We start from the raw sequence: 115,343 nt of genomic DNA, 5'->3' as shown, positions 1-115,343 counted from the left end.
CCCTAGTCTTGGGGATTTCTTTACTTTTAGCAGGGAAACCAAGGTTTGAACCATTTTGTCTGTCTATTGGTAGAGATAGCAAATGCTTCACCTGAGAGATGAAAGGATTTGGTCGATCGCGGAATAGTTGAGAGGCTAAGCGATAAAGGAGAATTATTATGCCGATCGCCATCCGGGATGACGTGGTTTATATCATGCTGAAAAAAATCGACGAGAGCGATCAAGGGCCAGGGCCTGATCCGGTGAAATTTGATGAAACTGATTTTGCAGGGATCAAGCTGACTCCCGTTGATCTGCTAGGACATTTAGATTTTCTCAATCAACGCCAGTACATCAATGCTGAATTTTCTGGAAATGCTTATGGAAACCAGGATGATGTACCGAATGTTGTCGATCGCGAAGAGTTTGGTTTGAGAATTGCCAATACATATGGCGCAGAAGATGGTCCGTTGCCCCATCTGATTGAGTTCAAAAAAGCTGAACTGACTGAGAAAGGTCGGAAAATGCTCGAAGAAATGGAAGCTAAGCCGCCTGAATCTCTGCAATCTGGGACAACTGTTCCGATCGCGACAAAAGATACGCCATTCCTTGAAAAAGTAGCGCTCAAAGGCGGATTTTCTGACCTCTATGATGCACGCGATGTGACAGAAGTCGTCTTCCGAACCATGCGCGACATGATGACGAATGAGGCAGTTGAGCATGTTTCAGAAGAGTTACATGTTCCTCTCGACGAAGGTAATCCTGACAGAACGCTTTATACGGCGACTCCACTAGCAACGGAAGTTTCCGATTTGTGGGAGGATACCAATCCGATCGTGCATTTCCTCAGTCATATCCGTCCACCGTTGAAGATTAAGTCAGAGACTTTCTTGTTCCGAGTCAGACAAGAAGGAGGATTGCAGCCGAATACGTCACCAGAGCAAGTTGTTTCAGCAGTCTTTTCAGCAACGAAAGATGAGCTATCACAGGAGCGAATTCAAGAGGTTGCAAGTTTCTTGCCAGATGAAATTCGTCGCTTGTGGGAGACGGCTTAATTACGTAGGGAGTGGGGAGTAGGTCTCTACTCCCCCACTCCCCTACCGCTTAACTCTCACCTTACGATCGGGATTTTGCTTCCTCACCCACGCCAAAAACTTTGCCATCGCTGGATCATACTTCAAGCGCTCAACTGTATTGAGTTCTTGAGCCAGTTGGCGATTGTCGAATAGAGTATGAATTTGGTGATGGCAGGCAGGGCAAATCTCGATCGTTTCACCCGGATCAAGTTTTTTGCGTTTGGTATGCTGTCTGGGAACTAGATGGTGTTCAGTAAGTGCGGGGACATCGCGATCGCAAAGCTGACAATGCATGAAGCTAGAAACAGTAACTTTCTTCTAGCCTAGCGCTCACGAACTTGAATGGATGCCACGATCGCGCAATTGCTTGACAAAAAATTCTTCGAGCGATGGACGAGCCAACGACATCGAAATTAGCTGAGCATTCATCAAAGCTAGACTGTCGATAAAATCGGCTGCTGCACCGTTGAGATGTCCTGACCAAAGCCCATCCTGAAACTCCATGTCTGGCAGCCACGGCTGCAACATTTCTGGTCTACCGCCTTTCACCATCACATAATATTTTTCAGCCGTTCCAAGGAGTTCTTGCATCGAACCTAGAGCAATGAGTTCGCCTTGAGCAAGTAAAGCAACGCGATCGCAGATCTTCTCCACATCGGATAGCACATGACTATTAAAGAAGATAGTTTTGCCCTGAGCTTTGAGTGACACAATAATCTCTCTCATCTGATAGCGACCGAGCGGATCGAGTCCAGACATCGGTTCATCGAGAAAGACCAAATCTGGATCGTTGATTAATGCTTGTGCCATACCGATGCGTTGTAGCATTCCTTTCGAGTATTGCCGCAACTGTTTCTTCTTCGCCGCAGATTGAGCGAGACCGACGAGATCTAACAGCTCAGGAATGCGTTTCTTTTGGCGCGATCGCTCAATTCCGAACAAGTCTCCGGTGTAGTTGAGAATTTCCCAACCCGTTAAATAATCGTAGAAATAAGGATTTTCAGGCAAATATCCAATCCGCTGTTTGACAGCACGATCGCCCAAAGATGCACCTAAAATCGTGGCGCGTCCTGAAGTGGGGCGGACAATGCCAAGTAGAGTCTTGAGTAACGTGGTTTTTCCGGCTCCATTTTGTCCGAGCAGCCCAAACGTCTCTCCCTCGTATACTGTGAGACTTACAGAATTGAGAGATTTCACTTTTTTATTCATCCAGAACCCAGTGCGGTAAGTCTTACTGAGTTCGTAGGTCTGAAGCGCGATTGAGCGTTCGATCGTGGGAAGTTGAAGGCGAGTTGCAACAGCAGAATCCATAAGTGCCTCGATCACTACTGAGTAGCCATTTAATCACTCTTTACAATTCCCGCTTCAGCATTTTTTGCGATCATGCGACTCGATACTTCTATATTTTGTAAACTTTGTTTAGAAGCTTGGGGAAATGATGATGAATCGATCGAAATTTGTCGCTGTGATGACTGGGATTATTTCTTTGATTTTGGGCGTGGGCTACTTGCTGCTGGTGCAGTTGTTGGACTTTCGAGGCGAGATGCTTCCGGCTCCGATCGAGATGATTCCGCTGGGCTGGTTTTAGTCGCAGCAATTCGTCTCGGAACTTCATACGTCCAAAAATCCGAGGCGAGTTCTGTATTCGGAAAAATTGCTCGTGCTTCATCGAGAAGATCGTTGATACCGATCGCATTTCCCGGCGCATATCTCGGGCTGAAATGCGTCATGATCAAAGTCTGCACTTGAGCGAGTAATGCCGTCTGCGCTGCCATTGTCGAAGTTGAATGCAGCCGTTGAAATGCCATCTCGGCATCTTGATGGGCAAAGGTGGCTTCATGAATCAGCACATCTGCACCTTGAGCCAGTTCGATCGCGCTTTCACAAAAAACAGTATCCGTACAATAAACAACCTTTCGCCCAATTTCTGGCTCACCGCAAAGAATTTTGCCATCGATCGTTCGACCATCTTCTAGCGTGACGGTTTCTCCGCGCTTCAACTTTCCATAAATTGGGCCGGAAGGAATTCCTAATTCTTTGGCAAGCTCAGCCTTGAAATGTCCTGGACGATCTTTTTCAGTAATGCGATAGCCAAAAGCCGGAACCCGATGTTTCAGCAACTGACAGGTCACTGTAAATTCTTCATCCTCAAACACCAGCCCCGGACTAACCGGATGAAACTTTACAGGATAAGAAAAATGCGTCTGCGAGTAGCGTTTACAGGCTTTGAGATAGGGATCGAGATCCGGTGGCCCATAAATATCGATCTGTTGAGGATTTCCGGCAAGTCCACAACTTGCAAGCAATCCCATTAAGCCGAAAATATGATCGCCATGTACATGCGTGACAAAAATTCGGCGAATCTGGCTGACTCGCAAATCACTGCGCAGAAACTGGTGCTGCGTGCCTTCTCCACAATCAAATAGCCAAACTTCAGCCCGCTGCGGCAAGCGTAGCGCGATCGCACTGACATTCCGCGATCGTGTGGGTACACCAGAACTCGTTCCCAAAAATGTGATCTGCAAAGCCGACTCACCTGAACTCAATACACTATCTTCATACTGCCACAGGAACTTGCCTGTAACCGAGGCGGTCAGAGCCAAAGAACCGATGAAAATTTCATGTGGTTTCCGTGATCCGGATTACAGCCGAGACGAAGTGACATATATTAACAAATGTTAGAAATTCGAGAAATCGTGGCAGATTGATCCAGATAGCCTCGTGTGACCGCTGTTTGTTGTTAGTGAAAACCCGTAGCAATATGGTTAATCAAATGAATTTTCGATCGCCCCTTTCGTCTCTAGCCGCAAAACTAAATCGTCCGAAAATTTGGGGTTTTGCGCTCTTACTTTGGGCAGTGCCCTTCATGCCTGCTGAGGCAAGAGAGACTGTGAATTTAAGAGTCGCGATCGAGAATGGAGTTTCGCAAATTACTGTTGGCAGTTCGACCAATGCTCAAGTGTTAGATGCGGCTGAGACAACGTTGCTAGGCGAAATCCAAGGCATGAACGGTTTTGCTGCACAGGCACAAAATGGTCAAGTGGCATTAGACAAATGGCGATCCGGTGCCCTTACGATTCGACCGAAAGATAACGGTGTAGTCTGGATTGGCAATCGTTGGTATCGTGGCACTGTGCGGCTGATTGCTTCAGGTGGCAGTTTGACCGTTGTAAATAATGTTGAATTAGAGCAGTATTTGCTCAGCGTCTTGGGCGCAGAAATGAATGGCAACTGGCCGAAAGAAGCGCTCAAGGCTCAAGCTGTAACGGCTCGGAGTTATGCCTTAGAAAGACGTGAGTCATCGATTCGGGCGGGAAAACCTTACGATCTCTACGATACTCAGACCTCTCAGGTTTATAAAGGGCTGCAAACTGAGTCACAAGGCACACTGCAAGCAGTTGCCGAAACGGCAGGACAAGTTTTAGTTCACAATGGTCGATTGGTGGAAGCGTATTTCCATTCGTCTGCCGGGGGCTGTACAGAACCCTCTGAAAATGTTTGGTCATCGTCGCGCCCTTATCTGCAAATGGTCAAGAACGACTTTGATAAAGGCACACCAGTCAGTGAGTGGTCAAGAACGCTTTCTGCGGCTGAGCTTGGCAATATTTTTGGGGTGGGAACGGTTCAACAAGTGATTCCAGTGCGGGCGACAGCTTGTGGACGAGTTCGAGAAATGAGAATTGTGGGCGATCGTAAAACGGTCACGGTTTCCGGTGAAAGAATTCAAAGTGCTTTGAATCTGAGAAGTACCTTATTCGCATTTAACCCTCAACAATTGGCAGCGAGCAAAGCTGGTGGCAAACCTTCAATGCAATTTGTGGTGAATGGTCGAGGATTTGGTCATGGTGTCGGTATGAGCCAATGGGGAGCTTACAACATGGCACGTCAGGGTAAGACTTATCTGCAAATCTTGGCGGAATATTACCGAGGTGGCGCTGGAGTGACAACCATTAAAACTGACCAATAATCGTGGGCGATGTGTAACTTTCAACTGCTAGGACATGAAAAAGTCGCACATCGCCTGAATAGTAAAATTTGTTGCCTTTCGAGGAGTTAGAGTTTTTCAAGAACTCTAACTCCTCAATTGTTTAGGGTTGAGATCGACCTTCTAAACGGCGCTGCCATTCTGCATCGATTTGCGCTGATCGATCAATGTCTTGTTCAATCAAATCGCGATCGCTCGAATAGATTACATCGGATTCTTGAATCACATGCTTCGCTGCAAATCCACGCGCATACGCTAGCTTTTGCTGAATCATTGAACTGGCTTGAGTGAGGAAGTTCGCACGAGATTCGCGATCGTGATTTCGGGTCAAAATTTTCTGATTTCGCCCTTTGATCCAGAAATATCGAATCGCTGGAATAGTGAGAAATGCGGCACTATAGCCGAGCGAGAGAAAGGCAAGAATTTTAAGCGCACCTCCACTGACGATCGCCGTCAGCACGAGTGCGAGAACCAGCAACGTTACACCCAGCCCGATCGCTAAAGTAATTTGTCCAGAACTCGCCTGACTAAACTGATAAAGCGACTCGCGCAAAAATGCTGGCAACCATTGCCGCTCTTCACGTGCCACCGTTGTTTGAAGCGATGGAAATTGATAGATAAATTGTCCCTCTGGACTGACTTCAGGACGACCATCAAAGCGCGCCAACACGGGCAGCATGTACTGTTCGTATTCTTGCTCGGATTGCGTCCCCAAATCGTCTAAGTACGGGGCAATTTGCTCTGAAATTACTGCGCCTTGATGAGTCTGGATTGTTGCTGCGATCGCTTGCCAACGTCGATTTTCTAAATCCGCATTCGGGTTGCCATCTCCGAATAAAAAGGAATAAATCGATTCGAGGAAATTTAATTCACTCTTTTCGCGGGTTGGACGACGCTGGTTGTAATCTGGTGTGAAAATCCAGAAGAAATCTGGACTAAACCAGATATTCGGCATGTCGAAACCGCCGCCATTGTTATCATCGCGCGAAGAATTTGCTGCGATCGTAATCGCAAGAATTGCTAGAAATGAAGCGAGGATTAACAGAACTAAAACAATCCCGAAGGAAATCCGAATCAGGTAAAACAGAATTCGCCAAATCTTTTCCCAGCGTTCTTGCCATCGCAAGCGCGCATCTTTCTCACGCAGAATACTACGAAAATTTTTCGGAAACTGGTAGACTACATCTCCGGATTCTGCAACTTGCAAATGTCCGCCCGCTTGAGATGCGAGGACAAGCAATCCTTGTTCTGCCAGATTGATGTTTAAGCCTGCTTGCGACGCGACATCCCCAACGGTGGCGCGATAGTTGAGAGATTCGATCGCTTTTAAAATCGCGGCATTTGGTGTGGCTGACATTCGCTGATTTCCCTATGTCGGACTTCTCTTCTCTCAGTATAGATCTTTGAAAAATTGACGGTTTTGAGAACATGAAAGATCTTTCATAAACCGTTCATTTGTCATTCATCCCCGAGTCCGATAGTAGAACCTGTGAGGCAACTGAAACCTTCAACTCACGGGAAACAACGATTTATGAAAAAGTATCTCATTCCTTTGATTGCTCTAGGAATTGGTGGCAGCGCGATCGCATTCAATCTGCTGACTCGTTCTTCTGATTCGATCAGTCAACCGCCGAGTATCATCCAACCTGTTCAGGCTCAATCTCCCACGGCTCAAGATAAACCGATACTCGTTCAAATTCATGCGGATTGGTGTCCCGCGTGCAAAACACTCGCCCCCATTGTGACTTCATTACAACAGCGGTATCAAGGTCGGGCAAATTTTGTGATCTTAGATGTGACCGATCGCGGGAAGACTCAAGCCTCAGAAGCCAAAGCACGAGAATTGGGACTATCGAGCTTCTTTGCTGCGAACAAGTCGCAAACAGCAACGATCGCGCTGATTAATCCAAAAAATGGTCAAGTCATCCAGACATTTCGCAAGAACTTCGACACTCAAGCTTATGTGAAGGCGATCGACAATGCCATCACTCAAGTCCGCCAGCGATGAAATTTCAGAGGTCGGAGTCTTACGGAAACTCCGACCAACATCCTTGAAATGTGGAGAAGAATTTGCCATGACCTTATCGAAAAAACCGTCTCGCCTTGATCGTCTCAAACAATGTGTAACGTCAAGCGCTTTCTTTTACACTGCATTGTTTTTGAGTGCTGTTGGACTCGCACTGATTGCGCCTCACTTTGGCAGCCTCTATGAGTTACTAGGACAGTGGGTTTCTCAAATTGAAAATCCCTATTACCAATGGTTTCAGCAGCAAAATCTGAGTAATGCTTTCGTGTTGATTCCACTTGCATTTTTGGGTGGTTTACTTGCGAGTATTTCGCCTTGTGTACTCTCATTGCTCCCTGTCAATCTCAGCTATATCGGAACACTCAATATTCATTCACGTCGAGATGCCGCAACGAAAGCAGGACTCTTTACGCTTGGAGTGATCACAGTTTTTAGCTTACTGGGATTGTTCTCGTCATTTGCAACGGCTGTGCTGGTTGATTTTCGAGGATATATCAATATTGCAGTAGGGGCGTTGATTTTTCTCATGGGGTGCAGCTTTGCAGGTCTATTTCACTTACCTCTCCCTAAGTTGAATCCATCAGTATCGAGTGCAGGTTCCTATGGCGTAGGAGTGACATTTGCCTTAATTAGCTCGCCTTGCTCTAGTCCTGTCTTGTTTGCAGTCTTAGCAGCAGGAGCCGCAACCGGATCGCAATTCATCAGTACGGTTACGATGGTGAGCTATGCGATCGGGTATACAGCCGTGATTTTCTTTGCAAGTCTCTATACAGGTCTGGTCAAACAGAGCCGCGCTTTACTTCAGCATTCTGAATGGGTTGTTCGTCTCGGGAGTGCAGCCTTGATTCTTGCAGGCGGGTTTTATCTGGTGAGCGGAATTCATTGGTTTCTGTAAAATTTGAGGTAAAATCCAAATGTCGCATCATCGGCAGGTTGCAATGAAACAGTATCGGAAGCAGCAGAGCTTTGTTGGTGTGCGATCGCGGATTTTAGCTTGGTACTTTCTACTGACGGCTAGCATTACTTTCGTTTCAGTCTATGCAACCTATAAAATCTTTTGTGACTCGACTCAGAAAGAGCTAGGCGGACAGCTTCAGCGAGACATTCAAGCATTTGAGCAGTCTAGCGTTCAACCTTCCAATCCAGAAGCGCTAACGCAAGCGATTCAAGCCTTCTCAAGCCGTCAAGTTTCGACTCCAAACCGTTATCTACTGGTCTTCTCCAAAGGTCAGATTCTCCATACTCCACAATCTGCACAATTTGTCCAAAACAACCAAGCTGTACTCGATCGCTGGAAGCAACTCCCTGAAAATGCTCCTCAGCAGCTTGATGGTTATCTCGTCTCAGTTATGCGTCCGCTGAATGGGCAACCAGGAAGAATTATTGCGGTGCATGATGCAACGATGCAGTATCACATGGCAGAGCTAACGCTGAGACTTGTCGTGCAAGTGACTTTAGTTGGGCTGATTTTGTTTAGCGCGATCGCGTGGCTCACGGCTGGAAAAATTCTCTCTCCTTTGCGCCAAGTGACAGAAACGGCTCGAAACATCAGCGAAACGGATCTCACTCAACGGCTTTCAGTTCAAGGAAAAGACGAGATTGCTGAACTCACGCTGACGTTTAATCAGATGCTCGATCGACTTCAAGCCGCATTCACAAGCCAGCAAGATTTCATCAAAGACGTAAGCCATGAACTGCGAACGCCGATCACCATCATTCAAGGACATCTAGAATTACTCGGAGACGATCCAGAGGAGCGCCGAGAAACGATCGCGCTTGTCCGAGACGAACTCAAACGGATGAATCGATTTGTCAGTGATTTACTCTTGTTGATGCGAATTGAGCGTCCGAACTTCTTACGAGCAGATCACTATGATGTCGCAACCTTAACAGAAGAAATTTTTGCGAAAGCTGAGGCATTGGCAGATCGAAGCTGGAAACTTGAATCGGTTGGAACGGGAGAAGTTTTCTGCGATCGACAACGCATCACCCAAGCTGTTCTCAATCTCGCTCAGAATGCAAGCCAGTACACGCAAAAAGGCGATGTGATTGCAATTGGTTCTGCAATTGTTGAAGAAACCGTCCGATTTTGGGTCAGAGACACGGGTGAAGGAATTGATCTCGATGATCAAGCTCGAATTTTCGATCGCTTTGCACGTGGGTCAAATAGCGAGCGACGATCTGAAGGGTCAGGTTTGGGATTATCGATCGTACAAGCTATTATCAAAGCTCATCAAGGTCATATCGATCTCTGTAGCCGACTTGGAGAAGGTTCGACATTTACAATCACACTGCCGCTGCGAGGAACGCATTGATGAATCGGATCTTAATTGCAGAAGATGAATCGCGAATTGCAGCCTTTTTAGAGAAGGGATTTCGAGCAAATGGATTTACTTGCACGATCGCAACGAATGGACACGAAGCGATTGGCATGGCACACAGCCATGATTTTGATTTACTGATTTTAGATTTAGGGCTTCCAGGGAAAAACGGCTGGCAAGTCTTGGAAGAAGTACGAGGTAGAGGTGAACGACTGCGAATCATTGTGCTCACAGCACAGGATGAAGTGGAAGATACAGTTGCAGCCTTAGAGGGCGGGGCAAATGACTATGTGACTAAACCATTTGAATTTACAGAACTTCTTGCTCGCGTGAAAGTGCAATTGAGAGATAGCGTGATTCTCAAAAGTAAAGCAGGCAAAGAAACAACGTTTCAAGCGGGCGAAATTGTGCTGGATTTGCTCACGCGGCAGGTTTGGCGAGGCAGCACCTTAATCGAAATGTCTTCTAAAGAATTTGCCTTAGCCGAGGTATTTCTCCGTCACCCGATGCAGGTGATGAGTCGGGAACAATTACTCGATCGAGTCTGGGGATACACCTATGATCCCGGATCAAACATTATTGATGCTTACATCAAGCAATTGCGAAAAAAATTGGGAAGTGAAACGATCGAAACCGTTCGAGGAGTCGGCTACCGACTTCGGGTATGAGGATACTTCAGCGGTCGAATCTTTTGGAATCTATCAAGATTGGAGCGCTTGAAAGATGAGCATGTTCATATAAAGCACGATCGCTGCTACCAACACATTTCTGCCTGAGTAACAGCGATCGCAATCATGGCTAATTTTTCTAACCTAACCAACCTTTTAACCGTTCTGCAATCTGAGGGCGGCGCAACTTGCGCATTGCCTTACTCTGAATTTGGCGCACCCGCTCTCGTGACAAGTTGAACATACCGCCAACTTCTTCAAGCGTGCAAGGCTTACTCGTCGTCAATCCGTAGCGCAAAGAAATAATATCTTTTTCGCGCTCGGTTAAGACATTGCCCAATACCTCCCAAATCTCTTGGCGTAACATCGTTTCACTCATCTGAGATTCGGGTGATTGAGTATCGCCATCTTCGAGTAAGTCCATCAATTCTGTATCTTCGCCTTTCCCCACTCGGTGATTCAGCGATAACGACTGACGACGGACTTGATGTAAATGCTGCAATTGCTCAACGGTCAATTCTAAAGATTGAGCCAGTTCTGCTTCGGTCGGATTGCGATTTAACTCTCGTTTCAAGTCGCGATGCGCTTTCTTCAGCTTATTCAGCTTTTCGACAATGTGAATCGGTAAGCGAATCGTACGAGCATCATTTGCGATCGTTCTGGTGATCCCCTGACGAATCCACCAATATGCATAGGTCGAAAACTTATATCCCTTATCGGGATCAAACTTTTCTGTTGCGCGGTTGAGTCCCAATGCACCTTCTTGAATCAAATCAAGAAACGGCACGCCGCGATTTAGATACCGTTTCGCGATCGACACGACTAAGCGCAGATTCGATCGAATCATCTTCCGTTTCGCTACTCGACTCCGGTGTAAGCGATGATCCAATTGCCGTTCAGTGAGTCCAAAGTGTTCAGCTAATTGAGCCTTGGTAGGAGCATGACCTAATTCTTGATACAGCTTGCGTCGAGCGCTATCGACTTCAACTAAGTACTGTACCCGTCTTGCAAGCTCCACTTCCTCATCCGCTTTCAGGAGTGGATACCGTGCCATTTCTTTAAAGAAAGCTCCCACTGCATCATCGGCAACGGTCTTGTTATAGCCAGAGGAGCGAGCTGATGCGATTTGATCGACCTCATCCTCTGATGAATTTCCAACAGACGTAAGCTCAAGAATATCCGGCTCAATCTCGATCGGGGTGCTGTCTTCTAAGTCAGCTTCTAATTGCAATGAGTCTACTGAATCTAACTCAGCAACGTCCATTGCAAAGTCCATATCCTGAGAGAGGGCTACGGTTGGGGAACTGTTGCTTTGTTCGCTCATAGTGTTATATCAATGAAGTTTTACAGGGGGGCTATTTGAGCTAATTTAAGTGTCAAACTAGACAGAACCTTAAGTCAGCGATCGACAGTTTTGAATGCTATGTTTTCGTTTCAATTTATAAATGACAAAATAATCAACTCCTCCTGAACTTATGACGAATTTCGGCGTTTTATAGAAACTTTTTGGAAACTTTTAGAAATGAGTTGAGATTTGGAGATCAAATCACTCACTTCGTCCACATAGGCTGGCATGATCCCCAGCAATATAGTTCAGCGTGGATGAAGATTCCAGAGATTTAGGATTTCAAATGAATCCCTAGCTGCTATAACAGACTCTCATACCTGTTTCGGTTTACATCTCTACCAATGGTCGGAAAAGCCAGAGCGTTTTTTGTGAATCTATCGTAGGTAGAGTCGTGCGATAGGGCGAGTGATCCTGTAAACTCATCACACGTTAAAATTAGAATTAATGGTTAGTGTATTTGAACTAATAAACTTCTCAACTCCTCTGATTATTTAATACCGCGAGTTTGCAAAGCTGCGGATTTTCTTAAGTTTTTCTCTTCATTTGCGATATGTCTGAGTTGCAGTCTGTGGCGGAATTAAAGGCAGAGTATGGGGTGTCACCTGCTTGGGTCGATGTGTTAGTCGATTGTCCAGGGTCGCAAGGAGTCTATACTTATCAGTCGCGTCCGGATTTATTGGTGCAGCCGGGTGACATTTTGAGTGTGCCTTTTGGCGCACAACAGGTCGGTGGGATTGCGGTGCGCGTTGGGAATCAACCGCCGGATTTATTGCCCGAGCAAATTCGATCGATTGATTCGATCGTCAGTGCTGGCTTCTTTCCTGCCTCTTATTGGGCATTGCTCGATCAAGTCGCACGCTACTATCAAACTTCATTAATGCAGGTGGTACGCGTGGCGTTGCCGCCGGGATTATTGGCGCGATCGCAAAGACGCATTCGCTTGATCAAGCCCGATGCCAGTGAAGCCAGTCTGAATAGTGCAGCCCAACAGATTCTCAAACTGCTCAAGTCGAGCAAAACAAAAGATTATTCCTGGCAATTTGTGCAACGGCAAGTCAAAGGCGCGAATCGGGGCTTACAAGACCTGCTCAAGCTGAATTGGGTCGAGAGCTATCTGGAGCCACCTGCCACGATTCGTCCCCAATTGCGGCAAGCGGTGATTTTAGTCTCAACTCAGGGTGAGTTGAGCGATGGCTCCGCCACACAAAGCAGTGTCCGACAACGCGAGATTTTAGAAGTGCTGAAGCGCAATGGCGGTGAAATGTGGCTGACAGATCTGTTGCAGCACTGCCGAACGACTTCACCCACTGTAAAGCGCTTACAAGAGCAGGGCTGTGTGCTGCTTCAGGGGCGAGAAGTGCTGCGAAGTGAACATGCACCGGATGTTGAGCAGGATGCGGCAAAAGTGCTGACGCATCATCAAGCAGAAGTGCTGAAAAAGATTCATACAGTCACAGCATTTGAAAAAATTTTGCTGCATGGGGTCACGGGATCAGGCAAGACTGAGGTTTACTTGCAAGCGATCGCACCACTTCTGCAACGCGGTCAATCTGCTTTAGTCTTAGTGCCTGAGATTGGGTTAACACCACAATTGACGGATCGCTTTCGGGCAAGATTTGGCGATCGCGTTTGTGTGTATCACAGTGCTTTATCCGATGGTGAACGGTTCGACACTTGGCGACAAATGCTCACAGGGTCGCCGCAAGTGGTGATTGGAACGCGATCGGCAGTGTTCGCGCCGTTGCCCAATCTCGGATTAATCGTCTTAGACGAAGAACATGATTCGAGTTTTAAGCAAGATCAACCTGCACCTTGTTACCATGCTCGATCGGTTGCACAATGGCGGGCTGAATTAGAAAACTGTCCCTTAATTCTCGGCTCAGCAACACCTTCGCTAGAGACTTGGTTAGACTCACAATCGTCTACTTATCTATCTTTACCGAAGCGAATCTTAGATCGCCCTTTGCCGAAAATCGACATTGTTGATATGCGGAAAGAATTGCACGATCGCAATCCTTCGATTTTTAGTCGATCGCTACAAGCTCAGTTGAAAAAGCTCAAAGAAAACAATCAAAAAGGCTTGCTATTCATTCATCGTCGTGGGCATAGCACGTTTGTGTCTTGTCGGAGTTGTGGCTATGTGATGGAATGTCCCAATTGTGATGTTTCACTGTCCTATCATCACGTTCACGAAACTGCTCAACCGATTTTAAGATGTCATTATTGTAACTATACTCAGCTTCAACCGCAGCGTTGCCCTAGCTGTAGTTCTTCGTATTTCAAAAACTTTGGCAGTGGGACTCAACGAGTCGTTCAAGAAATCGCCAAACTTTTCCCCGAATTGAAAACAATTCGATTTGATAGTGATACAACTCGCGCAAAAGGAGCGCATCGAGCTTTACTAAGTCAATTTGCTCACGGGGACGCTGATTTACTCGTCGGAACACAGATGCTCACGAAGGGGATTGACTTACCCCAAGTAACTTTGGTTGGGATTATCTCAGCCGATGGGTTACTGAACTTAGCAGATTTTCGAGCCAGTGAGAGAGCTTTTCAAACGTTAGTTCAAGTTGCCGGACGCGCCGGACGCGGAACTGAGCCTGGACGAGTGATTCTTCAAACTTATGCGCCTGAACATCCGGTGATTCAAGCCGTTCAACGTCAGCAATATGAGCCTTTTGTTGCCACTGAACTAGAGCAGCGGGCAGCGTTGAACTATCCCCCTTACGGGCGGTTAGTGTTACTCCGCCTGAGTGGATTGAATGAGCAGACTGTCCGAAGTACGGCGGAGCTACTCGCTGATCAGCTTTTACACTCTGAAGATGAAGTATTGGGGCCTGCTCCTGCCACGATCGCAAAAATTAACCAACGATATCGCTGGCAGATTCTTCTCAAACTCACCAGCGATCGCATTCCGAATGTGATGGAACTGAGATCGCAGTGTCCTTCGACGGTGAGTTTAACGATCGATGTCGATCCAATGAATCTCATGTAGCTCAAAGCTGCAACTTGCGATCAACCTCTTGTATACATCGCAAATGCCCAATCCAGAGCGACTAGAAACTAATTCCTGAGTTTTGCTTCTGGCAAAATCAGCATCGCATCGCCAAATGAATAAAACCGATACTGATTGTCGATCGCATCTTGATACACCGATAACAAGCGTTCTCGCCCGATCAAGGCACTAACAAGCATCAGCAAACTCGATTTCGGCAAGTGGAAGTTTGTGATCATGCCATCGACCACACGCCACTGATAGCCCGGATAAATAAATAAATTCGTTTTGCCACAATAGGGTTCAAGTTGACCCGACTGCGAAGCGCCTTCCAGCGATCGTACAACCGTCGTCCCCACGGCAATCACTCGTCCGCCTTTCGCTTTTGTCTCCCGAATCTTCTCTACCGTCTCCGGCGAAACTTCGATCCATTCTCCATGCATCTGATGTTCAGTAATATTTTCAACTTCCACAGGTCGGAAGGTTCCTACCCCAACATGCAGTGTCACAAAAGCCCGATCGATACCCTTTTGTTCTAAGCGCTCTAACAGTTCGGGCGTGAAATGCAGTCCCGCAGTCGGCGCAGCTACAGCGCCTAAGCGATCGGCATACACCGTCTGATAGCGATCGGCTTCTGCTTCAGTGTCGTGAATATAAGGCGGCAACGGCACTTCACCAAAATGATCAATCACTTCGAGCAGCGATCGTCCATCCGACACTTCAAACTGTAAAATCCTGCCGCGTGTTTCTGGATCGCTGGCTAAAATTTGGGCATTCAGCTTGATGTCCGTCTGCGATCGAGGGGTAAAAGTAATTTGATTGCCAGGCTTCAGCCTTCGTCCCGGCTTCACCAATGACAACCACTGATTCTGCTGCTGTTCTTCCAACAACAAAATCTCTACCTCAGTTCCAGTCGATTTGTGTCCATGCAGACGAGCCGGAATCACTTGGGTATTATTCAGCACCAGCAAATCGCCGGGTTGCAGAATCTCGACTAGATCATGAAACACTTGATGACAATGTTCCGTCAATGTTTTGAGAACGAGCAATCGCGCGCTATCCCTTGGCTCAGCGGGATTCTGGGCGATGCGGTCTTCGGGTAAATGGTAATCATAAGCCGAGAGGAGTTGATCAGCTTCCACGGTCTCAGTCCTAATTGGTCGTCACAGGTGAGTGGTTAGTATTTTCTGATAATTTTGAGCCTTTAAATATAGAATCCTAAAAATGGGTGAGATTCCCTAGCCAATATCGGGGGCTTTGCCCCTATGTGAAAAGGCGATCCTCAATCAGAATAGGAGAGTAGCATTTGCTGGGTTTGTGTTCTATGGAATATGTCTACTCCCTCGCGAATGCCAGTCTAACTCTGAGAATTGTGGAACATCTGCACAACTCAAAGTCTCTGCCGCTCAGTTTCATAACTGTCATTCATCAGATTGATGGTTGGGTCGTGAGGGTGAAACTGGCTAAATCGCTCGATGAACAAACAGAAGGTGACTTTCAAGCATTCCTGAACGAGTTGGGTATCGTCTGTCACCCCAGCATTCGGATTCAGATGGTGCTCTGGGGCTTAGAGACGGGTCAATCCCCGATCGAGGTCATGCAGCGGTATCAAGTCGCGGTTGTGTCTCATGGCAACCCAGATCGCGAAGAAATTGAAGAATTTCGCAAACAGTTTGTACAAGGCTTAGGCTATTGTCCTGAAACACTAGCTTAGAAAAACGCATCACAGATATAGTCTTGTAGCACGAATTGATTTTTGGTGAGGTGGGGGGAAGTTCTTGGATTTCCCCTTTTTCGTACCAAGGCGACATCAAAGCGACAGGCAAGATGCGCGAGATGCGGATGCTTTAAGAGAAAAAGTTTGGCAGCGGTGATGATTTTACGCTGTTTGGCAGCGGTGATTGCTGATGCACCACAATTGTCCCAGTTGCCGCGACTGCGAGTTTTGACTTCGACAAACGCCACGACTTGGTCTTGCATTTGCGCAACGAGGTCTAATTCGCCCGATCGACAAGTCCAGTTGCGCGCCAGAATGGTTACTCCTTGTGTTTGTAGCCAGTCTGCGACAAAGTTTTCGCCGGATGTTCCAATTTCTGATGTCGAATTCTGCTGATCCACAGGTACGATTTTAAAGCAGTTCTCTTTCAACATTCCCTGATTTTTCCGATGAGTTCTAAACGCTTAAAAGGTTTGGTTTGTGCCGTCGTCGTTCTAATTGCGACTTGGGTTGTTTTTGCTGCGCCCGTGTTCGCGTTAGATTACAACCGAGAATCATTGGTCGGGGCGGATTTTTCCGGTCAAGATTTAACAGATTCGGAATTTACCAAGGCGAATATGCGCGAAAGTAACTTGAGCCACACGAATCTCAAGGGTGTGCGATTTTTTGCGACCAACTTGGAACGGGCAAATCTGGAAGGGGCAGATCTGAGAAATAGTACGTTAGATTCAGCCCGCTTGACGCGCGCGAATTTGACGAATGCAAATTTGGCGGGTGCCTTTGCCTCGAATGCGAAGTTTGAAGGGGCAATTATTGATGGCGCAGATTTTACCGATGTAGAGTTGCGCCCCGACGTGCAGAAGCTGCTGTGCAAGGTTGCACAAGGTACGAATCCGGTGACGGGACGCGAAACGCGCGAGACGCTGTATTGCGATTAGTGAATTGAGAAGTTTGATTGATTCGCTGATCAAACTTCTCTGGGTCAAGCGCAAATTAGACTTTCTGTATGAATCTAAATTGCCTGCCGAATAGGAATTCGGGGCTACACAGACAAAACCTGCTTTTGCAGGTTAACAGCCAGAGTTGGAGCAGTCCGCGACGGCGGACTTCGTTTGTCTAGCCGCGAATTCTATTCGCAAAGGCATTTGCAGGAAAGCGATTGAGTCAACCGACCTGAGCCGAAACGGGTTCATTCGATCATTTCCGAAGGCTGACCTTTTGAGCCGCACGAGAAACGGACGCGACTTTAGAGGGCGATGGCTCTGCCTCTACTGGCGAGAGAACATTGAGATCAGAATATAACCATTCCTGCTGAAGTTTCTGAATCGCTAATTCTTTTTGCTTTGCTTCAATCTCGATCCAAGGCGCTTGTCGATAAGAGCTTGGCATCACAGTAATGTAATCGCTGTGACGCTGATCGAGAAAGCTTTCTGCTCCATTCGAGATATGGACAAGCTGCCATTCTGGAACCTCCCAGGTCGATCGAGCTGCTTCCAGCATTGCGCCTACGCTTTCGTGCTCATAGCTATCGACTTGCGCATAGATCACATGATGATGGGCATCGAACACGTGCGGAATTTTAGCAGCAGAGCAAATCGAAACCATTTGCTCTGCGCTGTAAGTATACTCGTCGTTTTCGAGCGTGAGTCGGAGTCGAATATTGTCGGGTAAGTTTGCGATCGTATCTAGCAATCGCTCTATACGATCGCCTTTTCCACCATGGATGTTGATCAATGCCCAAGGCGATTTCGGCAGTCCTAACAAATCAAAAACATGCGCATGCATCGTCAAAATTTTGATGCTATTTTCGATGACTTCAGGGCGATCGGAGTTGAGCACAACGAACTGATCGGGATGAAACACTAAGCGGATGCCCAATTGTCGTGACTGATCTCCCACTAAGCTCAGCCCTTCTGCAAACTCATCTAAGATGGCAGATCCGATAGGCTCATCGGCAAAGGGAAATAAGCCAGAGCTTAAACGATAGAGCCGAATATGATGCTCAGCACAGAACTTGATCGCGATCGCTAATCGGTGCAAGTTTTCGGTATAGAGTTCACGTAGAACTTGCTCTTGCTCTGCGAGTTCAAATTGTAAGAATCGCTTCCGCGTCATCGTTTTGAATCGCACCGTTTTCGATGCAGACACACACACTAAACCAAGTTCGGGAGTCATGATGATTGAGGATTGAGATAAACGTAGAAGTTGAGATCTTTAGAATCCAGAGTTCTTTAGGTAACTTTAACGTCTTCTCCTTAATTAAAGATCTCCGATCAACTCGATTTGAGGTCATTCTTTCTTTTTTAATTGCTGGGGTTTATGAATCGCTTCCTTATGGCTCTTAGAAGTTTCAACTAAGTATTCAGGATTTTCTTCTGAAGCCTCAAAGTGGTGATTTTTAAAGTCAGTAGGTTCTGTAATCTTTTCCTTAACTTCGCCCTCGGTTTTACCGCCCGAAGTATTCCACTCAACGTGATCGCCTTTCTTCAATTCCTGACTCATAGCTTTTCTCTTGATGTGCGGTCTAAATTTTATGGGTTTATCGCTTGGCTAACCTCTACCCAGAGTTGCGCCTCATTCCTCTCTTGCGACAGTTGGGATCGCTCTGCGAACTCAATTACGCTACTCAAAAAGGAATTCTCGCCATGACCTATCGCTATGATTTATTTGTAATTGGTGCAGGCCCTGGTGGACTATCCGCAGCCAAAAAAGCGGCGAGCTATGGCGCGAAAGTTGCGATCGCAGAATCTGCCCACGTCGGTGGAACCTGCGTCAATCTCGGCTGTATTCCTAAAAAACTTATGGTCTATGCTGCCGATTTTGCAGAGTTCGCACATCTCGCTCAAGAGTATGGTTGGGAACAAGAAACCCCAAAATTTAGCTGGCAACAGTTTAAGCAAATCCGAGATCGTGAACTCGATCGCTTACGCCATGTTTATCAATCTAAGCTCAAAGACAAAGGAGTCGAACTCTTGCAAGGCACGGCTGTATTTGTCGATGAACATACGATCAGCGTGAATGATCAAAAAATCACAGCCGATAAAATCCTAATTGCAGTCGGTGGAAAAGCAACAAAGCCTAACATTCCAGGCATCGAACATGCAGTGACTTCAGATGAAATGTTTCATCTTGAGAAACTCCCCAAACGGTTAGCCATTCTAGGTGGCGGCTACATTGGCGTAGAATTCTCTAGTCTGATGCGCGGATTGGGAGTTGAAGTCTTTTTGATGAATCGAGAGTGTTGCATTTTAGAAGGGTTTGACGACACTGTTCGTAATACTGTGAGAAATGAATTAGTCGATCGCGGAATCCATAGCTATTGCAATACAACTGCGGAAAAAATTGAACGAGTTGGAGATAACATTCAAATTCAACTCACCGGAGATCGCTCAGACCTGCTTACGGTAGATACGTTGCTCTGTGCGACCGGACGTATCCCCAATTTAGAACATCTCAATTTGGACACCATAGGAATTGAGCAAGACAATAAAGCGATCGCCGTTGATGAATTTAGCCGCACAAATCTGCCGCATATTTACGCGGTTGGAGACTGCACGAATCGCAAGCAACTCACTCCGGTCGCCCGCGCTGAAGGACGAGCCTTTGCCGAAACTGTGTTTGGCGAGTCACAGATGGCAATCGATTACCATTTGATTCCTTCTGGCGTGTGTTCTCGTCCTGAAGCTGCAACGGTTGGCATGACCGAATCTGAAGCGCAAGAAAAATTTGGCGATCGCATCAAATGTTATCAAACTGAATTCACGCCCTTACTGCGAACCTTAAGTCAAGAAAAGCGTCAGAGCTTAATCAAATTTGTAACTCATGACGATCGCATTCTTGGAATTCACATCGTGGGCGACGATGCGATCGAGATCATTCAAGGATTTGCACTCGCGATGCAGAAAGGACTGACGAAAGCTGAACTCGATCACGCGATCGCGATCCATCCATCTTCTGCTGAAGAATTATTCTCCTGAATTTTCCAATTCAAAATTCAACCTTCAATGCCGTAAGGACGGTTTTCCGATCTGTCTTCTTTTAGCACTCTGTCCCAGTGAGTGCTAAATTTCTAGGTGGAGAACTGAGACATACCTATGGCAAAGATTGTTGTCTTTGATGACGAATCCAGACAGGCGTTAGAACGGGGCGTGAATGCGTTAGCAGATGCAGTGCGCGTCACCCTCGGTCCTCGCGGACGGAACGTGTTACTTGAGAAAAAATTCGGTGCGCCTCAAATCGTCAATGACGGTGTGACGATCGCAAAAGAAATCGAACTTGAAGATCCGCTAGAAAACACAGGCGCATCCTTGATTCGTGAAGTCGCTTCTAAAACGAAGGACTTGGCAGGGGATGGAACAACGACCGCAACGGTTCTCGCTCAAGCGATGATTCGCGAAGGCATGAAAAACGTTGCAGCCGGAACAAATCCAATCAGCCTGCGCCGTGGCATGGAAAAAGCGATCGCGAAACTGGTCACTGAAATCCAAGCGGTCGCAAAACCCGTTGAAGGCAACGAAATTGCACAAGTCGCAACTGTTTCCGCCGGAAATGATGATGAAGTCGGACAAATGATCGCAGCAGCGATGGATAAAGTCGGACGCGACGGTGTGATTACGGTTGAAGAATCGAAATCCTTAGCGACTGAAATGGATATCGTCGAAGGGATGCAAATTGATCGCGGTTATCTCTCTCCTTACTTTGTCACCGACACTGAGCGCTTGATTGCTGAGTATGAGAATGCTGCAATTCTGCTCTGTGATAAGAAAATTGGTTCGATTCAAGAATTAGTTCCAGTTCTCGAAAAAGTTGCCCGTGCTGGTCAACCTCTGTTGATCATCGCAGAAGACGTTGAAGGTGAAGCATTAGCAACGTTGGTGGTCAACCGTCTGCGCGGTGTATTGAATACAGTTGCAATCAAAGCACCTGGATTCGGCGATCGTCGGAAGCAAATGCTGCAAGACATCGCAGTTCTGACCGATGGGCAAGTGATCTCCGAAGAAATCGGTCTGAGCTTAGATGCAGTTTCGGCTGACATGCTCGGAACCGCTAGAAAAATCACGGTCACGAAAGATTCCACGACGATCGTTTCAGATGTCGCCAACAGCGAGAATATTGAGAAGCGCGTCGCTCAATTGCGTCAAGAAGTTGAGCGCAGTGATTCTGACTACGACAGAGAAAAGATCTCTGAGCGGATTGCGAAATTATCCGGTGGTGTTGCAGTGATCAAAGTCGGTGCTGCTACTGAAACTGAGTTAAAAAATCGCAAACTCCGAATTGAAGATGCTTTGAATGCGACAAAAGCCGCAGTCGAAGAAGGAATCGTTCCGGGAGGCGGTGTTTCTCTCGTTCACCTCGCTGGAAAGCTAGTTGAATTGAAATCGACGCTGAATGCTGAAGAGCAAATCGGTGTGGATATTGTGATTCGCTCGCTCGATGCTCCGCTCCGTCAGATTGCTGATAACGCGGGTGCTGAAGGCTCTGTGATTGTTGAGAAAGTCCGCGAAATGAGCTTTAGCCACGGCTACAATGCGCTGACCGACAAGTATGAAGACTTGCTGGCAGCGGGCATTGTTGACCCTGCGAAAGTTGTGCGAACTGCACTTCAAGATGCAGCTTCGATCGCAGGCATGGTGTTGACTACTGAAGCATTGGTCGTTGAGAAACCCGAACCCAAATCTGCTGCTGCGCCTGATATGGGCGGCATGGGCGGCATGGGTGGTATGGGTGGTATGGGCGGCATGGGTGGTATGGGGATGATGTAATTCCCATCGCGCTAAGTGTCGAAAAAGGGGGAGTGGGGATGCGATGATTGTCCCTACTCCCCCTTTTGCTATCTGTGCAATCTCCTCTTAACTATCTGAGAGTAACAATGGGAAAAAATGCCCGACTGGACCTTGACCTTTCCCAATTGCTAATGAATATTTCAATGCAGTCGTCACATAGCTCTTAGCAAGGTGAACTGCCGATCGTAGATCTTTCCCCAATGCCAAATTTGCCGCGATCGCTGCCGACAATGTACATCCTGTCCCATGCGTGTGCGGTGTATTCACGACTTGAGTGGTTAAGGTTTCGCACGCATTGCCATCAAACCAAACATCAACTCCTCGCAGTTCTCCACTCATTCCGCCACCTTTGACGAGAACTGACTTTGCTCCCAATTCAAAAATTTTCTCAGAGGCAGCCTGCATGTCCTCTAAGGTGAGAATTTCCAGCCCACTGAGTAATTGAGCCTCGTAGCGATTTGGGGTCAGAATTGCCGCTTGTGGAATCAGGTGCGATCGTAAAACCGCGATCGCAGAATCATCAATCAATTGCGCTCCAGTTCGAGACACCATCACTGGATCAACAACTAAATTAACAATTTTACAAGCGGCAACCTGTTCAGAAACCGTAGCGATGATTTCTTGATTCAGTAACATTCCGGTTTTAGCAGCTTGCACTCCGATATCTTGCACGACAGCCTGAATCTGAGCGGCTACGGCTGCTGAAGGTAAAGCATCAACTCGTGACACACCTAAGGTATTCTGTGCCGTAACGCAAGTAATCGCACTCGCTCCATGCACGCGATGAAAAGCAAACGTGCGGAGATCAGCTTGAATTCCAGCCCCCCCTCCACTATCTGAACCCGCAATAGTTAAGGCGATCGGAATCGAAGTAAGAGTCATGGGACAACTGAAACGAGAGTTTTCTCTATTTTAGTGCGACATGCATTGTTGACGGTGTAATCGGGTCTTCGTCCGATAAACTTCCTCTGCCGCATAGCAGATCGACAGATACTTTGTACCCAGTACCAGCGACACAGCATTTACCATGCGATCGAGTTCTTCCATCAATTGATCGACGCACCAAGGCTCTGAACAATGAATGAGCAACGCATCGAATTTTAGCTCTAATCTACAGCCTACAAGTGTCTGGGCATAAAGTTCATGAAAGCGCTCAAGGCGGAAATCGTCCAATCGTGACAAGTCTTCAGCGGTGAATTTAATACTCATGATGTAATCGTCTTATATGTGTTGCACAGATTGAATCGGATTCGTCCAAGGATCTATACGGTAAGATCTTGGAACTTTATTTTCTTCTGATGACACAATTACGTAAATGTACGGGTTTCCCGATTAATATATTTCGGTGCTTCCAATTCACTTACATTAACCCTGATCTTCTTCTAGAGATTTTCGATGGGGCATCACGTTGCGTAAAAGATCATGTGTCAAAGCTATCCTCCTTTCAGTATTGCATCTGTCATTCTTACGCGAGATGAAATTCTGTAAAGGAGTTGAATATACTGAGTCTGCAAAATGGTAAAGCATCGGCTCGGTAACATTGGTCAGGAATGAAGAGTGATTAAAAGTAGTTAAGTCATTCCTTGCGTCATATTAGAAATCATGATTTTCAAAATCCGCCAATAGGCAGATTTGTCCGTCGATTTATAGAAACGATGCCACACTACTACCTGGAAATACATCAAGAGCCTAGAAAGGGGATTTGAGGAGAAACTGGATGGCAAGTTCTAAGAAATTACAGCGGTTAGCATGGCTCGAAGGCATTCGGATTTTTGCAGCAGTATTGCTGTTGCTTTATCATGCTCAGTTGTTATTTACGAAATATGCTTTTACACCTCAACCAACCGGACTTGCTGCGAATTTGCAACAGATATTTTTAGCGACGCGTCAGATGGGTGATAGTTGGTTGACTCAAGTTTTGAGTTTACCTGTGTGGTTTGGCTATCAATTTGTCGATGTGTTTGTTTTGGTAAGTGGATTCAGCTTGGTGCTATCACTGAAAGGGCAACCGATCGAAGTAGGTAGCTTTCTCAAGCGACGAATTTTAAGAATTTTACTACCGTTCTGGACAGTCGCGTGGTTGGCTTACCCAGTACTTTGGACGGTTGGGGAGTTGACGAATAGCTATATTCCTGATGCTTGGCATACATTTGCAGGCATGTCGTTCCCAATTTTGTTTGATTATGGTGGAGAACTGCTTCTTCCCACAAATGGTCCTTGGTGGTTCGTCCCATTGATTATGAGTTTTGCGTTGATTTTCCCAGTGCTTTGGTATCTGATGAATCGATGGGGATCGCGCAATTTGTTGCTGACGACAACTGTGATTACATTGGTGTATCGAGCCTTAGCGGTTTATGTCTTCAAGGGTCATCCCACTTATGCGATCGTCAGTGCATCGGCAGGTTGGCAACCATTTGTGCATTTCATTGCAAAGCTCAGTACTTTCGTTTTAGGAATGGTAGTCGCTCGGCAGTATTCGCAGGGTAAAGGCGCGATTTTTTGGAAGTCTTCTAGAGCATTTTCGATTGGTATAGCAGTTTATGCGATCGGATTTGTCGCTCAGTTTTATCGCTTTGGCTGGATTTTTGATGATTTCTTGCTGGCTATCGGTTTAACGCTCTGTTGCATGGTCGTGTTTCGATTTTTCAGCGATCGCTTAAAGTTAGGTGCAATAATGATTTGGCTTGGCATTCATAGCTATAGCTATTTTCTGATTCACAATTTTGTTGTCGATCGCACGTTGAATTTGTATGTGCATCAGCAGTTGCCGCTGTATTATCAAGTTTTACCTTGGATGGTGCTTGGAACATTAGCATTGTCTGTGATTGCGGATCACGTCACGCCTTGGGTTGTAAAGGGTGCGGTTTGGCTTTGGCATTATACAGATGCGAGATTAACGCCGATCGCGAAGATTGGTTGGACTCCGAGAGTCGGAGAGTCCGTGCAATATAAAGGAAAGTCAGGTTGGACAATTCAGAAGGTCGAACGAGTGGTGCATGATAAAGCATTTTATTTGTGTCGGATTTCAGATGGAAGAAAAACGGTGTGGGTCAATCAGAATGATTTGAAACAAGCTGTTGCAGCGCAACAGGCGAATGTCTAAGTATCGATTACATTCCATCCTATCCTTATGTGCATGAGCATAGTTACGCTCTAGAGAAAATCTGTGATGGCTATGTCATCGCAGTTTTTTGCATGTTGAGTGATGCTATTCACCTCGCATCCAGTAAATAGCGTTGAACGAGATCTCAGACAGATATAGTGCAATTTCTAAAGAGAAATACGTAAATTTCCGGTCTAATCCTCATGTTTGGGAGTAATATACGAAACATGGATTAACCTAATGTTTTCAATCTAGGCATTAGACGGAAAAAGTCAGTCTAATTTTCTAATTTAGGATATTATGCCAAATCCAAGTAGCCTAAATCCTCCTGACAGGATAGTATGTCGATCATTCTCGGCGACGTTTAGATTCAGATAATTAGGCTAAGAGAGGCAGTTTTAGAAATTGTTAGACTGCTCATTGCTCGATTGAGGTACAGTTTGAGGCGTATCTTTAGATACTAATGCTCAAGTAATCGGACTTTTTCGGTTGATACGGATAACTTCATTAAGTTTCAGGTAGTCCGGGGGAGAATTGCTAAATGGCTCTTTCTGAAAAGATCATTGAATTAGTTATTGATAAAGTTTTACTTGGTGGCATTGTGCTAGTAGCAGGTTACTGGCTCAACAAACGTTTTGAGGTATTCAAGAACGAAACCAATGAAAAGTATTATCAAAGACAGCTCATTGCTGAGTTGGAGAATCAGCAGAAACAACAGATATCTGAGTTAGAGAATCAGCTTGTTGTATCTCGATATAATGCAGAACTAGAATTTATAGAAAGGCAAATCTCCGAATTCTACTGGCCTATCTATTTAAGATTGGAAAAAGATACTGTAATGTGGAAAAGAATCAAGTCTCTCAGTTCTGAGCAAGATGTTTTACCTGATGCTGCAAGTGAGGCTATAGAGAAAGAATTTATTCTTAAAAATCACCAAGAGATAGTTGAAATTATAGAGACAAAGATCCATTTAGCTGAAAATTCAGAAAATAGCAAAGAGTTAATCGATGAGTTACTAAAGTACATCAAGCATGTTGCAGTTTATAAAACAATTCGTTCTATCAAAGAACTTCAAAACGTTAATCCAATGGATTTAAATGAACCATTCCCGCCAAAGCTTTTTCCATTAATTGAACACAATTTTCGAGAGCTTCAAAGTAGATATGAAAGCCTTAAGAAAGCAAAGGCTAGGGAGCTTCAAAAATGAGTTAGTCACGCAGTCTAACTCGTCAAATGCAGCCGACACTAAGTCACGGTTGCTGGATTTGAGGTTGCTTGCTGTCGCTGATTTGAGAGGTTAGCAGTTTTGGTATCTGCTAACAAACCTTCCTTAAAGCTCGACTTTTAACCGGGTACGTGGGACAAACGTTGTAAATAGCATTTAACTTTTGAGCGATTTCAGCGTTAAGTAGGGCTATATCACTTTAGTAACGGGGAGACGCGATAACTGAGTGTCTCCGTAAGGTTTGCTTGAGAGAACCTCGAAAAATTAAGTAAACCATGATTTCTACACCTGTCATACTAGCTTGAGCAAGTAGATCTTAAATCATGTGGTCCTAGTAACACAGTCTGTATAGCCAGCACCAGTAGGCTTTTGAATGTTCTCCTTGATTGTGTCAAGATCGATGTAGGAGTCAGCAACATTGATCAAGCTATCACTTGTCATTGAGCGCAAGCTGACGACAGCGACACGAACGCCTTGATAAGCAATGGAATTGACAGCATAGGCTAAATCTCCATCACCGCTGACTAAGATAACAGTATCGATGTGGTCTGCCAAAGTTAGCATATCTACCGCAATTTCGACATCCAAGTTCGCTTTTTTGGAACCATCTGGCAATTGAATCAGATCCTTTGTGATCACTCGGTAACCATTACGACGCATCCAAAGCAAAAAACCTTGTTGCTTTTCATTGGTACGATCGACACCTGTATAGAAAAAAGCTCGCAGTAGCCGACAGTTCGCAGTGAGTTGACCCAGTAGCTTTGAGTAGTCAATCTCAATTCCAAGCTGTAAAGCAGCATAAAATAAATTTGAACCGTCAACAAAGATCGCAACTCGACCCTGATTTAGACGAGCTTGATCTGATGCATCATTTTGTGGCATTTTAATCGATTTATTTTTATCACCATTTGTCAAATGCTCTGAGGAGCAAGGCTGTTTGAGGAGCGTTGCTGGAATTTCTTCGGGTGTGTGTGTTGTTGGCATCAGAACCTCAGTTTTAGAGAGAACCCCTTCCCCACAAAATGGAGCTAAGAATAAAGCGTTACATCTTCGCCACACTGGTCTGCTAGATAAACTAAAGATTTAAAGCGAAGACTGACGATTTGATCGTAGAAGGGATTTAATTTACAAAGCGGTGGAATCCGAACAAGCGTGTAATCAAACAGTTTGATTTGCCGTTCAAACGGACAACGAGCCGGGATGATTTTGCAGAGCGATCGTGCTGTTTGAGGATTAGAAATTTCGATTGACTCTAGTCGTTGTCGAATTGGGTAGAGGAGAGCGCTCAAGTGACGAAGAGTTAGGGAGTTCACGGTAGATCAGGCAGTCAAGCCTTGAAGAAACGATCTTCGGATGCAAAAGAATGACGCTTCCACCTCCGATAGTTTCTACGTTAGATCTAAAAAGTGCAGAACTTGTGTAGATGAACAATTAAACTGGCAGCCATCACGCTTAGCTCCAACCGAGTATCTTGGAAATCTGTTCTGGAAGTCTCATTGCCTTAAAAGGTTTCGTGATCATTCCTGCCACCTCTAGTTCTGCAAATCGCCGTTGTTCCGCCGCTTGCACCTTTGCAGTCATCAAAATGACCGGAATCGCCTGAGTTGTTGGGTTCGCTTGAAGAGCACGAAAGGTTTCGATTCCATCCATTTCAGGCATCATGACATCGAGCAAGATCACGTCTGGCCGCTCGCTGGCTGCTTTGGCAATTCCCTCGTGACCAGAAGAAGCGCTCGATACCTCCCAACCCCCTACCGTCTTCAAAGTGAGTTGAGCCACTGCCCGAATATCGTATTCATCATCAATAATCAAAATGTGTCTAGTCGTCATCGAGACTGTCTCCTGCCTTCGATCGAATCATTCGGTTGAGCAGATTAATCACCTGCTGCTCAAATTCTTGTGAAGTAATGCGTCCTTTGGTCAAAAAGAGAGTTTGCCCGAGTCTTAACCGTTCCCGTTCATCGTCATTTAGATCGCGAGCCGTATAAATGACTAATGGCATTTGGCAGAGGCGATTATGCTGACGCAGCCAGTCTACAACAGCAAAACCATCATCAGTCGGTAGTCCTAAGTCAAGGACTAGCAGATCAGGAAGCACCTGCTGGCTGAGTTGAATCGCATCTCGTCCGGTTTGAGCGTGAAATGTTTCGATGTGATAGCGAGACAATAAAGTTGTGAGAACTTGCGCTAAATCCAAATCATCTTCAATAATCAAAACTTTCAAAGATTGGGTCTGATTGACTAAAGCTCGATCGAGTGCTTGCCGGAGCACTCTAGGATCTGGCGGTTTTACGACCCAATCACTCACGCCATCATAAGGTGTTTCTCTAGCATCGGGTAGCAGTCCACTCAGAATAATGACAGGAATAGCCTGCGTTTCAGATTGCTGTTTCAAAACTGTCAACGTTTCCCATCCATTCATACCGGGCATCAGCAGATTCAGTAAAATCACATTCGGCTGATGGGCACGTGCCTGTTCTACAGCTTCCTGTCCTGAAGCAACTGTTAACACCTGATAGCCCTGCCGTTCCAACATCACTCGCACCACTTTGCGAATCGAAGCATCATCATCACAAACTAACACCAGCGGAGTTTGTGATTTGGCGTCTAGTGCGGAATCGACTAAGTCGGACATCAAACTTAAATTCTGCGAACTTTCAGAAGCATTAAGAATCGGTAAGGTAAAACAGAAAGTGCTGCCCATTCCTAATGTACTTTCTGCCCAGATTTTTCCTTCATGTTGCTGAAGGATGCTGCGACAGATCGCTAATCCTAATCCAGTACCTCCTCGACGACGTGAATCCGAAGCATCCACTTGTTGAAAGCGCTCAAAGATGGATTCTAGTTTATCGGATGGGATACCACGTCCTTGATCGATGACTTTGATGAGAAGCCAGTTGGCAGAACTTTGCTGATCTTCTCCAGCCTGATTATAGTTGGCTTCTAAAGCCTCATTGGTGATTAATTCTGCGCTCAACCAAATTGTGCTACCAGGAGAGGAGAATTTGATCGCATTGCTGAGTAAGTTTGTTAGGACTTGAATTATTCGGTCGGAGTCAGCCCAAAGACGAACTGTGAGCGGCGCGATCGAGAGCGTGATTTCGGCTTGTTCTGCAATCTCTTGAATGGCTTCTACCGATTGATTGATCAAATCAGCAGCGTCGCAGACTTGTCTAGTCATGACAATTTTGCCAGACTCAATCCGCTCAATATCCAAAATATCGTTAATCAGGCGCACCAATCGATCGGTGTTGTTTGCAGCAATTTGCAGCATTTGTTGCGCGTCTTCGGGCTGATTTTGCAAAACGCCTTCAGCTAAGAGATCCAAAGCAGCGGAAATTGAGGTGAGCGGAGTCCTGAGTTCATGACTCACGATTGAAATAAATTCATCCTTCATGCGCTCAATTTCACGTCGCTCACTGATGTCTTTTACAAAGCAATAGTTACCGTTAAACTGCTGCTGCTGGTCATAGGCTTTTACCATCACAATTTGCTTATCGAGAACGCCGCCATCTTTGCGAATCGCTCTTGCTTCTGTTTCCGCCTTACCATGCTCCAGCATTTGCTGATAGGCAGCCTCTACAACAGCAATGTCCTCTGAGTGAACTGTTTGCTGCCATTTCACGCCTAATAGTTCTTCAGGCTGATAGCCTAACATCGCAGCATAGGCGAGATTGATTTGAACATATTGTCCTTGTGTATTTAATCGAGCAATTGCTTCGATCGCACTTTCTAACGCCTTGCTTAAATTCCGAAGTTGCTCTTCAGCCGCTTTTCGCTCGGTGATGTCGCTAGCAATTCCCAAAAATCCTGTAATCTGATCGTCTGCATTCTTGAGCGCGGTGATTGACAATAACACAGGAAAGCGCGAACCATTTTTGCGAATGTAAGTCCACTCATACTCATCGATTACGCCACGACGTGCCTTGGTAATAAATACATCAAATCCTGGCTCGATTCGTTCTCCTAATTCCTGTGACAGCATTTGTGATCGCAGCACAATTTCCTGCCAGTCATGAATCAATAGAGGCGTTGTTTGTCCAATAATTTCTGCGGTTGTATAACCGAGCCATTGCTCTGCTGTGGTGTTAAAGGTAAGAATCGTGCCCTCAACGTTAGTCGAGATGATGCTGTAGTTCGCGCTGTTTAAAATCGCTCGCTGGAATGTCAGTGTCTCGTGTAGCGTTCGCTCTGCTTCTTTCCGTTGATTGATGTTACGAAAGTAGACCGATAACCCATCTTTGGCAGGATAGGCATAAACCTCAGTCCACTGGTTCAAAGGTGGATAAAATGCTTCAAATCGAACACTAATCTGCTCTGCAATAGCACGCTGATACTCCTGATAGAAAGTTGAATCGATCGTTTCTGGAAACTCATCCCATAAAACTTTCCCCAGCAAGGCTTCTCGCTTTCGTTGCAACAACAACTCTGCCTGCCGATTGAGATAAGTAAATCGCCAATCGTGATCTAAAGCAAAAAAAGCATCAGTAATACTCTCTAAGATATCTGTAATCTGATTGCGGGCAGCCTGCTCTTGGGCAAGAAGCTGGATGCGAGTTTGCTCTGCTTGCTGCAATTCGGTTGTTGTTTGTTCCACCCTAACCAAATTACGTCGTAACTCTAGTTGAGAAATGACCTGACGACTCAAGGCTTGTAAGGCTTGAATCTGATCAGAATTGAGCTGCCGAGGAATGCGATCGATAACACAAAGCGTTCCCAGGGAATAGCCATCTGAAGTAATGAGCGGTGCGCCTGCATAAAATCGGATATGAGGCTCACTTGTTACAAGAGGATTCGTCGCAAATCGATCGTCTTGGAGCGTATCTGAAACAATCAACACATCGCTAGGCTGCAAGATAGCATGGGCACAGAATGCAACATCACGAGGCGTTTCTGTAGCCTCCAACCCAAATTTAGATTTGAACCACTGACGACAATCATCAATTAGACTAATTAAAGCAATTGGCGTACCACAGATAAATGCTGCTAGCTGAGTCAAATCATCAAATGCAGCTTCAGAAATAGTATCTAGAACGTTGTATTGTTGGAGGGCATTCAGCCTATCAGATTCGTTATCTGGTAATGGCGCTTTCATTGTGGATGCTCCTCAGAGCGCGTCACATTCTCAGCCTCATTTAAGCTAGAGCGGGCGGCTTGGTATAACAACTGAAGATCCGCACCCTCTTGAGGATACTGAACAACTTTTAGTTTTAGGCTGACGTGCAACGAAGTTCCACCCACCTCCACCTTAAACTGCTGCCAGGATTGCTGAAAATCAAAAACACGTTGACTTCCATCCGTTTTAGTCATACCAGGCATACCGATAACAAATTCTGTCCCACCCCAACGACCGACAACATCTTCATTGCAGAACGATCGCCGCAATAATTCCCCAAAGCGTGCTAACACTTCGTCTCCGACTGCATGACCATACTGCTGATTGATGTCCTTTAGATTAGCTAACTCTATCAGTGCTAAACAAAAGGGTTGCTGGCACTGATCACACCACTCAAGTAACTGAGTTAATGCTGTGGTAGATTTGCGGCGATTTGCGATGCCCGTTAGCGCATCAATCTCTGCTAAGCTTTTGAGGAAATGAGTGCGCTCTAATCGATTAAAGATCCGTGTTACTAACTCTGGTCCAATGATCGGCTTGCTCACATAATCATCTGCGCCCACAGCAAAGACTTGATGCATGGTTTCAGCATCCGTATGAGCTGTGAGAAATAGAATCGGCAGATTACTCCAGCGCGAATCATTGCGAACAACCTGACAGAGTTCGATTCCGCTAATGTGTGGCATTTCAATGTCCAGAATCAGCAGATCAGGCGGATTCGATTCCAGAACATCTAGAAATGAAAGTGGATTGTCGAGGACCGAAACATGAAGCCCCCAGGGAATGAGTAACCGCTGAAGTGCCACTAATACTTGCGCATCATCATCTACAACTAGTATCCTGGCTTGCCTTGGACGGGCATGTTGCAGCGCTTGATTGACTGCTTCTAAGACTTGAGGTGCAGTGACAGGCTGTTGAAGCCAACGTCCACCTAACCGGGCGATCCTGACTCGATCGATTAATTTATCTTGCTGGGTCAAGACTAATGTAGGCACTGGTGGCGTACAAGCACTGAGTTCGGACAACAACATGAAATTATTTGCGCTAGCAGTAACAGCAAAATCAAGGAGTACAACATCGGGATGCGTTTCAGAAATTTGCTCTCTAGCAGTAACGGGATTGGCGATGACCTGAACTCGTAAACCCCAACTAGGCGATGCTTCCTGTAATTGTGCGGTGAGGGTTGAATTTGAGCTGACAATCAGTAGCCAAGGACGTTGATCAATTGGTTCACTACCTGAAGTGCCTGTTTGCTGCTCATTCCTTAAATGCTCAGCATCCAAGTGTTCTAGCTCCTGACGCAAAGCAGTGACAAGTTTAGAGAGTTGCTGCATCTCGTGATGAGTCAGCGATCGCCCTTTTTGGAAAAGCGGTTCAATTTCTTGGGCTAATCGAGAGCCTTGATCTGCGCCAAACATACCTAGCGACCCTGCCAACTTATGGATCTCCTGTTCAGCTTGCTGCCGCAATTCTGGATTCAGTTTGTTTTGTAGCAACAGCGCCGCTGCCTGCTCAACAGTTGCAATTCGATGGGCAACAGTCTCTTTAACCTCATTCCAGATGCTGTTCATCCCAGCAGTGGTAGTTTGTATTGCGATCGTCGGTGCGCTTTCGTCTTCGCTTTTTGTCTCTTTGTTCCTTTGTTTCTTGCCTTCTCTCTGATTTTCCTCTGGAGATCTGAGCCGATAGCCAATAGCATAAACAGTTTCGATCGGATCACCTAGAAGTCCTGCTGTTTTCAGTTTTTGCCGTAGTCCTTTGATATGGGAGCGGATAGTATCCTCGCTTGGGGTTTCCTCAAATGACCAAACGTGATCAATCAGTGCACCCGTATTAAAGATGCGATGTGGGTTGCGGAGAAATAACTCTAGCAGACTGTATTCTTTTGGCGTTAAGCGCGCGATTTTACCATTACAGCTCACTTCGCAGGTACTGGGATCAAGCTCTAAATTTCGCCATTTCAGCAAGGGAGGTAATGCAGCGCCGCCTCGTCTAAGTAAAGCCCGAATACGTGCCAACAACTCCTGCAAATTAAATGGTTTAGGCACGTAGTCATCTGCCCCAGCATCTAACCCCGTCACTTTGTTCGTGCTAGCATTTTGAGCCGTTAATAAAAGAATGGGAGTCTGATTTCCTTGTGACCGTAGTTTTCGACATAGATTAATGCCGTCCAATTTCGGTAATACTACATCTAGCAAAACTAAGTCATAGGTAAAGGATTCCAACAGTGACCATCCAACCTGCCCATCAGTTGCAACATCTACGACATAGTGTTGATCAGTCAAAGCCTTGACAAGCGGTTCAGAAATTAGCGAATCGTCCTCTATGAGTAGAATTTTCATAACTCGCTAGCCGCAACAATAGAACAGGAATTCTGACAGATACAGCCTTCCTACGCTAAGGCTAACCCGAATCAAACCTTGTTATCTTATAGATTTGTTGAGCATTGTCGGACGCATAGATTCAGTCGAGCAATGAGGGTGTGTCGCAAAAAAAGAGTCGTTGTCCTATTGCCGTGAATTATGCCAAGATCAAGCACCTCCTGCTGATGAAGATGCAAAACTGACCCTGCGAAAATAACATCGAAACCTCCCTATGCCTCATAACGCCGAAAAGCAGAATATATTCGGGTGTAATGAATTTCCGGTCGTCTTTCTTGGGGTTTCTCAAAAAAAACTTGAGCCATTTTAGATAGAAACGGTAGAAGCTCAGACCATCAGGAGCTTTTAGACAAATTCATCAACACGGAAAAACCGCAACCCGTTGATTGCGCAGGACATAGGGGCTTGCTCAGAACTAGATTGCTTTGATTGTAGTGCCAAGCCGAGTCAATGAATGAGAGCAAAGCATTAAGATAGATGAAACCTGCTATTATTTTTGCCAAGCCTGATGTCTAATTCACTCGACCCTACCGAAGATGCAGAACTCGTCCAAGCTGTTCAGGAAAGTCTACAGCAGATGTCGATCGAGCTTGAACATCCACAGGATGCAGAAGCGATTCAACAGCTCTATCAAAAAGCGCAAGCACTGCTTAGTCATCTTACTCCTGACCCATTGACAGTCGCGCGCGTGACGGGTGTATTGTTGGTCTATCAACTGCCAGGGACAGATCCGGAAGAGGTGAAATGGTTTGAGGGTGAGCTACAGAATTCTTTAGATCTAGAATCGATCGAAGAGCTAGTCGATTCAATCTTCCGTCCTGATGCGTTGTAGTCCTGAAGGACTGGCAACGCAGAGAGCGCTTCTGCCAGCAAGATGGGATCACCAAAGTTAGATAGCTGTGCATTCGTTCAATCTGCTGAGACGTTGGCATCGTTGCTGATTCAGCATGTTGAACTGTGGCTTGGAGCGCATCTTGCCAAGCTTCAATCTCGATCGATTTAGGTGGAAGACTAGGAGCGGCTGCATCGCTTCCGTCAGTTCATTCAAAGGGCGGTAATTACGGCAATAGAAAAATTAGAAAGCGTTTTACACTTCGTTACATTAGAGAAGACAGAACCCAGGGCGATCAAAATCGTCTGCTATATCGGAGGTACCCGATATGAATAATATTCGTGTCGGCAGTTTGTTTGGAATTCCTTTCTATGTCAACCCATCCTGGTTTTTGGTGTTGGGCTTAGTCACTTTTAGTTATGGCTCAGGACTGGCAGCCCAATTTCCCAATTTGCCTTCGGGGCTGTCTTGGGGATTAGGATTGCTCACAGCACTGCTATTGTTTGGTTCTGTGCTGGCTCATGAACTCGGTCACAGCTTTGTGGCGCTGAAGCAGGGTGTGGGTGTCAAATCGATCACGTTGTTTCTATTCGGGGGATTAGCGAGCTTAGACAAAGAGTCGCAAACTCCTGCTGAAGCATTTCAAGTTGCGATCGCAGGTCCTTTAGTCAGTCTGCTCCTTGCTGGTTTGGCAACCCTTTTGGGAGTTGGTACCGGCATCTCTGGGGCACCTGCTGCAATCTTGGGCGTGTTGGTTTCGGTGAACTTAGCGTTAGCGCTCTTTAATCTGATTCCAGGTTTACCGCTCGATGGCGGCAACATTTTGAAAGCTTTGGTCTGGAAAGTAACAGGCAACCCTTACAAGGGGATGAAGGTCGCGGGTCGGGTCGGTCAATTGATCGGTTGGTTAGCGATCGCATCGGGACTGCTACCCTTGGTTGTTTTTGGCGGTGGGCTGAACTTCTGGAATATCTTAATTGGCTGGTTCTTGCTTCAGAATGCTGGTCAAGCTGCCCAGTATGGCGTGGTTTTAGATCAGTTATCAGGGCTGACGGCATCGGATGCTGTTAGCACAAATAGCCCAGTTGTCACTGCTTCGTCAACGTTGCGAGAGTTTGCCGATCAGCGGATTCTGGATCAGCGGGCATGGCAGAAGTTTTTAGTCACGAATGTAGAGGAACAACTCATCGGTACGCTTGCGATCGAGGATCTGAGAGCAATTCCAAGTGAACGATGGTCTGAAACTTTAGTGCAATCCCTTGTAAGACCATTAGATCCATCGCTCACGGTACAGAGCGATCGTCCTCTGTCGGAAGTAGTCACTTTGCTAGAAGAACGCAAGTTAACCGCGCTCTCTGTTGTCCAAGAGAACAACGTCCTAGTGGGCTTGCTCGAAAAAACTGCCATTGTGAATCTGCTCCAGAATCGCGCACAAGCTACTCCGGCTTAGACCTAGCTTGAAACGGATGGGTTACGTGATTGTTGACCCGCATGGATAGCAGGACTGAAATCAATCACAGTGACTCGAGTAGAAACTTCAGGGAAGTGGGCAACTGCTTCCCTGAAGTTTTTTATTCTGCTTTGGTTTGACTGTGGCTGATTTAATCAGGCATCTCCTCAATACTGCGCGGCTCTCTCTTTGGCTGTTGGTTCATCTCATGGCGGTAACGACTCGAAGCCTCATAGACCTCTCTGCGAAGGCGCTGAATTGCACCGAGCGGCTGATGCGCTGCAATGGTATGCCAGGCATTGAAGGACAATACATCGTCCACATACACCTGACGGGCTGGACTATAGGCTTCCTGCATCCCAATTGTGATTTTAGCGATCGCTTGATAAGGGCTGTCCTGCTCCGACCAACGAACCGAAGCATCTTCGATCGGCATCGTTTCTAGATTGGTACAAAGTTGGACACGCAATTCATATTCAGCCGACTGCCTCTGGAAAAACTCTACAATCAAATCGCGTAGAGTAGAAGCATTCTGCATCTCAATTCGTTTACCTTGGAGCGGCTGAAGACTTGTCGATATGGGAACTGCACTGAACTTAGCAATGTAGTCTCCATAGCGCAAAGCAGCAGAAGTATAGTACGTTTCTCCTAAGATATGAGTCTCTGGTTGCGTAATCCCCAGCGCAGTCGGATAGAGATTGATGCCTACTTTTTGAGTGACTGCATTCACTGTGCGGGCAGTTATCCCCAATAGTTGTTGAGCCTCTTCTGGGGCACTGACCACTACTTTTTCCTGAAGCAACTGTTCAGGAAGAAAGCGAGCAAGATTCCCGGATGGAAAAATCGAACTGTTAATCATTAGAAAATCTTGAGTGACTGCATCAGGTTCAGTAGAGAGAAGCTTCGGTTCTTCTACACCAATGACCTTAATTGCCATGCCACGAAAGGTCGAAAGACTATCCGGCAGAATATCACCCGGAACACTTGAGAAACGAATCATCACTGGATAAGTGCGAGGTTCGCGAAACAGCCCTTGGGCAAGATGAGTGGGTAAGTTGTCGTAAATTCGCAGTTCTCCCTTCAGTCCGCCATGACTTTTCGCATGAGCACCGCGCATCGCATGACGATGTTTGTCGAACACCTTTTGCCCTTGCCGAGCAACGGAGTCTAGAATTTGGCGGATCAGTCTATCTTCATCCGGTTGCTTGACTTCTACATTTGGGGAGTAGCGAACGTATTGATTTGAGTTGAGCATTCAGCAAGGAGCCTGAGGGCGAATTCAAATGGTTATCGTTTAATCATTCGTACCTAGGTTCATTTTCTTCATCCTCCTTGTGTTAGAAGTTGACGATTCGCGATCGCGAGTTGTTTAGTGAACCACAAGCCACCCATAAGTTAAAACACCCAATCCCAAAACGCCAACGATCGTCTCTCGCTGCTCCTCCCACAAACGACGCACTCTACTGAAGAAATCGCTAAACGCTGCTCGTCGCGATTGCCCTAACTCGGTCATCAAGCCTTTAACGTTGGCATCAACTTCTTCTAGCGTGACTTCCCCTCGTTGGTAAGCGGCTTCGAGTTCATTCAGTTTGTGCCAGTACTCATGGGTGGCTTCTAACAAATTCGGAGTCATAGGATAAAAGGTGCTGATATAAACTTTTGTGAAGCTTAACGCACTTAATTCAGCAACTTGATCTGTAGTTGGACAGAACTGTTGTGGTCGATCGGTAGAACTGAGATTACTGACACAGTGAAGAGTTACGAAGCAGCGAAGAAACGGAATACTTTCATCCAAAGCAACATGAACTGAGTGCAAAATGCTACCGAGAACAGCTTCAGCCTGGTCTTATTCGCCGTTCAATTGAGCAGTCCCCATGCTGATCGGTGAAGACAATTGAAACTCAACTGCTGCTTACGACCAAGGACTGCCCAATCACTTCTACTCCCCACCCTCCACTTGAATCCCCTCTCTCATTCAACCTTTGACACAAACCACCTGCTTCAGCGTCGCAACGATCTCGACAAGATCGCTCTGATTTGCCATCACCTGCTCGATCGGCTTGTATGCCCCTGGAATTTCATCCAGCACGCCAGCATCCTTGCGACATTCGACTCCCGCCGTTTGAGCGATTAAGTCATCTAGAGTAAACGCCGTCTTTGCTTTGTTTCTTGACATTAACCGCCCTGCACCGTGAGAGCAGGAGCAATAGCTGTGAGCATTGCCCTTTCCTTTCACGATAAACGACTTCGCTCCCATGCTGCCTGGAATAATGCCGTAATCGGTTTCGCGAGCACGGACCGCGCCTTTGCGAGTCACATATACTTCTTCACCGAAGTGTAGTTCTCGTTCGGCATAGTTGTGGTGACAATTTACCTCCAGCAAGGGCTTCATGGGCTTACCACCCGCTAAATGTCGATCGACAATCCGCTGGAATCGCAGCAGCATCACTTTCCGGTTGTAAAGCGCATACCCCTGTGCCCACTGTAAATCATGCCAATAAGCAGCGAACTCAGCGGTGCCACGAACAAAGTAAGCTAAATCTGGATCAGGAAGCTTCTCCCCTGCTAGCTTTGCTAGTCCTTTTGCAGTATCAATATGCCGCTGTGCTAGCGCATTCCCAATATGCCGCGAACCAGAATGCAGCATCAGCCACACTTGTTCCTCAGCATCCAGGCAAACCTCGATAAAGTGGTTTCCTCCACCTAGCGAACCCATTTGCTTGAGGGCTTTGCTTTCAAGGTTCTCGACGCCAGGGTGAAGCTGCTTGAACTGTTGCCAGCCTTGCCAGTTGAGCACAGTCTTTTCAATTTCTTTGTTCTCGTTGAATCCAGTTGGGATTGCTGCTTCGATGTCAAGACGAATCTGTTTGAGCTTTCCTTCTAGCTGGGTGGCATTGTATGGAGTTTTAATTGCTGCCATACCGCAACCAATGTCTACCCCGATCGCGGCTGGGATAATTGCATCTTGGGTTGCCACAACCGATCCAACCAAGGCACCCTTGCCCAAATGCACATCAGGCATCAGCGCAACATGTTTGAACACAAATGGGAGAGCAGCAACATTTCGAGCCATTTGTGCTTCGGTGTGTCCTAACTCATGACCTGCCCAGGAGAGCACCGGAGCGCGAGTTGATAAAGTGAGAGCTTCGTAAGGCATCGTGTTGTCTCCTAAGCGTTGTCGTCTTGAACACAATCTGATCACTGCGATCGATGAGCAAAACTGAAGGAAAGATGTGGGAAATTTTCCCAATATTGTCTCCAGCCATTCATCGGCTTGAAAGCCTCGAAGCGTCACATGCTAATCACAGCAAAGCGTCCCACGCCTTTACATATCGATTTCAATTGAGATTGTTGATTTTAGCTGAGATTGTGTTATTTACATACTACAATATACTACAAGTTAAATCAAGGGGTTCCCCTGTAGCAAAGTTGATTGAGTTCAGCTACCGTCCTGTCTGTCGCTAGGTTTGAAATATCAATCAAATTCGATGCGCAATCGAATGGTCTGGGTGCAAGTTGGATCGCACTCAAAAACCGCTCTGGAGTAAGCTGACGGTCACTTTACTTCAGAGCGGTTTGCTCAGAGATCGCGGTTTGAGGAATTGAGATAGATTTGGGGTAGAGGGGTGATCAGATCGCCAGAATCCTTGCAGGATACTCTGCATTCTAATCCCGGACAAAATGACCTCAGAACCAATCCACTGACCCAAGGGACTTACTGGTCTGCTGGTTGACGCATATCATTTTATGTGGGGTGGTGGGAGTTGTCCTGTTTGCCATTGTGTTTAGCTAAGCTTCGGAGCGCTCCACCAACGCTGCGAGAGCGAGGAGATTGCTTTTGTCCAGCCGGCCATCCTTCGCGCTGCTGAGTGCGATCGCCATCTGTTTCCTCGGTCTGATCATGAAACAGAATTTGCTGGGTGGGAAAAGGTAAATCAATGCCGTTTGCAGTTAATTTGTGCTTGATTGCGGTGAGAACCTGATCGCGCGATCTCAGATCATCAATCCGGCGGGGTGGCTTAATCCACCAGCGCACTCGAATATCGACAGTGCTGTCTGCAAGTTCCATAACTAATACATCGGGAGCCGGATCCTGTAAGACTTCCGCAATCTCATCGAGTGCTTCGTAGATTAGACGTTTCGCGTGTTCAATGTCGTCTCCATAGCCGATGCCGACATCATATTCCATGCGGCGAGTGTCAAAGGCAGTATTGACCGTGACTGAATTGGTAAAGAGTTCTGAATTCGGAATCACAATGCGGCGATTATCATAAGTTCTAATCGTCGTTGCACGAGTTTCGATGTTTTCAACAGTTCCTTCAAAGTTTTTGAAAACGATCTGATCTCCAATCCGAAAGGGTTCCGTTAATAGAATAAGAATTCCTGCCAAAAAGTTTTGTAAGATATCGCGAAACGCAAAGCCGATTGCAACCCCACTGATTCCAAGTAATTGAACTAAGTCACCAGCTTGAAACGATGGAATGACGATCGACAACGCGACAAATAATCCAATCAGAATAATCGTTCCTTGTGCTAAGCGCCCTAACACTAATCCGAGGTTGCGGGCATGTCGTCGATTTCCGGTCGCACGTCGGACGATCCGCTTAACTGATCTTGCAATAAAAAAGAAAATAAAAAAGACAATAACTGCGAATATTAAGCTGGGAAACAAGGCAATAGAGCCACGCACCATTGCCTCAAGCTGTTTCCACAGTGCTGATAGCTCAAAATTCATAACCGTTTTTTATGCACGACAACTTGAATATGAATTTTAGAAAAGTAGCGAAAAAATAACCTCTGTCTCTAGGAGTGCGATTATTGGGTTTTGGGTGCTTCTAAAACAGTCACACTGACGAGGGGAGTCACATTGAATTCTTGAGTGAGCAGACGAGTTTGAATAGTTTGAGTTAAGCGATCGCGAATCTGCTGGCTAGAAAGTGTGCTTTCAGGTTGACGTTGAACATAGACCTCAGCTAATAGGGAGTTTTGTCCTGGGATCTCTGAGCGGGTAAAGCGCACGTTCGCTTCGACTAATTGTGCAAATTCGGTCTGCTCAACGGCTTGTTGCACTTCTGCATTGGCGCGCTGAGCGCGACTAGACCGTTCAAACTCGGGTGAATTCCAGAACTGCAAGGTTGCAATTGCAGCGAGTGAAACCAGAGAAATACCGAGTGCGATCGGAAAAACTTGTTGATTGCCACGCGAATAGCGGCTTCCTTGCGAGGTCAGTCCATACGCTCGAAAAATCAACGTCGCTGATACATGAATGCCAAATAGCTGCAAGACAAGTAAAAACAATCCACTCATGGTCATATCCCATCGTCCAATCGCGCTTGCCATTCCGACAATTCCCGCTGGTGGTGCAAGCGATGCCGCCACTAACATTCCGGCGGCGGCTCCAGAGACTAAGCTACTTCGCTCCGACTGCACTAAGTTTAATGCTCCTGCTGCTCCTGCTGCTAAAGGGATCAAGACCGCTACGGTTGAAATCTGACTGTTCTCTACCATGAGAGGCGTTGAGATCTGCTGTTGAAGAAGCAAGCTTAATAGAAATGCGATCGCGATTGTCACCATTAGCGCTGTAACATACCGAAGAATACTGCGTTCCAAAAGTTGTAAATCTCCGCGTGCAGTTGCGATCGCACTATTCATAGCGGGACCTGCAAAGGGTGCAATCAGCATTGCAGCAACCAGAAGATAGCTTGTATTCGTATACAGTCCAATCCACACGACGACTCCTGCCACCGCAGCATAGGCGAGAAAGCTGCGCCAAGATCCGACACTCTGCAATCCTGATAAGAAGATTTCGATCGGGCTACGCGCTCTGACATTTTTGACTTGTTGCGCAGCTTCAGACGCAGGGGGACGTAGAGCAATGATCCCGGATGGCAGCAAGGTAATATGAACCTCTGGTAGATCTTCGAGCTTAGCAAGCAAATCTTCAACTTGTCGATTAGAAACATGAACGATGACAAGATCAATGTTTCGGTCTGCGCTTTGAGCTTCAATTTTTGCAAGATTCACTGCATCACAAGACTCTGCAATCTGTAGAACTGCTTTTCCTTGTCCTTGCGGTACTTGGATGATCAGTTGACGCATGGTTGCTCTCCTCGAACTGTTTGTTGAGTCTACTCAGACTTGAGCTAGATGACGACTTCCAAAGGAGAGAGGATCATCGAGCAATTTCTAGAGTTGCCAGCGTAGCAAAAGCGCAAGTTGACCGATCATTTTTTGCCACCAGGGTCGTTTTCTCCAACTTGATAGTTCAATGCGATCGCTCGTGCTAAACGCATCTGTAAAAAATTGTTCGACAGTCGGAGCAAAGTCTGGAGCAAACCAGGCAAGATTCAGTTCATCATTGTGAAAGAAGCTCCGAGGATCAAAGTTTGCACTGCCAAAGTTAATCCAATCTTGATCAACAAGCATCAACTTAGCGTGCATCATGCTCGGTTTATACTCATAAACTGCAATGTCAGCTCTTAAGAGCGCGTGATAGCGCTCACGAACTGCATAGTAAACAGGTGGCTTATCATTGTGGACACCAGTCGTCACGATCTGCACATCTACACCCCGCTTTTTAGCCGCAATGATTGCATTACGAGTATTGCGCTCCAAAATAAAGTAGGGACTCGCAATCCAAATTCGGTGCTGTGCCGCTTGTAGACCAAACCAAATGAGCGCGTTGATCAGTGACAACTTACTATCGGCATCACTGGCAATCACTAACATTGGCTTTGCCGCCCGTGAGGCTTGCTGTACAGGTAAATGCTCTATCATGGCTTGACCTCCTGCATAGAGCCAGTGACGCAGGAAAATGCTCATGAGGACAGAGACGATCGTACTTTCTAGCTGAATTTCGCCGTCGAGCCAGGGTGCTCGATCGCCAATTTTAGGATTGCCGTCCCAATCATCGGATACGCCCATTCCTCCAATCAAGGCGATCGTTCCATCAATAATCAGCAGTTTACGATGAGTCCGGCTCAAGTATTGCAGCGGAACTTTGAGCCTAGGAGGATGAAAAAAACGAACCTCAACCCCCGCTCCTCGAAGCTGTTTCCAATACGAAGCAGGGATCTGAGCGGTGCCAACGTGATCGACTAAAACTTGGACTTTCACCCCACATCTCGATCGCTCAATCAATGCCTGAGCAAACTGATCGGCACGATACCCTGGAGTCATGAAAAAAGTCTCAAACTGAATCAAGTGCTGTGCTTTTTGGATTGCTTCTAGTCGCGCTGCATAAATCTGGTCTGGCTGTGACCAAAACTGAGTGAGCCGCGCTTGTGTCGCGATCGACTTGGAGAAGCCGACTAACATCGGCAGAAAATTTGGACTATCGAGTGCGATGCGACGATCAAAGCGATAACAGATTTGCGGCTCGAAAACGCCGCGAAGATAGAGAATCATCCAGACGACGATCGCAGCGGCAAAGAGAAGAAAGAAAGTTGTCCAGGTCATGGCTTCTAGGAGAACGTGCCGGGTGTTGTTCAATCTATCAGTCGGGTACGATCGCTAGAGTCCTTCATCGGATAGAACTTTCCTTGAACGGAGTGAAACGACTTACCTAAGCTTTTAGAGCACTGCAACTCTGGTTTTCCGTCTTTCGAGTTCTTTTCCAGTTTGTTAGGCTGAAATCAGTCTGAATTTGGTGAAGAGCGTGTCCCAGATCCCGTTTTTGTCAGAACCTCTAAGTGTGGAAACCGTTGAAATCGAAGTTTCTGGACTACCCGATCGCTTAAATGGCATTAAAGTAGTTCAGCTTTCTGATTTTCATTACGATGGCTTGCTGTTGTCTGATGAATTGTTGAACCAAGCGATCGAGACCGCGAATTGTCTTGAACCGGATCTCATCGTTCTTACGGGCGATTATGTTACGCATACCCCGAAACCTATTGATCAACTTGCTCGACATCTCCGCCGATTACAGAGTCGATCGGGTATTTATGCCGTGTTAGGCAATCATGATCTGGAACTCCCTGAATCAAAAATTAAGATTAGTCGCGCCTTAACCGATGCCGGAATTCAAGTTCTTTGGAATCAGATTGCTTATCCGTTTGGGGAAGACTTCGCGATCGTTGGCTTACCCGATTTCTGGTCGTCTGACTTTGCTCCTGCTTCTGTGTTTGAGACTCTAAATCCAACGGTTCCTCGTCTAGTGCTCTCTCACAATCCTGACAGTGCAGTGCCTCTGAGCCAGTGGCGCGTCGATTTGCAGCTTTCTGGACATACGCATGGTGGACAAATTGCAATTCCAGGAGTGGGAGCCGTTCCCACTTGGATTCAGGCTTCACGCGATCGCATTCCCGAGCCATTATGGAAGTGGGTGCCGTTCCTGGATTTAAAATGGCCCAAAGTTGTACAGCATTGGCAATGGGCACAAGGTCTGCATTCGGTGGGTGAGAATCGGCTCTATGTCAATCGAGGATTAGGAACCTTTCCACCGGGACGGTGGTACTGTCCTCCAGAAGTCACTGTGTTTTCCTTGAGTCGCATTGACTAGAGGTTGTTAATGTCCCAGAAAACTAACAGACATCTCAAGAGCGAATGAGACTGCGATATCGAGCTTCGATCAGCGAGTACAAACTATAAGCAATCAAGCCTAGCGCTACAATTCCCAGAATCCACGTTCCATAAGGCTGTTGTGCCAAAACGGCTAAAGCTTCCCCCAATCCTTTGACTTCAGTTGCATCGGAGCGCAGCGCCGCAATGATCACAAACAGACCAATGATGCAAAAAACAACCCCACGCGCAACAATCCCAAACTGTCCTAGCCGCTTTGCCCACTTGCGTTCGGTTGCATTCATTTGATTGAGCTTGAAATATCTTTGAAACTTTGCAGTGTAAGCCTGATAAAAATACGACAATCCAACACCCAATACGATCGCGCCTGCTAACCCCACAAGCCATTGCCCCAAAGGTTGAGCCAAGACCAGTTTTGTCCAGTCTTCCGTCGCTCCTCCATTTGTCCCACCACTGCCTAAGATGAGTTTAACCGCAGTGAAAGCTAACCCTGAATAGCTGAGCGCACTGATCAAATATCCGATACGCTGCACAACGCGCTGTGTAGAATTTGACTGCCCTGTATGCTCTGGATCAAGCAATGCCTGAGCAAATCGCCACAGGACATAGCCAATGATGCCGATCGTCACCAACCCAAGCAGAAATTTTCCAAACGGCTGCACCACAATTTCTTGTAAGGCTCCACTCGTATCTGTAGTGCGTCCTCCGCTCCCGATCGCAGCTTGTGCTGCCAGCAGTCCCACTACAAAGTAAACAATCCCCTTTGCTGCATAACCGAATCGAGCCAGCCTTTCAAACTTTGGATGAGCAACAGTCTGTTGTACAGGCTGTTTTAGATTAGGAGGAATATTGGGGGTCGCCATATCAGTGCAAGAATATTATCTCGCACAATAGAATGGCAGACTTGTGTATCGCATCTATCAGAATAATGAATTCTTCTAGGCTTAGATTGACTGTTGCTTTTGAGGATTGACGAGCTTCTCTATTGAATTCGTCAGTTGTTCGATCGCGTCAATTTGGCGCTTAAGTTGGTCAGTTAGTCTTAGCGACCATCTGCCATTCGCTGGTGTTCAGGGCAACCTTGACAAACGGCGATTTCTCAAGCGAAATCATTGCGTCTGCGGATTTGTGCAGTAAGCAGGTAATACGATCTCCCGCCTGCCATTCTTCATTTGAAATAACAATTCGCACCTCCTGGTTTCGCTCAACGATCAGGGGCATGAGGTTATTCGAGGCGATTAAGGTTTGTAGCTCTGCTTGCTGTGCCGCAAGCGTCGGCGATCGTAAAACGAGTTCGACAACCTGCGCTTCATCCTGGTCGAGCCATTGATTCCACTGATCGAGAGGAATCTGGGGAGCAAATGCAGCCTGAATCCCTGGCGTGATTGCACTCAGGCTGTTTCCATCCCCTAGCGGTGATGGAGACAAAATTGCAATCAGATCAGGACGAAACAGTTCCGCAGCCCGTTGAGCTAAAATACCGTTGACTTCCGGGCTAGAACTTAAAGCGAGAAACGAGCTAAATGAAGAGATGCCTTCTGCTTCTAGTTCTTCTAAATTTAAGCGATCGCTCAACGCAGGATTTTCATCAATCGGCTCTAAATTGGTTGTGTTTACATCAAAGTCGATCAGCATCGCTGCTTCTCCTTTTTGCTGCAATAATCGTGACAACAATCGGGCGAATGAATCCCCGCCTACAATCACTGTTCTGACTTGATTCGTATGTAAGCCAAGCCATCGTGCAATCCAGCCTGCTGTCACTCCTTGCACAAAAACGGTGATCAGAATCGTGAGAAACACCAATGCTTTAAGCGCATCACCCCCACTCATCCCTTGATTGCTCAGAGAAATGGCAAATAACGATGCCATTGATGCTGCTACGATGCCACGCGGCGCAACCCAGGACAAAAAGAACTGCTGTTGCCAGCTAAAGCCGCGATTCCAAGTCGAGATTAGAACATTGATAGGACGAACAATCAGCATTAATGCCAAAACTACGATTACCCCTTCTTGCCCTAAATCGAAAAGCTGCTCGATCGATAAATCAGCAGCAAGCAGAATAAATAGCACTGAGTTTGTCAAAATTCCAAGCTGCTCATTAAATTGCCGCAACAACCGCTCATCAGGTGTAGCAGCGGCGCGTAGAACGATGCCAATGATCACAACAGCCAGCAACCCCGACTCACTGCGTAACGCTTGCGCTAGGCTAAACGATCCCCACACTACTGCTAATACAATCAGATTCTTGAGTTCTTGCGGAAGAATCTTAGACTGTTTGAGAAGCAAGCTCAGCAAACTCCCAGCAATCAATCCGATCGCGACTCCGATTCCTAAGCGCAGGAGCAATCCTTTCAAGATGAGAAGTGGGATTGCTGTGTTACTTAAAACGAGCGGAACTGCCTTGCCACTCAACACAATATTGAGCGTGATCACCGCAAGAATTGCACCGATCGGATCAATTAGAATTCCTTCTCCTTCTAATAGCGTTGCGACTCGTCGCTCTACTCCCACAAGCTTTAAGAGTGGAGTCACGACCGTTGGACCTGTGACGACGACTAAAGACGCATAGAGGAAGGCGATCGACCAGGGAAAATCGAGCCAGGTATGAGCTGCAATGGCACCGCCAACCAGTGTAATGGCGACCCCGATCGTAATCAGATTGCGAAGGCTGATCGAAACGCTTCTCAGATCACGAATCTGTAAGCTCAAACCTCCCTCAAATAAAATAATCGCGATCGACAGAGAGACAATGACTTCCAACCCACTGCCTAAAAGAGACGGGTCGATCCAACGGAGTCCACTCGATCCTAGAGCCAAACCCAATAGCAGGAGGAAGACAATACTAGGAATCTGCAAATATCGAGCAATGACCTGAGCACCAATGCCAATACCAACGGTGGTACTCATCAAAACTGTGATCGTTAAAGAGTCTTCCATTCCATTTATCAAAGCAAAACAGATTGCCTAATTCTGGCATTTCTCGTCATGGATCACAGAAAACCCGCATTGAATTGACAGTAGATAACGCGATGCTTTAAACGGTCATTCGAGACTGATCAGAGATAAATGATCAGGATGCGCGATGAATTCTTTAGCAGCCAGCAAGCCTGCAATGCTCCATGTTTGCGATAATCGAGCTTCTCTTCCAATCAAGTGTCCAGAGCGACCGTCATAGTATTCTGGATAGTTGTCTTGCACTAAACGATGTTCGGCAATTTGAATGGCACGTTCTGCTAACTCGACTCGACCTGTTTTTTGAGCCGCGATCGCAAATGCCCAAAGCAGTACTGCCCAATTGCCCCCATTGTGATACGACCAAGGCGAATTTTTTGGGTCACACCCGGTGAGTGTTCGCCATTCTTCTCCCTCGATCGCAGGATAGCAAAGCTTCACAGGCATATAGCCAATGAGATCTTGCCAACGCTGCTCAAACAAATTCATAATCCTTTGAGATTCAGCTTCATCTGCGAGTGAGAAGACGATCGCTAACAGATTTCCCAATGCGAAAAAGCGAAAATCGAGCCGTCCAGGTCCCAAATTTCCAGCTAAGTAGCCTCCTGTTTCAGGCAACCAATCTGTTAACCAAGCGGGAATCGATGCTGGATAGATATTAAACTTATTCGCAATGTTTTCACCATATTCATCTACCTCAAACCGGTAGATTTGATTGAGGCGGTTGAGATCAATCCAGTAGTATTCCCAGACATGATAATGTAATGCGCTGAGACGCTGTGTTACTGCCTTGAGATAGCGTTCTTCTTCTGGCAGCAGAAACTCTTGTGCAACTCGCAACCCTGCATAGAAAAGCACCTGAATCTCTAGGGGATGACCGTACACACCCATGCGTCGATCGATCATAAAAGCCCCATCCGGAACCAGCAGCGTAGGATAGAGCGAGAACCGATGCGCCAAACAAAGATCAAGAATGAGCTTGATTCCCGTTTGAAATTCGGGCTGATGTGCGAGTGCGACATCTCCGGTTGCTTGAACGTAAGCTCGAAGTAAAATCAGCCACCAGAGGCAAGAATCGGCTGGCGGCACTCGCGCGATCGCGGCTTCTCCAAAATCCGCCTCTAACCATTCTTTTCCATCTGCTTGAACGACTTTGAAACTTGCAGGCATCAATCCCGTTTCTGCCTCAAAGCAGTCCATTTCTTTCGGTCGGCTTTGCAAGTTCAGGGTTTCAATTAAGAAGTTCCGAACAATATCGGTTCGACCTTGCATCAGGAAAACCAAGGCAGAGGGGACAAAGTCGCGAATAAAACATTGATCGTAGTTCAGAGCATCGACTGTGGGATCTTGTGCCGCGATCGTGCCGATGGGCTGACCTCGGTAGTACAGAATCGACGTGTTGAGAAGTGCCATCGCCTCCTCGAAGTGGCGATCGGTGGATTGTTGAATGTTCATTGGAGGGTTGGCGCAATCAGTTCTAATTTGGACGGAGAAACGGCTTGATTAGCCTGAAGATTGACCGGGGTCGAACAATCTGTATCTGCACAGAGATGAATCAAGGTTGCAACTAGCCCTGTCCATCCCGTTTGATGATTAGCTCCAAGTCCTGCGCCAGTGTCGCCATTGAAATACTCATAAAACAGCAGTAAATCGCGCCAGTGCGGAGTGCGGAATTGTTCGTTGTGATGGTGAACGGGGCGATGATGATGTTCATCGGGCGAGAAAATGCGAATCAAACGCCGGGATAGTTCTGCTGAAACTTCTGCAAGTGTCATCCATTGCCCTGAACCCGTTGGACACTCAACTTTGAAGTCATCTCCTAGATAGTGGTGGAATTTCTGCAAGGATTCAATCAGTAAGAAATTCATCGGGAACCAAATTGGGCCGCGCCAGTTAGAATTTCCGCCGAACATTCCGCTGGTCGATTCCGCAGGCTCATAGCCGACTTGATGGACTTGCCCATCGACATGAAACGTATAGGGATGATCCGCATGGTACTTTGACACAGAGCGGATTCCATAGGAACTTAAGAACTCTGTTTCATCCAAAAGGCGTTGCAGAATGGGCTTAAGTCGTTGAATTGGACTGACGATCGCGAGCAACCGTCGTGCTTGTTCTCCCTCTGTTTCGAGTGCTGCAATATTACTTTGCAGATGCGGACGATTTTCGATGAACCAGTTAAACCGTTTCTTGAAGCTATGGAACTGCTCTAACATCGAGGGTTCTAAGATCTCAACGGCAAATAGGGGAACTAACCCTACCATCGATCGCACCTTCAAGCGATGCCAGTCATTGTTGGGCAGATGCAATACATCATAGTAAAACTGGTCTTCTTCGTCCCAGAGTGCAACACTGCTTTCCCCGATCTGATTCATCGCGTCCGCAATGTAGAGAAAATGCTCAAAGAACTTACTGGCAATGTCTTCGTAAGCGGGATTCGTTTTCGATAACTCTAATGCGATCGCGAGCATATTCAAACAATACATGCCCATCCAGCTTGTCCCGTCTGCTTGTTCAAGATAGCCTCCAGTGGGAAGTTCGGAACTGCGATCGAAGATCCCAATATTATCTAAACCCAAAAAGCCACCTTGAAAGACGTTGTTTCCGTTGTGGTCTTTCTGATTTACCCACCAGGTAAAGTTGAGCAAGAGTTTCTGGAAGACTCGTTCAAGAAAAGAAGTATCAGCGCGACCGTAGAGGACTTTCTCAATTTGGTAAACGCGCCAAGTTCCCCAAGCATGAACGGGTGGATTAACATCACTGAAATGCCATTCATACGCGGGAATTTGCCCGTTAGGGTGCATATACCATTCTCGCGTTAAGCGATCGAGTTGTCGCTTAGCAAAATCAGGATCAATCATAGCTAAAGGAACGCAGTGAAAAGCTAAATCCCAAGCCGCAAACCACGGAAACTCCCACTTATCCGGCATTGAAAGAATGTCATCGTTAAACAGATGAATCCAATCCCGATTTCGAGCAGCATGGCGATCAGGTTGCGGTTGTGCTGCATCACCTTGGAGCCAATCTTCGACGACGTAATGATAGTATTGCTTTGTCCAGAGTAGTCCTGCAAAGGCTTGACGCTGAATGTTTCGCGCATCGGCTGAGAAATGCTCCGGTGTAATCCGCTGATAGAATTCATCTGCTTCTTGTTGGCGTTGAGCAAAGATATCGGCAAATTCTGTGTTAAAGGGATCGACGAGGTTGGAATTGTTGGTTAGGCGTAGCTGAATCGTTTTGGTTTGTTGAGCTTCTAGCGTCAGTTTGTAATGGGCTGCAACTTTTGTGCCGATTTGCTCTGGATTGACCGCTTCAGTTTGATCCTGCACAATGTAGTCATGAATTCCGTCTTTAACATAGGGCGACGGATTTTGAAGCCCGAAGAGTCGATCGTAATTGGTTTCATTTTCTGTAAACAGTAGAGCATCAGCCGTTTGACAATAGAGCCAGCGATTTCCGAGGGTCGGGTGCGTTGCTTCTACGATATGAGTGGAGCGCTCTTTTTCACGTTGTGCTAAGCAGGGCTTTTGAGAATTTGGCTCCCATGACCAAGTGTTGCGAAACCAAAGCGTTGGAAGGAGATGGAGCGTTTTCGGCTCTGCGCCACGATTGCTTACAGTGACTTGGATCAGAATGTCTTCATCGGTTGCTTTGGCGTACTCGACATAGACATCAAAGTAACGGTTCTCGTTAAAGACTCCCGTATCTAGTAGCTCAAATTCTGGGTCATGATAGCCCCGCTGTTGATTCTCCTGCACGAGTTGATCGTAAGGAAAAGCAAGGTGAGGATACTTATAGAGATACTTCATGTAAGCATGACTCGGCGTATTGTCAAGGTAGAAGTAGCATTCTTTGACATCCTCGCCATGATTGCCTTCAGGACCGCTGAGTCCGAACAAGCGTTCCTTCAGAATCGGATCTGCTTCGTTCCAAAGCGCGATCGCAAAGCACAATCGCTGATGGTTATCGGAAATGCCAGCAATGCCATCTTCGCCCCATCGATAAGCTCGCGATCGCGCTTGGTCATGGGAAAAATGATTCCAAGCAGACCCATCTGAACTATAGTCCTCACGCACGGTTCCCCACTGACGCTCACTTAAGTAGGGACCCCATCTGCGCCAATACGCTGTGCGCTCTCGGTCTGCTTGTAACCGTTGTTCTTCTGCGGTCATCTTCTTATCTCCTTCTCATCTAAGCAGACCATGATTCGCGAAAATCGGCATAGAGCGTAAGTCCACCATCAATAAACAGGGTTTGCCCTGTGATGTAAGCTGCTTCCTCAGACGCAAGAAAAGCAACCGCAGCAGCCATTTCCTCAGAGGTTCCGGCACGACCCATTGGAATGTGGCTTTCCACGATCGCTTTTTGCTCTGAATCCTCTGTCCAAGCTTCATTGATTGGAGTAATCGTTGCCCCAGGCGCGATCGCATTGACTCGAATTCCGCGATCGGCATATTCCAGCGCTAAGGTTTTCGTCAGGTTTCCCATGCCGCCTTTACTCATCGAGTAAGTTAAATACGACGGTCGAGGAATGACTTCATGAACGCTAGAGATATTGATAATCGTGCCAGGTTGGTTGCGAGCAATGAAATGCTTAATCGCTTCTCGCGCACATAAAAATGCACCCCGTAAGTTAATCGATAGAATGCGATCGAACTCGTCAATCTCAATTTCGTGAGAGGGAGACTCCGTTTGCACCCCGGCATTGTTGATCAAAATATCCAAGCTGCCAAATTGATCAATGGTCGTGTTGATCATGTTGAGAATGTCTTCCTCTTTGGACACATCCCCTTGAATCAAAAGCGATTTGACTCCACAATCATTCACTTGACCACAAGCTTTTTGCAGTGCAATCTCCTCGGTCGTTTCAGCTTCCTCAACCGTCTTGCGATAGTTAATCGCAATGTTGCAGCCTTCTTGAGCGAGACGAATTGCAATCGCTTGTCCAATCCCGGAACTTGCTCCTGTAATGAGCGCATTCTTTCCAGCTAATCCTTTCATCACAAGTTTCCCTCTCACGCATCCGTTACAGATTCACGTTACAGATTGACATTGGGCGGTAAGATAATGCGATCGACAATATGCACCACGCCGTTTGATGCTTGTAAATCCGGTTGGATAACTCGCGCTTCATTCACCCGAACCTGCTGTCCATCCACTTGCACGTTGACTGAGTTCCCGGCTTGCGTTTGAACTTGACCTGGCTGCAATTGATTCGCGGTTAAGCTGCCCGGAACCACGTGGTAAGTCAGGATTTGGCGAAGTAACTGTCGATTCTCCTCTCGAAGCAGACGCTCACGAGTTTCAGCAGGGAGAGCTGCAAATGCTTGATCCGAGGGTGCAAATACGGTGTAAGGTCCACCTTCTCCTAATGTATTGCTCAAATCTGCTTCATTGATTACAGAAGAAAGTGTGCTGAGCGAAGGGTTGCTACCAATCAGATCCGTTACATTGCCAGCGTTTGCTTGTGTGCCTGGAGCCGGGGAACCTTGAGTACCCGGAGCCGGAGCAACCGGAGCAGTCGTCGCTTCGGGAGCAGGTTGCGTGGGTGCTTCTGCAGTGGGTTGTCCCCCACAAGCAGCAACGATCGGCATCAGAATCGCACCTAAAGCAGTTGCAGCAATTGTTTTTTTCAGTTGTTGTCTCATGAATATGTCTCCAAAAAATTGAGGTGAGAGTAGTGATTAAAGTGAGTGAGTGAGTGCAGTGAGTGAGTGAGTTTATTCTTTAAGATTAGCGGGAACATTTTCTGGAACTGTCCAGTAATAGATCACTCGCCCATCGACATTTTCAACACGTTCCGGTTTCCAATCGCCCATGTCAAAAGCGTGAGAAACAATGCGAGTACCAGGTTTGAGTTCACTGAGCAATTTCGGGCGTAACCGTAAATTGACTTCAGGAAGTAAGTAAAGGGTGACAACGGTCGCTTCTCGAAAATCTGTCTCGAATAAATCTTGCTCTCGAAACTCTACGCGATCGGTGACGTTTGCTTGTTGAGCATTTTGGTTGGCTTCTTGTACCCGTTGAGGATTGATATCGACTCCGATCGCTCGTTTTACATTAAATTGCCGAACGGCAGTAATCGGAATCCGACCATCTCCACTTCCCAAGTCATACACCACATCGTTGCTGTTCACATTTGCGATTTGTAGCATCCGATCGACCACAGCTTGAGGAGTCGGGACATAAGGAACATCTGGAGAGCGGGCTGGAGCTGGTGATTGGGGTGGTTGAGTCGTAGCAGGATTCGTTTGAGCATCGGCTTGAAAATCGCGCTGTTGAGTGCATCCTACACCCACTCCCACAACACTCAGCCCAATGACCAATCCAGCAAACAAACGTTTGAATTGCATAGTTCTAACTCCTAAGTTGTTTTATGAACGACGATGTTGAATCCGAGACCAATACAAAAACGGAATACCCAGAGCCACAACAATGATGCCAACGCTCGCACCTAAGCCTGTATAAACGAGGCTGGAGTACAGTAGATAGCTACAGACGGCACAAAATAACAGGGGTGTCACTGGGTAGAATGGCACGCGAAACGGCCGAAGACGATGCGGATCTTGCATTCTGAGCAGAACTAAGGAAATCCCACTCAGGAGAAAGAAGAACCAAAACACCGGAGCAGTGTAATCGACCATCGCTTCAAATCCATTGCGGGTGAAGGTTCCCATGAAGACAAGCAGCAGCGCGATCGCACCCTGAACTAAAAAACCGGTCATGGGAGTTCCTGCCTGAGACCGCCAGCGTCCTAGAAAGTTGAACAAAGCGACATCTTGCCCGAAAGCATAGTTCGTTCTCGCTCCCGTAAAAATTGAAGCATTCAACGAGCCTAACGCAGTCATCGCAATCAGCGCACTGATCAAAACGGCTCCTGGCTCCCCCAAGATTTGTCGCATCAAATCGGCTGCGATCGCTTGAGATTGTGCCATTCCCGACACACCCAATCCGCGCAAAAATGCCGCATTAATCAACACGTACAAAGCAGTGATAATGCCAATGCTCCAGAGCAGCGATCGCACAATATTCCGCTGAGGTCTTTGAATTTCCGCAGAGATATAAGCGGCTTCATTCCAACCCCCATAGGACAATAGGACAAACAGCATTGCTGATCCCCAGTTACTCGAAGCAACGATCGGTGCTGCTAACTGAGGTGAGGGGCGACCCAGCAATAATCCTAAAATAGTAATCGTTACTAATCCTAGAATCGTGATCATAGTCAGCCCATTCTGAATCCGTTTCCCTTGTCGAATGCCAATGATATTAAGGCTGGTGAGAAGTGCGATCGCACCGACAGCATAAATTGAAGATGACCCTGATCCTAAACTAAAGAGTTGAGACGCATAGTCACCAAAGATAAAGGCGAGTAAAGCAATTGATCCGGTTTGAATGACAGTCATGCGTGCCCAAGCAAACAGAAATGCGACATTCTGACCAAATGCCCGTTTCAGGTACTCATAGTTTCCTCCAACGTGCGGATAGGTTGTAGCTAGTTCGGCATAGCACAACGCTCCAACAAAGGAGACAGCCCCCCCAATTACCCAAGTCAGTAAGACAATAAAACCGTTACCGCTATTTGCAGCAACGAGCGCAGGAGTCTCGAAGATGCCTGCTCCAATCACAATACCAACAATAATGGCGATCGCATCTGAGAGTGTCAGGGTAGGTGACTTTAAATCTGCATGACTAGCAGATGAATTTAAGGAATAAGGTGTGTCCAGTTTAGTCACAAGTACCTCGTAGTTCCCAAAAAGTAATCGCGTCTTAAGTTCATTGATTTGAACAGGGTTTAGTTGAACTGGTTTAGTTGAACTGGTCTGCAATTCTCTGAATTACAGTTCCAGTTGAATTAAAGGTAATATTTGTCCCATCTGCACGAGTAATCGAATAGGCATCGAATACACTCGCCTGTGCATCTGGGACAACGACGACCGTTACAGGCTCATTCGGTCGTAGGTCGATCATCTCTCGCTTGTTCACAGTCAACAAACCAAGATTAGAATCGAGGCTAAACTGAGTTTCACGGACTTGATTAATACGTCCATGCACCATGACCAGAGGCACACTACGATTGACCTGAACGCTGGCATCCTGAGAGGATGGAGAGCGATTTGCAGGTGATGTTTGTGCAATAGTCGGAGATGCTGTGCCGATCAAAGCTGTGATGGACATCAGTAACCCAATTCGTTTCATGATTGTCTTCTCCAATGCAGCTTATGCCTGATTTATAAACCTCACAAGTCCGTAAAACGAACGATTAGAGGATAGAACTGCTTGAACTGCAAGCGATTGATTTCTTACTCTTAGCGTCGATACTAAAAGTGACGCAAAAGTGACAAACTTAATAAATTGATCATAATTTCTAACAATGTCTCTGAGATATCTCTAAAGGAGTAGTTGAAGGAAATACTATTTGTACATTGAAGCCATAGTAGTCAAAGGACTTTGCTAGAAAATCGACTGCCTTTAGATAGATATCAAGTTAGAGAAGATGAAAGTTATAAATTAGATAGAGGACTGGAGCGGAAGCACAATTTGGAATACTGAACCCTGTCCAACTGAACTTCGAGCGGTAATCGTTCCGCCATGTGCCGTAATAATTTGTTGGGCGATCGCAAGCCCTAACCCTGTTCCTCCTCGGTCTCTAGAGCGATCCTGATCGACCCGATAAAATCGCTCAAAAATATGCGGCAGGTGCTCGGCTGGAATTCCAATGCCCGTGTCTTCTACTTGTACGATCGCTTGACGAGATTGAACAAACAGCCTGAGAGTCACTGTTCCATCCGCAGGCGTATACTTACAGGCATTCGTGATCAGATTCGCGATCGCTTGCTTCAGGAGTTCTGGATCTGCATGAATCGTGACAGCGCGTTCGGGTAAGTCTAGACTCAACTGAACCCACTGAGCAACCGTCCGAATCGTCGATTCTTTGATCAGTTCTTGTAGGACGCGACCCAAATCTGTCGGGTGTAGGGCTTCATCAGTAATCCGACCAGAACGCCTTGCCAAAAAGAGCAGATTGCTAATTAAAACCGTCATTGATTTCGCAGTCGCAGCAATTTTTTCGAGGCGTTGATGCTTGCTTTCTCCCTTTTCCATTGGAGCGAGCAATCCAACTTGAGCGTTACTTAAAATTGCGGCAAGCGGGGTTCGGAGTTCGTGAGACGCATCTGCTGTAAATTTCTGCAAGTGATCATACGACTCCTGAATTGGTTGCATTGCCACGCCGCTTAATGCCCATGCTGTCACCACAATTACAATCAGGGCAATTTGAATCGAGATCAAAGATATCAGTAAATCTTGCTGTAATTCTCTTTGTAAGGGGGCAAGGGGAACTGCAACTTGCAAGTAGCCTAGCATTTGCCCTCGATATTGCACAGGCAGCGTAATCTGCCGTACTAACATCAGTTGATCAGCGCTTTGCACAACGCCATCGGCACCGCTCAAGAGTCCCGCATCAATCGTCAGCGTGTGTAACTCTGGAACATCTTCTAACATTGCAGGCGGCGAAGCAATTCCAAAAAACTGCTGTAATCGTCCTTGTGGGTCATACCATCGTGCATACACGGCATCACTTCCAGGGGGCAACGGCGACTCTCCTAGAAACGGAACATTTCTGAAGTCAATTTGGCGGTGTCCGTCTCGCTGCTTGTACTGTACTGTCGCGGCAACGACCTGAGCCTTCTTATACAGCAGTTGATCGAGATACTTCAAGCGCTCGATCGCAGTCAGATAATAGCGAGTAACCGCAAAGACCATCAGAATACTTCCCATTGAAAGCATAAACCAACGAGAAAGATTCCGACGGCTGCGCGTGAACATAAACGGATCACCCTCCTATACTTTCGGACTCAGACGATAGCCCATGCCATAAACGGTTTCAATCCAGTCTGCAACTTCAAGGGATTCTAAACGTTGCCGGAGTCGCCGCACAAGGGCAGTGATTGCGTTACTCTCTGGTTCATCACCCCACTCCCATAACGCGTGCTCTAACTGATCTCGACTCAGAACTTGACGCGGATGACGCATGAGATATTCTAGCAGTTGAAATTCTCGGGTTGAAAGTTGAATAGCGCGATCGTGACGTTCTATGGAGAGCGTGGTTAAGTTAAGCATGAGGTCTTCGATTTGAAGCGTTTCCCCTTGCCACAGTGGAGAGCGTCTGCCCAATGCCCGAACTCGTGCTAGCAATTCAAACACATCAACAGGCTTAACGAGATAATCATCGGCTCCCGCATCTAAGCCAGTAATTTTATCGCTCGTCGTGTCTTTTGCCGTGAGGATGAGCACAGGTGAAGTTTTTCCCGCACTGCGGTAGCCCAGACAGAGATCAATTCCACTCACCTCGGGCAGCATCCAATCCAGAATGAGCAGATCATAGTGACGCTGCGACAAAATCCACTGCGCGATTTCGCCGTTCTGCACCGCATCAACAATATGCCCAACCTCTGATAGTGCGGTATGGAGGGGTTCGAGTTGTTCAGGATCATCTTCAACGAGCAGAATTCGCATTGCTGAATAAAAATACGACTCTTTCAAATTAGAGAGTTCCAGGCTGACAAACTTCCTGCTCTGGCAAGATTTCAAATCTATCTCCAGGGATTACGCTAGCTCACGGTCTAGAGAAGGTGGTTATGAAACGGCTCCGGCGAGTCATTCGGCAGGTTAAATCGATCGGCGCAGAATTTTGGCTGGTGCTGGCACTGGCTGGCATTCTGTTCTGGCTGACGGGAAGTGCGATCGCGTCTCAAGTGTTGTACAGCTCTTATACGAGTCCAACTCAGCTTCAAGCCGATACGCAGTTGGAAATGAAGCTATCTGTCACAATTTTGGTGATTCATGCCGAGATTGATCAGCGCCGTAAAGCAACCGCAGTCTCGATTAAAACGACTGATTCTAATCTGAAAAAATTAGAATACGAGTTCCCGATGACTGAATCGAGACAAATTGAATCTATGATCGCAGAGGAAATTGGGATACCGATTCAAGAGGTCAGAAAGCTCGTGCGCTATCGAATCGTCAATTAATGCAGCGTCTTGTGTATGTTTTTGGCGCATAACAATACTTTCAGCGATTGTCCATAAGACTGATTTGTTTAATTCTTTGATACAGTCATGTTGCGGTAGGGAGCCATCCAATATCCAGCAATTTTTTTAACTTTTCCCTGTTTCTCTAAGCGTTGACCAAATTGCTCAATTTCTTCAGGAAACGACTCTAGCCAGTCGCGCTCAACGAGATAGATTATAGGCGAGGCAAGTACTGCTTGAACACAACGCCCGCACCGAAAAAAACTTTGGTCATGAGGTGTGCAGCTTGTTTGCTCCGGAGCCACAATGCACATGAGATAAGATGCCCAATACTCTCCGATAAAGCCAGCTTGCCCTAGTGTCGCAATGGGTTGAAGCATGGAAAAGCGAGATTGTGGTTTCTCAAGCGCAAACACATATTCAGGTAAACTCAAACTTCCAAGCAGCGCTGTTAGAACTAACAAGGTCGTGACTCGGCGCAAAGCATTTTTGCGGATGAGTTCTGGAGAGCGAAGATTATCGAAAACGATTAATGCTGATAGCCAGAGAAAAATGTAAATTCCAATAAAGTAGCGAGGAGGCGTAGATTGAATCAACGTCCAACGCGACAGCAAAATTAAAAAGAAACTTCCGATCGCGCTTCCCAGAAAAAAAGGAATCCAGTAAGTCCGGTTGGTAAACACTGGAGTATGACGGGCTTGGAACCAATAATAAGCAAGAACAAAGACCAGCCCAAGAACTGCGATCTCATAGAGACTCAAGAAAGGATTGCCGACTTGGAAAAGGAATGTATGACTTACCGCAACCAATATCGATCGAACAATATCAGCAATAACATCTAATCCATTAATTGCAAGAATTCCATAATTCTCATCTTGTTGTGAAGCAGTCGATTTTGCATAAACCAGAAATGCACTGCCTAACAGCAATGTCACAAAGGTGCAAATGACGATTGAACTTGTCCGGAGTAGTTTTAAGGTTGCATCTTGAGATTGATGGGCGAGCGTCTCTCCGACAAATCTGTTTTGCTTGTTTGACTTGCGATACCGTTGTAGAAACGTTGACACCACTAAAATTGCTGCCAGCCCTTTAGGCACTAATGAAAGATCAGACACCCAGACACTCAGAATCAGACTCACAAGAGCCACGAAACTCAAAACATTTTTTTTAATCGTGTTCGATTCTGGGGACGTGATGAGTTGATCCGCAGAGACAAGTGCAATTCCGAGTAAAGCAAATTGCGGCGCATACGGATGAGCAACTTCAACCAACTTTAGAAAAGGCTGAGGAGGTAAAAAACAAATCAGCGCAAAAACAACTTTTGTAATCGGCTTTCTGAACAAACGAATGAAACAGAAAAAACTAATAGCGAGAAACCCATATTGAACATAAGAAACGACTTCAAGCGGAGAGAAAGGCGAAATCTTCAGCAGCCAATGACTAACGATCGGGAGCAAACTGCCTAATCGACTTTGCCCCCAATAGTAGAGATCTTCGGGAAGTTGTAGATCATATGCCATCATCACATGGACAGCTTGATCCGCGTCAAAATCAGGTGCTAGAAAACCAGCAAATGCCCGAAATGACAAGATAAAAATCAGTACGATGAACATGTTCAATAGTACTGAATTAAAGCTAAATCTAGCCATTGTGATTTGATAGGTACTTGAACTTGAGTAGAGTAGCTAAACAGGAGAGTAGTCAAACGGCAAAGTCTTGCTATCAAGTCGATCGGCGCGATTGACAGGCATTCAACCCGGAGTGCTATGTTGGTCAAGCACGCAGTTCTAGGTTTTTCAGTGCAGTGCGATTTTGATCAGTTGTCGGACGGTTCTGAATCCAAGCGAAAAAAGCAGCCGTACCGAGTAGAACAAGCGTCAAAAAACCGACCAGTTGAAGCATGATACTGTAACGCATGATCTTTGTTTCTCCGTTGATTCAGGCTAGGTTGTAATGCTCTAAATGCACATTGGTCACAGGAACATTGAGTTCGTGCAGGGCACGCTCTACTTGATCCATCATTTTGGGCGAAGCACAAGTGAAATAGTGCCGAGTGCCTCGACGTTTGGGGATATAGCGATCGAGCAATTCTTGATCCACATATCCGGTCTCTCCTTCCCAATCTTCTGGTGGTTCACGCAGCACATGAATGATCGTGAGATCTAATCTTGTTTTGAGTTCTTCGATCGCTTCACGGTAGGTAATTCCATCCCAAGTTTTATTGCCATAGATCAGGGTATAGGGGCGATCGTCTCCTCGCTCTGCTGCTGTGACCAACATACTCATCATCGGGGTGATGCCAATGCCGCCAGCAATCAACACAAATCCAGCCGCATCTTCATAGCGATCCGTTGTAAACACGCCATAAGGCCCATCCAGATATGCTTTTGTTCCGGGTTGATAGTCCCTGATGCGACTGGTAAAATCTCCCACGGCTTTAATGCCAAACTCTAATCGCTCCGGGTGTTCTCCACTTGACGACAACGAAAAGGGATGTTCCCGCATACTAAACGGGGTAATGTTCAGGGTAATCCAAGCAAACTGACCGGGCTGAAACCGGAAACCATCATGGCCCACAGGGCGAAGGGCAAGTGTCCAAACATCGCCGCGCTCTGGCTTGACTTCTTCAACAAGAAACGGTTTTTTCGTCATCAACCAGGGTTTAACCAGGCGAATGTAAACAATTAACCAAATCGCGACAAGTGCGATCGCTGACCACAAGACCGATTTCCAAAACAATCCCAGATAGTTCCCGACCCCCAAGGCGTGTCCCAGTCCTAATCCCACCGCTAACACTGACAAAATCGAATGGGACAAGCGCCAAGGTTCATAGGGAATCTTGAGTGGTTTGCGCCAAATTGTAGTCACAATCATCGTCATAAATGCCAGAGTTGCTAAGACTGCCAGTTGCGCCCGCAACGGAGCTACTGGAAAATTTAGCAACTCAATGGTATTCGGCTGCGCCCAAAACAGAATCAGCGGATGCACCAACACCATCACAAAAGCAACAAACGAGGTATAACGATGAAACGACAAAATCAAATCAATCCCGTAAGAGGCTTCAATTCGATTGATTCGGGCTGTCAGTGCAAATTGTAGCGCCATCAGTGCTAAGCCAATGAAGCCAAGCGCTACCGAGAAGTCAAGCCAAAACCCTCGCCCCGCTGGCGGCGAATAGATGAGCAGAACAAATAGAGGGAGAATCGTAAAGAACAGAAATGCAATGATCCAACCGAGCGCAACTACGATCGGGCTGTGCATCAATAAGCTTCGCATTCTTAACTCCTTGCCTGCTGTTGTGAAGCCGCTTGGAATCGGCGATTAATCTCGTTCCAGTTGACGACATTCCACCAGTTGTTCAGATAGTCGGCTCGGCGATTTTGGTAGCGGAGATAGTAAGCATGTTCCCAAACATCGTTGCCCATGATGGGATAGTTGCCTTCCATCATGGGATTATCTTGATTCGCGGTTGAGACGATTTGAAGTTGTCCTTGAGCATTCCGCACCAGCCAAACCCACCCGCTTCCAAAGCGATCGCCCCCCGCTTCATTAAACTGTTTACGGAAACTTTCAAAATTCCCAAAGGTTTGATTGATGGCTTGAGCGATCGCTCCTGTGGGTTGTCCGCCGCCGTCTGGACTCATGATCTGCCAGAAAATCGTGTGGTTGAGATGCCCTCCTGCGTTGTTGCGGATCGTGTTGCGAATATTTTCAGGAACCGCATTAAGGTCGCGCAGCATCGCTTCAATACTCAGATTTTGCAAGTTTGGCTGATCTTTGAGCGCAGTATTGAGATTGTCTACATAGGTTTGGTGATGTCGATCGTGGTGAATTCGCATCGTTTCAGCGTCGATCGCTTTACTTAATGCACCTGCATCATAGGGCAAGGGTGGCAGTTGAGCAGGAGAAGCAGTTAAGGGACGATCGACATAGGCAACTGGAGTCGAAACTGTGGGTGACGCAGTTGGACTCTGGGCTGGAGTTTGCTGAGTGGAAGCTTGGGGCTGGCACGCAACAAAGAAACCTAAAATCAAGGTAAGAAATAAAGTAATCGGATGCTGTAGGAATTTTCGCATAGATACAGATCTCCTAAAATTATGGCAATCTAAATAAAAGACAGAAAGATCGAATTGATGATTGATAAAGCAATCGAGCCAAGCAAAGCACTCCAAAAACCATAGCGCAATTGGAATCCCTCAACGATCTCTGCCGCAATGCTAAAAATGATTGCATTCAGGACAAATACAAATAACCCGAACGTAATAATAATTAGGGGGAGTCCAAAGAGCAATAGGATGGGTCGTAGGAACGCATTCAGCACTCCGAAAACAACTGCCGTGAGCGCAGCTTTTCCAAATCCATCAATCTCAACACCGATAGGTAGTCTGGAAATCATGAGAAAGCTCACAGTCGTCACAAGCCAAGTCAAGAGAATGCTACCCATTGCAACCTCCTCATATTTCAAATCCCGCTACTTCAACAGTTCAATGAGATTGTGACTCAAAAGTGACAAGTTCTTAAAACGAATCGCGCGATCGCAGCATTGAAGTCTCGATCGCGCGATTTGCTCCTCAGCAGAATTCAGAGCATTTGCCCCAATCAGCAAATCCCATTCAGAGGACAGACGAAACATTGTCACTTTCTTGTCATGTTTTGATAGCAACTATTAGAGGTAAGGCTAGAGATAAAGCAACTCTCACGCCCATAACTCATGCTTTCCCATTCATTGAGCAACGCAAACGATGCTGTCAACCCGATCTTCTCGCTCTCAGAGATTGACTCGTAGACAGTTTACAACGCTTTCTACGATGAGCTTTCTAAGCCTTATGGCATCTGGTGCAGGGGCTGTTGTGGCATACCCACAGCTTAAGCATCTCATGCGAATGAGCCATTCATTCAAATTAGGAACAACGTTCAGCCAGCTTCAGTGTGAGTATCTCAACCTAGACTATCAAGAAACATTCCGCCAGATCTGTGATCTGGGGTTCCACCGAATCCGCCTTTGTAGCTATTGGAATGAAGTCGAGCCGATCGAAAATCAGTATGACTTTAGCGTTCTCGATTGGCTTTTAGAAGAAAGCGATCAACGTGGGTTAGAAGTGATCCTGACAGTGGGTATGAAAGCCCCAAGATGGCCTGAATTCCATTTTCCACACTGGTTAGAAGTCCAGCAAGATACTCGAAATACAACCCAACCCATAGATGATAATCGGGAGATCGCAGAGCGCACTCTTCGCTTTGTCGATCGCGTCATCCATCATACTCGTACAGCTCAGAGTGTGCGCTATTGGCAAGTTGAAAATGAGCCGTTTGCGCGAATGGAGATTACAGGCGATCGCTTTCTCAGCCCTGAGTTTATGCGACAGGAGGTAGAGTTGGTGAGAAGTTTAGCTCTGCCTCAGCAAAAAGTGGTGCTAACCAATGCCATCGGTCTTCCGACCTACATTGAGGAAGATGAGCAGGCATTTCAAAATAGCTTAGCCTTAGCAGATGCGATCGGGATTAATGTATATACAAGAGTTCCCGATGGTCATGATGGCTACCTAGAACCAGGTGAATCCTATTGGGAGAAACTCAAAGACTGGCAGGAAGTGATGAGACGGAATCGCATAGAAGCATGGATTGCGGAAGCTCAAGCTGAACCTTGGGAACCGAATCAATTGGTTGCAATGAATGATATTCACTACCCTAGTGCATCTCCAGAGCGTATAACCGAACTTATCAGTATGGTGAAGAATCTTGGTTATCGCACAGTGATGCTTTGGGGCTGTGAGTATTGGTATTGGCATCAGCGAAACGGGCGAGATCATTGGTGGCAGGCTATTCAAAACCTTGTCGAGGTCTAGCGGACAGCACACACTGAACTATCACGTCTACAGAATTTAAATCCGTCCCCGTCGATAAGTTGTTTTTTGCAGATGTTGCGACATCCCTACAGATAGAGGATATTTTTGACTTTATTGTGCAAGCTCTAACTCAAAGTCAATCGAACCATTATGAATGAGCCAAATCGTCAATCCTTTTGGGACAATCTCACGAACACGAAGTTAATTCGCTATGTACTACTCTTTGCATTGGCATGGGCAGTGGTTCAAGTTCTCGCTTATTTTGAGACGGTTATTATTATTTTTGTATTTGCTGCTATTTTTGCGTTTCTGCTCAACTTTCCTGTGCGGTGGGCATCACGAATCATGCCAAGGGGAGTGGCAACCGTTCTGGTTTTCCTGCTTAGCTTGTTGCTCATTGGTGGGATTGTAGTAACATTGGGAATTGCTGCATTCTCGCAGGCACAACAGTTGGTTGAACAAGCACCCCAACTCTTGAATAGTGTGACCGAACTTCTGGGTAATCTGCAAAGCCTGCTGCAACGGTGGAATCTCAATGTAGATTTCAGTGAGTTAGAAGGACAATTACGAAATGGAGCACTCTCAACGTTAGGGCTAGGCTTTACAACTGTGCAGAATGTACTCGCCAATGCCCTCGATTTGATTGTGATTGCGGTGGTTGCATTCTTCATGCTCTTGGATGGCAAGCGCCTCTGGGACTTAATTCTCCGAATTTTTCCGAGAGGAATGCGCGATCGCATAACTATTGCTGTGCGAAAAAACTTTCTTGGTTTTTTCTGGGGACGGTTTTTACTGTCTGTCTTCTTTGGGATTTCGGTTTACATTGTGTTTATTTTACTAGGTGTGCCCTATGCTTTGGGATTAGCCGCGATCGCGGGAGTCTTCGATCTCATTCCGGGGATTGGCGCAACGCTTGGGATTACTTTAATTTCGCTGATTATTTTGCCTCAAGGAATTGGATTAGCACTCACGGTATTAGTTAGTTGCATTCTACTCCAGCAGGTCGAAGAGAACATATTGATGCCACGCATCATGCAGGGATCAATCAATATGAATCCTGTGGTGATGTTCTTTGCTCTATTAGTGGGTGCAAGAGTCGCAGGGTTAGTGGGTGTATTTTTATCGATTCCGATCGCGGGAGTGTTGATTAGCTTATTTGAAGTGGAAGAAATGCAGGGAAAGCAGGATTAGCGTCCCGTCGGTTGTTGCCAGCGATCGAGAATATCCTTGAAAAGCACTTCCTCGATGCAGGTTTTGACGACAACCGCGAGCGGGAGCGCCATGACTAAGCCTAATGCACCGAAGACAGTTGTGAAGAAGAATTGAGCCGTCAACGTAATTGCAGGAAGAAGGGCAACTTGATTTGCCATGACTGTCGGCGTGAGCCAATAGCTCTCAATGTTTTGAATCAAAATGTATAGAGCTAATACAGCAACAGCTTTCCAGGGTTCATCTAGGAATGCGATCGCGATGGGAAAAATTGCACTCAACGTCGGTCCAACGTTGGGAATAAAGTTGAGGATACCAGCCAAGACTGCATGAGCAAGAACTAACGGAACTTGTAAAATCCATAGACCAATTGCACTCAACACTCCGATAAACATCATTTCGATCAGAGCGCCTTTTGTCCAATTTTCGAGTCCGGTCGCACAACGTGTTAACACTTCATCGACACGAGATCGATAGAAAGCTGGAAAACACCGGATAAATGCGTGACGATAGGGTTGAGGATTGATGAGCAACATTAACGTAAGGATCAATACAATAAACAGTTCAAACACCGCGCTAATCGAGTTTGCAAAGAAGATAATTGCCTGTCTCGATAAATTGGCGACAAACGGCTGAAGTCGCGTCATGATCCAGTCAAAATTTGGGATATTCGGAAAGTAGGGATCTAAAATTTGGTTCTCAATCCAATTGATGCCTTGCTGAATTGCAGACAGTGCACTGGGAAAGGTAGTAATTAATTCAGCAAGCTGCGCGATTAAATTCGGGACAATCAGTACAAGTGCTACTAGTGCTAATATCAGCAAAGTCACCAGTGTCAGCAAAATTGCCCATCCTCGCTTGAGTCGAAACCGCTGCAATTGACGCACAACGCCATTCAGTGCAGTCGCAAGCACGATCGCGGTAAATCCTAGTAGTAAGAGTTGCCGAACCTGCCAAACAATGTAAAGTGCAGCAACCAGCACAATTAATCCAAGCCATTGCCCAATTTTCATAACAGATAGTTCTAGAGGATGTTCTTTGATATGGGCATCAATTCTGATTCTTGATTGATGTATGAATAGATGATTGAAGCAGAAGAATTAACCATGCTATAGACAGAGATTGAGTTTAGAAAGGACAACAGCAAACTATTTTTCATGATGCAGCTTGTCATTTCTGTGTCACATTTGCAGAACATGCTCAGGGTGGGCGCTGATGCTAACAAACAAATGATTAAGTTAGATTGTGGCTTCTCTAAATCGACAGAAGTAAGCTATGTGATGAATTGTAATTCAAGACTGCAACCTTAACTTGAAGTTGAGCATTTTATCCCTAGCTCTCGGTCTTGTAACTCAATGGTGTTATGTGAATCCGTTGGTATATGCAAGCTCGATATTCACTTTGATGAGGAGAAGGAACTTATGGATTGGCAGAGCCTTTGGCACTGGCTTTATATTGTGGGAATGTCGATTGGAGCGATCTATTTTGCACTGTTAGGTCGGAATCCTCGTGGTCTTCCAAAACTAGAATACTTTGTAGCAACTTTCATTCCGATCTGGTCGGGCTTGATGTATCTGCTCATGGTGCTCCCCACGAGCGGAGATGGTTTAGAACTAGGAAAGATTGCGATCGCAGGTCAGACGACTCATTTTGCTCGCTATGCCGATTGGATTGTAACAACACCGCTTCTGTTGTTGTCACTCTCCTGGACAGCAATGCACCGCCATCAATCGAAAGATTGGACGTTGACTTTTTCCTTAATGGCAACCCAAGTGATTGTGATTGTCAGTGGGTTAATTGCTGATCTTTCAGATGTTCCTTGGGTGCGGTATTTGTGGTATTCAATCGGCTGTGTTGCATTTCTAATCGTGCTTTGGGGGATTTGGGGTCCCTTGCGTGAGAAGACGAGAGGGGATGCAGAGCTATCTAGCTTTTATAAGGGGCTAACGACATTCTTTACGATTACTTGGATTTGCTATCCACTGATTTGGATTAGCGGTCCTTCTGGGTTACGCTTGTTTGATCAGAATGTTGATACCTTTCTGTTTTGCTTAGTGCCTTTTTTCTCGAAAGTGGTGTTTAGCTTTCTTGACTTAAATGGGTTACGGAGCTTAGGACATCGAGAAGAGCAGAGTGCCGAAGAGCGGTTTGTGAGCAGTACGATGCGGTTCATAAATTCTTTCTCTCTCAAGCAGTCCAGACGATCCCGTAGAAGACCGCCAGTCTTTCCGGGAAGCCTGCCATAAGTTCAAGAATTTCACCCATTTTATTGTTTTGTTGTTTCCAGAATTGATGTTTTGGATGTTTTTCACTCAACCTCATGGAGAAATTATGAATAAGATTTTTGCACTGTTAGTCGCATTGATTGGTTTGTCGGCTGTTCTGGGTGCCTGTGAACCAGCTGGAACTGGAGGAACGGGTACTGGAACAACAGAGTCGCCAGCAGCTTCTCCAACCGTGTCTCCAACGGTCAGTCCGACAACCTCTCCAACTGTGTCTCCAACTGCCAGCCCGACGACCTCTCCAACGACTTCGCCTTAATTTCGTGAAGTTCAGCGATCGCTGCCGAGATCCCTCTATCCGGCAGCGATTCGCATAGAACAAAGCCCTGAGATTCAAGAGTTACTAAGACACAAGACCTGTGGACAAATTCTCATACTACCCGACCGGATTCATAGGGGTTGATCAACAATCCAATCACGACAGATGAACCTAGAAAAGCAAATCGTTTTTCGATCGAGCCGTTTGAGGTTTTGGGTCAAATTGAATTGATGGCAAAACTTGTATTTATAAGCGTTATGCAGAATAATCCCGCAATTTCAGAAGAATTCAGATGACTCAGATAAAACTTGTTACAACTCAAGCAAGCCAAGCTTCTCCAGAACCAATTAATCCACTGCCTCCGGATGTTGTACCCAATTCTAGTCTTGGTGTAATCCATCTTCTAGGATTTATCATGATATGGGGAATAGCACTCTGGTCAGTCGTGAAAGGTAGAAAGGAATCTAGAGCGCGAATTCATTCGCCAGAAAGCAATATTCCTTGTCAAAACTGCCAATTTTTTCATGATAACTACTATTTCAAATGTGCCGTAAACCCTTTGATCGTGATGACTCAATCCGCGATCGAGTGTTCTGATTATTGCCCATCTGAAAAAGCATTGAAGATGCAACAGAGAGCTTTTTCTAGGCGGCACTTACCGTAACACGATCGATGTAAAACTGTTAGAAGAATGTCAGCAATCTGTCTGACTCATTCATGCTATTTCATTGGGTCACGCTCCTCCCGAAATCCCCCCGATTTCCTTCCGAATTATTCATTGCGAGGCGCTATAGTAAAGCCGTTTGACCTACGGATTCAAGTGTATTCAAGTGTAATGTGCTCATGTTTGGGCTTCTCGATTCAAGATGAATTGAATCGGAATCGATTACTTGATTGATATTAGGAGAGCCAAAATAGCTCAATAGCCCAAGATAGCTCAATAGCAATGGAGAACAAGTGCCTAGTCGTGATCCGTTCCCAAACTGCATTGAAAAAAGGTCAAACCACTATTTTTCAGAAATAGGAAGCTACCGTGACTCAATTTCCACCCAATCTCACCCGACAAGAGTTAAGGGAGTGGGTACGATCGCAACTGCAACCGCTGTTGGAGCAAAAGGACTTCCAGGCAGCCAAAGCACTCCTCGTTCCCATTCAGCCTGTTGATATTGCAGACGCGATCGAGGATCTTCCATCGGTCATGCAAGCGATCGCATTTCGGTTGTTGTCAAAAGATGAAGCAATCGAAGTTTATGAGTATCTGGATCCCGCGATTCAAGAAGCACTCCTGGAAGATTTTAAGCGACCCGATGTTTTAGAAGTGGTTGATGGGATGTCGCCAGATGATCGGGTGCGATTGTTTGATGAGCTTCCAGCAAAAGTGGTGCGACAACTTTTTTATCACCTCAGTGCTGAAGAACGCGATGCAACGGCGCTGCTGTTGGGCTATCCAGCTAATACTGCGGGGCGAATGATGACCCCAGAGTATGTCTCCCTCAAGGAGTCCTGGACTGTCGCTCAGGCACTCGAACGCATTCGCCAAGTCGCTCGATCAACAGAGACAATCTACTATCTCTATATCACTGATATCAGTCGGCGTTTGAACGGGATTCTCTCACTGCGAGACTTGCTGACTGCTGATTTGGAAGTGCTCATCAGCCAGATTATGAACCGAGAAGTAGTCAGGGTCGAGACGAATACCGATCAAGAAGAGGTAGCGCGAATCATTCAGGACTATGATTTAATTGCGCTTCCCGTTGTCGATCGTGAGCAGCGTCTCGTGGGAATTGTGACCGTCGATGATGTCCTAGATGTATTAGAAGAGGAAACGACGGAAGATATTTACACATTAGGCGGCTTGCAATCGGATGGTGATGATTATTTTCGTGCTAATCTTTTCACGATTGCCCGAAAACGTGTGGTCTGGTTGTTAGTTCTTTTAGTCACGAATACTGCAACCAGCGCTGTGATTCGCAGTCAGGAAGATGTGTTAGAGCGGGTGGTTGCACTAGCAGCATTTATTCCATTGTTGATTGATACGGGTGGTAATGTTGGGTCACAATCGTCTACGGTGATTATCCGGGGATTGAACACTGATAATGATCAACTCCGGAACCGCTTGAGTGTGATTCGACGAGAAGCGATCGCAGGCAGCATTCTAGGAGCAATGTTAGGTGTGATTGTGACCGTGTGGGCTTATTTCTTGCAAGGAGATATAGGAGTCGCGCTTGCTGTCGGGATTAGTTTATTTGCGATATCATTGATTGCCTCGATCGCAGGTTCGGGTCTACCGTTTTTGTTTCAAGCATTCAAACTTGACCCCGCCTTGATGTCTGCTCCGTTCATTACAACAGCAGTAGATGTATTCGGCGTATTAATTTACCTCAATGTTGCACGGTGGATTCTACGTATTTGAACAGGGCAGTCTCTTGAAAACAGAGCGTTCTTCAAATTTACTGCAAGTTTTTTAGGCTCATTTCCCCCCGACATCCCCCCGATTTCCCTCCGATATCTTAACGCTTATTTGGTAGAGTCCTCAGGCGATATGACCTTGGAAAAACCAGGAACCATCGATATTACGGTTAAAAGCGGAGGCAAGATGATCGAGGTTTATTATTTAGACCACATCGTTAAAGCTGTTTCTCATGATGGAGGATGGCAGGTCTATGTGAACGATCCAACTCCTAAGCCAATGCGAGTTTATACTTCTTCTGCTGTCTATGCAACTGCTGAAGAAGCAATGGGTTCTGGAAAAGAATTTGTGCGCCGACAAGCTGCTTTATCCTTGATTTTGAGGTTTCTGGATGAATGGCGAGTGTCGGAGAAAATTAGTGATGCAGAGTTAGATGCACTCTCTGCTTCGCTCTGCTTTTTCTGTTGTTTTCAAGATTCCTACTCACCGAAAAATTATTGGTATCAGTAATAGCTTTCAACCCGAACTCTCAGCTAATGTGAGTTCGGGATATTCGAGTGATCTTTTTTCAGCGATCGTACCAAAACCTTCAATCAAGCGGTGGAACGCACTCATTTAAAGGTTACAGTGAGTTAACGTTGAAATGCTCTGTGCAGTGAGGGCGAGTCAAACCCTCCGCGCAAGATTTCTTGTTGCTGATGATTAGAAGCGATCATTATGAGATCTGTAAGGGAGAAGTTCATTCAATATCTTTCATCCTTTTTTGCCGATGATACCTATGTGAGGTCGATTCGGCGCTTTGAAAAATTTGTTTCAAAAGTGCTTTCAGCCGCTATGCTGATTGTGATATCTGTCGCATTACTGGATCTGATTCTGATTTTAGCTAGAGATTTATTACAGGAGCCATTCGGATTTTTCAATCGGGCATTAATTGATATTTTTGGATTATTTCTCAATATCCTCATTGCGCTAGAACTGCTTGAAAATATCACGGTCTACTTACAAGAAAACACAGTTCGACTAGAACTCGTGATTGCAACGTCGCTGATTGCGATCGCGCGCAAAATTATTATCTTTGATTTTAGTAAGTTTAGTGATTCAGAACTCATTGCTTTAGGCATTGCGATTTTTGCCCTTGCACTGAGCTATTGGTTAATCAAACGCCTCAATTCTCAATTGCGATCGCCCTAACTCCGGTAGTTAATGTACATCCCGCCGAGATATCACGCAGTGATTGTGATCCCTGAAATCAAGATATGGACATCACACGAGAGTAGAGCGAATAAGTCCTAAACATCACATTTATACAGAATCTATTTCAGATGCGTGTTGCATCAGAGGAGCGAGTTCTTGATTGAGTTGACCCGATTGAACTAGCTCGGCATAAGTTTCGGCTTCCACTGCTAAAAGTTCTTCGCGGAGTTGGTCATTTGCAAAGCCGTTGAGACTCGGATACTCAGACTGAAGTTGCGCTGCTTCTTGGCTGAGTCGCTCGATTTCTCCTTTCACAAGAGCCTCTTGGTAACAATAGAATTCTGGCTCAATGCCTGGACGTTGTTGGACTTGGTGCAGGTGATCTAACACTCGATTCATCGCAGTTAACCGGGCAATTACCTCAGCATATTGCTGGCGGAGTGGCTGATCGCCGAGCAGTTTCAGAACTTCTAGCAAGGGTTTGATTGTTAAACCTTGAACCAGCAAAGTAAAGAGAACCACGCCAAACACCACAGCGATGATCTCTTCTCGCTCCGGTAAGACAATCGGAACGCTCAAGGCAAGTGCGATCGCAACTGATCCCCGTAAGCCGCCCCACCATAACAAGGTTTGCTCTCGCATCGAGATATCTGTGGTTGTGAGGGCATTACTCAACCGTCCTAAACCATACACTGTAATCGCCCGCGCCAAAATCATTCCGAGAATCGTGACAACGATCGTTTTCCAACTGTCGTCTAGGATGGCAAAGCGGATCTGATCCCCAATTAGCAAAAACACGATCGAGTTGACAAAAAAGGCAAGGAACTCCCAAAACTCGGTCACAATAATCCGAGTCCGGGGATTCATGCCAATGCGTGACCCAAAGTTCCCCAAAACCAGTCCGACAACAACGACTGCAATTACACCAGAGCCACCTAAATCTTCTGCAATCAGATAGGTTGCATAGGCAGAAACCAGCGTCAGGGATTGCTCGACAAGCGGTAGATCAAATCGCTGGGTGAGATAAGAAATGCTAAATCCAATCAAAGTCCCAACTGCAACGCCCACTCCAACGACGACAAAAAACTGCCCCAGAATCGATTGGAGTGACAAAGTTGCAGTTCCTAGGGGTAATCCAACTAACAGACTAAAGGCAACGACTGCCATCCCATCATTGAATAGGCTTTCGCCTTCCATCACTGTAGATAAGCGTTTGTCTACTCCCAATTCTCGAAAAAGAGCAATCACTGAAACCGGATCAGTGGCAGATAAACTTGCTCCAATTAACAATGCTGTCGTAAGTGGCAGGCTCACGAGGTAATGTAAGCCAAAGGCAACGCCTAGAATGGAAATGACTACGCCCAAGATGGCATACAGCGCGATCGGGATCCACTGCTGTTTTAGCTCTGTCCATCTCAGATTCCATGCTGCTTCAAACAGAAGTGGGGGTAAAAAGATCGAGAGAATTAATTCCGGAGAAAGATTGACGAGGCGAACATCAACAAATGCTAACCCTAGCCCCACAATCACCAACAGCAGCGTATAGGGAATTCGGCGAAACCAGCCAAAGAACTGAGGGAGAGTTGCTACACTGAGAGACACAGCGAGAACCAGTAAAAAAGGTTTGAGGTTACTTTCGATCGTTGCCTCTGCAATCAATGTTGTTAGCATGAGATGTTCCATACAATTCAGAGCTTATCCTTTCTAGTAACGCGCTTTTAGATCATTGAGAGAATTACCTTAAGCGGAATCTTGCAGCTTAGCGTGGGGAATTTGAATCGTAAAAGTTGATCCACTGCCTAGTGTACTCTCTACATCAATTGTTCCTTGATGTACATTGAGGCACTTTTTCACGATCGCTAATCCCAATCCCGTGCCTAAAATGCCTCTTGCATTTTTCCCGCGACTAAAGGGATCGTAAAGCTTTTGTTGATCCTCGATTCCAATGCCAATCCCTTCATCTTTGATCTCAAAGATCATGTGTTCAATCTGATCTTTGAACGTGAAATAGATAGTACTGTCGATTGGAGAATATTTAATGGCATTTGAGAGCAAGTTACTGAGGATTGAATAGAGCAATTTCTCATCGACCCAAGCATGAGTTGTACTGCCTTGTTGAATAAATTTAATCGATCGTCGCGATTCACTGAACAATTGAGAATCTTCGATCAGATTGAGACAAAACGTTTGCATCTCCACCCAAGCGGGATGAAATTCTAATTGTCCTGCATCAGCGCGTGCTAACGTTAACATATCGCTCAACAATTGAGTCATCGCTTTAGCCGAGACATGAATGCGATTTAAGTTTTTCAGCTTGATTGGGTCATGCAAGGGTTTTAAGCTTTCTGCTAAAAGTTGGGCTGATCCTAAAATCAAACTCAGCGGAGTGCGAAACTCATGCGACACCATCGAAAAGAACCGAAGCTTTAGCTCACTCAGTTCTTTCTGCTGCGCCAAGCTCTGTTGTAACGCTTCTGCGCGTTGACGCTTGACCATCTGTTGATAGAGCAAGGCATAAACTCCTGACAACACGATAAACGTGAATACGGTTCCTAGCACTTCAATCAGCATTCTGCCCTGAAGATTTGTTTGCGATCGCCGCATTTGAGTTTGTAAGAGGTCTTCTTCAGTCGTACGGAGTTGGTGAATGACTTGGCGAATCGCCTCCTGGTTTTGTCTAAGCTCAGCGAAGAGAGGATTTTGAGCCGGGTTTGCGTCGGAGCGAGCCTTGAGAGAGCGCTGTAACAATGCGATTCGGGTAGTAATCAGACGTTTTAGAACTTCAACCTGCGATCGTTGATCGGGGGTAGTGGTGAGGACATTCTGTACCTGATTCACTTGATCACTCAGTCTCTTGACTGCCATCTGATACCGCTCTAAATCTTCGTTCGCCTGAAATGAACGATAGCGCCAGCGTTCAGACTCTGCTTCTGTCAACGTTGTAGAAATATCAGTGAGAGATTGTAAGACTTCATTGGTTTGTCGCACTTGCTGAGAGCTTTCCATTAACTGAGTTGCATTTTGGTATGACACAAAACTGACCACTCCCATTAAGAGAAAGGCGAATCCTAGCCCCGCCCGAATCCATTGTCCTTCGAGTGACGTCTTCATCAGCACTCCTTTTAAGCCATCTACAATCGTCACCATTCACAAAATTATGACTAGAACGGCATAATTTAACAAAGTCTGATTACAAGCTCCAATGCGAATTCTAATTGTAGAAGATGATATTCAACTCGCAGAGATGTTGACGGAAGCGTTAACCAACCGTCAATATACCGTGGATGTCGCCCAAGACGGCGAATCTGCGTGGCATTGGATTGAGCTATCGGACTATGATTTGGTGTTATTAGATGTCACCCTGCCTAAAATCGATGGGATTCGATTGTGTCAACAATTACGCGATCGCAATACTGCCATTCCGGTTTTGATGTTAACTGCACGCGATACGATCGCCGACAAAATCATTGGGCTAGATGCGGGAGCCGATGCCTATATGGTAAAGCCCTTTGACCTCGAAGAACTGATGGCTCAAATTCGCGCACTGCTGAGACGGGGCGGTACCCGAATTCGTCCCAAACTCTGTTGGGGGAGCTTGTGCCTTGATCCGACAACCTACGAAGTGATGTATGGAGAGCAACTCCTGACATTAACCCGGAAAGAATATTCGCTGTTAGAACTATTATTAGCTAACGGTCGCAGAGTGTTAAGTAGACCGGGAATTATTGATCGATTGTGGTCGATCGACGAGTCTCCGACCGAAGAAGCCGTAAAAACTCATATCCGAACCTTACGGCAAAAACTCCGAAACGTCGGCGCACCTGATGATTTGATCGAAACTGTCCACGGCTTAGGGTACCGGATGAAGCAACTTGATTGAGAAGCCCCCGAAATCCCCCCGAAATCCCCCCTGTTCTCTAACATCTCCCGTGGTACTAATGAAGTCAGTAGCACTGTTTAAACAGGCTGCGAAGCGCTGTTGTGACGATTCATCTGGTTCTGATTCCTACCGCACCCTAATTCTTGAGGTCGATTCAAAGAATTAGGGTTTTTGCCCTTAAGTTCATCATTCAACAATGGTCAAGATTCTTGTTCTAGAAGATAATGTTCTGAGCCAGGATTTATTGTGCAGTTTATTGATTCCAGAAGGCTATGAAGTTGTCTGTGCAGCAGATGGACAATCAGGACTCGCACAAATTCAAGAACAGCATCCAGACCTCGTAATTTCAGACATTGATATGCCTGGAATGAATGGATTAGAAGTGTTACAACAAATTCGATTAAATCACTTAACGGCTAGCCTTCCTGTTATCATCTGTACAAGTGCTGAAGACGAGAGTTGCCGCAGATTAGCAACACAACTCAATGCAATCTATATTACGAAGCCCTTTTATCCGTCCAAACTGCTGAAAATTTTGACAGAGCAACTTACACAACAGCTATCTAGCTCTCAACAATCGCCTTTCTAGGTTAAGTTCTACAAATTCGTTAGAGTTGTGAGCGGTATTCTTCTGCACTCTTGAGTGAGGAGAGATCGCGATCGATTTTTTATTGTTACTGATCACATCTTAAATTTGACTCGTGACACTACTATTATGACGACAAATACACGCTCTCAAGCTTTGTCTCGCTCGCATTATGAAGCAACGGCTCCAGAAGTCATTGCACAATTTCAGAGCGATCCTAAAGCTGGGTTATCTTCTACTCAGGTTAGCCAGAATCAACAGCGCTATGGCTTGAATGAGCTAACAGTAAAACCGGGAAAGCCAGCTTGGTTAAGATTTCTACTTCAGTTCAATCAAGCGTTGCTCTACATTCTGATTGTTGCTGGTGCAATTAAAGCATTCTTAGGATCGTGGACGAATGCAGCCGTCATTTGGGGTGTGACGATCATTAATGCCATCATTGGGTTTGTGCAGGAGTCGAAAGCAGAAGGCGCGATCGCGGCTCTTGCCAAAGCAGTCACCACAGAAGCAACGGTGATTCGCAACGGACAAAAACAACGTATTCCTTCACAAGAGCTTGTTCCAGGAGATCTAGTCCTCCTCGCTTCAGGCGACAAAGTTCCTGCTGATTTGCGCTTGATTACTACTCGCAACTTACAAATTGATGAATCGGCGCTCACCGGAGAATCTGTTCCGGTTGAAAAACTGACGGAACCCCTGCAACCCCAAACACCGCTGGCAGAACGACAAAATATGGCGTATGCGGGCAGTTTTGTCACGTTTGGACAAGGAAGCGGCATTGTCGTAGCAACGGCAAACGAAACTGAGGTCGGCAAGATCTCGCGATCGCTCGATCAACAAACGGATCTCAGCACTCCTCTAACGCGCAAATTCGCTAAATTTAGCCATACCTTGCTCTACATCATTCTCGCACTGGCAGCACTGACCTTAGCTGTGGGGGTGGGACAAGGACAATCACTAGCGGAAATGTTTGAAGCGGCAGTAGCGTTAGCAGTGAGTGCGATTCCCGAAGGATTGCCTGCGGTAGTAACCGTGACATTAGCGATCGGGGTCAATCGCATGGCGCGGCGACACGCGATCGTGCGAAAACTCCCTGCGGTAGAAACCCTTGGAAGTGCGACTGTGATTTGTTCGGATAAAACCGGAACGCTGACCGAAAACCAAATGACGGTGCAAGCTATCTATGCAGGCGATCAGACTTACTCAGTCAGTGGAACAGGCTATAGTCCCGACGGCGAGATTGCTGACTCCACTGGAGCAATCGTGAGTGTGACCAATGCACGCGCTTTACAAGAATGCCTAACTGCCGGACTCGCGTGTAATGACTCCCATCTAGAGGAAGAGAACGATCGTTGGCTTGTGATTGGTGATCCGACCGAAGGCGCATTGATCACGGCTGCGAACAAAGCAGGATTTCATCTGGCTCACATTTCGCAATCCCTGCCTCGCATTGATTCGATTCCGTTCGAGTCGCAATTTCAATACATGGCAACTTTGCATGATACTGCAACTGAGCACATCATCTATGTAAAAGGCTCCGTCGAAGCCATTCTCAAACGGTGTGAACATACAATCGAGAAGCATCCACTCGATCGTCAACACATTGAACAACAAGTCGAAACAATGGCGCAAGAAGGCCTACGGGTGCTAGCGTTTGCGAAGAAAACTGTATCTAAATCTCAGTCGTCGATCGATCATCATGACCTTGATTCTGGATTGATTTTCTTAGGTTTACAGGGCATGATCGATCCGCCTCGGTCTGAAGTGATCGCGGCTGTTCAGTCCTGCCAGTCTGCGGGTATCCAAGTAAAAATGATCACGGGCGATCATATTACGACTGCGAAAGCGATCGCTCAACGCATCGGACTCCAAAACGCAGGTCATGCCACTGCGATCGATGGACAGCAACTCGAACGCATGGACGATCGAGAACTCTCTCAGGTTGTAGAAAACAGTGTTGTCTTTGCGCGGGTTGCTCCAGCCCAAAAGTTTCGGCTCGTCGAAGCCTTGCAATCGAAGGGTGAAATTGTTGCCATGACGGGAGACGGCGTGAATGATGCGCCTGCACTGAGAAAAGCAGACATCGGCATTGCGATGGGGGGTGCGGGAACGGATGTAGCGCGGGAAGCCGCAGATATGTTGCTGACTGATGATAACTTTGCGTCGATCGAAGCTGCTGTGGAAGAAGGACGCACCGTTTATCAGAATCTCAAGAAAGCGATCGCGTTTATTCTTCCGGTCAATGGTGGCGAATCGATGACGATTTTGATCAGTGCCTTATTTGCGAGAGCTTTGCCGATTCTATCGCTGCAAGTCTTGTGGCTGAATATGGTGAACTCGATCGCGATGACGGTTCCTCTAGCCTTCGAGCCAAAAACTGAGCGGGTTATGCAACATCCGCCGCGCAATCCGCGTGAACCTTTACTATCAAAAACTCTGATCTACAGAATTTTAGTCATCTCTGTCTTTAACTGGATTTTGATCTTCGGGATGTTTGAATGGGTGCGTCAAAGTACTGGAAATCTGGAACTAGCGCGAACGATGGCAATCCAAGCACTTGTCGCAGGTCGGATTGTTTACTTACTCAGCATTAGCCAATTAGGCAAGACGATCATGGCTAAACTTCGCGGGAAACAACCTATTTCATTCGGTGATACCCGTGCCATACTTTATGGAATTGCTGGAGCTGTGATGTTACAGATTGTCTTTAGCCAATGGAGTGTGATGAATACTCTATTTAAAACAGCTCCCTTAAATCTCACTCAATGGCTCATCTGCTTATTGCCCGCAGTGCCAATGATTCCGGTTGCACTTTTAGCAAATCGCATTGATCCCTTTGATTGAGCCGGAATGTTGCTATCATGGTGGACTCCCAGGCATTTGTACAGAGACATCTGCCATTGCACCCATTCCGAAGCGCAAAGCAACTAAGATAATCAAAAGCACGAGCTTAGAATCGATCGACGATTTGGCAAATTGACTCACTAAGCCGAGGAGACTTCGATTCAGGGTGTGGAGCCGTTGAATGATTCATAAGAACAAAACCTAGCTTATAAAGTCTCGATTGCGGTTTTCAGCTTGGCTCTGACTTGCTCTGCAATTCCCTGTAGATCTGAGTTTTCGATCGCTTGCATTGATGCGATCGGATCAACGGCTGCCACTTCGACCCCTTCTGACTTTTGTTGGACAACCACATTACAAGGCAGCATAGTTCCAACTTTATCTTCGAGTTGCAGGGCTTGATAAGCAAAAGATGGATGACAAGCTCCTAGGATTTTGTAGGCTGGCATTTCGACATCAAGTTTCTTTTTCAGCGTGTTTTGCACATCGATTTCCGTGAGAACGCCAAATCCTTGCTGCTTCAAACTTTGATTCACTTGTTCAATGGCTTGATCAAAAGAGGTATGGAGCATTTTGCTGAAGTAATAACTCATCTGAAGTGTTTCTCCGGTTTAGGGTTGGAGTGAAATCGGCTGAATCTTGAGTGTCTGTCCTCAAGAAGTTCTATTGGGTTTGGGACGGATACCAAGTCTGATACCACTGCTGCATCTGGTTAATCTCTGCAGTTTGAGTTTTAACAATGGATTCCGCTAAACGCTGAATTTCAGGATGCTGAGAGTTCGTCAGTACCATTTGTGCCATCATGACTGCCATTTGATGATGTGGAATCATCTCTTCGATGAAGGTACGATCGAAGTCTTTGGCATTTTGCAGCGCTACCAAATCTGTGCGCATTCCCATCATGCCTCTATGCCCCATCATTCCCATCCCCCAACCAGGAGAACCCGCTGATCGAGCCAACTGGTTGCTCGGACTCTTGATTCCCATTCCTGGTTGCCATTGCGGAACCGTTGTGCCATACCACTGCTTGTACCAGGTTTGCATCTCCTGAATTTCACGGGTTTGGGTCGTTTTAATCGATCGTGCTAGAGCTTTCAGTTCAGAATGCTGAGCGCGATTCGATGCTAAGTCAGCCATCGCTACAGCATCCTCATGATGCGGAATCATCATCACAATGAAGTGTTGATCGGTTTGTCCCATTATCCGGGATCTAACAGGAACAGAAGCGGGATTTGCAGGAGCCGTAGTTGAATTGGATACGGAATCAGAATTCGAGGAATTCGAGGGGGCTGTGGGTCTAGCCGTCAGCAGAATCAAAGCGGTGATCACACCACCTGCGAGAAGACCTGCAAGACTGTAGAGAATAGGTTGGCGATGAATCATAGTTTCTTCTCCTGAATTCAGAAAATGAAGCGATTCTTATTCTTCAGTCATTGAGAAAAATGAAGCGAAACAATCACTCAATGCTGTTCTTTCAATATATCTGATTGCTGCTGGAGATGATCGAAAGAGATACTAACAGTTGCACTTTTTCTTCTACTCGCGATTCTAGCGATCGAAGTAAAAAGTAGCCACAGTTCTACAGAACAAGTGCTTGAATATCATTGCCAGCAGCAATTATTCCTGGAACGTAGCTACCCTTTGCTGAATTTTGTAGCGGTAAATCTTCAAACTTAGACGACTTTGAAGTAACTTGTATGAGCCTGCTATCATCCGCACAAGCAAGGGTTGTGAGATGATGCAGTGCTCACTTTGTTTACTACAATCTAGCGCGATAACGTTGGTTATACGGGAGTTTGGCAAGGATCATCGCTAACATGCAGGTATCTGTGACTCCAGAAAATACAAGTCCTGCACCAAAAAAGCCGCTCAACAGCAAAAACCAAGGAGACACAAATGCACCTAAGAGTGTACCAAGTACCACACCTGATCCAGCCACAATCTGTACTTGGCGCATCAGACTGATGGGTGCTGCGCGATCGATTTGAGTCGGATAGCCCGCCTCTTTCCAAGCAACGAGTCCATCAGCAAGATGAGTGACGTCCTCGAAACCTGCATCCAATAGTTTTTGAGCAGCGATCGCGGATCGATTTCCCGATCGACAATACAAGACAATGTTTTTATCTTGCTGCTGTGGAATGCTAGCTGGATCAAAGCGAGAAAGCGAAACAAGTGTTGCGCCAGGAATATGTTCTCCAGCGTACTCTCCGAGTTCTCGCACATCAATCAGCGTGACTGTATCTTGGTCGATGGCTTGTTTCAAAGTTTGAGCATCGATCGTCTTTAATTCTTTCAATCGCATCATCGTCATGGTATCTCTTCTGTGAATCATTGTGTAAACTAAACTGTGATCAAGTTGCCGCAGCGTTCGTTTGCAGGGACGGCTTCCATAATCTTTTTCGGATTGGGCAAATTGAGGCTGTTCATCAATTCAATAAAGTCATTGCGGCTGCGTCCGCTGAATCGGGGATTCCATTGTTTCTCTTCAGCGATCGTAGAAACTGTGTGTCCTCGATAGTCATGTCCAGGATAAACAAGCGTTGCTTCTGGTAGAGTGAACAAGCGTTCTGTCACGGAATCGTACAAGGTTCCAGCGTCGCCACTTTGAAAATCAGTCCGTCCACTACCGCGAATAAACAACGCATCTCCAGTGAGCAAATGAGTCCCATTCACTAGATAGGCCATATGGCTGTCTGTATGTCCTGGGGTTGCGATCGCTTCAATTCGGACACTGCCGACTTCCAGAACTTCGCGATCTCGAATTTTGCGATCGGCACAAGCGGCATGGGCATTTTCAGGCACAATTCCGCAACAGCCTGTTGCTTCTCGGAGTTTTGCGGTTCCTGTGATGTGATCCGCGTGAATATGCGTTTCGAGACAGAATTTCAGCGTCAAGCCTAATTCATTGAGGATCTGGCGATCGCGTTCCACTTGTTCGAGAACCGGATCGACAAGAACTGTTTCTTTTGTGGTTGGATCAGCAATCAGATATGTGTAAGTACTCGTTTCTGCATCAAAGAGTTGTCGGAATAGCATGAGAGTAAACTCCAAACGAAGACTTTTGATTCATTATCTTACTATATAGTAATACAGTAAAGTCATAATTGTCTACTTGATTGTTGAACGACTTGTGCGTGAACGCTGTTATGAGATTGAGAGAGTTTGAAGCTATGACGATTTTGCGCAAGAACAAAGGCTGCGACGGCTAACAGAAAATAGCCAAACGTCTGTTGTAATCGTCGCGCTGGCACAAATCGAGCCAGGTATGCGCCGGGAATTGTACCTAGGCTCGCTGCCACAATAAACGATCCCATCAATTCCCAGTCCAACGGCACTTGCCCCAGATAGCCGAGAAATCCGGCGACCGAGTTTAAGACAATCACGAGCAGTGATGTGCCGATCGCTTGCTTCATCGGGACGCGACCAAGCAGCACCAACGCAGGCACGATCGCAAATCCGCCTCCAACTCCCACCAGTCCAGTCAAGACTCCAACACCAATTCCTTCGGTCAACAGCCAGAGCCAACAGTACTTGCAGACAGGCTTTGGATAGAAGTCCAATTCGCTCGCTCGAGTGCGTTTAGCACTCTTCTGAATCATAAATCCTGCTGCCAGCACCATCATCACCGCAAACAAAAGCATTTGAAAGGTTCCAGATACAAAGGGCAGCGCGGCAATTTTCGCTCCCACAAATGCCCCAATCATCGTTGCTCCACCAAACACCAAAGCGGTCTTAAGGCTGACGTTTCCAGCTTTCCAATGCGGAATCACACCGAGTAAGCTGACTGTCCCGACAATCACTAACGTCATCGCGATCGCGGATTTCGGCGCAACACCCATCACATAGACCAGAATAGGCAGCGCTAGCACCGAGCCACCCCCGCCAATCAAGCCCAAGCTGAGTCCAATACCAACAGCGAGAAGATGTCCAATGATCCAAATCATCATGATGCTCCCTTTCCAACTTCGAGCGGATATCCGAATTGTCTCCAAGCACCGATTCCATGCTCGAGTTGAATGACATCCAAAAAACCTGCCTTCAGTAACTTCCGAGCAGCGATCGCAGAGCGATGACCCGAACGACAATAAAGCACAACCCGCTTAGCCGTTTGAGGAATGAGTTGAGCATTGAATCGGGACAAGGGCACAAGAATTGCACCGGGAATATGTTCTTTGTGATATTCAAAGGGTTCACGAACATCAACGAGGATAACGGTGTCTTGATCAAGCTGTTGTTTCAAGGTTTGGGCATCAAGGGTTTGAGAAGGATGAGTGCCAAAAAGGTTCATAGTCAATTCTCCAAATGAGCGTCTCGTTTACAAAGAACGCTTTTTTCAAGTGCAAATCTATCTCAAGCAGAACCTAAGCAGCGCAAACTAGGAGCAGGCTTACTCTCGATCGCTGAGATTGTTCAGGAAGAAGTCATTAAATCTCGTGAATTCATTATATAACGAATTAGTAGTATAAAAGCAAGAATGTATTGGCGGAAATTTAAGATTTATCAAAGCACACTGAAATTAGGCATTTAATCCCTTTTGCTTCTGCCTCTCAGCAGAAAACAGGTTGTCCCCTTGGATCGAAGAGAGTGCACTCAATCTAAGCGAAAAAATTGTGACGCTCTTGTTTGAACAGATGAATTTTGAACAGATTAATTTTGAGAGCTTCACTCATCTGTTTGACAAGATAGCTATTCCTAGCAATGTTCGATTTCACTTAAGGTCTGCTGACTTTCCAAAACTTGAGATTCTTTATCCTATAATATTGTCATACGGTAATAGATTAAGAATTGATATGGCAAGTCGATCGAAGTTGCAAGCTTCTCCTACAGCATTAGCTCCTGTAGCAGATTACTTTAAAGTATTGTCCGAGACGAGTCGGCTTCAAGTTTTGTGTAGCCTGAGATCGGGAGCTAAGAATGTAAGCGAGATTATTGACGAAACGGGATTAGGGCAAGCCAATGTGTCGAAACATCTGAAGATTCTAGCGCAAGCAGGTCTTGTCTCTCGGCAGCCCCAAGGTGTGAGCGTTTACTACGAAATCACTGATCCGCTAATTTTTGAACTATGTGAGTTGGTGTGCGATCGCTTAGCAACTCGGTTAAAAGAACAATCTCAGCAACTCAAGCAATTAAATCCCTTACGCCAAAAATAAGCGTTGAAAAACTGTTTGTACAGGTTGGTCAAATATTGATCGACGGATTTCGTTTGTGTAGGCGCAACTTTCATCTGCAAGGCTGTGAACTATTCTGATTCACGATTCTAAGCTGTTCTCCTATGGATTTTCCGACGAGGAAAAAGATTGAAAAATTCCTGTATAAGGTTTCGCGATCGGGAATGCGTAGCTTCCAGCTTTGCTCGTTTTGAGTTTGAGCGAGATCACTGCTTCAGCCAATTTCACCGCAGCGCTCACTCCATCGATAACCGGAACATTGAGTTCCTGAGTCAGTTGAACTGCAAGATGCGCCATTCCACCACACCCTAAGACGATCGCACCGACTTGATCCACCTTAATGGCTCGATAACACTCTTCCAAAATTGCAGTCTGTGCTTTTGTATCTGTCTCAATGCTCAATACCGGAAGATCGATCGATCGAATGTTCCGACAAAATTGATTCATTCCATATCGATCGACTAAATGCTGAGCAATGATTCGAGTCCGAGCCAACGTAGTCACAATCGAGAATTCTGAAGAGAGCAAGACTGCGGTACGCATTGCAGCCTCTGCGATCCCAATCACAGGACCTCGTGCCAGTTCACGCGCTGCATACAATCCAGGATCACCAAAACAAGCAATCACATAACCATCTGTCCCCTGGGCTTCACCCTTGCGAATTTCATCTAAGACACCGATCACACTCAAAGCCTCATCGTAAAACCCTTCGATCGAAACAGGTCCCATGTCTGGATTGACCGCCATGATTTCTGTTTCTCGACTGGCAATGCTCCGCGCTGTTGCACCAATTTGCTCAGTCATACTCGCACTGGTGTTCGGGTTGATTACTTTAATTTTCATAAATTTGTCGGCTCTGAGTTCCATCAGCTTTTTCGCTGTTGCCGTATCTAAATCTTAGCGACAAAATCTTGAATTGTTTACCTAATTATTGTATACAAGATTTCATACAGCTTTTGTATACAATAATTATGAACTGTCCGTATTGTGGGTCTAGCATGATCCGAAAGAATGGGCATCGGCAGGGCAAACAGAACTACCGATGTAAGGACTGCGATCGGCAATTCATTACGGTTCACACGCGGCGTGGCTACTCAGACGAGGTGAAACAAATCTGCTTGAGAATGTACCACCTCGGCTTAAAACTGCGCGAAATCGAGCGATTGACAGGCATTCGCCACACCACGATTCATTCTTGGGTCAAACAGTCAAAATCTGATGTGATGTCATCGTCTAATAACAAATAGTTCAGCGTAGAGAGGGCGATCGTGATTTCAAAAGATCGACGAGACTCGCATTGCCATTCAGCGATGCCCGCGCATTCAGTGCGGATTCAATTCCGTCGAGATGACGCATCGCAGCATGAACAGCCGCTTCTTCATCCCCTGATGCAATCTGATCTAAAATCTCGCTGTGCTCATCTTTGGTGCAGATCGGCATACCCTGGACTTCGTAAAAAAATGCCAGGGAAGTTTGCGGGATCAGTTCTTTGAGAAAGCGAGCGAGATACTTGTTTTGGCAAAGATCTGCAAGTTGGATGTGAAACTGAGCAGACAATCGACTTAATCGCGGCACATCTCTCTGTTCACATGCGATGCGTTCTTCTTTCACCAGCGATCGAAGTGCAGCGACCTGTTTACGGGTAATGTTGCGGGTCACATCACGAACGATCGCCGCTTCAGTCAGTCGCCAAGCTTCATAAATTTGTTTTGCCTGATCAAGTGTCAAACTCGCTACAAATGCCCCACGATGCGGCTCCAACTTGACTAACTGATCATGTGCCAACCGCATCAAAACTTGCCGAATAATGGTGCGGCTCACACCGTAATGCTCTGCCAAGAGGTTTTCTCCCAGCTTGGTATCCGGTGGCAAGCGGCGCTCTAAAATCGAGTCGAAAAGCTCAGTGTAGATTAGTTCTTCGGTCGGCTTGGGTTTGGAGCCAGCGGGCAATGGAGCAGTACGCATAAGAAGTTTTCAGAGCAGAAATGTACAATTGTGGGATGCTTCAATCGAGAAGTGAATCGTTCTAAACTCCAATCTACAAGCTCTGCGGACGTAGAAGAGTATTTTGCACCATTGCGATTTTTAATACTATTTCATCCAGTTGTAACACGCCAACCGCATAAGTCCTCAATAAGTGTATACAACTTTTGAAAAATCTGCGCTTTCTTGACGCTTTATTAAGGTCTTGATCCCTATCCCAGTTCAAGATCGGAGAATCTAAAGTTAATTGAAAATTGTAGCGAAAAAGCCAAAAAAATCGATTCAAGCGTATCCGTCAACACTTTTTTGCATCAGCAAATTGGTTACAAGAATCGTATACAATTTTTGCAACTTATCAGTTTGCATAGGTTGTAGAACAGATTCGATGCAATGTCTTGCAATTCTGAGCAGAACTGACTGAGCTTTCACGATTGAGCTAATTTGCCGAACTAACCCGCTGAAAATATCGCAATTCAAACCACCGACACAGGGGAAAATCATGACCGTGAACTCTGGGCGTGTCTCCGGGGCACAGAACGCCACTCAACTGACTGGAAATGGTATTCAACAAGCGTTAGCGAGTGTTGCCGCAGGTGTCGGGCTTCGCAACGTCACGAAAAAGTATGGCAGTGTTACTGCTGTCGAAAACATTACGCTGGACATTCCTGCTGGAAAGTATTGCTGTTTGCTCGGACCAAGTGGCTGCGGCAAAACTACGGTACTTCGCATGATTGCAGGTCACGAGGAGATTTCGAGCGGCGAGATTTTTATTGGCGATCGACGAGTCAACGACATTCCTGCGGCAAAACGCAGTACGTCAATGATGTTCCAAAGCTATGCGCTGTTTCCACATAAGACCATTTGGCAGAATGTGGACTTTGGGCTAAAAATGCAGAATGTTCCGGAAGCAGAGCGACGAGCGCGAGTCGGAGAAATCTTAGAAATGGTCGGGCTGAGTCATACTAGCGATCGTAAACCGACTCAACTCAGCGGCGGTCAACAACAGCGAATTGCACTGGCTCGAGCCTTAGTAACTCGTCCCCAAGTCTTGATGTTAGATGAGCCGCTGAGCGCGCTCGATGAAAACCTGCGCGTGAAGATGCGAACCGAGTTGCGTAACATTCAAAAGCAGTTCGGACTCACTTTTATTCAAGTGACGCACCATGTTGAAGAAGCATTTGCGCTTTCAGATAGCGTGGTCGTAATGAACCACGGAAAACTCGATCAAGTTGCAGCACCGCAAGAGATCTTTAGCACTCCTGCCTCACAGTTTGTCGCAAAGTTCATGGGCGACAACAATATCTTTACGGGCAAAGTCATTCAATGTGCTCCGGACACCGACGGTACGGATCTCGTGGAACTGGAAATCGAAGGACTGGGATCATTGATGGCAAAAGGCTATTGCGTCCAACCAGGACAGATGGCAGCTTGCTCAGTGCGTCCGGATTTAATGTCGATCGAATCCTCTACCTCATCTGCTCCAACTCCTTACGCAAACCGAGTTTCAGCCCGAATCACTGGAATCGAGATGACCGGATACGTCACGCGCATTTCATTGATGGCAGAAGCAACGGGACAGGAATTGCTTTACAAAGTCCGAACTGAAGATTGGAACAATGAGACATACGCAGAGGGGCAACTAGTCACGCTCCGTTGGTCAGCCGAAAACTGTGTGTTTCTGGCTCATTAACACTGTGTGCCTCCTAGCTTTTCGACCTTAAGCTTACTTTTTTCAACCTTTACAATTTGAGTGCTATCAACTATGACGAAGATGAGTCGGCGAACTGTAATTCGTTCAGGACTAGCAGCAGGTGCATTGCTTGCAGCCACAAGCTGTAAAAGGCAATCAGCAAGTAGCGGTCCTACTGTCATTACCAATTCGATCAAAGATGTAACACTGCGCATGATTGGAACAGGCGCAGCACAAATCAACGACATCAAGGAAAAAGCAGAACAAGAGTTAGGATTCAAGCTGCAATTACGTGCGCTCAGCACTGAGGAAAACAATCAAATCGCGATTACTCAGCCGAAACAGTATGATATGTTCGACGGTGAGTATTTCAGTCTCCCTTTGGTGTTTCCGTCTGGAAACTTACAGCCAATCGAAGTGAAGCGCATCAAAAACTGGGATAAGATTGTGCCTTACTTCACAACGGGCAAGTTCGATAGCAGTTCACGCGTGAATGACTCTCAAGGAACTGCGCCATTTAAGGTCATGTATGTCAAAGACAAAGACTCCAAGGAATTTTCAACGACTCCAACAGATTGGGCAACTCTGATTCCATTCCAATACAATGCAGATACGCTTGGCTATCGTCCTGATCTCACGGGCAAGAAGATCGAATCTTGGGCAGAACTACTCGATAGCAAGTTTAAGGGTAAAACGGCGCTGTTAGACATTCCCTCGATCGGGATTATGGATGCAGCAATGGTACTCGAAGCTGCTGGCATGATGAAGTTTGGCGATAAAGGCAACATGACCAAAGAGGAACTCGATAAGGTTGCCCAGATGCTCGTGAAGCTGAAGAAAGACGGACAGTTTCGCGCGTTCTGGAAGACATTCGATGAATCGGTGAATTTGATGTCTTCGGGAGAAGTTGCCCTGCAATCGATGTGGTCGCCTGCGGTTACAGCCGTGAAAGCGAAAGGGATTCAGTGTACTTATGCGCCGTTGAAAGAAGGCTATCGCGGTTGGGGTGGCGGAATCGGGTTGTCTCGCAATCTATCCGGCATCGCGCTCGATGCGGCTTACGAGTACCTGAACTGGATGCTCGATGGCTGGGTGGGTGCGTTCTTGGGTCGTCAAGGTTACTACAGTGCTGCTCCTGAAACTGCGCGGAAATTTATGAAAGCAGAGGAGTGGGACTATTGGTATGAAGGTAAACCCGCTGCGATCGACATTGTTGATCCGTTCGGCAAAAAGATCGACTCAAAAGGTGCAATTCGCGACGGTGGCTCATTCAAAGATCGCTTCTCCAACATTGTTTGCTGGAATTCAGTCATGAAAGAGCAGACTTATCTGGTGCAGAAGTGGAATGAGTTTGTCGCTGCTTAAGTTGTCCTAATTCGTGAGGTCTAATCAGCGTTTGATTACACTTGGCGATTTAGCATTGTTATTTTGTGAGGAGTTTTATTGATGTTTAATTTTCTCAGACATGGGCTGGGACAGGGTTTTGCTGTCTTTTTCTCGATCGCGTTACTCAATCAAGTTGCAACAGCCCAAGAAGGTTCTCAGGCTGTCCAAAGCGAAAATCTTACGAAAGATCTCACCAAAGATCTTACGAAAGTCAGCGATTTAGCTGACTCTACGAATCAGAGTTTCGGGCAAGTCACATCGGTTTCACAGCTTTCTGATGTCAGACCCACGGATTGGGCGTTTCAAGCCTTGCAATCCCTCGTTGAGCGGTATGGCTGTATTGCAGGGTATCCCGACCGTACCTATCGCGGCAATCGTGCACTCACGCGCTATGAATTTGCAGCAGGTCTGAATGCTTGTCTCGATCGCGTCAATGAACTGATTGCGGCTTCAACTGCCGACTTAGTCAAGAAAGAAGACCTTGCAACACTGCAAAAGCTGCAAGAACAATTTGCGGCTGAACTCGCAACGCTCCGAGGTCGCGTAGATTCACTGGAAGCGCGAACCTCAACGCTCGAGAAACAGCAATTCTCAACGACGACAAAATTGATTGGAAATGTAGTCTTTGGGGTTGCTGGTGCATTTGGATCAGATAAAGCGGTGAGTTCGAGTGCAGGACTTTCACCGAATCCGCCTGGACAAGCAGGCGCACCCGGAGTTGTTCCCGCGCAACCGCGTGTGCCGATCGATGACAATATCATCTTTTCCAATCGCGTTCGACTGGTGCTGACGACCAGCTTTACCGGACGAGATAAGCTCATCACCCGTCTACAAGCCGGAAATACACCGAATCTTGCTCTTGCAACCGGAACCGATTCTGCAAAGCTATCGTTTCAGGAAACCCGAGGCAATCAGGTTGTGATTAACCAGCTTGAGTATCGGTTTCCCTTGGGCGATCGTGGAACAGCATTCATTGAAGCATTTGGATTCTTAGATTTATTTGTTCCGACATTACACCCGCTCGATGGAGACTATGACACGGTTCTGACTGGGTTTAGCTTGCGGAGTCCAATCTACTTCCCCAGTGGCGTAACGGGAGTCGGCTTCAATTACAACATCACAGACACGATCAACGTTGGAGGGGGTTACTTAGCAGGAAATCCGACTGCAAACAATCCTTCGAGCGGAGGTGGATTGTTCAACGGACCCTATGGCGCACTGGGTCAAGTCACCTTCCGACCCAATGATAAATTTGCGATCGCGCTAACTTATCTGAATGCTTACGACGACGGTACAGGGAATGCACCTCCAGGGGGATTCTTTGGCAGTAAAAATGCTGCTTTCCCATTTGGGGCGACTCCGGTAGTGACGAATGGTTTTGGGGTTCAAGCAGAGTATCGGTTTAGTCCAACGTTCAGCATCAATGGCTGGTACTATCGGGCAAATGCAAGCTCTAAAAGTGGCGTAACAGATGGAGCCGATGCAACCATTCAAGCGTGGGCAGTGGCACTGGCATTCCCAGATTTGGGTAAGAAGGGGAATTTAGGAGGCTTGATTGTGGGGATGCCGTCCAAAGCAACCTCGAATGATGTGCAAGGCTTCCGAGATCCGAATACCTCAATTCAGATTGAAGCGTTCTATCGATATATGCTGAACGACAAGATTGGCATCACACCAGGACTGATTGTGATTACTAATCCAGAACACAACAGCGCCAACGACACTGTTTATCTAGGAGTTCTGCGGACGACCTTCAATTTCTAATCGTTTCTCTCACACCATGACTTTAGAGGCAAGACTGCAATCATCGCTAGGATTGCCTCTATTTCTTAAAAATATTCTGATTGCTTATTTAAGCTTGTTGTTACATAGAGGCTCACTGATGCGAACTTGGAATACAACTCGCCCTTATTTATTAGCAGCCCCTCAAACGCTGGTATTGCTGGCATTTCTGGTGTTGCCGATCGCGGCGATCGTGATTGTTAGTTTTTGGGAGTTCAACGGCTATGCCATGACTCCGGCTTTTACGTTAAGTAACTATCTCAGCATTTTCTCAAGTACGACGATCGCAACTTATCTGAACACATTTAAGTTTGCGGCATTGGTTTGGGCGATTTGTCTGCTGATTTGCTATCCCGTTGCTTATTTTCTGTCATTTCACATTAAAAGCACCAAATGGCAAACAATTTGGTTTTTGGTGTGTACAGTTCCGTTTCTCACCTCGAACATTATTCGGATGATTTCGTGGATTCCTTTCCTTGGAAGAGAAGGATTGGTCAACAAGTCTCTTCTTGCCTTACATGTGATTGATCAACCGCTTGAAAAGCTTCTGTTCTCAGACTTCTCAGTCGTACTAGCAATGGTACATCTCTATGCTCTGTTTATGGTTGCGCCTGTGTTTAATAGCATGATGCGAATTGATCGATCGCTCGTTGCTGCGGCAGAAGATTTAGGCGCGTCGCCGTTTCAAATTCAGAAAGAAATTATTTTGCCGTTGAGTGCGCCGGGAATTGCGATCGGGACAATTTTCATCGTCACCTTGGTGATGGGAGAATTTGCAACCGTGCGATTGATGGGAGGTGGACAGGTTGCATCGGTTGGGAATCTGATCAAAAACCAGATTGGAAGTTTGCAATATCCATTAGCAGCAGCGAATGCAGTCGTATTGCTAATCGTGACTCTGATGCTCGTCTTTGCCATTCTGCGCGTTGTCGATATTCGTAAGGAGCTTTAGTGATGCAAACTGCTAAAAAATCATTCTCATACTATCTTCTGGCTGGATTTTTTGGACTATTTGTGTTGTTCCTTTATGGTCCAATGTTCGCCGTCTTTATCCTCTCGCTTCAAGGTCCTGAAGGCTCACTCACCTTCCCCATGAAAGGGTTTAGCTTTTATTGGTTAGGACAAGTGTTTCAGCAACAACGAGTCGGAAACTTTGTTGACGCATTTTGGCGATCGCTCTTTTTGGGCTTGCTCGTTTCAATCATCACGGTCACGATTAGTGTGATGTCGGGACTGGCATTTCGCGATCGCTTCAAAGGCTCAACGGCACTGTTTTATTTAGCAATCTCTAGCTTAATTGTTCCGAGCATTCTCATCTCACTCGGAATTGGCATTGTCTTTAGCTTGCTAGATTTAAGTAACGACTGGTACACCTCTGCATTAGGGGGACATCTCACTTGGAGTTTACCGTTTGCTTTCTTGATTATGTTAGGAATCTTTGGGCGATTTAACCCAGCTTACGAAGAAGCGGCGCGTGATCTGGGTGCAAGTGAGATGACTACTTTTTGGCAAGTTGTTTTCCCGTTGATTGCTTCAAGCGTGATCGGGGTTGGACTCCTTGGATTTACTCTGTCCTATGATGAATTTACTCGAACTTCGCTGATCTCTGGAGAAACGAATACGCTCCCGCTCGAAATCTTTGGGATGACCACAAATGTGACCTCCCCGGCACTCTATGCGCTAGGAACACTCACTACATTGTTCTCGTTTGGGCTGATTGCGATCTCGATTTTTGCAATTCAATTGCTCAGCGATCGACAAACCAAGCCAAAGCAATAAACCGACCTGTGCTTCCAAATCAAATCCCAATAGCAGGCGAGTCCGTGTCAGGCGGACTTTGCTTTTAAAGAACTCATTTGAGTTCTTCTTGAGAAGTAAACCTACCAGAGCAAAATGCTAAATCTTCTTAAATGAGCGGATGATTTGATCAAATGCCGTTTGGTAAGCTGAATCATTATTGCTGTCGCCTATTTTAGCCAATGTGATCAGAGTAATCTCACGATCTGCCGATCGAAAGGCAATATGCTCATGTTCATACAGCCCACTCGACTGAAAAGCAATTCCTGATCGTCCTGCGATCGTCGTCGGTTTGAATTGTTTCGGGGCTGAGAATCGATTGTTTTGCGCTACCCAATTTTGCAAGTCTAGCTGTTTTGGATTCTGATAAACTGCGACTTGGACATTTGCAGGGTATTCTGTTCCACCTTCATAAGCACCCGCTTTGAGTTTTTGATACTGTTGCTGAGTCCAGATTTCAATTGTCGCGATCGTCAATTCTTCAGTGGGTGGAACTTTGGTTTGTGGGTCAACAACAAAATTCTTTTCAGGATAGCGAAACTCGAATCCTAACCGATCGTTGCGATAAACACCTGCTGAAGCAACCTGTGCAGCAGGTGTCGGAGAGTTTTCAGGAGAGTTTTCAATTGTGGGTGATTTTGTTTCGCAAGCGATTGTTGTTCCGGCGATTAAACTCAATACAACTGAGCTTAGTATCCATTTTTGAAACGGGTAACAGCGTGTCATAGCTTCTTGCATCAAATAGAGGAATTAAAACTTCAATGTGAAAGCACAGGATTCCAAAAGCTTCGATAAAATCAAAATTAGAGTCGGCTAAATGAAATCACAAAGTCAAAAGTACCGCAATCGTTGAGTCAGTGTTGCATCGTCTGTTGACCCTAAAACACCCCAAGCGAGAAACAATAAAGGAGACGACTTCGCTTGCATCGCGATCGTGGTTATCTTCCAACCCTAGTTCTCGGAGAAACTGATGTCACTTCCATTAATTCTGCAACCTGGAGAAGGGCGCTCTGTCCAAATTCGCACTAGCACCTGTACATTTAAAGCGACTGGGCAAGAAACGCATGGGCATTTTGGACTGTTCGAGTTTGTGATGGAAGCGGGAGCGAATGGAGCCAGTCCGCATATTCACAAAGAACTGACTGAGATGTTTTACGTTGTGGAAGGTGAAGTCGAACTGCTTGTAGGTGAACGTCATATCATTGCTGAACCCAAAGCTTTTATCCTCGTCCCTGAAAATACACCGCATGGATTCGCTAACGTGGGGCAGACTCAGGCAACGCTATTAATCTTGTTTTGTCCTGCTGATTCTCGTGAACAATATTTTGAGGGTTTGGCAGAATTAACCAAAGATGGACGACAACCCAGCCAAGAAGAACTTCTAGAATTGATGCAGCGATTTGATCAATATCCGGTTCTGCAGTCTGAATAGCGATGAGCGTCAACAACAAAAGGTACAGCATAACTACGGCTATGTTAGTAATGTCTGCGTGAGTCAGGGTCTAACTGTTGTTTCAGGAATCACTCCCATTTGCTAGAGCTATGACATGATAGAACTGGTGTCAGTTGTAGGATACGAAAGTGGAATCTTTGTCAGAAACCATTAATCTAGATGCCTATTTCCAGCGAATCGGTTATGGAGGCAGCGCATCTCCCACGCTTGAGACATTGCAGGCGATTCACTTGCATCATGCAACAACGATCGCATTTGAGAACCTGACTCCCTTGCTCAAGCAACCTGTTCTTTTAGATCTCAAATCCTTAGAGAAAAAGCTGATTCACGATCGACGGGGTGGCTATTGTTTTGAGCAGAACTTATTGCTGCGATCGGTGCTGATTGCTCTGGGCTTTCAGGTGAAGAACTTAGCAGCACGAGTGCTATGGAATCTTCCAGAAGGCACAATCATGCCCCGCAGTCATATGCTGCTGCACGTCGAAATTGACGGCAAGCCCTATCTAGCAGATGTGGGGTTTGGTGGCATCACTCAGACTGCTCCACTGTCACTCACACCAGACATTGAGCAAAAAACGCCACACGAGCCATTTCGGGTCATTGCTACTGAGCAGACTTACATCCTGCAAGCCAAGTTGAATGGCGAGTGGAAACCATTGTATCGATTTGATTTACAAGAACAATACTTGTCAGATTACGAAGTGAGCAACTGGTATGTTTCCACTCATCCAAACTCGCGGTTTGTTACAGGTTTAATGGCAGCTCGCCCTGATACTCACTGTCGCTATGGCTTGCTGAACAATCAACTCACAACTCATTATCTCAACGGGCAAACCGAGCGGCGGGTCTTGAAAGATGTGACCGAGTTTCATCATGTGCTAGAAGATTTATTTCGCTTGCAGCTACCGATGACTTCGGATCTCGATCGCGTCTTGCAGCAGTTAATGACATCCGGTTAGGTGAAATCATTCATCGGATGTACATCCGTGTCAGTCGTCGATCGCCTCAATCCCAAGTTGCTTCAGTCGCTCAAGATTGTCTTTCATGGTCTTGAGCGCTTCGGGAGAGCGCCCCTGCCAATCTGTAACCTCGCCCGTCACCCGCAGTGGCTCCCGTGAGCGGTATGACTTTGTGGGATTCCCTGGGTATTTCTTGTCCGTCAGATTGGGATCATCCATAATTGAGCCAGTTGGTTCCACGATGTAAATTCTACCGGGCGCTTCGCCAACTGCCAGTTCTGCTCCCCAAATGGCTGCATCTAGAGTGGCAGTCAAGTAAACGTAGCTCGCCTTCTTCCTCTGACCGTAGTTTGAGTTGTAGCCCGGTTCGATTAGGTCTCCCGGCTTCAGGTTAGCTCGTGTGCCATGATAGAACTGCTGCGGAATCATATCGTCGGTAGCTGTCATCGGCTCGCTCCTCATACGGATAGGTGAGTTCCATCTCACATCTTAATTGCCCTCTATTTTTTGCTGCTTCTATAAAACTCATCCGGGATCTTAAGCATTCTGATGCGAGTGATCTGAAAGTTAACTTCCCTCCTCTACATCAGATAATGAAAGGAAATTAAACCTTCTTTCGTTTTTCATCATGGTTGATCTGACACTCTGGGGTACGTCCCTGACTTCCACTGCTCAACGGCTTCTCTTACTTGGCTCTGGCGAACTGGGCAAAGAAGTTGCTATTGAAGCGATGCGTCTGGGCTTGGAAATCATTGCAGTTGATAGCTATGCGAATGCACCTGCAATGCAGGTCGCCCATCGATCGCATGTGATCAATATGCTGGATGGAGCACAAGTGCGGCAAATTGTGGAGCAGGAAAAACCGGGACTGATTGTGCCGGAAGTCGAAGCGATCGCGACGGCTACCCTGGTTGAACTGGAACAGGAAGGCTGGAAAGTCATTCCCACCGCAAAGGCAACTCAGCTGACGATGAATCGAGAGGGAATTCGACGGCTCGCTGCCGAAGAGTTAGGACTGAAAACCTCACCCTACCGTTTTGCTGAGACAGAAGCGGAATATCAGCAAGCGATCGCAGAGGTGGGATTCCCCTGTGTCGTCAAACCTGTCATGAGTTCCTCTGGAAAAGGTCAGAGTACCGTTCGTACTGAGGCAGACGTAAACCCTGCCTGGGAATATGCCCAAGCCGGGGGACGCACCAAAGGCGGGCGCGTGATTATTGAAGGATTTATCTCCTTTGACACTGAGATTACTTTACTAACAGTTCGCTCTGCTTCGGGGACACACTTTTGTCCACCCATTGGACATATTCAAGTCAGTGGCGATTATCGAGAATCCTGGCAACCCTGCGCTCTGCATCCCCAGACGCTAGAACGGTGCCAAGAGATTGCGGAAAAGATTACGACAGCGCTTGGAGGATGGGGTCTCTTTGGCGTTGAACTGTTTATCCAAGGAGCTAGCGACACCGAGCAAACGGTTTACTTCAGTGAAGTGAGTCCTCGTCCTCACGATACTGGAATGGTGACATTGATTAGTCAGAATATGTCTGAATTTGAGTTGCATGTGCGGGCAATCACGGGGCTTCCGATCGATGAAATTACCCTCATCCAACCCGGAGCCTCGGCTGTGATTCTCGCCGATGTGGCAGGCGACAATCCTCGATTTACGGGAATCAGTGAAGCATTGCAGATCCCGACGAGTAAAGTTCGTCTGTTTGGCAAGCCTCGGGCTTATCGGAATCGTCGGATGGGAGTTGCTTTGGCGCTCGGCAATACGGTGGAGCAAGCTAGAGAGCGAGCAAAATCAAGCGCGGCGGCTGTTACTGTTTTGGTCGATGATGGCGAATCAATGAGTTCGAGATGAACGCAGACAGAAATTCGATACCCTCAAGGTCTACTCGATAATTTCACAGCCAGCGAGTCGTCAGATTTCTGATGTGATAGTGCTGGCTTCCACTAGGTCAGGAGCAATTCTGGCGAGTTTTAACCAGGGATGCGATCACATTCACTAATCGCTCTGGCTCTATCGGTTTGGCAAGATGTTGTTGGAATCCGGCATTGAATGCCTGGTGTTGATTGAATTCTCCAGCATAAGCAGTCAGTGCGATCGCGGGCAGGTTAGCTTGTTTTGCGATCGCACGATTGCTTCCAGGGTGTTCTGCTGACAAAGATTCGCGTTGCACAGCCTCCAAGCGTCGGATCTGGCGCATCAACATATAGCCATCCATCTCCGGCATCCCAATATCACTAATGAGTAAATCTGGCTTCCATTGTTCCAGAATCGTTAACGCTGCCATTCCGGAGGCAGCAACTTTAACCTCTATGCCATAGGCTTCCAAAATCGTCTCCATCAAGTTGCACATATCCGCTTCGTCATCGACGACCAGAATCTTCAAATCGCGTAGGTCAGCCGTTGAGGTCGTGGGCGGTGGCTCTGAGGCGGTTTCGCAAGGCAGCGTTTGCAACGGCAAGCGAATCGTGAACGTAGCTCCCTGTCCGTCTCCAGCACTTTCTGCGCTGACTGTTCCGCCATGCTGTTCGGTTAAATGTTGCACAAGCGCGAGTCCTAATCCCAGACCGCCAAATTTTCGGGTCGTCGCTCCATCCTCCTGCCGAAAATAGTCGAACACATAAGGGAGAAAATCGGGGCTGATACCCTTGCCCGTATCCTGCACTTGAATTTGAGCAAACCCATCGCGGCGATCGAGGCGTACTTCAATCCGTCCATCCTGCGGCGTAAACTTGACTGCATTGGTCAAAAGATTCCAAACGATTTGCTGAAGCCGAGCCGCATCTCCGGCAACAATATTTTCATGACTTCCATCGTCATCGAGAGTGGCGTGAATTTGAATATTTTTCGCTTCTGCAGCGAGGCGAACGGTTTCGATCGCTGCCTTGATCGTCGTTGCCAAATTCACAGAACTAACATTGACCAACATCTTGCCTTGTAAAATTCGCGAGACATCAAGCAAATCTTCAATGAGTTGGGCTTGCAGCTTGGCATTACGTTCGATCGTGGCGAGTGCCTGAGCCGCTTTTTCTGGGCTAAATTTCTGGCTTTGCAGCAGTTTTGTCCAACCGAGAATCGGATTAAGCGGCGATCGCAGTTCGTGAGACAAAACCGCTAAAAATTCATCTTTGATGCGGTTGGCTCGTTCAGCTTCTCCACGGGCAGCTTGTTCCTGCCGGAGCAGTAAGTCTCGCTCCGCTTCGATTTGCACTCGTTTACTTACATCCAGAGACACTCCAATCATTCGTTCTGCTTGTCCCTGCGCATTGAAATAGGTGCGCCCTCGGCTGTGCAACCAGCGCACCGTTTGATCAGGGGCAATCACTCGATACTCACACTGGAACATTCCTTCCTGCTGCGCGTCTCCAATCGCTTGTGCCACAGGGGCACGATCGTCGGGATGGACTGCAGTAAGGAAATCATCCACAGTGCCAATTTGTGTGCCCCAAACTTCCTCAGAATTCTCGGAACAAACTACTCGATTTGCAAGCAAATCCCAATCCCAAACCACCATTCGTGCAGCATTGAGCGCGAGGCGCAACCGCTCCTCCGCAGTCTGTAAATCTTGTTCTGCGTGCTTACGATCGGTAATATCATTCAATATCCCAACCAAACGAAGGGGCATACCATCGGCTGCAAACTCGACTTGCCCATTAGCCTCGATCCAACGCCACTGACCATTATCGTGCCGACAGATGCGGTAAACTGCCTGATAGGCACTGCCCTGCACCATGCTTTCCGTTAACTTCAATTCAAGCGACTCTCGATCATCGGGATGAACGGCAGTGTTGATTAACTCCGTTTTGCTGAGTGCGCCATCGGCTAAAGTTCGCCCGAAAATCTCGTACATTCGGGAGTTTTCCCAAACGGCTTGATCAGTTTGGATGTTCCATTCAAACACCCCTAAGTTTGCTGCCTTGGTTGCCAAGTCAAGCCGTTGTTTTCGTTCGCGCAATGTGACTTCCACCCGACTGCGTTCCGCTTCACGCTCTTTGGCATCGGTCATGTCGGTATGGATTCCTAGCATCCGCAACGGCTGCCCCTGATCGTCCCACGCGACGATCTTACCGATCGATAAAATCCATTTCCAATCGCCCGATTTCGTGCGTTGTCTGAACTCCACCCGATAGAGATTCCGCTTGTTCGCAATGTAATCTTCATAAGCCTGAGCGGTGACAGCGAGATCATCGGGATGTAAGCGATCGCGCCATTTGGCATTGGTTTCTTGAAATTCATCTAGCTCATATCCGAGCATCCGCGCATATTCTGCATTGACGATCGCTTCACCGGTTTGCACGTTCAGATCATACAATCCCTGATTGGCAGCAGTTAACGCCAAGCGTAAGCGCTCCTCACTCTCCCGCAGGTCAATTTCTGCTTGCTTGCGTTGGGTAATATCACCAAACGAAATGGCAACCCCATCTCTTAATTTCACCGTCATATTGCGAAACCATCCGGTGATACCGTCAGCTACATAAGACAGTTCGATATCATGGGGTTCGCCTGTTTCCACCACACGCACATAACGTTCAAACAATTCGCTGTTGATTTGATTGCCGGGAAGCACTTCTAGGAGTCGTTGACCAATCAAGTCTTCGACAGGGTGCTGGAGAATTTCGGCAGCTTTGGGGTTGGCGTAAGTCCAAATAAAATCGATGATCCTCCCGGTTTCATCCCGTACACTATCGAGCAGCGTAAAGGCATCTAGCGAGAGTTCTTGACTGATGCGGAACCGTTCTTCACTCCGTCGTAAAGCCTCCTCATCCCGCTTGCGTTCGGTGATATCAAACAAGACTCCAATCGATCGAATTGCTGTTCCATCTGAGTTGTAAACAAAACTACCGAGTCCAGATACCCAAGCAATCTGCTGAGTATCTGCTCGGATCATGCGACACTCGGCGCAGTAGTTTCGATGCTCTTGGCGAGACTGTTGCCATTCCAACGCCACCAGTTCGCGATCGTCTGGATGAATTCGGTCATACCACATCTTTTCGGACGCTTCGCCTGTCGGGGTTGGTTCATACCCCAGCATCAGGAAATGTCGGTCTGACCATAGGGCTTTTCCGGTGATCAGATCCACATCCCAGGTGCCCATTTGTGCGCCTTCCATCGCCAAGCGTAGCCTTTCCTCACTTTGGCGCAATGCGGCTTCTGCCTGCTGGCGTTCTGCTTCGTTGCGTTTTGCTTCGCTGCGATCCAGCACAAAGCCGATGACAGTTCGATCGTCACGCAGCACCGAGCCGAGCAAAATCGGCACCCGCGACCCATCTTTGCGAATGTATTCTTTTTCAAACGGTTTACAAAACCCAACCGTGCGAAGTTCATGCTGCGATCGCTGACTCACCTGCTGATATTCTGGCGGGGTCATCGTATCCCACCGGATTCTTCCAGCGAGGAGATCTTCTCGGGTATAGCCGATCATTTTCAAAAAGGCATCGTTGGCATCGGTCATCGAACCCTGAAAATTGGCTGAAAAGATGCCGATAATATTCGACTTCGTAATGTGAGTCCATTGAGATTCACTATTGCGCCAAGCTTTGAAGTTAGCCTTAGCTCGACGGTTTGCATTCAGGCGAGATTCATTCAAGTAACTGATCAAAATTGACGCGATTGCAAATACGCCAGACTGAACCACCGTTTTAAGATCGATAGCACTGAACGAATGGTAGGGTTCTAGAAAAAAATAGTTGAGAAAAATCGTGGACAATAGCGTTGCAAACAAGCCAGGTCCAAAGCCTCCAAACCAGGAACTGATCATGACTGCCAGGTAAAATAGTGCAGTCGGTGTGTTTTGCAATAGGGAGGCGAAGGACAAGGTCATGCCTAAAGCAACTGCAATGACCAGCAGCGCAAGACCGTAGTGCCTGACTCGAGTTGTTTCTTGCTCTAAACCGCTTTGGAAAAACTGCCGTAGTGTGGTTAAGTTTATTGCTCTACGCAACTTTAAAAGCGCTGCCCGAGTTGCCATCGTCTTTCTCCTCCTTTAGGAGGAAGAATATGACACTCATAGATAGAGATAAACCTGACTAAAGGAGGATTTTGCAATTCGGACGTGTGATCGTTGTCCCTTCAAGATGAAAATAGATAAGAAGTGAATTCTCTAGGGCGAACTGTCTGAGTTACGAATTATGCCTCATGTCTTACTGGTTGATGATGAAGCACCCTTACGGGATAGCCTAAGCTACGCTTTGCAGAAGGAAGGCTATCACGTCACAACCGCAGCGGACGGTGCTGCTGCCTTAAAACTCTTTCATAAGCAAGTACCAGATGTAATTTTACTGGATTTGATGCTGCCAGAGGTGGGAGGTATGGAAGTGTGTTGGCGCATTCGAGCGTTTTCTGATGTTCCCATCGTCATGCTGACAGCAAAAGATCAAGATCTCGACAAAACCTGGGGACTCGAAGCCGGAGCCGATGATTACATCACCAAGCCGTTTAACACACGGGAATTGCTAGCGCGGATTCGGGCAGTGTTGTTGCGGCGGCATTCAGCAGGTGAAGGATCAGCGATCGTAGAGTAAGGGCAATGCGGCTTAAACCATTGAGTTCAATCAAGTGGAATTCCTTACACACAAAGCTCTTGGTCACTTACTGGTTGCTCACAGTGCTAGGAACGTCACTGATGGCAGGGTTTCTGCTGCAATCGCTGTCTCGCTACTTTATCCAGATGCGACAAACCGATTTAGAAAATTGGACGACTGCGATTAGCGAGAGTGTTGCAGATGAGTTAGAACAGCAGAATATTGCGCGAGTTCAAGAGTTCATGCAACGCTACGGGAAGCCCGAAACTATAACGCTGCGCGTTTTGAGTCCACAAGGGCAGCTCCTCGCATCTTCTGCCCAGACAGACCGTCACATTACAAACTGGCTGGCGGTTCCGGGGGTGCAAGAAGCTTTGCAAAATCGGACAGTGCAGGGAACAGCGAAAGGGATATTCTCAGGCGACGATCGCTTGTATGTTGCACGCCCGATTTGGCGTAATGGGCAGTTTCTCGGCGTGCTGCGAATGTCAGTGACGCTAGAACAATTCCAACAGCAGTTTTCATTTTTATGGTGGACAGTCATTGGGACACTCTTGCTGACCATGATTCTGTGTGCGGTGATTAGCGATCGCTTAGCTAGAAGTGTTTCTATCCCCATACAAACGATGCGAAATTTTGCCATTCGTTTAGGCAGCGGTCACTTTGGTGACAAGTTAAGCATTCGTCAAAGTAATGAGCTAGATGAACTCGCGAACGAACTCAATCGTATGAGTGAACGGTTAGCGTCATTGGATCAAGAGCGGCGTACTTTTCTCGCAAATGTTTCACATGAACTGCGTACCCCCATTAGCAATATTCAAGTGACAGTAGAAGCCCTGCAAAATGGAGCCGTCGAAGAACCGAATTTGCGCGATCGCTTTTTTCAAACCATTGAAGATGAAACACGGCGATTAGCCCGCTTGATTCATGACCTCCTCGATTTGGGGCGATTAGAAGCGGGGGCAACGGTGCTAGAGCAGCAGCGAATTGACCTGAGGCAGTTAATCGATCGGGCAGTTCGAGCGGTAGAAACGCGAATGCAGATGCACCACATGTCGTTTCATCTCAATATTGCAAGGGTTTCCCTCGTTGGTGATCCAGAGCGACTTTTGCAAGCTTTGCTGAATATTTTGGATAACGCTATCAAATATTTCAAAGAACATTCTCAAGTTTCTATCACGGGGACACGTGACGGTCAGCACATCATCATTATCATTCAAGATCAAGGTCCTGGCATTGAGCAAACTGCATTGCCCCGAATTTTTGAGCAGTTTTACACGGGTGATCCGTCGCGAAAAGGTAGTAGTACAGGATTAGGGCTTGCGATCGCACAACGCATTATCCAAGCCCATGAGGGCACGATCACGGCAAGTAGTACGATTGGGCAGGGAACTAAATTCACAATTTGTTTGCCTGTTCGATCCATGAAGTAATGCCGAATGTAGGAGGCATAGAAATGCCTCCCAAAAACAATAGAACTAGCGTTGAAGCCAAACTCGAAGTACCGAGAGAAGTTGATCAGTTTCGACAGGTTTCGTGATGTAGTCTGATGCTCCGGCTTCCATACATTTTTCTCGATCGCCTCGCATTGCTTTTGCAGTCAGTGTAATGATCGGTAAGTTGAGGAACTGGTGGTCTTGTCGAATTGCTCGTGTTGTTTCATAGCCATCCATTTCTGGCATCATCACATCCATCAACACTAAATCAATATCTGGATGTTCTTGCAGCATCGTAATGCCTTCTCGACCATTTCCGGCATAGAGAATTTCCATCTGATACCGCTCTAGAACACTCGTCAACGCAAAGATATTCCGCATATCGTCATCGACGATGAGAATTTTTTTGCCTGCCAGGGTTCTATCCTCTTGCTGCGATCGCTCTAGCATCTGTCGCTGCATTTCTGGTAAATTCGCCTGCACCCGATGCAGAAACAAAGCAGTTTCATCCAGCAAGCGTTCTGGCGATCGCACATCTTTGAGAATGATAGTGTCTGAAATGCGTCGCAGTTCTCGTTCTTCTTGAGCAGTCAGATCCTTTCCGGTGTAGATGATAATGGGTAAATGGATGAGGCTCGGTTCTTGCTTGACTTGCTCTAGGAAGGCAAATCCATCCATATCAGGCAATCCTAGATCGAGTACAAGACAATCAAAGCGTTGCGACCGCAGCATTTCTAGCGCTTCTGTCCCAGTTCCTACAGCCGTACTGACGACATCAGTATTGCCGATCAACTCGACAATGCTTTGACGCTGCACGTCATCATCTTCCACAACCAGTAAAGTTTTCACGGGACGCTCGACAAATTCTTTGATACTTGACAGAGCATCGCGCAGAGATTCACTGTTCACAGGCTTTTGCAGGTAAGCGATCGCACCCTGTCGTAAACTCCGCTGTAAGCCTTCCTCGACGGACATGATGTGAACGGGAATATGGCGAGTAGCATTGTGATGCTTCAGCCGATCTAACACCATCCAACCATCCAGAATAGGCAGGCGAATATCGAGCATGATTGCCGTCGGTTTAAACTGCTGTGCGAGTTCTAGACCAACATTGCCGCGCGTTGCAACGATGCCTTTGAAGCCTTGCTGCCGTGCTACATCGAGTAAAATGCGAGCAAAATTCACATCGTCTTCGATCATCAGCAGGGTCAAGTCTCCAGGCTGAATGCTGTCTCGGTCATCTTCGATCGTTTGCTCAAGCACTGTAATTGCTGGTTCTGGCGGATTACTGGTCGAGGTTGGAGCTTCAGAGGCGGATTGCATTGCCGCAGACCGAACTATCGGAGATGGGGACGCAGCGATCGCTGATGCAGATCTAGAGGAATCCCAACGTCCGCTATCATTTTGGGGGAGATAGAGCGTAAAAGTGCTGCCTCGCCCAAGTTCGCTTTGTAATCGAATTTCGCCTCCTAACAATCGAGCAATTTCTCGACTGATCGATAAGCCTAAGCCTGTCCCGCCGTACTTGCGACTGGTCGTCCCGTCTGCCTGCTGAAAGGCTTCAAAAATCACCTGTTGTTTGTCCGGTGCAATACCAATTCCAGTGTCAGAAACGGCAAACGCAATCACACGATCGGCACGATTCAGGATGTTTTGATCAAAACTCCATCCCCCAGTTTCAAGACTGACTCTAAGGCTCACTTGACCTTGTTCAGTAAACTTGAACGCATTCGAGAGCAAGTTTTTCAGCACTTGCTGTAACCGTTTCGCATCGGTGTACAAACTGCGCGGCAACTGTGAATCAAAGTGCATTTGGAAATCAAGTTTGCGATCTTGGGCAACTTGCCGGAAGGTGCGATCGAGATGATTTCGCAGGTCAGTAAATGCCATCGGTTCTGGATCGAGCGACATTGTTCCCGATTCGATTTTCGCGAGATCGAGAATGTCATTGATCAATCCGAGCAAGTCATTTCCAGAAGAATAGATGGTGCGAGCATACTCGATCTGCTTATCCGTGAGGTTGTTCTCCGTGTTGTCGGCAAAGAGACGAGCCAGGATTAATAAACTATTGAGCGGCGTTCGCAACTCGTGGGACATATTCGCCAGAAACTCAGACTTGTATTTAGAACTCAAGGCAAGTTGTTCGGCTTTTTCTTCTAGCGATCGACGCGCATGTTCAATCTCTTGGTTTTTGCGTTCTACTTCCCGGTTTTGCACGGCTAATAGTTCAGCTTTTTCCTGGAGTTCTTCATTGGTTTGTTGGAGTTGCTCTTGTTGGTTTTTCAGGAGTTCTTCAGAAGCTTTCAGCGATTGTGCTTGTTGTTCTAATCGTTGATTGGTTTCTGTGAGTTCTTTCTGTTGACTTTGGAGTTCTTCTGCCAAAGATTGCGACTGTTTGAGGAGTTCTTCGGTGCGCATACTCGCCGCGATCGTATTGAGGACGATCGCAATACTTTCGGTCAACTGATCGAAGAAAGTTAAGTGAATATCGCTAAACCGAGAGAATGAAGCAAGTTCGATCACCGCTGTTACCTGTCCTTCAAATAACACAGGTAGTGCAACTGCATTTAACGGAGCCGCTTCGCCCAATCCCGAACTAATGGTGATGTATTCAGGCGGTACTTCAGTCAGCAAAATGCGCTCTTTCTCTAACGCACATTGTCCGATCAGCCCTTCTCCGAGTTGGAAACGGTTTCCTAAGTGCTTGCGCTCTCGATAAGCATAGGTGCTGAGGAGCTTGAGATAAGATGCACGATTTTCGCTCGCTTCCATCAAATAGAAGACTCCGTGCTGTGCCGATACTAAGGGAGCCAATTCTGACAAAATCAGTTTGGAGACGGTTTCTAAATCGCGCTGACCTTGTAGCATTCGCGTGAACTTCGCCAAGTTGGTTTTGAGCCAGTCTTGTTCGGTGTTCTTTTGCGTCGTTTCGCGCAAGTTGGCAATCATCTGGTTGATGTTGTCTTTGAGAACCGCGACTTCTCCTTTGGCTTCAACAGAAATCGATCGCGTTAAATCTCCCTTCGTGACCGCCGTTGCAACTTCAGCGATCGCTCTTACTTGCGTTGTTAGATTCGCTGCAAGTTCATTCACGTTGTCGGTTAAATCGCGCCACGTTCCTGATGCCCCCGGAACTTTCGCTTGTCCTCCCAGTTTGCCTTCACTTCCAACTTCTCGCGCAACGGTAGTCACTTGTTCTGCAAACGTTGCCAACGTATCAATCATTTCGTTGATCGTGTCAGCTAACGTTTCGATTTCACCTTTGGCATCGAGCATTAACTTCAGTTTCAAGTTTCCGTTCGCAACCGCAGTTACCACTCGTGCAATACCTCGCACTTGTGCTGTGAGATTGCTTGCCATCGAATTAACGTTATCAGTGAGATCCTTCCAGGTTCCAGCGACTCCAACGACTTGCGCTTGACCGCCTAACTTCCCTTCAGTTCCTACTTCTCGCGCCACCCGCGTCACTTCAGAAGCAAAGGAACTCAATTGATCGACCATTGTATTGATGGTGTTTTTCAGATCGAGAATTTCTCCTTTGACATCAACGGTGATCTTTTTAGAGAGATTGCCATTCGCGATCGCAGTTGCGACTTCTGCAATGTTCCGTACCTGTGCTGTGAGATTGCCTGCCATCAAATTAACGTTATCGGTCAAATCTTTCCAGGTTCCACCCACACCTCTGACATAGGCTTGCACACCTAACTTTCCTTCGGTTCCGACTTCGCGGGCAACTCGTGTGACTTCGGAAGCGAATGAATTGAGTTGATCCACCATCGTATTGATCGTGTTTTTCAACTCTAAAATCTCGCCTTTGACATCGACCGTAATTTTCTTCGACAAGTCGCCATTTGCAACCGCCGTTGTCACTTCAGCAATGTTTCTCACCTGTGCGGTTAAGCTTCCCGCCATAAAGTTCACGCTGTCGGTCAAATCTTTCCAAGTTCCAGCAACACCCTTGACTTCTGCTTGTACTCCAAGTTTTCCTTCGGAACCTACTTCACGAGCGACTCGCGTCACTTCGGAAGCAAAAGAATTGAGTTGATCCACCATTGTATTAACAGTGTTTTTCAACTCTAGAATTTCACCTTTGACATCGACGGTAATTTTTTTCGATAGATCGCCATTTGCGACTGCCGTTGTCACGGCTGCAATGTTTCTCACTTGTGCAGTTAAACTTCCTGCCATGAAGTTCACACTATCAGTGAGGTCTTTCCATGTCCCTGCAACTCCTCGAACATCGGCTTGTACTCCGAGTTTTCCTTCGGAACCTACTTCTCGTGCGACTCGCGTCACTTCGGAAGCAAATGAACTGAGTTGATCCACCATTGTGTTGATCGTGTTCTTCAGTTCAAGAATTTCACCTTTGACATCGACGGTAATTTTCTTCGATAGATCGCCATTCGCAACGGCCGTAGTAACTTCGGCAATATTTCTGACTTGTGCCGTCAAATTACCTGCCATGAAGTTCACACTGTCGGTGAGATCCTTCCAGGTTCCGGCAACGCCACGCACTTGCGCTTGTACTCCTAACTTACCTTCAGTTCCGACTTCTCGCGCGACTCGTGTCACTTCAGAAGCAAAAGAATTAAGCTGATCCACCATGATGTTGATGGTGTTCTTCAGCTCTAAAATCTCGCCTTTGACATCGACGGTAATTTTCTTCGAGAGATCCCCATTTGCCACTGCTGTGGTTACTTCGGCAATGTTCCGCACTTGTGCAGTTAAGCTTCCCGCCATAAAGTTCACGCTGTCCGTGAGATCTTTCCACGTACCTGCAACGCCTTTGACCTGTGCTTGACCGCCAAGCTTTCCTTCTGCTCCTACTTCTCGTGCTACCCGTGTTACTTCCGAAGCAAAAGAATTAAGCTGATCCACCATTGTGTTAACAGTGTTTTTTAACTCCAGAATTTCACCTTTGACATCGACGGTAATTTTCTTCGAGAGATCCCCATTTGCCACGGCTGTGGTCACTTCGGCAATGTTCCGCACCTGTGCGGTCAGATTGCCTGCCATCGAGTTGACGCTATCAGTCAAATCTTTCCACGTCCCTGCAACCCCTCGAACATCTGCTTGCACCCCAAGTTTGCCTTCGGTTCCCACTTCCCGCGCCACTCGCGTTACTTCTGACGCAAAGGAATTGAGTTGATCGACCATTGTATTGATCGTGTTTTTCAACTCTAGAATTTCACCTTTGACATCGACGGTAATTTTCTTCGAGAGATCCCCATTTGCCACTGCTGTGGTTACTTCGGCAATGTTCCGCACTTGTGCTGTGAGATTGCCCGCCATCGAGTTGACGCTATCGGTCAAATCTTTCCATGTACCCGCAACTCCAGGCACATCTGCCTGCACGCCCAACATGCCTTCGGTTCCGACTTCCCGCGCCACTCGCGTCACTTCTGACGCAAAGGAATTGAGCTGATCGACCATTGTATTGACGATTTGAGCGGATTGCAGAAATTCTCCTTGTAGAGGTCTGCCATCAATTTCAGTCGCGATCGTTTGGGTTAGATTTCCGGTTGCGACTGCCCGAATTACCCGCGTCGTCTCGGTCATGGGCTGCACTAAGTCGGTAATCAGCGTATTCACAGAGCCGATTGATGCCTTCCAAGCTCCCCGTGCATTGTCGATCGTCGCTCGTTCACTAATTTTTCCTTCTTTGCCAACCACAGTGCTGATGTGTTCTAGCTCGGTTGCCATTTGCTCATTCATCTCGATGATGTCATTGAGCGTATCGGCAATTTTTCCTGCAATTCCAGTTTGATCGATCGGCATTCGGACAGAGAAATTGCCCCTTTTTACTTCAATCAGTGTTCTGAGAAGCTGCTGAAGATCAAGATTATCTGATTCGCTGGTGAGAGGTGCGGTTGTCATAGCAAAGTGAACGGGTAGTTTAAGCCAAAGTCAGAATTTTCTCTGCTTCAATCCAATACCAGAGACATATTCGGACTCATTATCCGTCTTCTATATCTATGAATGGCTTCTACCAATGGAGGTAATCTTTGCTGCTTTCTATCTTTAGATAGAAGATAATACACAGCTATCAACCTATTTTAACGCGGGCGTAGTATAGTGCTTTGCTTAGCACTCCGCTAAATTCATTACTTGGATTGTAGGTCTTACTCATTTAACTTAGAAAGGAATTCTCTTTTGAAAGGTCAGTCATTTAATCAAGAACCCAGTGCCGAAGATTTCAATCATTTAGTCGAGTCTGTCGTCAAAGCTGTATTGAAAGTAGGTCAGAGCCAAAATCTAGAAGAAGCGATCGTCATTCGCAATGAACTGCGTCGTCTGCCGGATGGACTTCTCACTGAGGTTCTCAATCAGGTGATCCTGCATCTCGTGTCAGTCGATCCGCTCCTATGTCGCTGGTTTATTATTGATGTCTTTCTCCGCGATGCTCCAGCAGAAGGAAGAGCAGATGTAGCAGAACGAATCAATCTCTTATTAGCGGATCTAAGATCAAACGAGTCTTCTGACCCCCAAATCTAATCCTATCCGAAAGGCTTCAGTGATATGTTTCTCATGCTCTAGGCAAATCGATTTACCAATCACTAGAGGAATATAGCAATGGAGCGGCAAGCCCTGACTAAAATCGCCTTGCTTATGCAGACTTAAAAAAGCGAATAATTTCTCGAACATGTTCTAAAAATTGTCCGTCTGCTGTAATTTGCGCGATCGCTTGTCGAGCTTCACGAGAGAGCCGTTCGTGATCGGCTTGATTCGTCGATCGCAACTCTTCTTGAAGCGATGCGAGTCGAGTCAAATCTTGGCGCAGTGCAAGCATTTCTCGCTGTTGAGTCGCTACCCAAGAACTAGGATTCTCGGCATCGAATTGAGTTTCTAACCGCTCAGCTGTACTTTCTAGCGTAATCAGGCGGTTGCGAAGTTCTAGGACATCTTCACGGGGATATTTGAATTGTTCGCGTAGGGTTGCAATCCGAAAAGCAAAGTAGCGATAGGTTTGAATTGCAGGACGTAATCCAGTCAGGAGTAAAGCTGCACCTGAGCCGATATAGCCAACCGGCGTAATTTCCGCGATCGCGAGTGCATACAAAGCCAGTGCAGACAGCCCATGCAGCACAAGTACAACCCAGAGCGAGCGAGATTGTACCTGTCTGAGATAGTTGATTTGTGCGGGATCAACTGAGATATTTGCATCCGTTGAAAATTCTGCTTCTGCGATCGCTTCTCTTGCTGCAAAGTGAATGTTCCAAGGAACCGTGACAATCACCACTAACCAGCCAAAAATAGCAACTCCAATGACCCAATCTAGAAAGCTTCCCGTTGGAATGTTTAGCCATTGTAATCCACCGAAGCAAAGCAAAACGAGTGCCACGATCGAGAAAGCAAAACTTAAATATGCAGACATCGCGAGATACCTTCAAAGCTTGTGGCTTGATTGTGCGAGGTCAAGCTTTGAAAGAGCGAATCACTTATGCCAGTTTTCATTACGCCACAAAATCAAGGATGTGTTGAGCAGTAATTTCTGGTTTTTCAAGGTGGGGAACATGTCCACATTGCTCGATCCAGATCAGCTGACTGTTCGCGATCGCGCTTTCAAATTTTTTTGCATCTTTTGTGCCTAAAATTTGGTCAGAGTCACCCCAGAGAATCAAGGTAGGACAAGCGATTTGAGAGATTTTATTGCTCAAAAAGTTATAGCCGCCGCTCTTGGTAAAAGCAATTAAAGCTTCATTCCAGCGAGAGAGTTTAAGATGCAATGCAGCACAGAGTTCAGCATCTTCCGTGACAAAGCTTGCATCACAATATGCTTTCAAACTGACACTGCGCCGCACATTCGGTTTTCTGAGAAATTCAGTTGCTAGATAGCCGAGCGGAGGAATCAGAAATTTACCGATCGCAGGACCAGCCGCAAAACCTGCACTATCGAGTAAGACCAGTTGTGCAACTGTTTCAGGATAAGTTAGGGCAAAGTCGATAGCAGCAGCGCCTCCCATTGATGCACCGACTAAAACTACAGGACGCGCAATCTTCTCCTTCCAAAAATCATAGAGATGCGTTTTGATGGCTTCTGGGCTGAATGGCGTATTGATTGGGCGATCGGTAAACCCAAATCCGAGTAAATCAACCATCCAAGTGTCATGATGGCTTGCAAGCCGAGGAAGCAATCGCCGAAATTCAAATACTGAACTATCAAAACCGTGGAGTAAGAGAATTGGGATTCCGCCTTCGCCTTGATGCACGTATGCGGTTTCAATCGGTTCCAAGCTGATTGAAGTTGGAATAGGGGCGCGCCGAATTTGGCGGGCTAGCGCGATCGAGGTTTCTTCAGTGAGTTGGGAGACTTCGGAGGGTAAAAAGCTTTCAAACATTGCCGATGCGGGAATTGATTCTATCTAATCGTTTCATATTTTTGCCATTTTCTGCCCGATTCTCGAATCTTAGAGTCTTGTGAGAAATTGTGAGGGCGAGACTTCCAAGGTTTTCAAAACCTCGGAAGTCTATGAGAATCTGTGATCTTCATACCAATCTTCAGCAATGCCTGACCGTGAAGGCTTATCGGTGAAGTTTCTCACGGATGACCTTTTCGATGCCTTGTTCGATCGCTAGCCAAGCAGCGTCTCGATCTGTCCACTGTGTAACGGCTTTTAAGTCAGTGGGGAGGGCTTGAAGATAGTTAAAGGGAATCGCGTCCCAGTTTACTGGACGGATCAAAATCGGAAGTACGATCGCTTCTTTTGCTTCGTGTCGTTTTAGGGCTTGTGCGACTTCGATTTCATAGCAGTAGTCGGAATCAATGAAGTCAGGGCTGATAAGCAGCAGAATGATATCGGCTCTTTCTAAATTTATGTCTAGCTCGTGTTTCCAATCGGCTCCCGGTAAGATTCGTCGATCGTGCCACGGTTGAATTAAGTTATTGCGCTGGAGGAGTTTTAGACGGACTTCTAATTCGTCACGCAGGGCTTCATCTCTGCGAGAGTAGCTATAGAACAATCGGAGGGCTTGATCTCGGAGTCCTGCATCGGGTCTTCTTCTCCGAGTGTCGGTTAGGTCAACGCCATTGAGTAGATCTTGAACTTTTAGGGTGATAGCTTTGCCATTGATGACTTTAGGAAACTCTCTTACGTTTGATTTTTCTAGCACAACTAATTCTTGATAGTCTAAGAGAATTTCTGGATGAGCGGGGACGGGGACTTTTTCTTCGGGTTTGAACTTGAAACTGCTATGGATTCGATCTAAGTCCGATCGAATAATTCCAAGCAGGCGATTTCGACCATTGATCGCACCATTGATATTGATCGTGACAGATCGACATGATCGATCTGCTTTGACAAGTGCCCGATTGCCTTCAAATTCCAGAATGACACCTGTGCGCCAACGGAGGTGAGAGGTGCTCAAGACATGAGTGCGAACAATGAAGCGGGGAAGTAAGCCTTCTGGCAGGATGGGATATTCATAGCGGAAATTGAGACATTCGGCAGGGTGGAAGGCTTCGGCTTCGGGAGGTTGCTGCTTGTCGAGTAGATCGGGGATGAGGTAGCGGTTTTCGTCTTCTTGGAAGCGGAAGCATAGCTCGAACTTTCGCATCAGTTCTAGTAGAAAGTCGTAGCATTCTGGGGGATAGCTTTCTCGATCGAGGGTTTGAGCTAGATTTGTGGTGGTTAATTCGCCCTTGTTTGCGGTGATTTCGGGGGCGTTTAGGAGTTGATAGATGCCACTAGTGACCCAGTGAGGATTGAGGACGTGGGTTCCGCGTAGGCGCAGATCGTCTTTGTAATTGAGTGCGATGCCGAGGTTGTGGAGATGGGTGGCAAGTGAGTCTTGAGCGCTGGCATCCGTTTCGCCGTCTGCTGCACAGATTGATCGATATTCTTCAAATCGGATGTAGTTTTTTGTGATCAGGGTGAGGCAGTTTTTGATTTCAAACCAACTGGTCGGAAAGGCTAAGCGGAGATGTTCTAAGCGATCTGTTTCTCGCTCGATCGCGGTTCGGAGTTGATCAGTGCCAATCTCAGCTTCAAAATCGGTGGCGATGAACTCACAGATGTTGGGGAATTTTTGCTTGAGGGCGCTGCGATTGACATCGAAAGGATGATCTTTGATTTTGTTGAGAACGACGATGACGGGTGAGCTACTGCCAAAGCTTTGAATCAGTTCTAACCAATATTCCGCATCGGAGTCTTCGTGACCTTGGCGACCATTGAGGACGAGGAGATACAGACTGCGTTCTGTGAGAAAGAACTGATGGGTAGAGTGCATGATTTCTTGCCCGCCAAAGTCCCAGACGTTGAGTTTGACTTCTTCGGTGTCGTTGAGTTGTAGATTCCAATGAGTGATTTGAATGCCTTGAGTCTTTTTAGAATCTGGATCGAATTTGTTATGGATGATACGATTGATGAGCGAGGTTTTGCCGACGTTACCGAAGCCTACTAGGATGAGCTTGGCTTCGTTTAGAGGTTGTCGATCGGATAAGGTGCGGAAGTAGTAGTTTAGAATATCTTGCGGCTTGGTAGGAGTAGCATCAGAGTTAAATTCTTGCCATGTAGCACCAAGAATTTCATTTGGTATAGCAAGCTTATTATTATGAAGATATAGTCTTTGTAAGTTAGGAAGGTGCTTCAGGAATTCCGGCAGAGCGATGAGCAGATTGTCACTTAGACTAATTCCTAGAAGCTTGGAGAGGCAAGAAATAAATTTTGGAACAGTTGTCAATTGATTGTTAGAGAGGACAAGCAATTGTAGGTTCACGAGTTGTCCCAATTCGTCGGGAATGGTCGTCAATTGATTATCGGAGAGGTCAAGACCTCTCAGGTTTATAAGTTGTCCCAATTCGGCAGGAACGCTCGTCAATTGATTATTGGAGAGGATAAGTACTTCCAGATTCACAAGTTGTCCTAATTCATCTGGAACAGTTGTTAGCTGAAGATCAGATAAATCTAGTCCGATCTCATTACTCAACAGTGCTTCTTGAATTCGCCGTTTTGCCTCAGAATGCCATTCCTCTGCGGATACAATCTCTTCTGGTGACAACCCTAGAGCCTGTGCGATCGCACTCACACTCGCTTGACTCACTCGCTTTCCTCGTTCTGGTTGCCACAATCGTCTCACCGTATCCACACTAACCCCGGCTCGTTGCGAGATCGCCGCATGGGTCAGATTAAGTTTTGCTTTTGCTGCATTGAGTCGATCGATTCCTTCTGGACTCGCTAAGAAAGTACGAGAGTTGGCTGGCATCGTCTGAATCCTAGTGTTCAGTTATACTTTGCAAAATTTTCTGAGAGTAGAAGAAGCGATTGGGCATATCTCCAGAAAAAGCTTCGTTTTCTACAGCGACCTGATACTACATCTCTGGAAAACGATAAAATTGAACCAACGCTTATTCTGAAAAGTTCTATGGTTCTTGCCACGTCTACCGAAGTTCTCACCCTCGAAGAAACGGCTGCCTACTTGCGCCTGTCACCAGAAGTCGTCGAACGCCAAGCAATACAAGGCAGTCTACCAGGACGGAATATTGAAAATGAGTGGCGATTTCTCAAATCTGCGATCGACGACTGGCTCCGAACACCAAACAGTTACACCGCACTCCTTCAGCAAATTGGTGCACTTGCTCATGATGAAACTCTTGCTGAACTGAGAGATTCGATTTATCGCGATCGAGGTCGTCCAGAAGTTGATGAGAACCCGGACGCTTAAATGTATCTACTGGACACCGATACGCTGACTCACCTATATGCAGGCAATATTAAAGTTGCAGAACGATTTAGAACTGTGGGTGATCCGGATACTGGAACCACGATCGTCACAAAAGCTGAAATGTTGCGCGGAAGAATCGATTACATCCTCAAAGCAACAACAGGAACAGAATTACTCCGCGCTCAAAATCTTTTTTCCGAAACTGAAGCTTTGCTGTCACAAATTCTAGTTGTTCCATTTAATCAGGCAGCAGCAGAACAGTTTGAGCAACTTGTTGCACTCCGTAATCTCAGAAAAATTGGTCGTGCTGATTTACTTATTGCGAGTATTACGCTTGCAAATCAAGCCATATTAGTGACTCGCAACATACGGCATTTTCGTCAATTTCCAGGCTTAAGAATTGAAAATTGGGTAGACTAACCATCCGATAGAGGAGGCAAAACAAAATACCTTCTAATATGGTTCGGTTTGATGAAAAGGAAATCA

100 protein-coding genes are annotated in these 115,343 nt (G+C 46.6%); 43 read left to right on the top strand and 57 right to left on the bottom strand.

Going from position 1 to position 115,343, the window contains the following annotated elements; all coding sequences use genetic code 11:
* Window positions 1-158: 158 nt before the first annotated feature.
* A complete protein-coding gene (locus OU814_RS28290; protein ID WP_268242898.1) occupies window positions 159-1,034 on the top strand; it encodes a DUF2267 domain-containing protein in 876 nt (291 codons plus the stop codon).
* 42 nt (window positions 1,035-1,076) lie between these two features.
* On the opposite strand, the gene OU814_RS28285 is transcribed toward OU814_RS28290, so the two are convergent.
* From OU814_RS28285 to OU814_RS28275, 3 genes are all read right to left on the bottom strand, one after another.
* On the bottom strand, window positions 1,077-1,349 hold the full coding sequence (locus OU814_RS28285) for an HNH endonuclease (RefSeq protein ID WP_268242897.1): 273 nt from the start codon (window positions 1,347-1,349) through the stop codon (window positions 1,077-1,079).
* 36 nt (window positions 1,350-1,385) lie between these two features.
* Complete coding sequence (locus tag OU814_RS28280; protein WP_268242896.1) at window positions 1,386-2,366, bottom strand: ABC transporter ATP-binding protein; 981 nt, start codon at window positions 2,364-2,366, stop codon at window positions 1,386-1,388.
* Between the two features lie 167 nt (window positions 2,367-2,533).
* A complete protein-coding gene (locus OU814_RS28275) occupies window positions 2,534-3,658 on the bottom strand; it encodes a ribonuclease Z (RefSeq protein ID WP_326498337.1) in 1,125 nt (374 codons plus the stop codon).
* Between the two features lie 158 nt (window positions 3,659-3,816).
* On the opposite strand from OU814_RS28275, the gene OU814_RS28270 reads away from it, so the two are divergent.
* Window positions 3,817-5,022, top strand: coding sequence for a SpoIID/LytB domain-containing protein (locus tag OU814_RS28270; protein WP_017288557.1), 1,206 nt, complete (start codon window positions 3,817-3,819; stop codon window positions 5,020-5,022).
* 121 nt (window positions 5,023-5,143) lie between these two features.
* Here the strand turns inward: OU814_RS28270 and OU814_RS28265 are convergent, their stop codons facing one another.
* Window positions 5,144-6,397 (bottom strand): hypothetical protein, encoded by a 1,254-nt coding sequence (locus tag OU814_RS28265; protein ID WP_268242895.1) that lies wholly within the window; start codon window positions 6,395-6,397, stop codon window positions 5,144-5,146.
* Window positions 6,398-6,571: 174 nt separating this feature from the next.
* Between OU814_RS28265 and OU814_RS28260 the strand changes: the two genes are divergently transcribed.
* The 4 genes from OU814_RS28260 to OU814_RS28245 are packed head-to-tail and all read left to right on the top strand — an operon-like array spanning window position 6,572 to window position 10,055.
* Window positions 6,572-7,048 (top strand): thioredoxin family protein, encoded by a 477-nt coding sequence (locus OU814_RS28260; RefSeq protein ID WP_268242894.1) that lies wholly within the window; start codon window positions 6,572-6,574, stop codon window positions 7,046-7,048.
* Window positions 7,020-7,961 carry a cytochrome c biogenesis protein CcdA gene (locus OU814_RS28255; protein WP_017288554.1) on the top strand — a complete coding sequence of 314 codons (942 nt, stop codon included), beginning with the start codon at window positions 7,020-7,022 and terminating at the stop codon, window positions 7,959-7,961. Before OU814_RS28260 ends, OU814_RS28255 begins: the two co-directional genes overlap by 29 nt.
* Before the next feature lie 19 nt (window positions 7,962-7,980).
* A complete protein-coding gene (locus OU814_RS28250; protein WP_268242893.1) occupies window positions 7,981-9,381 on the top strand; it encodes a sensor histidine kinase in 1,401 nt (466 codons plus the stop codon).
* The gene (locus tag OU814_RS28245) at window positions 9,381-10,055 is read left to right on the top strand and encodes a response regulator transcription factor (protein WP_017288552.1); all 675 of its coding nucleotides are present in this window, start codon (window positions 9,381-9,383) and stop codon (window positions 10,053-10,055) included. The genes OU814_RS28250 and OU814_RS28245 overlap by 1 nt, the downstream gene beginning before the upstream one ends.
* Window positions 10,056-10,194: 139 nt before the next feature.
* Here the strand turns inward: OU814_RS28245 and OU814_RS28240 are convergent, their stop codons facing one another.
* Entirely contained in the window at window positions 10,195-11,379 is a 1,185-nt protein-coding gene (locus tag OU814_RS28240) for an RpoD/SigA family RNA polymerase sigma factor (protein WP_017288551.1), read from the bottom strand.
* A gap of 574 nt (window positions 11,380-11,953) precedes the next feature.
* Here OU814_RS28240 and priA point away from each other — a divergent pair.
* On the top strand, window positions 11,954-14,398 hold the full coding sequence (gene priA / locus OU814_RS28235) for a primosomal protein N' (protein ID WP_268242892.1): 2,445 nt from the start codon (window positions 11,954-11,956) through the stop codon (window positions 14,396-14,398).
* Window positions 14,399-14,466: 68 nt separating this feature from the next.
* Here priA and queA read toward each other — a convergent pair whose 3' ends face one another.
* Window positions 14,467-15,540, bottom strand: a complete 1,074-nt coding sequence (queA, locus tag OU814_RS28230; RefSeq protein WP_017288549.1) for a tRNA preQ1(34) S-adenosylmethionine ribosyltransferase-isomerase QueA — start codon at window positions 15,538-15,540, stop codon at window positions 14,467-14,469.
* A gap of 182 nt (window positions 15,541-15,722) precedes the next feature.
* On the opposite strand from queA, the gene OU814_RS28225 reads away from it, so the two are divergent.
* Window positions 15,723-16,112 (top strand): hypothetical protein, encoded by a 390-nt coding sequence (locus OU814_RS28225; protein WP_190648104.1) that lies wholly within the window; start codon window positions 15,723-15,725, stop codon window positions 16,110-16,112.
* Here the strand turns inward: OU814_RS28225 and OU814_RS28220 are convergent.
* Window positions 16,109-16,549 carry a YraN family protein gene (locus OU814_RS28220; RefSeq protein WP_268242891.1) on the bottom strand — a complete coding sequence of 147 codons (441 nt, stop codon included), beginning with the start codon at window positions 16,547-16,549 and terminating at the stop codon, window positions 16,109-16,111. The two genes, OU814_RS28225 and OU814_RS28220, sit on opposite strands and share 4 nt — an antisense overlap.
* A gap of 15 nt (window positions 16,550-16,564) precedes the next feature.
* On the opposite strand from OU814_RS28220, the gene OU814_RS28215 reads away from it, so the two are divergent.
* On the top strand, window positions 16,565-17,053 hold the full coding sequence (locus tag OU814_RS28215; RefSeq protein ID WP_268242890.1) for a pentapeptide repeat-containing protein: 489 nt from the start codon (window positions 16,565-16,567) through the stop codon (window positions 17,051-17,053).
* 259 nt (window positions 17,054-17,312) lie between these two features.
* On the opposite strand, the gene uvsE is transcribed toward OU814_RS28215, so the two are convergent.
* Both uvsE and OU814_RS28205 read right to left on the bottom strand, forming a co-directional pair.
* Complete coding sequence (gene uvsE / locus OU814_RS28210; RefSeq protein WP_190648106.1) at window positions 17,313-18,290, bottom strand: UV DNA damage repair endonuclease UvsE; 978 nt, start codon at window positions 18,288-18,290, stop codon at window positions 17,313-17,315.
* A 114-nt stretch (window positions 18,291-18,404) separates the two neighbouring features.
* Complete coding sequence (locus OU814_RS28205) at window positions 18,405-18,617, bottom strand: DUF2945 domain-containing protein (RefSeq protein ID WP_268242889.1); 213 nt, start codon at window positions 18,615-18,617, stop codon at window positions 18,405-18,407.
* A 44-nt stretch (window positions 18,618-18,661) separates the two neighbouring features.
* On the opposite strand from OU814_RS28205, the gene gorA reads away from it, so the two are divergent.
* Together gorA and groL are read left to right on the top strand one after the other, a co-directional pair.
* Window positions 18,662-20,092, top strand: a complete 1,431-nt coding sequence (gene gorA / locus OU814_RS28200; protein ID WP_268242888.1) for a glutathione-disulfide reductase — start codon at window positions 18,662-18,664, stop codon at window positions 20,090-20,092.
* A gap of 117 nt (window positions 20,093-20,209) precedes the next feature.
* Window positions 20,210-21,877, top strand: coding sequence for a chaperonin GroEL (groL, locus tag OU814_RS28195; protein ID WP_017288542.1), 1,668 nt, complete (start codon window positions 20,210-20,212; stop codon window positions 21,875-21,877).
* An 87-nt stretch (window positions 21,878-21,964) separates the two neighbouring features.
* Here groL and thiD read toward each other — a convergent pair whose 3' ends face one another.
* Together thiD and OU814_RS28185 are read right to left on the bottom strand one after the other, a co-directional pair.
* Window positions 21,965-22,780 (bottom strand): bifunctional hydroxymethylpyrimidine kinase/phosphomethylpyrimidine kinase, encoded by an 816-nt coding sequence (gene thiD / locus OU814_RS28190; RefSeq protein WP_017288541.1) that lies wholly within the window; start codon window positions 22,778-22,780, stop codon window positions 21,965-21,967.
* A gap of 30 nt (window positions 22,781-22,810) precedes the next feature.
* Window positions 22,811-23,107 carry a hypothetical protein gene (locus OU814_RS28185; RefSeq protein ID WP_017288540.1) on the bottom strand — a complete coding sequence of 99 codons (297 nt, stop codon included), beginning with the start codon at window positions 23,105-23,107 and terminating at the stop codon, window positions 22,811-22,813.
* A gap of 508 nt (window positions 23,108-23,615) precedes the next feature.
* Here OU814_RS28185 and OU814_RS28180 point away from each other — a divergent pair.
* Both OU814_RS28180 and OU814_RS28175 read left to right on the top strand, forming a co-directional pair.
* A complete protein-coding gene (locus OU814_RS28180) occupies window positions 23,616-25,001 on the top strand; it encodes an acyltransferase family protein (RefSeq protein ID WP_268242887.1) in 1,386 nt (461 codons plus the stop codon).
* A gap of 541 nt (window positions 25,002-25,542) precedes the next feature.
* Window positions 25,543-26,208 carry a hypothetical protein gene (locus OU814_RS28175; protein WP_268242886.1) on the top strand — a complete coding sequence of 222 codons (666 nt, stop codon included), beginning with the start codon at window positions 25,543-25,545 and terminating at the stop codon, window positions 26,206-26,208.
* A 339-nt stretch (window positions 26,209-26,547) separates the two neighbouring features.
* On the opposite strand, the gene OU814_RS28170 is transcribed toward OU814_RS28175, so the two are convergent.
* From OU814_RS28170 to OU814_RS28150, 5 genes are all read right to left on the bottom strand, one after another.
* The gene (locus OU814_RS28170; protein WP_051077865.1) at window positions 26,548-27,108 is read right to left on the bottom strand and encodes a LabA-like NYN domain-containing protein; all 561 of its coding nucleotides are present in this window, start codon (window positions 27,106-27,108) and stop codon (window positions 26,548-26,550) included.
* A 146-nt stretch (window positions 27,109-27,254) separates the two neighbouring features.
* On the bottom strand, window positions 27,255-27,539 hold the full coding sequence (locus OU814_RS28165; protein WP_017288535.1) for a Mo-dependent nitrogenase C-terminal domain-containing protein: 285 nt from the start codon (window positions 27,537-27,539) through the stop codon (window positions 27,255-27,257).
* A gap of 139 nt (window positions 27,540-27,678) precedes the next feature.
* Window positions 27,679-28,056 carry a response regulator gene (locus OU814_RS28160; protein WP_268242885.1) on the bottom strand — a complete coding sequence of 126 codons (378 nt, stop codon included), beginning with the start codon at window positions 28,054-28,056 and terminating at the stop codon, window positions 27,679-27,681.
* Entirely contained in the window at window positions 28,046-31,321 is a 3,276-nt protein-coding gene (locus OU814_RS28155) for a PAS domain S-box protein (protein ID WP_268242884.1), read from the bottom strand. Before OU814_RS28155 ends, OU814_RS28160 begins: the two co-directional genes overlap by 11 nt.
* Window positions 31,318-33,684 carry a response regulator gene (locus OU814_RS28150; RefSeq protein ID WP_268242883.1) on the bottom strand — a complete coding sequence of 789 codons (2,367 nt, stop codon included), beginning with the start codon at window positions 33,682-33,684 and terminating at the stop codon, window positions 31,318-31,320. The genes OU814_RS28155 and OU814_RS28150 overlap by 4 nt, the downstream gene beginning before the upstream one ends.
* A 547-nt stretch (window positions 33,685-34,231) precedes the next feature.
* Between OU814_RS28150 and OU814_RS28145 the strand changes: the two genes are divergently transcribed.
* The 3 genes from OU814_RS28145 (at window position 34,232) to OU814_RS28135 (ending at window position 36,005) form a co-directional block, all read left to right on the top strand.
* Window positions 34,232-34,555 carry a hypothetical protein gene (locus tag OU814_RS28145; protein WP_017288531.1) on the top strand — a complete coding sequence of 108 codons (324 nt, stop codon included), beginning with the start codon at window positions 34,232-34,234 and terminating at the stop codon, window positions 34,553-34,555.
* A gap of 42 nt (window positions 34,556-34,597) precedes the next feature.
* Complete coding sequence (locus tag OU814_RS28140) at window positions 34,598-34,726, top strand: hypothetical protein (protein ID WP_268242882.1); 129 nt, start codon at window positions 34,598-34,600, stop codon at window positions 34,724-34,726.
* A 157-nt stretch (window positions 34,727-34,883) separates the two neighbouring features.
* On the top strand, window positions 34,884-36,005 hold the full coding sequence (locus tag OU814_RS28135) for a site-2 protease family protein (RefSeq protein ID WP_268242881.1): 1,122 nt from the start codon (window positions 34,884-34,886) through the stop codon (window positions 36,003-36,005).
* A 151-nt stretch (window positions 36,006-36,156) separates the two neighbouring features.
* Here OU814_RS28135 and OU814_RS28130 read toward each other — a convergent pair whose 3' ends face one another.
* The 6 genes from OU814_RS28130 to OU814_RS28105 form a co-directional block, all read right to left on the bottom strand.
* Window positions 36,157-37,260 (bottom strand): catalase family protein, encoded by a 1,104-nt coding sequence (locus OU814_RS28130; protein WP_268242880.1) that lies wholly within the window; start codon window positions 37,258-37,260, stop codon window positions 36,157-36,159.
* Between the two features lie 114 nt (window positions 37,261-37,374).
* Window positions 37,375-37,638, bottom strand: coding sequence for a hypothetical protein (locus OU814_RS28125; protein WP_268242879.1), 264 nt, complete (start codon window positions 37,636-37,638; stop codon window positions 37,375-37,377).
* 342 nt (window positions 37,639-37,980) lie between these two features.
* Window positions 37,981-39,162: an RtcB family protein gene (locus OU814_RS28120; RefSeq protein WP_017288526.1), complete on the bottom strand. Its 1,182-nt coding sequence runs from the start codon at window positions 39,160-39,162 to the stop codon at window positions 37,981-37,983.
* 588 nt (window positions 39,163-39,750) lie between these two features.
* Window positions 39,751-40,740, bottom strand: coding sequence for a mechanosensitive ion channel family protein (locus tag OU814_RS28115; protein ID WP_268242878.1), 990 nt, complete (start codon window positions 40,738-40,740; stop codon window positions 39,751-39,753).
* Between the two features lie 80 nt (window positions 40,741-40,820).
* Complete coding sequence (locus OU814_RS28110) at window positions 40,821-42,104, bottom strand: TIGR00341 family protein (protein ID WP_268242877.1); 1,284 nt, start codon at window positions 42,102-42,104, stop codon at window positions 40,821-40,823.
* 87 nt (window positions 42,105-42,191) lie between these two features.
* Entirely contained in the window at window positions 42,192-43,463 is a 1,272-nt protein-coding gene (locus OU814_RS28105; RefSeq protein WP_268242876.1) for a phospholipase D-like domain-containing protein, read from the bottom strand.
* Between the two features lie 199 nt (window positions 43,464-43,662).
* Here OU814_RS28105 and OU814_RS28100 point away from each other — a divergent pair, with 199 nt between their 5' ends.
* The gene (locus OU814_RS28100; RefSeq protein WP_017288522.1) at window positions 43,663-44,505 is read left to right on the top strand and encodes a metallophosphoesterase; all 843 of its coding nucleotides are present in this window, start codon (window positions 43,663-43,665) and stop codon (window positions 44,503-44,505) included.
* 34 nt (window positions 44,506-44,539) lie between these two features.
* On the opposite strand, the gene OU814_RS28095 is transcribed toward OU814_RS28100, so the two are convergent.
* The 11 genes from OU814_RS28095 to rppA all read right to left on the bottom strand — a co-directional run bounded on the left by OU814_RS28095 (window position 44,540) and on the right by rppA (window position 57,992).
* Window positions 44,540-45,388: a DUF1206 domain-containing protein gene (locus tag OU814_RS28095; RefSeq protein WP_268242875.1), complete on the bottom strand. Its 849-nt coding sequence runs from the start codon at window positions 45,386-45,388 to the stop codon at window positions 44,540-44,542.
* A 169-nt stretch (window positions 45,389-45,557) separates the two neighbouring features.
* A complete protein-coding gene (locus OU814_RS28090; protein ID WP_268242874.1) occupies window positions 45,558-47,462 on the bottom strand; it encodes a cation:proton antiporter in 1,905 nt (634 codons plus the stop codon).
* Window positions 47,463-47,567: 105 nt separating this feature from the next.
* A complete protein-coding gene (locus tag OU814_RS28085) occupies window positions 47,568-48,932 on the bottom strand; it encodes a glycoside hydrolase 100 family protein (protein WP_268242873.1) in 1,365 nt (454 codons plus the stop codon).
* A complete protein-coding gene (locus OU814_RS28080; protein ID WP_268242872.1) occupies window positions 48,929-51,649 on the bottom strand; it encodes an MGH1-like glycoside hydrolase domain-containing protein in 2,721 nt (906 codons plus the stop codon). The genes OU814_RS28085 and OU814_RS28080 overlap by 4 nt, the downstream gene beginning before the upstream one ends.
* Window positions 51,650-51,668: 19 nt before the next feature.
* Complete coding sequence (locus tag OU814_RS28075) at window positions 51,669-52,478, bottom strand: glucose 1-dehydrogenase (RefSeq protein WP_268242940.1); 810 nt, start codon at window positions 52,476-52,478, stop codon at window positions 51,669-51,671.
* 38 nt (window positions 52,479-52,516) lie between these two features.
* Complete coding sequence (locus OU814_RS28070; protein ID WP_017288517.1) at window positions 52,517-53,125, bottom strand: fasciclin domain-containing protein; 609 nt, start codon at window positions 53,123-53,125, stop codon at window positions 52,517-52,519.
* A gap of 72 nt (window positions 53,126-53,197) precedes the next feature.
* A complete protein-coding gene (locus tag OU814_RS28065) occupies window positions 53,198-53,830 on the bottom strand; it encodes an SAM-dependent methyltransferase (RefSeq protein ID WP_268242871.1) in 633 nt (210 codons plus the stop codon).
* Between the two features lie 21 nt (window positions 53,831-53,851).
* Window positions 53,852-55,210 (bottom strand): APC family permease, encoded by a 1,359-nt coding sequence (locus tag OU814_RS28060; RefSeq protein WP_268242870.1) that lies wholly within the window; start codon window positions 55,208-55,210, stop codon window positions 53,852-53,854.
* Between the two features lie 73 nt (window positions 55,211-55,283).
* On the bottom strand, window positions 55,284-55,673 hold the full coding sequence (locus OU814_RS28055) for a hypothetical protein (protein WP_190647907.1): 390 nt from the start codon (window positions 55,671-55,673) through the stop codon (window positions 55,284-55,286).
* 312 nt (window positions 55,674-55,985) lie between these two features.
* Window positions 55,986-57,302, bottom strand: a complete 1,317-nt coding sequence (locus tag OU814_RS28050; protein WP_268242869.1) for a sensor histidine kinase — start codon at window positions 57,300-57,302, stop codon at window positions 55,986-55,988.
* Window positions 57,303-57,317: 15 nt separating this feature from the next.
* Window positions 57,318-57,992, bottom strand: coding sequence for a two-component system response regulator RppA (gene rppA, locus OU814_RS28045; protein WP_017288512.1), 675 nt, complete (start codon window positions 57,990-57,992; stop codon window positions 57,318-57,320).
* Between the two features lie 122 nt (window positions 57,993-58,114).
* Between rppA and OU814_RS28040 the strand changes: the two genes are divergently transcribed.
* The gene (locus OU814_RS28040) at window positions 58,115-58,507 is read left to right on the top strand and encodes a hypothetical protein (protein ID WP_017288511.1); all 393 of its coding nucleotides are present in this window, start codon (window positions 58,115-58,117) and stop codon (window positions 58,505-58,507) included.
* Window positions 58,508-58,575: 68 nt separating this feature from the next.
* Here the strand turns inward: OU814_RS28040 and OU814_RS28035 are convergent, their stop codons facing one another.
* From OU814_RS28035 to OU814_RS28010, 6 genes are all read right to left on the bottom strand, one after another.
* The gene (locus OU814_RS28035) at window positions 58,576-60,120 is read right to left on the bottom strand and encodes a hypothetical protein (RefSeq protein ID WP_268242868.1); all 1,545 of its coding nucleotides are present in this window, start codon (window positions 60,118-60,120) and stop codon (window positions 58,576-58,578) included.
* 160 nt (window positions 60,121-60,280) lie between these two features.
* The gene (locus OU814_RS28030) at window positions 60,281-60,424 is read right to left on the bottom strand and encodes a hypothetical protein (RefSeq protein WP_172410460.1); all 144 of its coding nucleotides are present in this window, start codon (window positions 60,422-60,424) and stop codon (window positions 60,281-60,283) included.
* A gap of 21 nt (window positions 60,425-60,445) precedes the next feature.
* The gene (locus OU814_RS28025; protein WP_268242867.1) at window positions 60,446-61,783 is read right to left on the bottom strand and encodes a ferredoxin reductase family protein; all 1,338 of its coding nucleotides are present in this window, start codon (window positions 61,781-61,783) and stop codon (window positions 60,446-60,448) included.
* Between the two features lie 2 nt (window positions 61,784-61,785).
* Complete coding sequence (locus OU814_RS28020) at window positions 61,786-62,583, bottom strand: superoxide dismutase (protein ID WP_442786160.1); 798 nt, start codon at window positions 62,581-62,583, stop codon at window positions 61,786-61,788.
* A 29-nt stretch (window positions 62,584-62,612) separates the two neighbouring features.
* Window positions 62,613-62,951: a phage holin family protein gene (locus tag OU814_RS28015; protein ID WP_017288506.1), complete on the bottom strand. Its 339-nt coding sequence runs from the start codon at window positions 62,949-62,951 to the stop codon at window positions 62,613-62,615.
* 27 nt (window positions 62,952-62,978) lie between these two features.
* Window positions 62,979-63,140 (bottom strand): hypothetical protein, encoded by a 162-nt coding sequence (locus tag OU814_RS28010; protein WP_268242866.1) that lies wholly within the window; start codon window positions 63,138-63,140, stop codon window positions 62,979-62,981.
* A gap of 109 nt (window positions 63,141-63,249) precedes the next feature.
* Here OU814_RS28010 and OU814_RS28005 point away from each other — a divergent pair, with 109 nt between their 5' ends.
* Both OU814_RS28005 and OU814_RS28000 read left to right on the top strand, forming a co-directional pair.
* Complete coding sequence (locus OU814_RS28005; protein ID WP_268242865.1) at window positions 63,250-64,353, top strand: beta-galactosidase; 1,104 nt, start codon at window positions 63,250-63,252, stop codon at window positions 64,351-64,353.
* A gap of 150 nt (window positions 64,354-64,503) precedes the next feature.
* Window positions 64,504-65,544 carry an AI-2E family transporter gene (locus OU814_RS28000; RefSeq protein WP_017288503.1) on the top strand — a complete coding sequence of 347 codons (1,041 nt, stop codon included), beginning with the start codon at window positions 64,504-64,506 and terminating at the stop codon, window positions 65,542-65,544.
* Here the strand turns inward: OU814_RS28000 and OU814_RS27995 are convergent.
* Window positions 65,541-66,575 carry an AI-2E family transporter gene (locus OU814_RS27995; RefSeq protein ID WP_268242864.1) on the bottom strand — a complete coding sequence of 345 codons (1,035 nt, stop codon included), beginning with the start codon at window positions 66,573-66,575 and terminating at the stop codon, window positions 65,541-65,543. The two genes, OU814_RS28000 and OU814_RS27995, sit on opposite strands and share 4 nt — an antisense overlap.
* Window positions 66,576-66,983: 408 nt before the next feature.
* Here OU814_RS27995 and OU814_RS27990 point away from each other — a divergent pair, with 408 nt between their 5' ends.
* From OU814_RS27990 to OU814_RS27970, 5 genes are all read left to right on the top strand, one after another.
* Window positions 66,984-67,808 carry a bacteriorhodopsin gene (locus tag OU814_RS27990; protein WP_268242863.1) on the top strand — a complete coding sequence of 275 codons (825 nt, stop codon included), beginning with the start codon at window positions 66,984-66,986 and terminating at the stop codon, window positions 67,806-67,808.
* An 85-nt stretch (window positions 67,809-67,893) separates the two neighbouring features.
* The gene (locus OU814_RS27985) at window positions 67,894-68,103 is read left to right on the top strand and encodes a hypothetical protein (protein WP_268242862.1); all 210 of its coding nucleotides are present in this window, start codon (window positions 67,894-67,896) and stop codon (window positions 68,101-68,103) included.
* A gap of 1,033 nt (window positions 68,104-69,136) precedes the next feature.
* Complete coding sequence (gene mgtE / locus OU814_RS27980) at window positions 69,137-70,516, top strand: magnesium transporter (RefSeq protein WP_190647871.1); 1,380 nt, start codon at window positions 69,137-69,139, stop codon at window positions 70,514-70,516.
* Window positions 70,517-70,645: 129 nt separating this feature from the next.
* Window positions 70,646-71,023 (top strand): hypothetical protein, encoded by a 378-nt coding sequence (locus OU814_RS27975; RefSeq protein ID WP_017288497.1) that lies wholly within the window; start codon window positions 70,646-70,648, stop codon window positions 71,021-71,023.
* Between the two features lie 207 nt (window positions 71,024-71,230).
* The gene (locus OU814_RS27970; protein WP_268242861.1) at window positions 71,231-71,704 is read left to right on the top strand and encodes a phosphate-starvation-inducible PsiE family protein; all 474 of its coding nucleotides are present in this window, start codon (window positions 71,231-71,233) and stop codon (window positions 71,702-71,704) included.
* A 111-nt stretch (window positions 71,705-71,815) separates the two neighbouring features.
* Here OU814_RS27970 and OU814_RS27965 read toward each other — a convergent pair whose 3' ends face one another.
* Window positions 71,816-73,378, bottom strand: a complete 1,563-nt coding sequence (locus OU814_RS27965; protein WP_268242860.1) for a Na+/H+ antiporter — start codon at window positions 73,376-73,378, stop codon at window positions 71,816-71,818.
* Between the two features lie 69 nt (window positions 73,379-73,447).
* Entirely contained in the window at window positions 73,448-74,854 is a 1,407-nt protein-coding gene (locus OU814_RS27960; RefSeq protein WP_268242859.1) for a sensor histidine kinase, read from the bottom strand.
* Between the two features lie 55 nt (window positions 74,855-74,909).
* Here OU814_RS27960 and OU814_RS27955 point away from each other — a divergent pair, with 55 nt between their 5' ends.
* The 3 genes from OU814_RS27955 (at window position 74,910) to OU814_RS27945 (ending at window position 79,017) form a co-directional block, all read left to right on the top strand.
* Window positions 74,910-75,587, top strand: coding sequence for a response regulator transcription factor (locus OU814_RS27955; RefSeq protein WP_017288493.1), 678 nt, complete (start codon window positions 74,910-74,912; stop codon window positions 75,585-75,587).
* 196 nt (window positions 75,588-75,783) lie between these two features.
* Window positions 75,784-76,176: a response regulator gene (locus tag OU814_RS27950; RefSeq protein ID WP_268242858.1), complete on the top strand. Its 393-nt coding sequence runs from the start codon at window positions 75,784-75,786 to the stop codon at window positions 76,174-76,176.
* A 126-nt stretch (window positions 76,177-76,302) separates the two neighbouring features.
* A complete protein-coding gene (locus OU814_RS27945; RefSeq protein WP_268242857.1) occupies window positions 76,303-79,017 on the top strand; it encodes a cation-transporting P-type ATPase in 2,715 nt (904 codons plus the stop codon).
* A 206-nt stretch (window positions 79,018-79,223) separates the two neighbouring features.
* Here OU814_RS27945 and OU814_RS27940 read toward each other — a convergent pair whose 3' ends face one another.
* The 6 genes from OU814_RS27940 to OU814_RS27915 form a co-directional block, all read right to left on the bottom strand.
* Window positions 79,224-79,607 carry a DUF302 domain-containing protein gene (locus tag OU814_RS27940; RefSeq protein ID WP_017288489.1) on the bottom strand — a complete coding sequence of 128 codons (384 nt, stop codon included), beginning with the start codon at window positions 79,605-79,607 and terminating at the stop codon, window positions 79,224-79,226.
* Between the two features lie 70 nt (window positions 79,608-79,677).
* On the bottom strand, window positions 79,678-80,397 hold the full coding sequence (locus tag OU814_RS27935) for a DUF305 domain-containing protein (protein ID WP_268242856.1): 720 nt from the start codon (window positions 80,395-80,397) through the stop codon (window positions 79,678-79,680).
* Window positions 80,398-80,773: 376 nt separating this feature from the next.
* Window positions 80,774-81,346, bottom strand: a complete 573-nt coding sequence (locus tag OU814_RS27930; RefSeq protein WP_268242855.1) for a rhodanese-like domain-containing protein — start codon at window positions 81,344-81,346, stop codon at window positions 80,774-80,776.
* A gap of 8 nt (window positions 81,347-81,354) precedes the next feature.
* Window positions 81,355-82,050: an MBL fold metallo-hydrolase gene (locus tag OU814_RS27925; RefSeq protein ID WP_268242854.1), complete on the bottom strand. Its 696-nt coding sequence runs from the start codon at window positions 82,048-82,050 to the stop codon at window positions 81,355-81,357.
* Window positions 82,051-82,112: 62 nt separating this feature from the next.
* The gene (locus OU814_RS27920; protein WP_268242853.1) at window positions 82,113-82,961 is read right to left on the bottom strand and encodes a sulfite exporter TauE/SafE family protein; all 849 of its coding nucleotides are present in this window, start codon (window positions 82,959-82,961) and stop codon (window positions 82,113-82,115) included.
* A complete protein-coding gene (locus OU814_RS27915; RefSeq protein WP_268242852.1) occupies window positions 82,958-83,302 on the bottom strand; it encodes a rhodanese-like domain-containing protein in 345 nt (114 codons plus the stop codon). Before OU814_RS27915 ends, OU814_RS27920 begins: the two co-directional genes overlap by 4 nt.
* A 502-nt stretch (window positions 83,303-83,804) precedes the next feature.
* On the opposite strand from OU814_RS27915, the gene OU814_RS27910 reads away from it, so the two are divergent.
* Window positions 83,805-84,164 (top strand): ArsR/SmtB family transcription factor, encoded by a 360-nt coding sequence (locus OU814_RS27910; protein ID WP_268242851.1) that lies wholly within the window; start codon window positions 83,805-83,807, stop codon window positions 84,162-84,164.
* A gap of 120 nt (window positions 84,165-84,284) precedes the next feature.
* Here the strand turns inward: OU814_RS27910 and OU814_RS27905 are convergent, their stop codons facing one another.
* The gene (locus OU814_RS27905; RefSeq protein ID WP_268242850.1) at window positions 84,285-85,025 is read right to left on the bottom strand and encodes an aspartate/glutamate racemase family protein; all 741 of its coding nucleotides are present in this window, start codon (window positions 85,023-85,025) and stop codon (window positions 84,285-84,287) included.
* Between the two features lie 128 nt (window positions 85,026-85,153).
* On the opposite strand from OU814_RS27905, the gene OU814_RS27900 reads away from it, so the two are divergent.
* Window positions 85,154-85,429, top strand: coding sequence for an IS1/IS1595 family N-terminal zinc-binding domain-containing protein (locus tag OU814_RS27900; protein WP_036044628.1), 276 nt, complete (start codon window positions 85,154-85,156; stop codon window positions 85,427-85,429).
* A 1-nt stretch (window position 85,430) separates the two neighbouring features.
* Here the strand turns inward: OU814_RS27900 and OU814_RS27895 are convergent, their stop codons facing one another.
* Complete coding sequence (locus tag OU814_RS27895; protein ID WP_190647850.1) at window positions 85,431-86,147, bottom strand: GntR family transcriptional regulator; 717 nt, start codon at window positions 86,145-86,147, stop codon at window positions 85,431-85,433.
* 517 nt (window positions 86,148-86,664) lie between these two features.
* Between OU814_RS27895 and OU814_RS27890 the strand changes: the two genes are divergently transcribed.
* The 5 genes from OU814_RS27890 to OU814_RS27870 all read left to right on the top strand — a co-directional run bounded on the left by OU814_RS27890 (window position 86,665) and on the right by OU814_RS27870 (window position 92,802).
* Window positions 86,665-87,855: an ABC transporter ATP-binding protein gene (locus OU814_RS27890; protein ID WP_017288477.1), complete on the top strand. Its 1,191-nt coding sequence runs from the start codon at window positions 86,665-86,667 to the stop codon at window positions 87,853-87,855.
* Window positions 87,856-87,927: 72 nt separating this feature from the next.
* On the top strand, window positions 87,928-89,220 hold the full coding sequence (locus tag OU814_RS27885; RefSeq protein WP_017288476.1) for an ABC transporter substrate-binding protein: 1,293 nt from the start codon (window positions 87,928-87,930) through the stop codon (window positions 89,218-89,220).
* Window positions 89,221-89,301: 81 nt separating this feature from the next.
* Window positions 89,302-91,005, top strand: a complete 1,704-nt coding sequence (locus tag OU814_RS27880; protein ID WP_268242849.1) for an iron uptake porin — start codon at window positions 89,302-89,304, stop codon at window positions 91,003-91,005.
* Window positions 91,006-91,021: 16 nt separating this feature from the next.
* Window positions 91,022-91,975, top strand: a complete 954-nt coding sequence (locus OU814_RS27875; protein WP_017288474.1) for an ABC transporter permease — start codon at window positions 91,022-91,024, stop codon at window positions 91,973-91,975.
* A 2-nt stretch (window positions 91,976-91,977) separates the two neighbouring features.
* The gene (locus OU814_RS27870; RefSeq protein WP_268242848.1) at window positions 91,978-92,802 is read left to right on the top strand and encodes an ABC transporter permease; all 825 of its coding nucleotides are present in this window, start codon (window positions 91,978-91,980) and stop codon (window positions 92,800-92,802) included.
* Window positions 92,803-92,919: 117 nt separating this feature from the next.
* Here OU814_RS27870 and OU814_RS27865 read toward each other — a convergent pair whose 3' ends face one another.
* On the bottom strand, window positions 92,920-93,546 hold the full coding sequence (locus OU814_RS27865; protein WP_026148670.1) for a hypothetical protein: 627 nt from the start codon (window positions 93,544-93,546) through the stop codon (window positions 92,920-92,922).
* Window positions 93,547-93,790: 244 nt separating this feature from the next.
* Between OU814_RS27865 and OU814_RS27860 the strand changes: the two genes are divergently transcribed.
* Both OU814_RS27860 and OU814_RS27855 read left to right on the top strand, forming a co-directional pair.
* Complete coding sequence (locus tag OU814_RS27860) at window positions 93,791-94,252, top strand: cupin domain-containing protein (protein WP_017288471.1); 462 nt, start codon at window positions 93,791-93,793, stop codon at window positions 94,250-94,252.
* 149 nt (window positions 94,253-94,401) lie between these two features.
* On the top strand, window positions 94,402-95,232 hold the full coding sequence (locus OU814_RS27855; protein WP_268242847.1) for an arylamine N-acetyltransferase family protein: 831 nt from the start codon (window positions 94,402-94,404) through the stop codon (window positions 95,230-95,232).
* A 30-nt stretch (window positions 95,233-95,262) separates the two neighbouring features.
* Here OU814_RS27855 and arr read toward each other — a convergent pair whose 3' ends face one another.
* Window positions 95,263-95,679 (bottom strand): NAD(+)--rifampin ADP-ribosyltransferase, encoded by a 417-nt coding sequence (arr, locus tag OU814_RS27850; protein ID WP_268242846.1) that lies wholly within the window; start codon window positions 95,677-95,679, stop codon window positions 95,263-95,265.
* A 181-nt stretch (window positions 95,680-95,860) separates the two neighbouring features.
* On the opposite strand from arr, the gene purT reads away from it, so the two are divergent.
* Window positions 95,861-97,093: a formate-dependent phosphoribosylglycinamide formyltransferase gene (gene purT / locus OU814_RS27845; protein ID WP_268242845.1), complete on the top strand. Its 1,233-nt coding sequence runs from the start codon at window positions 95,861-95,863 to the stop codon at window positions 97,091-97,093.
* Window positions 97,094-97,190: 97 nt separating this feature from the next.
* Here the strand turns inward: purT and OU814_RS27840 are convergent, their stop codons facing one another.
* Window positions 97,191-101,207: a hybrid sensor histidine kinase/response regulator gene (locus OU814_RS27840; protein ID WP_268242844.1), complete on the bottom strand. Its 4,017-nt coding sequence runs from the start codon at window positions 101,205-101,207 to the stop codon at window positions 97,191-97,193.
* Window positions 101,208-101,367: 160 nt separating this feature from the next.
* Here OU814_RS27840 and OU814_RS27835 point away from each other — a divergent pair, with 160 nt between their 5' ends.
* Together OU814_RS27835 and OU814_RS27830 are read left to right on the top strand one after the other, a co-directional pair.
* Window positions 101,368-101,760 carry a response regulator transcription factor gene (locus OU814_RS27835; protein ID WP_017288466.1) on the top strand — a complete coding sequence of 131 codons (393 nt, stop codon included), beginning with the start codon at window positions 101,368-101,370 and terminating at the stop codon, window positions 101,758-101,760.
* A gap of 5 nt (window positions 101,761-101,765) precedes the next feature.
* A complete protein-coding gene (locus OU814_RS27830) occupies window positions 101,766-103,193 on the top strand; it encodes a sensor histidine kinase (protein ID WP_268242843.1) in 1,428 nt (475 codons plus the stop codon).
* A gap of 45 nt (window positions 103,194-103,238) precedes the next feature.
* Here OU814_RS27830 and OU814_RS27825 read toward each other — a convergent pair whose 3' ends face one another.
* Complete coding sequence (locus OU814_RS27825; RefSeq protein ID WP_268242842.1) at window positions 103,239-109,073, bottom strand: HAMP domain-containing protein; 5,835 nt, start codon at window positions 109,071-109,073, stop codon at window positions 103,239-103,241.
* 276 nt (window positions 109,074-109,349) lie between these two features.
* On the opposite strand from OU814_RS27825, the gene OU814_RS27820 reads away from it, so the two are divergent.
* Entirely contained in the window at window positions 109,350-109,691 is a 342-nt protein-coding gene (locus OU814_RS27820) for a hypothetical protein (RefSeq protein ID WP_017288463.1), read from the top strand.
* A gap of 112 nt (window positions 109,692-109,803) precedes the next feature.
* On the opposite strand, the gene OU814_RS27815 is transcribed toward OU814_RS27820, so the two are convergent.
* The 3 genes from OU814_RS27815 to OU814_RS27805 all read right to left on the bottom strand — a co-directional run bounded on the left by OU814_RS27815 (window position 109,804) and on the right by OU814_RS27805 (window position 114,398).
* Window positions 109,804-110,571 (bottom strand): hypothetical protein, encoded by a 768-nt coding sequence (locus tag OU814_RS27815; protein WP_017288462.1) that lies wholly within the window; start codon window positions 110,569-110,571, stop codon window positions 109,804-109,806.
* 79 nt (window positions 110,572-110,650) lie between these two features.
* Entirely contained in the window at window positions 110,651-111,535 is an 885-nt protein-coding gene (locus tag OU814_RS27810; protein WP_268242841.1) for an alpha/beta fold hydrolase, read from the bottom strand.
* Window positions 111,536-111,719: 184 nt separating this feature from the next.
* Window positions 111,720-114,398: a COR domain-containing protein gene (locus OU814_RS27805; protein WP_268242840.1), complete on the bottom strand. Its 2,679-nt coding sequence runs from the start codon at window positions 114,396-114,398 to the stop codon at window positions 111,720-111,722.
* 159 nt (window positions 114,399-114,557) lie between these two features.
* On the opposite strand from OU814_RS27805, the gene OU814_RS27800 reads away from it, so the two are divergent.
* Together OU814_RS27800 and OU814_RS27795 are read left to right on the top strand one after the other, a co-directional pair.
* Window positions 114,558-114,857 (top strand): helix-turn-helix domain-containing protein, encoded by a 300-nt coding sequence (locus OU814_RS27800; RefSeq protein ID WP_268242839.1) that lies wholly within the window; start codon window positions 114,558-114,560, stop codon window positions 114,855-114,857.
* On the top strand, window positions 114,858-115,277 hold the full coding sequence (locus OU814_RS27795) for a PIN domain-containing protein (RefSeq protein WP_268242838.1): 420 nt from the start codon (window positions 114,858-114,860) through the stop codon (window positions 115,275-115,277).
* Window positions 115,278-115,343 lie beyond the last annotated feature (66 nt).

The sequence above is a fragment of the Leptolyngbya sp. GGD genome (assembly GCF_026735145.1).
Lineage (GTDB): Bacteria > Cyanobacteriota > Cyanobacteriia > Leptolyngbyales > Leptolyngbyaceae > Leptolyngbya > Leptolyngbya boryana.
This window is presented reverse-complemented; position numbering and strand designations above follow the sequence as displayed.

Bases quoted from the DNA above. Each gene is read 5' to 3' on its own strand.
- OU814_RS28290 (WP_268242898.1), top strand. From the start codon at position 159: ATGCCGATCGCCATCCGGGATGACGTGGTTTATATCATGCTGAAAAAA.
- OU814_RS28285 (WP_268242897.1), bottom strand. From the start codon at position 1,349: ATGCATTGTCAGCTTTGCGATCGCGATGTCCCCGCACTTACTGAACAC.
- OU814_RS28280 (WP_268242896.1), bottom strand. From the start codon at position 2,366: ATGGATTCTGCTGTTGCAACTCGCCTTCAACTTCCCACGATCGAACGC.
- OU814_RS28270 (WP_017288557.1), top strand. From the start codon at position 3,817: ATGGTTAATCAAATGAATTTTCGATCGCCCCTTTCGTCTCTAGCCGCA.
- OU814_RS28265 (WP_268242895.1), bottom strand. From the start codon at position 6,397: ATGTCAGCCACACCAAATGCCGCGATTTTAAAAGCGATCGAATCTCTC.
- OU814_RS28260 (WP_268242894.1), top strand. From the start codon at position 6,572: ATGAAAAAGTATCTCATTCCTTTGATTGCTCTAGGAATTGGTGGCAGC.
- OU814_RS28255 (WP_017288554.1), top strand. From the start codon at position 7,020: ATGCCATCACTCAAGTCCGCCAGCGATGAAATTTCAGAGGTCGGAGTC.
- OU814_RS28250 (WP_268242893.1), top strand. From the start codon at position 7,981: ATGTCGCATCATCGGCAGGTTGCAATGAAACAGTATCGGAAGCAGCAG.
- OU814_RS28245 (WP_017288552.1), top strand. From the start codon at position 9,381: ATGAATCGGATCTTAATTGCAGAAGATGAATCGCGAATTGCAGCCTTT.
- OU814_RS28240 (WP_017288551.1), bottom strand. From the start codon at position 11,379: ATGAGCGAACAAAGCAACAGTTCCCCAACCGTAGCCCTCTCTCAGGAT.
- priA (WP_268242892.1), top strand. From the start codon at position 11,954: ATGTCTGAGTTGCAGTCTGTGGCGGAATTAAAGGCAGAGTATGGGGTG.
- OU814_RS28225 (WP_190648104.1), top strand. From the start codon at position 15,723: ATGGAATATGTCTACTCCCTCGCGAATGCCAGTCTAACTCTGAGAATT.
- OU814_RS28220 (WP_268242891.1), bottom strand. From the start codon at position 16,549: ATGTTGAAAGAGAACTGCTTTAAAATCGTACCTGTGGATCAGCAGAAT.
- OU814_RS28215 (WP_268242890.1), top strand. From the start codon at position 16,565: ATGAGTTCTAAACGCTTAAAAGGTTTGGTTTGTGCCGTCGTCGTTCTA.
- uvsE (WP_190648106.1), bottom strand. From the start codon at position 18,290: ATGACTCCCGAACTTGGTTTAGTGTGTGTGTCTGCATCGAAAACGGTG.
- OU814_RS28205 (WP_268242889.1), bottom strand. From the start codon at position 18,617: ATGAGTCAGGAATTGAAGAAAGGCGATCACGTTGAGTGGAATACTTCG.
- groL (WP_017288542.1), top strand. From the start codon at position 20,210: ATGGCAAAGATTGTTGTCTTTGATGACGAATCCAGACAGGCGTTAGAA.
- thiD (WP_017288541.1), bottom strand. From the start codon at position 22,780: ATGACTCTTACTTCGATTCCGATCGCCTTAACTATTGCGGGTTCAGAT.
- OU814_RS28185 (WP_017288540.1), bottom strand. From the start codon at position 23,107: ATGAGTATTAAATTCACCGCTGAAGACTTGTCACGATTGGACGATTTC.
- OU814_RS28180 (WP_268242887.1), top strand. From the start codon at position 23,616: ATGGCAAGTTCTAAGAAATTACAGCGGTTAGCATGGCTCGAAGGCATT.
- OU814_RS28175 (WP_268242886.1), top strand. From the start codon at position 25,543: ATGGCTCTTTCTGAAAAGATCATTGAATTAGTTATTGATAAAGTTTTA.
- OU814_RS28170 (WP_051077865.1), bottom strand. From the start codon at position 27,108: ATGCCACAAAATGATGCATCAGATCAAGCTCGTCTAAATCAGGGTCGA.
- OU814_RS28160 (WP_268242885.1), bottom strand. From the start codon at position 28,056: ATGACGACTAGACACATTTTGATTATTGATGATGAATACGATATTCGG.
- OU814_RS28155 (WP_268242884.1), bottom strand. From the start codon at position 31,321: ATGAAAGCGCCATTACCAGATAACGAATCTGATAGGCTGAATGCCCTC.
- OU814_RS28150 (WP_268242883.1), bottom strand. From the start codon at position 33,684: ATGAAAATTCTACTCATAGAGGACGATTCGCTAATTTCTGAACCGCTT.
- OU814_RS28145 (WP_017288531.1), top strand. From the start codon at position 34,232: ATGTCTAATTCACTCGACCCTACCGAAGATGCAGAACTCGTCCAAGCT.
- OU814_RS28140 (WP_268242882.1), top strand. From the start codon at position 34,598: ATGGGATCACCAAAGTTAGATAGCTGTGCATTCGTTCAATCTGCTGAG.
- OU814_RS28135 (WP_268242881.1), top strand. From the start codon at position 34,884: ATGAATAATATTCGTGTCGGCAGTTTGTTTGGAATTCCTTTCTATGTC.
- OU814_RS28130 (WP_268242880.1), bottom strand. From the start codon at position 37,260: ATGCTCAACTCAAATCAATACGTTCGCTACTCCCCAAATGTAGAAGTC.
- OU814_RS28125 (WP_268242879.1), bottom strand. From the start codon at position 37,638: ATGACTCCGAATTTGTTAGAAGCCACCCATGAGTACTGGCACAAACTG.
- OU814_RS28120 (WP_017288526.1), bottom strand. From the start codon at position 39,162: ATGCCTTACGAAGCTCTCACTTTATCAACTCGCGCTCCGGTGCTCTCC.
- OU814_RS28115 (WP_268242878.1), bottom strand. From the start codon at position 40,740: ATGAATTTTGAGCTATCAGCACTGTGGAAACAGCTTGAGGCAATGGTG.
- OU814_RS28110 (WP_268242877.1), bottom strand. From the start codon at position 42,104: ATGCGTCAACTGATCATCCAAGTACCGCAAGGACAAGGAAAAGCAGTT.
- OU814_RS28105 (WP_268242876.1), bottom strand. From the start codon at position 43,463: ATGACCTGGACAACTTTCTTTCTTCTCTTTGCCGCTGCGATCGTCGTC.
- OU814_RS28095 (WP_268242875.1), bottom strand. From the start codon at position 45,388: ATGGCGACCCCCAATATTCCTCCTAATCTAAAACAGCCTGTACAACAG.
- OU814_RS28090 (WP_268242874.1), bottom strand. From the start codon at position 47,462: ATGGAAGACTCTTTAACGATCACAGTTTTGATGAGTACCACCGTTGGT.
- OU814_RS28085 (WP_268242873.1), bottom strand. From the start codon at position 48,932: ATGAACATTCAACAATCCACCGATCGCCACTTCGAGGAGGCGATGGCA.
- OU814_RS28080 (WP_268242872.1), bottom strand. From the start codon at position 51,649: ATGACCGCAGAAGAACAACGGTTACAAGCAGACCGAGAGCGCACAGCG.
- OU814_RS28075 (WP_268242940.1), bottom strand. From the start codon at position 52,478: ATGAAAGGATTAGCTGGAAAGAATGCGCTCATTACAGGAGCAAGTTCC.
- OU814_RS28070 (WP_017288517.1), bottom strand. From the start codon at position 53,125: ATGAGACAACAACTGAAAAAAACAATTGCTGCAACTGCTTTAGGTGCG.
- OU814_RS28065 (WP_268242871.1), bottom strand. From the start codon at position 53,830: ATGCAATTCAAACGTTTGTTTGCTGGATTGGTCATTGGGCTGAGTGTT.
- OU814_RS28055 (WP_190647907.1), bottom strand. From the start codon at position 55,673: ATGAAACGAATTGGGTTACTGATGTCCATCACAGCTTTGATCGGCACA.
- OU814_RS28050 (WP_268242869.1), bottom strand. From the start codon at position 57,302: ATGTTCACGCGCAGCCGTCGGAATCTTTCTCGTTGGTTTATGCTTTCA.
- rppA (WP_017288512.1), bottom strand. From the start codon at position 57,992: ATGCGAATTCTGCTCGTTGAAGATGATCCTGAACAACTCGAACCCCTC.
- OU814_RS28040 (WP_017288511.1), top strand. From the start codon at position 58,115: ATGAAACGGCTCCGGCGAGTCATTCGGCAGGTTAAATCGATCGGCGCA.
- OU814_RS28035 (WP_268242868.1), bottom strand. From the start codon at position 60,120: ATGTTCATCGTACTGATTTTTATCTTGTCATTTCGGGCATTTGCTGGT.
- OU814_RS28030 (WP_172410460.1), bottom strand. From the start codon at position 60,424: ATGCGTTACAGTATCATGCTTCAACTGGTCGGTTTTTTGACGCTTGTT.
- OU814_RS28025 (WP_268242867.1), bottom strand. From the start codon at position 61,783: ATGCGAAGCTTATTGATGCACAGCCCGATCGTAGTTGCGCTCGGTTGG.
- OU814_RS28020 (WP_442786160.1), bottom strand. From the start codon at position 62,583: ATGCGAAAATTCCTACAGCATCCGATTACTTTATTTCTTACCTTGATT.
- OU814_RS28015 (WP_017288506.1), bottom strand. From the start codon at position 62,951: ATGGGTAGCATTCTCTTGACTTGGCTTGTGACGACTGTGAGCTTTCTC.
- OU814_RS28010 (WP_268242866.1), bottom strand. From the start codon at position 63,140: ATGTTTCGTCTGTCCTCTGAATGGGATTTGCTGATTGGGGCAAATGCT.
- OU814_RS28005 (WP_268242865.1), top strand. From the start codon at position 63,250: ATGCTGTCAACCCGATCTTCTCGCTCTCAGAGATTGACTCGTAGACAG.
- OU814_RS28000 (WP_017288503.1), top strand. From the start codon at position 64,504: ATGAATGAGCCAAATCGTCAATCCTTTTGGGACAATCTCACGAACACG.
- OU814_RS27995 (WP_268242864.1), bottom strand. From the start codon at position 66,575: ATGAAAATTGGGCAATGGCTTGGATTAATTGTGCTGGTTGCTGCACTT.
- OU814_RS27990 (WP_268242863.1), top strand. From the start codon at position 66,984: ATGGATTGGCAGAGCCTTTGGCACTGGCTTTATATTGTGGGAATGTCG.
- OU814_RS27985 (WP_268242862.1), top strand. From the start codon at position 67,894: ATGAATAAGATTTTTGCACTGTTAGTCGCATTGATTGGTTTGTCGGCT.
- OU814_RS27975 (WP_017288497.1), top strand. From the start codon at position 70,646: ATGACCTTGGAAAAACCAGGAACCATCGATATTACGGTTAAAAGCGGA.
- OU814_RS27970 (WP_268242861.1), top strand. From the start codon at position 71,231: ATGAGATCTGTAAGGGAGAAGTTCATTCAATATCTTTCATCCTTTTTT.
- OU814_RS27965 (WP_268242860.1), bottom strand. From the start codon at position 73,378: ATGCTAACAACATTGATTGCAGAGGCAACGATCGAAAGTAACCTCAAA.
- OU814_RS27960 (WP_268242859.1), bottom strand. From the start codon at position 74,854: ATGGTGACGATTGTAGATGGCTTAAAAGGAGTGCTGATGAAGACGTCA.
- OU814_RS27955 (WP_017288493.1), top strand. From the start codon at position 74,910: ATGCGAATTCTAATTGTAGAAGATGATATTCAACTCGCAGAGATGTTG.
- OU814_RS27950 (WP_268242858.1), top strand. From the start codon at position 75,784: ATGGTCAAGATTCTTGTTCTAGAAGATAATGTTCTGAGCCAGGATTTA.
- OU814_RS27945 (WP_268242857.1), top strand. From the start codon at position 76,303: ATGACGACAAATACACGCTCTCAAGCTTTGTCTCGCTCGCATTATGAA.
- OU814_RS27940 (WP_017288489.1), bottom strand. From the start codon at position 79,607: ATGAGTTATTACTTCAGCAAAATGCTCCATACCTCTTTTGATCAAGCC.
- OU814_RS27935 (WP_268242856.1), bottom strand. From the start codon at position 80,397: ATGATTCATCGCCAACCTATTCTCTACAGTCTTGCAGGTCTTCTCGCA.
- OU814_RS27930 (WP_268242855.1), bottom strand. From the start codon at position 81,346: ATGATTCACAGAAGAGATACCATGACGATGATGCGATTGAAAGAATTA.
- OU814_RS27925 (WP_268242854.1), bottom strand. From the start codon at position 82,050: ATGCTATTCCGACAACTCTTTGATGCAGAAACGAGTACTTACACATAT.
- OU814_RS27920 (WP_268242853.1), bottom strand. From the start codon at position 82,961: ATGATGATTTGGATCATTGGACATCTTCTCGCTGTTGGTATTGGACTC.
- OU814_RS27915 (WP_268242852.1), bottom strand. From the start codon at position 83,302: ATGAACCTTTTTGGCACTCATCCTTCTCAAACCCTTGATGCCCAAACC.
- OU814_RS27910 (WP_268242851.1), top strand. From the start codon at position 83,805: ATGGCAAGTCGATCGAAGTTGCAAGCTTCTCCTACAGCATTAGCTCCT.
- OU814_RS27905 (WP_268242850.1), bottom strand. From the start codon at position 85,025: ATGAAAATTAAAGTAATCAACCCGAACACCAGTGCGAGTATGACTGAG.
- OU814_RS27900 (WP_036044628.1), top strand. From the start codon at position 85,154: ATGAACTGTCCGTATTGTGGGTCTAGCATGATCCGAAAGAATGGGCAT.
- OU814_RS27895 (WP_190647850.1), bottom strand. From the start codon at position 86,147: ATGCGTACTGCTCCATTGCCCGCTGGCTCCAAACCCAAGCCGACCGAA.
- OU814_RS27890 (WP_017288477.1), top strand. From the start codon at position 86,665: ATGACCGTGAACTCTGGGCGTGTCTCCGGGGCACAGAACGCCACTCAA.
- OU814_RS27885 (WP_017288476.1), top strand. From the start codon at position 87,928: ATGACGAAGATGAGTCGGCGAACTGTAATTCGTTCAGGACTAGCAGCA.
- OU814_RS27880 (WP_268242849.1), top strand. From the start codon at position 89,302: ATGTTTAATTTTCTCAGACATGGGCTGGGACAGGGTTTTGCTGTCTTT.
- OU814_RS27875 (WP_017288474.1), top strand. From the start codon at position 91,022: ATGACTTTAGAGGCAAGACTGCAATCATCGCTAGGATTGCCTCTATTT.
- OU814_RS27870 (WP_268242848.1), top strand. From the start codon at position 91,978: ATGCAAACTGCTAAAAAATCATTCTCATACTATCTTCTGGCTGGATTT.
- OU814_RS27865 (WP_026148670.1), bottom strand. From the start codon at position 93,546: ATGACACGCTGTTACCCGTTTCAAAAATGGATACTAAGCTCAGTTGTA.
- OU814_RS27860 (WP_017288471.1), top strand. From the start codon at position 93,791: ATGTCACTTCCATTAATTCTGCAACCTGGAGAAGGGCGCTCTGTCCAA.
- arr (WP_268242846.1), bottom strand. From the start codon at position 95,679: ATGACAGCTACCGACGATATGATTCCGCAGCAGTTCTATCATGGCACA.
- purT (WP_268242845.1), top strand. From the start codon at position 95,861: ATGGTTGATCTGACACTCTGGGGTACGTCCCTGACTTCCACTGCTCAA.
- OU814_RS27840 (WP_268242844.1), bottom strand. From the start codon at position 101,207: ATGGCAACTCGGGCAGCGCTTTTAAAGTTGCGTAGAGCAATAAACTTA.
- OU814_RS27835 (WP_017288466.1), top strand. From the start codon at position 101,368: ATGCCTCATGTCTTACTGGTTGATGATGAAGCACCCTTACGGGATAGC.
- OU814_RS27830 (WP_268242843.1), top strand. From the start codon at position 101,766: ATGCGGCTTAAACCATTGAGTTCAATCAAGTGGAATTCCTTACACACA.
- OU814_RS27825 (WP_268242842.1), bottom strand. From the start codon at position 109,073: ATGACAACCGCACCTCTCACCAGCGAATCAGATAATCTTGATCTTCAG.
- OU814_RS27815 (WP_017288462.1), bottom strand. From the start codon at position 110,571: ATGTCTGCATATTTAAGTTTTGCTTTCTCGATCGTGGCACTCGTTTTG.
- OU814_RS27810 (WP_268242841.1), bottom strand. From the start codon at position 111,535: ATGTTTGAAAGCTTTTTACCCTCCGAAGTCTCCCAACTCACTGAAGAA.
- OU814_RS27805 (WP_268242840.1), bottom strand. From the start codon at position 114,398: ATGCCAGCCAACTCTCGTACTTTCTTAGCGAGTCCAGAAGGAATCGAT.
- OU814_RS27800 (WP_268242839.1), top strand. From the start codon at position 114,558: ATGGTTCTTGCCACGTCTACCGAAGTTCTCACCCTCGAAGAAACGGCT.
- OU814_RS27795 (WP_268242838.1), top strand. From the start codon at position 114,858: ATGTATCTACTGGACACCGATACGCTGACTCACCTATATGCAGGCAAT.